This is a genomic window from Sunxiuqinia elliptica, assembly GCF_900113005.1.
In the GTDB taxonomy this organism is placed as follows: domain Bacteria; phylum Bacteroidota; class Bacteroidia; order Bacteroidales; family Prolixibacteraceae; genus Sunxiuqinia; species Sunxiuqinia elliptica.
Map to the genome: position 1 here is coordinate 748286 of NZ_FONW01000002.1, position 115343 is coordinate 863628.

Below are 115343 nucleotides of genomic sequence, written 5' to 3' on the forward strand. Positions count from 1 at the left end.
TTGATCTTCACTATAGTGAGTTAGTTCAATGATTGCAAGTTTTACTTTTTCAACTAGAATGCTTTTTTTGTCATCCATTAAGCATAGACCTGATTTCTTTAATGCTGCTCCCAATTGTTTTAATCTTTCTGGGGCAACATTGCCAATAATATTTACCTCTCCAATTTTGACATAAGTATACTTTAGTCCAAGTTTTTCAAGTTCCGCTTTTACCACCATTTGGCAGCGAATACAAACCATATTTTTAATATAAAGTTTCAAAAGTTTTATGTTTATTATTGAATGAAGTTTTTTAAAGTTGTCGATAATATGATGTTCTTTTTCAGTGTGTTCTGGTTATCTGTTGGTGCTTCTTTTATCCCTTACTAACTTAAACGTATGGTTTAAGCATTGGTTCTGTTTTTTCGAACGATGATTACTCAATGGTCTAGTAGTTATCTCTGTTGTGCTAGAAGTTTAATAGAACGCTTCTTTGATGTTGGCTTCAGTTGATCGAAGTATGGATATTAATCGATTACTTGAGCAGCAATTTCTTTTCAACTCTTCTGTTTTTTGACATGTATTGTGCATACTCTAATTATGAGGTAAGTATCCGTTTGACGCAGATGAGTTGCAAGTTCATCGCTGATTTCGAGAATAATGAAAGCCTGTAGATCATAGGTTTACAGGCTTTTTTGTTTTAATAAGATCTAATTATTATCGTACCAGTACCTAATCTTTTCCCTTTTTGCTTTTTATCAGGTGCTGGGTATCTTTTGTTGTGTTGCTGAAACCATTGGCGTTAATTGATCAGTGATCCTGCCAAAAAAGAGAAAGATCGTTCTTTGTGATGAAAAGTTGTATAATATTTATTTATTTATTTATCTGCTATATGTCAATAATTTCTAAATTTGAAATTACTTCTAAAAATAGGAGTAATGGCAGATATTGTTTATAGTGTAATAACAGCATTTACAAGTGGAGGAAGTCTTGTCTTTGGGCTTTGTTTCCTTTTTCTATATATCCCCAAGAGTACTTTTCTTGGAGGTTATCGGATAGCTCGAAAAACGGCAGCAGCAGCCTACTTGGGACTATCGTCACTGTACTTTATCGAAATATTTTTTGATAATCATGATATTGGACATCCTTTATCCCAGTCGATTAAATTAACTGTAGGTTCACTCCAAGCGTTGTTTTTTACTTATACTTTTATTTCTCTCATCAATACTCGTTTTGTAACAGGGAAAAAAATTCTGAGGGAACTTCTCCCGCTTCTTTTCTTTGTTGTTATCATGGTATTGGGTTATGCTTTGGAATCTAATTTTTTGATATTTAGAATAAACTACTACTTATTTGTGGTGTACTATGTGTCTCAGCTGATTCGATATTTAATTTTATTTCTTGAAGAATATCGAGCATGTTTTGGCAGGGCTGACAATTATTACTCTGGTGAAGAAAACTTGCGCTTTCGCTGGATTTACTATTCTTTTTTTGGCATGTTTGCTATTGGAGTAATGTTGCTCTTATTGTTGTTTTTCCCTGAACGTAAATTTGTTTACTATCTTTTTATTTTAAGTTTTATGCCGTTTTATTCTTATTTCGGTGTAGGTTTTATCAACTATGCATACCGTTACAAAATTATTGAACCACTGGCCTCCGCAGGTAGCCAATGTGAAATTTTGATAGCGAACAACAGCGACAAAAGTAAACAGTCTGAAATTATTGGAGAGGCATTGAACCGTTGGGTAATTCAGGAACGGTTCTTGCAGCAAGGCCTTACCATTGAAGACTTGTCCTCTGAATTAAATACCAACCGTACGTATTTGTCGGCTTATATCAACCAGGTAAAGAAGCAATCGTTTCGTTCGTGGATAAATCACCTGAAGATAGGTAAAGCCCAAAAATTATTATTGGATCATCCAGAAATGTTGGTGGTTGAAGTAGCATGTTTAGCTGGCTATTCCGATAGCAGTAATTTTAACAAGCAGTTTGTGAAAATTACTGGTAGCTCTGCTCAAAATTGGAGGAATCGTCAGCTTGCTCAAAATCCAATCAAGGCAAAATAGAGGAGTAGGGGCGTATTCGATATGTGCAATGCTTTGTTTCGGGATTATCTATGCGCATTTTTATCGGCAATATTTTTTTCCAATACTACAGGTCTAGATTAATTATGACTTTGTTAGCCAAGATAATCTGTATGAATATAATTTATTGTTCACTACTTTCCCTGTAGTATAAAAGCTGCTGCTAATTAGTTAATTGCTGTATTGACTGTTTTGTATTGCTGTTTTTACCTGACGTTTTTGCTATTTCTACCCTAATTATTAGTCATTCCTACCATTATCCAGGAGTAGTGATTCCTATCTTTAGTATGTAAAATAAAGTTGGTGATTGTTTAAAAAAACACTTGTTTTTATTATGTCATCGTCCTCTTCCTCTTCTTATGGAGATTTTTATTTACCTGATTTTTTTTATCAGGCGGAAAAACAAGCAGAAATAGAGACGTTGTTTTTCCGCTGTTCTAAAAAAGTTGTTTTCTAATAAATCCAGGAACAAAAAAAATAATGGGAATCAAATTTAAAGTAATAGGAAAAAGGTAATTGGAAAGCCTTAGTTGTACAGTTCATAGTCTTTCTTCTCTGGATTTATATACAAGAGTAGCTGTATGAACCAATGCTGCTCATTTTCCCATGAATCTTCTATATATAAATAAAAACTTCAACAAATGAATGAGCTAACTTTTGACCAGATAACATTCAAGGCCTCTCACAACTCCTATGATAGAAAAGAGTCCTTTAGTGAGCAGCTAACATTTAATCCCAAGGAGCCACATAACAGTGGGTGCATGGGACTAGAATTGGATATATGGAGACATTCGTCTAATTATAAGCCTTTCGAATCAATTGGGGCAAACTACTTTACAGTTGCTCATACACTCCTCTTTGGTAGTACACCTCTGTCTTCCTTCCTGTCGGAAATACTTGACTGGCATCACCGTAACTCTCAGCATAGTATCATTTTAATCACCTTAGATATTAAAAGTGCTCATGGAGGTTACGATAAATTTCACGAGGAAATCGACACATATTTAAAATGTCACTTTGATGAGGATCTAATTTTCAAACCCCATCAGCTCATGAAAGACTCGTCGCTATCGCTATGCGAAAATGTAATCAAGACTGGTTGGCCCGCGCTTTCTGCCTCAGAGATTAAGGGAAAGTTTATCTTCTGCTTAAGTGGGAATAAGAGTTGGAAGTCAGAGTATGCCAAAACTAGTTTGAACCACCGTTATTGCTTTAGCGATCAAGATATGTCTGATTCCGATAAGGCGGTTCACCCGCCAAGCAATGGGAACATTGTGTTTTTCAATTTCCACATCCATAATAGCAATAAAGATACATGGATGAGTTCCATCCCTCCTTTTGCCCAGAAAAAATTAATTACCAGAACCTACATATCGAACTCCGAAACCAATTGGAGCAATTGCATTAAGGCAAATGTTAGTGCCATTGCTACCGATAAGGTAAGCAACAACAGCTGGTGTAAAGTCAGCAATTCGCACGGGTACCGAGAGAAATTGAAGTGATGCCAACCAGTAGGTATTTCCAATTCAGAAATTTTAAACAAAAAATAATCATGAAACAGATTCTACTCTTCTTCGCATTGCTTATGGCTGTAGTAACAACTAATGCGCAAGGCCCCACATCTTACACCCTTACAGCTGACGACATAACAGTGAATGAAGGCGGTGTAATTCTAAGTTGCAACATTAACGATTTTAATACCGAGACCTATGCATTTGGGAATATTATTATTCCACAAACCATCAACAAAGAGGGCGTTGATATAGCCATTACCAGCATTAACGATTGCGTTTTTATGCTACTTCGCCTAGCAAGTGTAGTAGTTCCAGAAGGAGTAAAAAATATTGGTTACCAAGCTTTTTATAGCTGCCATTTAACCAGCATTACGCTTCCCAATGGACTACAAAGCATTGGAGGCTATGCATTCGCCTTTAACAACTTAACCAGCATTACGTTCCCCAATGGGTTACTAAACATTCGCAGCTACGCGTTTTCCAGTAACCAGTTAACAAGTGTAACTCTTCCGGAAACATTAATTATCATTGAAGAATGTGCATTCGCCAACAATAACAACCTTACATTAATTAATCTGCCCAAACACGAGTCAACCCCAGGTTTCGAAGGATGGATTGACTATAATAAGCAAAAGGTGATAAAGACCGAAGAGGGCAACTATACCGTATCAAATTTCTATGTTCCCTACTACGCCATTATACCCTATACTCTTACTGCTGACGACGTAACAATTGACAACGAAGGGTGTATTATAAGTTGCAATATACTGAAAGGCACAAAGCTAACTATCCCCCAAACCCTAAACAAAGAAGGGCCAGAGATCACCATTACCGGAATAGGAAGTAGTGTATTTGCCAGCAGGGGACTTCAGGATATTACGCTTCCAAACAGCATAACCAGCATTGGCGAAGAAGCATTTGCAACTAACAGCTTAACCAACCTTGTCCTACCCCAGACTCTAAAAAGCATTGGAAATGCTGCATTTTCCTATAACCGATTACAAGGTGTAGACTTTCCTGAAACAGTAACAAGCATTGGAGAGAGCTCCTTTAGTAGCAATAACATAATGAGCGTAACGCTCTCCGAAAAACTGGTGAACATAGGCTTTAAAGCATTTGCCTATAATGGCAACCTAGCATCCATCACCCTACCCAAGCACGACGCAACTCCCGGTTTTACAGGATGGAAGGATGGTAGCGGAGCAATGGTACCTCTAACCGATGGAAACTACACCGTAAGCGTTTTTGCTACTTCCTACACTGCTTTTATATCGGAGCCACTTGCCCCTGCCGCACCAACACTAGCTGGCAAAACGCACAACAGTATTATCCTTACTGTAGTTGAAGGCTGTGAGTACAGCATCGACAATGGCACAACATGGCAGGATGCAGTTCTATTCGAGGGGTTGAACGAAAATACCGCGTACACTTTTGTTCAACGCTATGCTAAAACTGAAATATCCTTAACCTCTCCGGCAAGTGCCCCATTAACGGTAACTACAGATAAACCTTCTCAATCGGCACCTTCGGCACCAACCTTAGCAAGTAAAACGCATAACAGCATTACTCTAAACAGCGTGCAAGGCTGCGAGTACAGCATCAACAACGGCACAACATGGCAGGATGCTGTTTTATTTGACGGATTAGTTGGTAATACATCGTATATTCTTATTCAACGTTATGCCGAAACTGAAACATTCAGTGCTTCACCCCAAAGTGCTCCATTAACGGTAATTACAGATAAAGCCTCTCCTTCGGCACCTGTAGTCCCGGTATTGGCAAGCAAAACGCAAAATAGTATTACTCTTAAGGCAGTTGAAGGTTGCGAATACAGTATTGACAACGGCTTGAGCTGGCAGCGAGAAGTATTGTTCGAAGGTTTGGAAATGAACACAACTTATATTTTTGTCCAACGCTATTTCGAAACCAATACGGGTTTTGCTTCTCCATCAAGTGCTCCTTTTATGGTAACGACAAATAAAACACCACAAACAGCACCTGACGCACCAATATTGGTAAGTAGAACATACAACAGTATTATCCTTGCTGTAGTTGAAGGCTGCGAGTACAGTATCGACAACGGTGCAACTTGGCAGGATGCGACACTATTTGAAGGCTTGCAGGCGAATTTTAGTTATACTTTCGTTCAGCGTTATGCTGAAACAGAAATGTATAGTGCTTCAGCTATAAGTGCCTCAGTAACGGCGACTACCAAGAAAATCTCTCAATCGGCACCTGCTGCACCAACCCTTGCTGGCAAAACTGAAAGCAGTATCACTTTAAATGCAAAGGCAGGTTGTGAATACAGTATTGATGGTGGGGGAAGTTGGCAGAATACCGTTCTTTTTGATGGATTGGAGAGTGGAACTTCTTATACTTTACTGCAACGTTATGCAAGAACCAGTATACACTATGTTTCACCGGCAAGTGTCCCATTGATTGTTGTAACTGAAAAAGCTCAACAATTGGCTCCGGCAGCACCAACACTGGCGTCCAAAACTGAAAACAGTATTACCCTCAATGCAGCAGCTGGCTGTGAGTACAGTATTGATGGGGGAGTAAGCTGGCAGAGTGACGTTTTGTTTGACGGACTTGAGATTAGTACTGCTTATGTGCTTGTGCAGCGTTATTTTGAAATAGATACGCACTATGCTTCAGAGCTAAGTGAAGCATTAACAGTTGTCACAGATAAAGCACAAAAAGCGGCTCCTGTGGCTCCAACACTAGCAAGCAAAACAGATAGTAGCATCGTTTTGACTGTGCAGGAAGGGTGCGAGTACAGCATCGACAACGGAGAAACATGGCAGGACACTGTTCTATTTGATGGCTTGGATGGTAATACTTTGTATAGGCTTATCCAACGTTATGCTGAAACGGACATGTCCCATGCTTCGCTAGCGAGTGAATCATTAACGGTAACAACCGATATTTCAACAGCAATTGATGAGTTAGAGAACGGAGGGATAAAGTTATACCCTAACCCCTCGAATAATGTGGTAACTGTAAGCAATGCTCCTGTGGGGGCTTGTTTAATTGTATATGATATTTCAGGAGGGATGGTATTACAAACGATGATAACCGATCGCCAACAACTGATTGATGTAAGTCGGTTGAAAAGCGGTGTTTATCTCGTGAAAATTGGTGCTGTGCCTCAAAGGTTGATCGTTCAGAAATAGCGACTTCTTTATTACTCAATTTGGAAGATGGTATTGCTTGGAGGAGTACCATCTTTTTTATAAAAGAATAGGAGATAAGTTGTCGTTGAGTTTAAGTAGACAATTCTGTTTTTGGGAATTATGCAGAAAAATGAATGCTTCCTCACTATTTAAAATTCTTGTGAGTAAAGAGCCTGAGAGGAGGCTTTTATTGATTAATCCAGAATAGCTTATTGGGTGTTGAAGCGTATGAAAAATGAAAAGCTAAAATTCATTTTCCATACGCTCTTAAATTATAGAAATACCAGCACCAGGATTTGCGCTAAAAGTACGCGCAAAAACATGACTAGCGGATAAACAGTTGCATATGCTGTTGATTGTGCCTGGATAGGAGACAACGAGTTGGCGTACTCCAATGCGGGAGGGTCAGTCATTGCTCCTGATAGTAAGCCACAAATCGTTAGATAGTTGAATTTTAAGAGTCGGGCTATTACGGCAATGATAATGAGCGGAATAATGGTGATTGCTACACCATAAGCCATCCACAAATAGCCTCCATTAACGATTGTACTAACAAAGTGTTTTCCGGCGGAAAGTCCAACGCAGGCCAGGAATAAGATAATTCCCAACTCGCGAATAAACAGGTTTGCTCCCGGAGTCATGTAAAAGTCAAGCTTTCCGATACGTCCTTTGTGTCCTAAGAATAAAGCAACCAGAAGAGGTCCTCCAGCCAATCCTAATTTAGCAGGAGCAGGAAGTCCCGGAATTGCAAATGGAATACTTCCAATTAAAACACCAGCAAGAATCCCGATAAACACCGGAATAATATTGGGGTGTGATAGATCTTTCATGGAGTTACCAAGTAGGTTGACTACATCGTTTAAAGATTTTCGTTCACCAACAATGCGCAGAGTATCACCAAATTCAATACTGTCTTTTTCGTGAGGCATGATTTCGTTTCCGGCCCGAAAGATGCGCGTAATATTAACCGGATATTGACGTGAAATACCAATTTCCTTAATGGTTTTTCCGGCCATTTTTTTATTGGTGAAAACAACATGGCGCATTCCCATTCTGCCTGAAATGTTGAGTTCTCCGGTTTTATGGAGTTTTCCAACCTTTAGCTCTAGTGCATTAAACTTTTTTCGACTTGAAACCCCATAGATTACATCGCCATCCTGAATTTGATCCTCTTCTTCAGGAACAAAAAAGTCTTTTTCTCGAAAAACCCGGGAAATGACAAACTCCCCGGCTAAAGTTTCTTTTAAGAAAGCAAAAGATTTCCCGAAAAGAGCTTGGTTGGTTACCGTTAAATTTACTGCAATTAACTTCCCCGAAACTCCGGATACTTTTCCAGAATAGCTTTTAGCTTCTTCTTTAATTTTCACTCCAAAGAAATAGCGAATGATGAGCATTGTTAAGATGATCCCGATAATCCCAAAAGGATAAGCTACGGCGTATCCCATGCCTGTTAGCTCAGTTAATTCCGGATTGCCCATTTGTTCTGTAATAACTTGTTGGGCTGCTCCCAAACCAGGAGTGTTGGTTACAGCTCCACACATAATTCCGGTGATAACCGCAGAGGGAACATCGAAAATAAGCTTAATGGCAACGGCAATGAAAAAGCCCAGAACGACAATTCCTCCGGCGAGGGCATTGAGTTGTAAACCATCACTTTTAAGTGATGAAATAAACCGGGGACCAACCTCAAGTCCAATTGAATAGACAAATAGAATTAAGCCAAACTCCTTGACAAAGTGCAACACGTTGGCATCGGTTGTTGCTCCTAAATGGCCTATCAACAGGCCTGCAAACAGCACACCGGAAATGCCTAGTTTGATGTTGAAAATTTTGATTTTCCCAAGCAGAATACCGATAATCCCGGTTAAACTGAGGAAAACAAGCGTTGAGGCAGTTCCCGATTGCGTAAATAGTTTTAAAAATTCCATTGATTTTGGTTTAATGAAAGAAAAATGGAAGCAAGAAATTTGTCCTGCTTCCAATGAGCAATCTATCTAAAACTCGAAAAGAGTAATTAAATTAATTATTGTTTGGTAGCTGTGACCATATTTAGAATGACTGTTTTCAGTGGCATTCCAATCATAGTGTATGTCGATCCATTTAATGGTTTATGGAGAGTGATATCCAACAGTTCTTGGAGGACAATCGAGGCAGATGAAGAAAAATGAATTCATTTGAGATAAGATGTTGTAAGTTAGGGGTGAAGACGACAAGAAAAACACAGTCTTTAATACCCCTGTCTTTTTTTGGGGATTGACAAAACTGTCACGACCTGTTACTTGTTGCGTTTTCCAATCCTTTTGATCTATAGACTTCCCCTCCTGTTGCAGCTTCTTAAGCAAGCTCTGGCCAAGAAAATATTTCTTGCAAACCGGGTTCATTAACCGATTTGTTCTAATACGAAGTAACCCCAGATTTAATGTAAGCATACAGCAATCCTTTAATTTAATAATACGACCTTAATTTTTTTAGGCGATTAATGAATAGCGAAGGAGACGAAATAGATCAATGTCGTGAATTCGTTCCTGACCATTGCCTTAAACCGCGAAAGCAATTGCCGTTCATATAAATAAGACAGGTCTCCTGGCTTGTCCATTTTGCAGCGCCTTCCCATTTAAAAACTAAACAGTGGCATGTAGCTGAAAAATAAGTTACGGACTTTACAGTTGCGCGACAGCTCACGATTTGAACGTGATTCCCTATTAACTCCCTTTCACAGGAGATCTTATTCGTAATATTGAAATGAACGCGGCCGCAAAAGTAAGCCCAGAATAAGGAAAAACAAAGGGAAAACACTTTTTCTTTTTTCGTGATGTGCTTTGTCTTTGTTTATTGTGTTGCTATATAGTGTGTTGTGTGGTGTGTAATTCTGACTTATGCTCGTTTTTTTTTGAGGCGTGGTCGTTCGGTGGTAAAAAATGATGTTGCAAAAAAAAGAGGCAACAACCCGTTAAGGGTTTTCTGCCTCTTTTTTTGTATAGGGAAAATGTTTTTATGTCAATTAAAAGATGTTGCCAAATTTAACACCAAAGTTTAACGTACGTGGTAACGAAGGACCGTAAATATAACCAGCATCACGGTATACGCCTCGGTCATAATCTTTTTGTATTTGATTGAAGATATTCTTGACTCCGGCATAAAACTGCATTTCTGTTTCGTTCCCAAAATGAAAGTCGTAGTAGAACAAAAGGTCTGCAACCACAAAACCATCTGCTTTTTTCAGCATTTCTCCTTCAATAATATCTCCACGGGAAATTGCATCCAACACCAATTGTTGTTCTTGTCCTTCAAAATCAGCCGGATTGAGTCCGAAGTGAGGCACATACATGGATCCGGTATAGTTTAACGACAAAGATGTGTTGAAGTGATGCGATGGTTTCCAAATGAAAGTAGCATATCCATATTGATTTGGGGTGCGCATAAAGTCTTTTGAAACACTGGTTTCTTCATCTCCCCAGGCTTGAGGCGATTCATAGCGACTGGCTTGAACAGTCAGACCAAGTTGTGCTTCCAGGTGGTCAGATAAGAAAGACTTCCATTCCAGGTTAACGCCGGCAACATAAGCATCATCTTCAGCATTTATTCGCATGTAAGCGAAATTACCATTATCATCTGTCGGGTAATATTCGTTGGCAAATGGATCTTTTAAGCGGGTGTAAAATCCTTCGATCAATACGTCATTCAAGGTGTTTTTTAAGCTAAAAACAGGGTTCAGCGAAGCCGTAAAAGCATTGGAAGTTTCTTGTTTCAGATCCTCCGAATTAAAGGTTTCAACCCGGGTCGCATTAACCAGCTCGATGTGCAGGTCTTCATTGAAAACTTGGGGAGCACGGTAACCTTGGGCGTAACCAATACGAAAACGTACTTCAGGAGAGAATTTGTACATAAGCCCTACTCGTGGCACTAAAACCCCTTTACTTAAATCGTCCTCATCGCTTTCTTTATCAGTTATCCAGTACCGGTCATAACGAAGGCCGAGAGATAGGTTTACCTTTTCTGATTTCCAATCGTGTTGAATAAATGAACCTAAGGTGTTGACTGATTGCTTAGTTAAAGTCGTGTTCGCTTCTCCGTTGGCTCCAAGTTTTATGTCATGCAGGTAATCGTTGGTGTTATCAATTCCGAAAATGGTGGTTGAGGGAGCAACTAAAAAGTGATCGGCATGAAAACCATAGTGAGCACCAACCGAAGAAGTAAGGTTTTTGGTGTCGCCATAGGCATTTGCATCCTGCTGAGCACCATAATACGAACCTCTTTGTACGTGCTGGGCAGAAGCGTAAACGGTCAACTTGTCATAGCTTCCGTTGGTAAAAAGATCATACGATAAGTTTCCTCCGGTAATCAAATGGTCCAGTTGCTCAGTGATATCTGTTTCGTGGGGAAGGAGGTCGAGCTTATTTCCGCCACGGCGAAATTCGCTGATGCGGTAGCCATCCAATGAAATCTTGCTTTTCGCTCCGGGCTTGTGAAAAACATTAAATCCAAAGGTGGTGTTTTCCAGTTCAACCATTTCTGTAAAGCCGTCACCATTGGCATCATAAGCGTCTCGGTTACGTAGCATGGAGTATATGTAGCCTCCCGTTTTTCGGTCATCGGTAATGATTGACGCATTCAGGTTAAGTTGCCCATCAGTAGCCAGTTGATCACGGTCTTTAGCTCCAACGCCAATAGTTCCAAATCGGCCATCAAAACTGAAAGAGTTTCGATTGGGTTCTTTGGTAATGATATTAACCGTTCCGGCAATGGCATTTCCCCCAAACAGGGCGGATCCACCTCCACGAACAACTTCCATGCGTTCGACCATATTGGCCGGAATTAGTTCCAGTCCATACACCCCGGCCAGACCGCTAAAAACGGGGCGGCTATTCATCAGAATTTGGGTGTAGGGGCCTTCCATACCATTCATTCGAAGCTGTGTGAACCCACAATTTTGGCAATTGGTTTCGGTGCGCAGTCCAGGGGTGAAAACCAACCCTTCAGCAATATTCACCGATTGGGTATTTTGCATCAGTTCTGGTGAAATGGATGTGACAATAACCGGGGCTTCTGCTCTGTTGGTTTGATTACGATCGGCAGTAACCACTACACTTTCAATGTTTAAAACATCTTTTTCAATGTCGAATTTTATTTCCAGTGTTTTATTGGCCTCTGTTTGTACTTTTTTTGAATGACTTTTATAACCAATACCAGTAACCCGGACAGTTAATTCACCTACGGGGAGGTTGATAAGCTGGTAGTGACCAGTTCCATCGGTTGCTGTTCCGATTGTTGTCCCGTCAATGGTGACATTAATAAAGGGAACATGCTCTCCTTCGCATTGAACGTGTCCTATAATGTTGGCGTCTGTATTTTTTTTCTGTGCTTGAATTAAAGTTACTGAAGCAAAAAGAATAATTGCAAGGAATGCTATTTTTTTCATCTTATTTTATTGTTTTCTATATGTTTATAATATTCTTCGGGGCAGTTCTCGCCTCGGAGAATGTCATGTAGAACTATTTCCTCCGGCTTGGATGGAAAAGTAGGGATGTCAAATCAGGAGATTTGGCTATCCTAAATCCTATTTAAAACAATGAATAAGGGGGAGCTCTTCCTTTTGTGCAGTGCCTAAAAGCTGAACGATAATTGTGTTTTGAGGTGAAAAAGCCTTGGGCGATTTCAGATCGGAATATGCTCAATGTTAACAACAACGCAGCAAAAAAGAGGAGCTGAAGATGCGAAATGAGGGTCAACTCATTTGAGCTGTGGTTATGCTTTTTAAAAGGTGCTGAATCTTGCCCTTTATTATACGGGTGGGCATGAACCACGATTTTTCCGTTGGTTAGCTTATGTGCATGGAGAAAAACGACATTATTAACAACAAGCAGCCCCATGGCAACGATGACCAGGCTTGCAACCAGTTGTTTTATTTTGTGGGTTAATGTCGTTTTCATAATTAGATGAAACAGATTTTTCCTAAAAGTGTTGTCAAATTATAAAATTTTATACTTTATGTTGTACAAATATATAAAGTTAGATTAGTCTAACAATTTTATTTGAATAATATTTTATCTTTGTAACAAAGACTTCACAAATGACTTTGAAAACGAAAGAAAATTACTTAAAAGCGATGTATATGCTAGCCGAAGAGGAAGGTGTGATTTCTTTGTCTGGACTTGGAAAAAGATTGGGGGTGAGTAAGCCAACAGTTAATAGTATGGTGAAGCAGTTTCAGCATGAAGGTTGGGTTGAGTACCAAAAGTATAAGCCCATTGAATTGACGTCACAAGGGAAAAAGGAGGCTGCTTTGGTTATCAGACGGCATCGTTTAGTGGAGATGTTTTTGGTGGAGAAGATGGAGTTTGGTTGGGAAGAAGTGCATGACATTGCCGAAGAAATGGAGCATGTTGAAGCAGAGATTCTCTTTGACCGAATGAATGACATGTTGGGCAATCCGGCTTTTGATCCGCATGGATCACCAATACCGGATAAAAACGGGAATGTACTGTCGAGACCATATTTAAGCTTATCCGAAATGAGACGAGGTGATCGGGTCGTTGTAAAGGCTTTGCGAGATGATAATAAGGAATTTTTGGATTACTTAAATGGTCGGCACATTCGCTTGGAAGTGGAAATGCTCGTGGAACAGATTGAGACCTTTGATAAAAGCATGACGATTTCGATTGAAAAAGAACCGAGCTTAAATTTGAGCAAGGAAGTTTGCGATAGGCTCTTGGTTGAACGTTTGTAAAACAACCTTTGGTAGATAGAGCAAATGCGACATTTACCAAAGATGCTTAATCGTTTGTAGCTCACTTTTTTGACAATCAGGTTTTTCCGAGTTTTACTTTTGGGGCCACTTTATGCGATAACCGATATTCCACTCAATTACATCAGCAACCGAGAAATTGTGGGCCCTTATTAAAATGCCCATGTACATATCGTTTTTAAAGTGGTATTTTAATCCAAATTTCTGATACAGAGACTTGATGTTCGGGTCTTTTTTGCGGACGGCTAAAACCCCAAGATACGAGGCAACTGATAATCGGTCAATTGTAAATTCATAGGTGCCAAATACGCCAAGCATCATTCGGTCTAAAGGTCTGTTAGCCAGTTCAACGATTGGTTGCTGACTGAGATTTTCGGGGTTGGTTACTTGTACATTAGCTTTTTCATCATAAGTAAGATCAATTCCTACGCCAAACTTATTTTTCCAGGTGGTTTGTTTCAGCAAGGCGGCTGAGATGTTAAGGAATGAATGGATGGTGTCAGTCACGGCTGCTACGCCCTCTTGAGTTGCAGCTGTATTTGTATTTTCATAAAGTTCATTACTTTTACCACCTCCAATTTGCAGGGCTAATTCATAGTGCTGTTGATAAGTTGGCTGAGGAGATATGACTAGTAATGGACGATCTTTAAAATTGTAACTAAACTCGATGGATGGAGCCATTAGGTTGAGTCCTTTGTTGGGCTGTTTTATGCTACCATTTGAGAAATGGGTAAATCCTAAAGCTCCTCGTACATCCCATCTTGGGCTCAAGGCATACTCGTAAAACAGGTTGGCATCAATATAGACTGTTCGGTAGGATCCGATAGCAACATTCCAAGGGTTTGTTTCTTTGTTGTAAGGCTCCCAGTTGTAGGTTAAGCCAAAGCCCAGTTCGTATCCCCAGACACTCTTTTTTCCTCGTTTTAAGGGGAAACCCATAAAACCAAACAAGGCTGTTGGTGTTCCCAACTCATCAACGTTAAAGAAATTCGCATTGTAAAAACCGACTCCGTAATACGGGAAATTAAAAATGTGGTGCCATTCTCTGTTCCCAGCTGTTTGCACGCTGTACGAAAGACTTAAAGCCTGAAAATAGTCGATTGCCTTTTGGGTATTATTGGTGCCTTTTACAAAGTCATTGCTTTGTAGGACATCTCCTCCATGATAGCGTAATCCAATTGAATTATAGCGTTTGGGCTTTTGGCTTTTTATGGAGTCGTTCATCTGCTTCTCCTGTGCGAATAATTGCAAGGAAAATGCAAACATGCAAATTGCTATGATTGTTTTCATCAGTATAATTGTTATGACATTTAAACTAGGGGCCGTCAAAGATAGAATATATGTTTTATGGGGAGATATGATCCGATTGGGGCTTGACGATAAAGTTCATGTTTTATTAAAATTACAAAGTTGCTTTATTGGTTTTGGCTATGCAGCTAAAGCTTAACGTCGATTTATTTCGTAAGTTTGTATCTTGAAACAAACCCAATGGATTTTGTGCTAGCCAAGAGTTTCAATGAAATATATACGGCTTTTTATCGAAAATCGTATTTGTACGTGAAGTCGTATGTGCAGGAGGAGATGGTTGCAGAGGATATTGTCTCAGATTCTTTGATTAAGTTGTGGGAGCAGCTAAAGCAGAAGCCTATTGATCCTGTTGCCCCATATCTATTTTCCATGCTGAAGAACCGGGCACTGGATCATTTAAAACATCAAACCATTAAGCATGATGTGCATGGCTTGATGACAGAAGGGTTGGAGCGAGAGCTGCAAATTCGGATTTCTTCTCTCGAGTCCAGTGATCCGAAAGAAGTATTTTCGAATGAAATCCAGCAAATTGTTGAAAAGACACTTAACTCCCTTCCTGAAAGGACAAGGGAGATTTTCATTTTAAGTCGTTTTGGCAATAAATCACACAAAGAAATTGCTGAACGATACAACATCTCTGTAAAAGGGGTTGAGTATCATATTGGGCAGTCAGTTAGTGTGTTACGAGTTGCGCTTAAAGATTATTTACCGCTTGTTGGGATCTTGTCTTTCCTGAAATTGTAAAAAAAATGAAAATTTTAACTAGGGATCTTTCTCTTTCAATCGTACTCTAAATTGAAGGACAGAATAAGCTGTGTCTTATTTTACAGAATTAAGCACTTTGAAAGATGGAAAAACTTCTTTTAAAATATATTGACGGAGAGTGTACTGAGGAGGAGAAAGTGAAGGTCGCAGCATGGCTCGATGCAGATTCGAAGCATATGAAAGAGTACCTGGCGTTGCGAAAGTTGAATGATATTTCAATTTGGCAAACAGATTCTTCAATTCCGGTTTACGAAAAGAAAAAAGGACGTGGCATTAAGTTGAATAAAGCAACAATGTTCGAACTGCTTAAAATTGCAGCCATTTTCGTTATCGCCTTCATAGCTGTTCGGTTTTTTGCCCCCGGTAATGGATTGAAAGACGAGCTGGTGATGCAAACCTTGCATGTTCCTGCCGGGCAGCGTGCGGAATTGACTTTGCAGGATGGGACAAAAGTATGGTTAAATGCAAAAACGACCTTGACATTTCCAACACAGTTTTCAGATGAGGTGCGTGAAGTAAAACTAGATGGTGAAGGTTTCTTTGAGGTAGCTCGCAATGAGCGTAAACCATTCATTGTGAATGCACAGAAATATGATGTGAAAGTATTGGGGACAAAATTTAACCTAATTGCTTATTCGCAAGATGGCGGTTTTGAAACAGCACTGCTTGAAGGAGCTGTTGAAGTGCTGGAGCACAGCAAAACAAAAGGGATTGTTCTTGAGCCTAATGAACAAGCATTACTCGAAGATGGGCAGCTTATCGTTTCTTCCATCGTTAATAGAGATCGTTTTTTGTGGCGTGAAGGAATTATCAGCTTTGACAACGCAACTTTTCCCGAACTGGTGCATAAACTTGAGCTCTATTTTGATCGGGGTATTGAGATTAGAAATCCGAAGATGTTGAATTACAAATACTCCGGGAAATTTAGAATGAAAGATGGCGTGGAGCACATCATTCGGGTACTGCAGCTAAACCATGCCTTCAATTATCAGATTGATGAAGAGCAGAACAAAATAGTAATTGATTAATAACTAAAAACCACAAGCTTATGAAAAAAAACGGAAGGTGCGCTAACACCTTCCGCTAACTGGTCGATACCTGATCACTCGCTAAAACAATTCAAGTATTAACAACCAAAAAACAAATTTATGAAAATTTATTTGTCAGGGAATTTCTTTGACTTAATGAAACAGCCATTACGGAAAATGAAAACCACATTTTTGATAGTAATCATGTTTGCTTCCTCGCTGTTTGCAACGAATGCCAAATCACAGGTGGCTAAAGTGAATATTTCATTAAGAAATGTAAGCGTCTTAAAGGTGCTTCAAACAATCGAGAGTCAAACTGATTATTTGTTTGTCTACAATAGAGATGAAGTTGACTTAAACCGTGCGGTCAATGTTGATGCATCGAATCGTACCGTCGATGATGTCCTTTCAGCTGTCTTTACGAATACAGATGTTGCCTATAAAAAATTGGGTACGAGTATTATTCTGATGAAAAATCCAGAACAACAACTACAGGGAGAGCTTAGGGTAACTGGATTGATAACGGATTCATCAGGAGAACCGTTACCCGGCGTAACTGTTGTAGTGAAAGGCACCACTATTGGAATAACGACTGATATTGATGGTAACTACAGCCTAAAAGTACCATCAGCTTCTTCAACTTTGGTTTTTTCTTTCGTGGGAATGATAAGCCAGGAAGTTGTGGTGGGTACTCAACGAACAATTAATCTCACGATGAAAGCTGATGCTATTGGCTTGGAAGAAGTCGTGGCTATTGGTTATGGAACTCAAAAAAAAGCAACGCTGACAGGTGCTGCGTCTTCTGTTAAAACTGCAGATCTGGACGAAATTTCTACACCTGCTTTGTCAAATACCTTAGCTGGACGAGCTTCAGGAATCACAGTTATCAATAACTCTGGGTTTGCAGGAGCCACGTCTTCCATTAAAATTCGGGGTAGTCTTACTGACCCTTTATTTGTTATTGACAATGTTGTAAAAGACAAGTCTGCTTTTGATGCTTTAGATCCTAATGAGGTTGAAGAAATTTCATTTTTGAAAGATGCTGCAGCTGCTTCGATATATGGGATGAAGGCTGCCGATGGAGTCGTTTTAGTAAAAACAAAAGGAGGAAAGCTAGGTAAGAGAGCAGAGTTTACTTATAAGGGGAGCTATTCTTTCCAGGAAACGACATACAATACCAATGACTACACGGCCTTAGATGAGGTTATTTATCGCAACGATTTTGAAAAAACATATGGTCGTGATCCTTATTACACCGATGAAGAAGTAGCTTATATCAGAGATAATAACATCAACTATAACTTGTATGATGTCATTTGGAAGAACCCAACGCAACAACAACATTCAATTAGTGCTAGTGGAGGAAGTGATAAAACAAGCTACTATTTTATGGGGAGCTTTCATAAGTCAGATGGCTCGTACCAAAATACCAATTATCAACGGTTTAATTTCCGATCCAATGTAACAAGCCAGTTAACTGAAAGACTGAAACTGAATGTCAATGTTAGTGGAAATCAACGTGAGATTAATCGTTTCTTTTGGCCCTATGACTATGATAATGGTGAAGGGTTTACGGTTGGCGATTTCTACCGGGCTACGTTCAATGTATCACGCATTTTTCCTTGGTATGTTGCTCCTGACGGAACACCATTAAAAAAACGCACTGAAGATGCGATACCTACAGTGGGATCCAATTGGGGCTTTCATCCTGGTGAAAATATTTTCAGTACAGGGAATCGGAATCTAATTTACCGAACCGCAAATGTTGTTGCCCGCTTGGACTGGGATTTGAGTTCAATTACCCAAGGACTTTCAACCAGTTTTATGGGGAATTATACTGCTGATGATAAAATTCAGAAAGATCTTCGTTTGCATCAAACCTACTATAAGCCAGCATTAGATCCTGATATCAGGACAAAGATTGATGAATCGGTACCTGTAGATCAGTGGCAAGAAAAGGTGCACAACCTAAGTCAGAGTTATGAAAATATTTATCAACGTTCAGGTTTGAGTCACAATTATCAGTTGAACTGGTTTTTAGACTACCAACGTACATTTGGGAAGCATGAAGTAACTGCAATGACCGTGTATGAACAACGGGGGTATTATGGTTATGATATGAATGGAACCGCTTACAAATTATTGTCGCGGGATGTTGATCAAATTTTTGCAACTTCTTCTGACTCAGAAGACCGTACATTTACCGGATGGGAAGGAAACAATGCTTTTGTTTCCTGGATTGGACGGTTCGGCTATAATTATGCAGAAAAGTACATTGCCGAGTTTTCTTTTAGGTACGATGGCAATTATCGTTTCCCGAAGAGCACTCGTTGGGGATTATTCCCATCTGTTTCTGCTGCATGGCGTTTGACTGAAGAGAATTTTCTGAAAGATATTTCTTGGTTGTCAAATTTAAAGCTGAGGGGGTCTTTTGGTACATCTGGGAATGATATTTTTGGAAATAATGCAATTCCAGCATTCATGTATCAAAATAATTATATTCCGGCAAATGGTTTTGTGTTTGGAAACTCAGTGAGTAATGGAATTCGCCCTGGTGCTATTCCAAATCCAGATGTCACTTGGGCTAAAACAAAAAGTTGGAATGCAGGAGTCGATTTCGGTTTTTGGGGCGGTCAACTAACTGGTGAGATTGATTATTTCTATCGGTTTAACTACGACATACTTGGATCGCGTATAAGAACTATTCCTACCACTTGGGGAGGCACTGCTCCTGCTGAGAATTATATCGAAACAGATATTCGGGGAATCGATTTTTCTTTGCAATATCACAACAATATCGGTGAGTTTAAATATGATATTGGCTTTAACATGGGATATGCTAAAGATAAGGTGTTGACAATTGATGAGACTGAAGGATTGCAAGATTGGCGAAGCCAAATTGGAAAACCGAAACATCGGGTTTTTGGATATATTTCAAAAGGAATGATTCGTGATCAAGCTACCTTAGATGCTCTTCCCGAAGGATTTACTCAATTTGGCCGTGAGCCCATGTTGGGAACCTTACTTTTTGAAGATATTCGCGGAGCAAATTATTCAGAAGGGCCTGATGGAAAGATCGATAGTAATGATGCTACTTTCTTGTCAGATAACGGTATTCCGCGAATTAATTACGGCTTTACATTCAATGGAGAATGGAAAGGAATTACAGTTAATGCCTTATTTCAGGGAGTTGGAGCTTATGATCGGATGATCAGAACCCGAAATGGGGATGGAGTATTCCAGGTTGGAGACCGACCTTACTTTGGTTTGTGGAAAGACCATTGGAGTGAAGATAATCAGGATGCAAAATACCCACGCCCAATGGGATGGATGAAACCTGAAGCTGGTGGTGGCGGTTCAACTTTCTGGATGAAAAATGGGGCTTATTTGCGTTTGAAAAACCTCAATGTCGCTTATGATCTTCCAAAACAGTGGCTTCAGCCGATAGGAGTGAAACGTCTGCAGTTTTTTGTTAACGGAACAAACCTGCTTACCTTTTCCGAAGTGAAAGAGATTATGGATCCGGAGCAGGAGACACTTGACTCCTATCCTGTTATGAAAACGTATTCTGCGGGACTTACTTTAACCTTTTAATCTGAACGAACGATGAACACAAGAAAAATAAAAATAGTTAAAACACCGAAAGTTGTTTTTGCGTTGTGCATGCTCATTCTTTTAGGAAGCGCAGGTTGTAATAACATCTTGGATGATGTTGAAAATTTAGGTCAATATCCTCCTGATAAAGTGTGGGGGAGTGAAGTGTTGGCGAATGCTTATTTGACAGATTTATATGCTTCTACTTTACCATCGTGGCCGGTGAACTCGGGAGTTTATGTTGATGAGTGTGGTCCAGGAGTAATTACAACTGATTTTATAACCTCGCAAAATGGAACATTCAAGTATTGGCCTTATTCAACAATACGTCGAATTAATATTCTTTTTCAGGAAATTGAAAATGGAACTCTGGAGGATGACGTCAGAAATACGATAAAAGGGCAGGCTTATTTTTTAAGAGCCTGGCATTATTTCAAAATGGTTTCTTATTATGGGGGAGTCCCAATTATTAAAGAACCGCAAGATCTGGATGTAGATCTTATGGTAGGGCGAAACACAACAGCAGAGTGCTTTGACTTTATTATCGAAGATTTGGATGCTGCCTATCAGCTTCTTCCTTCTCGCTTTAAAAATGAAAACTTTGGACGTATTGATAAAGCAGCTGTTTTAGCGTTTAAAGGACGAGTTTTATTGCATAAAGCAAGTCCTCAGTTTAATCCATCTAATCCGTATGATAACAGTTATTGGCAGGAAGCCTATGCGGCCAATAAAACGGCAAAAGATGAATTGAATAATTGGGGATATAGACTCGCAGATACTTATGATGCCATTTTTAAAGAAGAGCAAAATGATGAGGTGATTATGGCTACTGTTTATGTCAATCCAGGAAAAACAAATGGTCGTCAGGAACATGGTGTGAGGCCCCTTTCTGAATCGAAGAACTCAACAGGATTGGATCAGCCTATTTGGAGTTTTGTTGAAGCTTATCCGATGGTTGATGGCAAAAAGCCAGGAGAATCTGCAAACTATTCATATGATGTTCAAACCTACTGGCAAAACAGAGATCCTCGTTTTTATGCTACCATTGCTTATAATGGGGCATTATTTGAATTAGGAGCGCAAGCGGAACGTCGTCAGTATACAACTTTTGATTTAGTTCCTTCAACGCTGGCTAATGTTGATGATATTTTTGGAGAGAAGCAAACCTTTGGACGAACGGGCTTTTATTGCAGAAAAGGACTAGAGGAAGAGTTGCCGGCAACAGAAGTGGAGACAAACAGCACCGATTGGGTTGAGATCCGTTATGCAGAAGTGTTGTTGAACTTTGCCGAAGCGGCTAACGAAACGAACAAGTCTGATGAAGCCATTGCTGTATTAAAACTCATTCGCAAACGTGCCGGAATTGAAGAAGGTGCAGATGGCATGTATGGCTTGTCTGCAGACATGGCGCGAGAGGAATTGCGTGATGCTATTTTAGCAGAGCGTAGGATTGAGTTTGCTTTTGAAGGGAAACGCTTCGATGACCTAAGACGAACTCGTCGTTGGCATTTGCTTGATGGAACACGGAAATATGGATTGGAAGCATTTGTCAAAGATGAATATGTTGACGCTGAAGGTAACTTGACAAAAACAGACTTGATGCCTGAAGACTTTACTTATACTGTTCGTGAAGTGATTAATAACATTCCGGAAATGGTGGTTCCTGAAAGCTATTATTTTTATCCACTTCGATTGAGCGATTTGGAGAAAAACCCCAACTTGGAGCAAAATGCTGCTTGGGGAGGAACATTCAATCCCGAATTATAAAAAAAACGAATTTGAAATATTGGAAAATGGATTGCCCATTGGGCAATCCGTTTTTTTCAGTAAATGGCTTTTTTTGATTTTTTGTAATTCGATGTGGTGTTTTCGTACTTTGTTCTAAAATAGGGAGTAGGGGGTATCAGAAACCAAAAATTGAAAATCTAACAAATCATTGTGTAGAATATCGACTATCTTAAGGACTTGAACTAATTTTTAACCTAAATAAACATGGAAAAGAACAGAAGAGCCTTTCTAAAAAATACCCTTGCTGCTACGGCAGGAATGGTTATGGTTGGAAATGTAAGAGCCGGACATCAGCCAGCCCCATCAAATCACCAATCTGTTTTTGGATTGAAGTCAAAACCGCTTGATGTAGTCCGCTTGGGGATGATTGGCCTGGGAGGCAGAAATCGCGGTCACCTTGGGCATTACCTGAAAATAGATGGAGTTGAAATAAAAGCAGTCTGCGATATTGACTCGGATTGCACCGATAAATCGGTTAAAATGTGCGTGGATGCAGGCAAACCAGCTCCGGATACATACACCCGCGGAGAGTACGATTACCGCAGACTACTGGAACGCGACGATATTGATGCAGTGGTAATTGGAACTCCATGGCGATGGCATACGCCCATGTGTGTTGATGCCATGATATCCGGCAAACATGCCTTTACTGAAGTCCCGGCTGCTGTTACCCTTGAAGAGTGTTGGCAACTGGTTGATACTGCTGAGAAAACGCAGAAGAACTGCATGATGATGGAAAACGTTTGCTATGGACGTGAGGAACTCATGGTGCTGAATATGGCCCGTTTAGGGGTGTTTGGAAAATTGACCCACGGAGAATGTGCTTACATCCATGATCTGAGGGGGCAGATGAAATCCATTGATAAAAATATTGGTTCATGGCGAACTACCCATCACGAAAAAAGAAACGGAAACCTTTATCCTACACACGGGCTCGGTCCTATTGCCCAATATATGAACGTTAATCGTGGAGATCGATTCGATTACTTGTCATCCATGAGTTCGCCAGCACTTGGGCGTGCTGAATACGCTCGGGAGAATTTTCCTCCTGATCATATCCGAAATCAGCGGAAATACATTTGTGGCGATATGAATACCACGCTAATCAAAACTAAACTTGGACGAAGCATTATGGTACAACACGACACAACAACGCCACGCCCTTATGATCGGATCAATCTGCTGCAGGGAACAAAAGGCGTATTTCGAGGATTTCCCAACCGTGTTGCAGTGGTTGAAGGGGGAACTACCCATAACTGGCAGGATATCGATGCGTGTTTTGAAAAGTATGATCATCCCCTTTGGAAGAAAATGGGAGAACTGGCAATCCAAAGCGGCGGTCATGGCGGAATGGATTTCTTGATGAACTGGCGCATGATCTATTGCTTGCGGAATGGAGAAGCACTTGACCAGGATGTATACGACGCAGCTGCATGGTCGGCGATCGGCCCTTTAAGTGAAGAGTCGGTGGGCAATCGAAGCGATTCAGTAGATGTTCCTGACTTTACTCGCGGAAGGTGGATGTTTAATGAGCCGCTGCCTGTGATTAAATAGCTCATTTGCACAGAATAAAAAACGATAGTTGAAGTTCTGTGCCTGAAGTATAACTCTAAAAAGGATTGCTTTTGAGGTAATCCTTTTTAAGCATTTATTTTTAGACTTAGCAACTTGCAGCAATGTGACTGATCAAGACCAGAAGAGCATTGCAACAAGATGTATTATTTAGCGACCTACTACAATTACTTTTACTAGCAACCTCATGCAGAAATATACGAACCTAAAAATATTCTCTTTATTAATTCTGAGCTTTTTCATTTTGCTTTCATGTGAAAACAATTCCTTGGAGTTGAAAACGGACACATTAACGATAGCCATGGACAGGAATGGAAGAATTGTCGCCTTGAGCGATGAGAACAACCAAAACTACCTGGTTCCGGATTTAGGCTCTGCCCTTTGTCAAATCAGAATTAACGGGCAGGATATTTTGCCTACACAGCTCACTCGAAAGGGAAAATACCTGCTGGTAACCTTTGACGAGCAAAACACAACATTGAAAATAGCTTTCACCCAGAAACATAATTACATCACCTTTGAACTTGAAGAGATTGAATCATCCGAAGAAATTGAAAAAGTGATCTGGGGGCCCTATCATGTAAGCTTGTCCGATAAAATCGGGAAGTCGATAGGGGTGGCTTACAATAACGAATTTGCCATCGGACTTATGGGCTTGAATCTGAAGAGCTGCGGTGGTTTTGAATTGATTCCACGTGAACGTTTTGGAAATACAGCTCAAAGAACAGAACAGGGAGCTGTGCTGCAGGGATTTACCAAAAATCGATCGGTGGAACGATTGGAAAACAGCTGTTTGCAGGAATTAACGCAAACAGTTCCTGTAAATGACTCTGATGCTACCCTCATTGGGTCTAAATTTGCGATTTATGGAGTTCCCGCCGAGCAGCTAAAAGAACTGATTCCGGAAATTGAGCAGGAAGAAGATTTACCATATTTAACCCACCAGGGGGAGTGGTTAAAGAATTCGTTGTACGCCACATCGTCTAAGTTTATTATGAGGTTTAACGCACAAAATATTGATGATTGTATGGAAGTGGCTGAAAACGCTGGAATTACATGCATTTATCACCCCGGGATTTTTGAATCATGGGGAACTTATCCCGTTCGTGAAAAAGATTTTCCAAATGGGTATCAGTCGGTTCTGGAGTGTGCTCAAAAGGCAAAAGCCCGAAACATCACATTGGGGGCGCATACCTTGTCCAATTTTATAACGACAAACGATCCGTTGGTCTCTCCTGTACCTCATTCCGGACTTCAATTGGCCGGGGTAACTTACCTTGAAGAAGCCATTTCCGAAGATGCTACCGAAATAATGCTTGCCGATATCCAGATGGCGCCAGCTTATGAGAAAGATAAGCTGGATATTTCTCCCGAAGAATTGAGAGCCAATGAAAATAAAAATCGAGAAGCTTTTGCTGTCAAAATTGATGATGAGATCATTGAATACTCTGCGGTAACTAAAAATGGTCGTTTGGTTTTAACCGGTTGCAAACGCGGTGCTTTTGGTACGCAAAAAAGCAATCATAATGCAGGAGCCAAAACTGGCAGATTGGTTTCGCATTACTACAAAGTGTTTTTTGCTGATATCAACTTACAGGATCAGGTGGCTAAAAACCTGGCAAACTTTTTTAATAAGACCAAGTTAGAGCGCCTCAGTTTTGATGGTATTGAGGGAGCCATGGCAACCGGGCATGGAAGATATTCATGCGACCGTTTCATAAAGTTTTTTTTCGATAATCTCGAAAACAAAAACATAATTGCCAACTCGTCGGATGTGATGCACTACAGCTGGCATTATTTTGCAAATGAGAGCTGGGGTGAACCTTGGTGGGCAAAGAATTTCAGGGAGTCGCAGCTCGATCATCGCCTAAAGGTGCAAAAAGAATTAGCCGAAGACCTGATGCCTCGAAAAATGGGGCAATTTAGAATTGATTCAAAAACCACCTTAAAAGATATTCAGTGGGTGATGGGGCTGTGTGCGGGGTACGATGCCGGTGTCGATTTTTACATTAGCCCTAAAAGCATTCATGAAAACCCGGAAGGAAATGAGATTTTAAGCGAGATTAAGAGATGGGAAAAAGTACGTTGGGACCAAACGTTGACGGACGAACAGAAGGAAAAGCTTAGAGATCCCTTTAGCTTTTATCAACTTAACGATTCGGGAGCTCAAGCCCAATTGGTTTTTGTTGAATCCTGGGCTCCTGAAACTGGTAAAATTCAAGGAGACAACGATCGAAATACCTTGCCGGAATCCATTTTGAAAAGAGAATCAGGAACGGTTATCTCTTTGGATTATGAGCATGTAAATATGCAAAAAGAGCCGGGGCAGCCAACGTTTGCCGAATGGGAATTTTTCTGTGCCGGAGAAAAACAAAAATTACAGTTTGTAATAAGGCTTCCCAAGGAAAGTAACGAAAAAGTAAGCGGATTGTATTTGAAAAAAGGAGTAGTGCAATGTGAGATCCCTTTCGTCCTGACCCCTGGAGAGTATGTCGTGGCGCAGGCTGATGGAAAAGTCAAGCATTATTCAGCAGAAGGAAAACTTCTGGCGACAAAGCCAATTACCGAACTCCTTGTCGAGAAAGGAAAGAATACAATTCTGTTTGATTATAAGGGTAAAGGCCGTGAGGCTGGGCCTCAGGTGATTGTAAATTTCAAAATAAAAAAATGACATTTCCAGATAAGAGAGCGAATCGGTTGTATCCGTTCTTGTTAAAAGGATGATGGAGATTAAGAAAATGGATATAAATGAAATTTTTAAAGAATCAATGCAGTCTTTTAGGTTTTCGTGCCGGAATTAAGGTAAGCTTTACAGCCCTACTTATTTTGTCATTTAGTTTTACTGGTTGTATCCAGAAATCGAAAAGCAAACAGGCAAATAACGAATGGCATATTTTTATTTTGATGGGACAGTCGAATATGGCAGGTTATGGGGAGCTTTTGCCCGAAGATACCATTCCTGTAGATGGCATTTTTCATATTCCAACAGTTTGTGAGGGAGAATATGTTTGGAAAAACTCTGCCCATCCTTTGCACAACAGGCTAAAATCTGATCGATTTGGCTTGGGGCTACCTTTTGCTAAAGCGTATTTGGAAAAACATCTCGGGGTGAATGTTGCTTTAATCCCGGTCGCATGGGGAGGTGCCGGAATTGATCGGTTGAAGAAAGGGACTGATATCTATAATGATGCATTTGCCAAAGCTAAATTCGCGCAAAAGAAAGGGAAAATTAAAGGTATTTTATGGCACCAAGGTGAATCAGATACAGTTACGGAAGAGCTGGCTGAAGGCTATGAAGGAAAGCTACACCAGCTAATCGCTGATCTACGTACAGATCTGAATACTCCAGCTCTTCCCTTTATTGTTGGGAATTTAGCCGAATTTTATGGTACAAATGAGGAACACAATGCTCCCGCACGAGTGAATCGGATTAACCAGGTGAAATCTGTATTACGTAGTTTGCCGGGAAAAGTGGAAAACACCGGTTTTGTAGAAAGTACCGGCTGTACATCTATTGACCATCACAACGTTCATTTTGATCGTAATTCGTACATCCTTCTAGGAAATAGGTATGAGGAAAAATATGAGGAAATTGTTCACAAATAATACCTTTGGAAATCTCAATCAAAAAACAGCTAAAATGACAATCCAAGAACTAGGGTATTTGTGTTTTCTTACCTTGCTGGTTCCGCTATTTTCAAAAGCTCAGGAACCTGTTCCAATTCCAACTCAAGCACAGCTAGAATGGCAAGATTCCGAATTGGCTGCCTTGATTTGCTGGGATATGCATGTGTTTGATGGCGAGTTTTATGTGCAAAAAGAAGTGCGTATTACTCCGGTGAAGGACTACAATGCATTTAATCCTCAGCAATATAATATGGACCAATGGATTAAGTCGTTGAAAGACGCCGGGTTTAAAATGGCCATTTTTACGGTGAGCCACGAAACCGGGTTCTTTTTTTACCAAAGTGATGCAACTCCCTATTGTATGAAAGCATTGAAATGGCAGGACGGGAAAGGCGATATTCTGCGTGATTTTAAGGAAGCCTGTGAACGGCACGGTATGCTTCCTGGCGTGTATATCGGAACGCGATGGAATGCATTCTACGGAATCCACGATTTTAAAGTGCAGGGTGAAGGGCGTTTTGCTGAAAACCGTCAGCAACACTACAACCAGATGATTGAGAAAATTGTAGTAGAAGTTTTTACCCGTTATGGTGACTGGGCCATGGTCTGGTTCGATGGTGGTGCTCATGGCCCTGAACAGGGAGGTCCTGATGTACTTTCTGTTTTCGAGAAATATCAGCCTAACGGCCTGTTTTACCACAACCTGCAACGTGCCGATATGCGCTGGGGCGGGAGTGAAACAGGGACTGTTCCATACCCTTGTTGGGGAACTTTTCCATATCTATCAACTGGGGCTGGAGAATCAGCCAGGAAAGAGATTGGAGCTAATAATTTTCAGTTGCTAAAAACCGGTGATCCGGACGGGAAATATTATATGCCAGCCATGAGCGATGCCCCTTTCCGAGGAAATGGTGGACATGACTGGTTTTGGGAGCCGAATCGAGAACAGATCATTTATCCCCTCGATAAGTTGATTAATATGTACTACAATTCGGTGGGGCACAACACCACCCTTATTCTTGGTGTAACGCCAAATGCCGACGGAATAATGCCTGCACCAGACGTAAAACGCTTGAAAGAATTTGGCGATGAAATTAGATGCCGTTTTTCCAATCCAATAGCGACGATTTCAGGTAGTGGTGAGAAATTAGACTTGACGTTTTCTAAAAAGCAAAAGGTGAACCAGGTCGTGTTGATGGAAGACATTTCAAAAGGCGAGTGGGTAAGAAGATTTGTTTTGGAAGGGAAAACATCCAAAGGGTGGCAGCAGCTATTCGAAGGTTCATGCATCGGACACAAATTTATTCATCGGTTCGATGCTATGGAGATTTTCGCAATGAGGTTAAAAATTCTGGAATCAAAAGGGGCTGCACAGATCAAAGACTTTTCAGTGTATTTTATAGATAAGGATGAACAAAACTAACAAGAGGTATGCAATTGAAAAATCGTTTTATAAAAGTAGCAATCACCATGTTGTCGTTTGCTCTTCTTTCTTTTATAAGTGAAAGTGGAGAGAGAACGAAAATCAAAGTGGCCTGTGTGGGAGACAGTATTACGGTTGGAGCTCGTTTGGAGAACCCTGAAAAAGATTCATATCCTTCGCAACTTCAGCTGCTTTTAGGTGAAAGCTATCAGGTCGAGAATTTCGGAGTTGGAGGAAGTACCCTGATTCGTAAAGGATACCCCACAGTATGGAGCCAGCTGGCTAAAATAAAACAGTCCAAACCGGATATTGTCATAATCAGTTTGGGGACAAACGATACCTGTGGAATGGGAACTTGTGGCGATCGAAAATGCTGGGAATATAAGGATGATTTTCCCGGAGATTACCGAGACCTGATCGATTCGATAAGTCACTTTTCTTCAAAACCAAAAATATGGATCTGTGCTCCTTCGCCCATGGTCCTTGAAACGCCGGGGCTTAGTGAGGAGCGGATGAATGGTTTGACAGAACGAAAACCCCGATTGCAGGAGCTAATCGATGTAATAAAGAAACTGGCAGAAGAAAAAGAACTTGGTTTTATCGACTTGAATACTCCGTTGAAGGATAAACCGAGCTTATTCACCGAGAAAGATGGCGTTCATCCCAATCAGGCAGGCTACAAAGCGATTGCCGAATTGGTGAACAGGGAGCTTATGAAAGTATTGAAGTAGAAGTTATATAATTCCAGAAAATAAGTTAATGAATAGTGCGTATCTAGTCTTTCTACTGCTTGTAGTTTCAGCTCTGACAACCGCAAAGATTGTTCTTTTATCAGTAGAACAAACAAGGGGAATGGCAATGAGTTGAAAATTGTCCGGCGTGTTTGAAAAAATAAATAATCATAAACGAATGAAATTTACTACTTATTTACTACTAGTTCTTGTATTGATCACGACGATGGGGTGCAATACAAATTCTGAGTTTACAATCGACAATAATTTTTTGTCGCGCACACTCAGTGTCGAAGGGGGATCACTTCACACCTTAAAATTGAAAAATAAAGTATCCGGAAAAGAGTTGATTCCACAAAACAAAACCGAATTTCAAATCCGGATTTCAGCGGGAACGGATAAGGAAGGGACCGATGTAATCCTTACTTCTGCTGATTTCATGATGAAAGAAGTTTTAACACAAACACCCGAAAAACTGGTATTCTTGTTAAAAAATGAAGAGCACGACATGGAAGTTGAGGTGGTTTATGAAATTCAGCCCGATGCTTTTTATATGAATAAGTCTCTCAATATCCGATCGGGTAAGGAAACAACACTTGAGAGAATTGATGTTGAAACAATAAAGCTTGATGATATCTACCAGCCCTACCAAATGAAACAGATTACGGCCTGGGGACCATCCAAGTGGCGTCCGGGATTAGGGCAACCATTGTACACAAAAGAATCAGCAACTTTTTGGGGAACCGAGTTTCCTGCTTCCTATAACTATGTGGAAAACAAGACTGCTTTTTGCGGTTACCTGTGGGGAAAAGAGCTTCAGCCTGGACAGACCTACTCTTCATATCGGTCGGTGTTTGGTGTTGGTGATGATGCTAATTTGATACAAGACACTTTTTTTGAATACATTGATAACATTCGAGTTCGCCCGCTTCGTTTGCAGGTGCAGTACAACAGCTGGTTCGATTTTGGCCCCCGGGTGGATAAAGAACAATTTGAGCAGAGTGTAAATAAAGTCAGTGAGGAATTGAATACCAAACGGGGTGTTCCTCCATTTAAAGCTTTTGTAATTGACGATGGCTGGCAGAATGTTAAAACAGACTGGAGCGACAAAGTCTGGAAAGTGAATGCAAAATTTGATACCGATTTCGCTACAAGTATTGAAAATGTTGAGCAAGCTGGTTCTTCTTTAGGCTTATGGTTAAGCCCTGGTTGTAACTTTGGTGCGCGTCCTGCTGTTCCCTTGATGCGTGAAAAAGGCATGGAAGCATTGGAGCAGTACATGTCGCTGGCAGGACCAAAATATATGCAGTTGTTGGAAGACCGGATGGTGGAACTAACAAGGCAAGGAGTAACGTATTTCAAACTCGACGGATTGTTTGGTCATCTTAATCGTCGTGAGTTTGATTTCAATGGGGACGATTATGGTGTGCCAACGATGTCGCAACTCGACACCAAAGGGTTTAGTCCGGCAGATGAACGCTTAAACGACCCAAAATACGATGAGCTAAAAACCTATTACTTGGTTGCCGGTACTGAGCGACTGATGCAGATTTTTCAAAAACAGCATGAAGTGAATCCGAATGTTTATATTGTAATTTCAAACGGAGCTTACTTAAGTCCGTGGTGGCTGCAATACATCGATGCCGTATGGATGATTAATGCCGGTGATGCAGCAGGAGGAAGTAATCGGACACAAGAATTGGTTTATCGTGATGGTGTTTATTACGATACCTGGGTGAAAGAAAAAACACAATTTCCGATAAATTCTGTTTTTAACCACGAACCCAAGAAAACCAAAACAGGAGAGAGCAAAGAACAATTTAGCGAGTACCTATGGATGAATCTTTCTCGTGGAACAGGCTTTGTTGAGCTGTACATCAAAACAGAAAAGCTGTCAGAAGCCGATTGGGATGTTTTGGCAGATGGATTAAAATGGGCACATAAAGTTTTTCCATATTTCAAAAATGCCAGAATGCATGGTGGAAATCCTAAAAAGATGGAAGTATACGGTTATACGGGGTGGAATGAAAACGGTGGATATGCCTCATTTCATAATCCTTCTGAAACTGAAGTACAAACCTATACGTTTACTTTGGATAGAGCTTTTGGGGTGAATAAGAGTTTGGATAAACTTACCGTTTCTTCACCTCTATCCAATGTGGCGGAATTTGTAGGAAAATCGTTTTTAAAAGACGAAATCGTTGAGATTACTCTGAAACCAAGAGAAGTAAAGGTGCTTGAATTTGAAAAATAGAATCAGGATAGCTTTTCTGATCGTGTTGTGAAACTTAGACTACTACTTAATTAAAAAATCATGCGACATTCAATTTTAAAAAAACTAATGTATAGCGCATTGGGCATTGTTTTATTTTGCTCAACAGGTGCCGCACAACAAGTATTGAAACTATCTGACCTGGATATTTCACTAGCGCAGCAAACCTATGGAGCACCGGTGAAAAATAAGTCAGTAAGTGGAGAGCAACTCTCAGTTGCCGGAGAGGCATTTCGTGAGGGAATTGGTGTTCATTCTCACTCGGTTATCAAAGTAAAGATGAACAATGGCCGCCGCTTTACGGCTAAAGTTGGTGTGAATGATTCGGAAATAAATTACGAGGCAGCAACGATTCAGACCATTCCGTTAGCAGATGGAAAACGGGTTTATTACCAGGTAACCGATGAGCAAAAGCAATTTGCAGGAATTGAAGGGCAGGATGGAAAACCTGATGCGGGAACTGTGGTGTTTAAGCTCCTTCATAACGGGAAAGAGATTTTCAACAGTGGCATCATGCGTCAGGGAGATGCTCCCCAAACGATTGACGAGAAAGTGCGCGGAGGAGTTTTGGAACTGGTGGTTGAAGATGGCGGAGATGGCGAAAGTGGAGACCATGCTGTGTGGCTTAATCCGCAATTTGAATACTTCGAAATTGCTCCGACAATTGCCGCTCCTGATTTTGCGATTAAGGTAAAGCAGGATGAAACGATCAAAAAAAAGTTGGATGCTTTAATCTCAGCGTTGCCGGAAATTGAACAGCCCCTGACTCAACCGGACTATGATTGGCTGATTGACAATTCAAAAGCCAAAGCCGAGGTTTACCGGAGCAATGAAAACAAAGACCTGGTGCTAAGCAATGGGCTGGTGGCCCGGGTATTTCGGGTTTCACCCAACTTGGCAACCATTGACTACATCAACCAAATGACCGGCGAAAGTTTGTTGCGTGCTGTTTCCAACGAGGGAACGCTGACCATCGATGGGAAAACCTATACCATTGGCGGTTTGAGCCAGCAACCAGAATACGCTTATACCCTAATGCGCTGGGTTGATCAATTAGCAGCACTACCCAACGCCTTTCAGGTGCAAAAGTTTGAAGTGAAAGAATTGGATGACCGGATGGCATGGAAGCAAATTCGCTGGGCAGCTAACACGGAGATGCCAAGCGGGAAACAGTTGGTATTTACCCTGACGAAAAATGCTATTGTTGTAAAAGTTCATTTTGTGCTTTACGATGGAATTCCAACCATCAGCAAGTGGGTGGAAGTGATCAACGAGGGCGATCTGTTGGTGCAGGTCAACCAGTTTAAGCTGGAGCAGTTGGCGATGGTTGAAGGGGAGAGCCTTGTGGGAACTCCTGCAGAATGGATTAAACCCAATATTCATATTGAAACCGATTACGCATTTGGAGGCATGCAGCAACGCAACTCAGATGTGACCACTTACTGGGAACCCGATTCTCGTTATACTTCACAGGCCAACTATCCCTTGCAAACCCCTTGCTTGTTGGAGGTAAAACCGCCATTGGGGCCGGAAACTGCTATTCGTCCCGGAGAGTCGCTGCGTACCTTTCGGGTATGGGAAACACCGATGGATAGTTACGATAAAGAAAGAAGAGGGTTGTTCGTCCGCAAGATGTATCGGACAATCTCGCCTTGGACTACTGAAAACCCAATTTTCCTGCACCTGACCAATTCCAAGGAAGAGGTGGTGAAGCAAGCCATTGATCAATGTGCTGAGGTTGGTTACGAAATGGTGATTCTGAGTTTTGGAAGTGGTGTAAACATGGAAGATGAATCGGACGAAAACTACGCATATTTCAAAAAGCTGGTGGACTATGCCAACTCCAAAGGCATTGAGCTGGGAGGCTATAGCCTGCTTTCGAGCCGCTGGATTAGCGATGAGGTTGATGTTATTAACCCGAAAACCGGAAAACGTGGTGGAATGATTTTTGGCTCTTCGCCTTGCCTGAGCAGCGAATGGGGTTACAACTACTTCCGGAAAATCAGGAAGTTTTATGAGAAAACCGGCATGAGTGTCTTTGAAAATGATGGTTCTTACCCCGGAAATGTATGTGCTTCAACAAGCCATGCGCATCACAATGGATTGGGCGACTCGCAATGGAAACAGTATGCCCAAATTCAGGGCTTGTATAAATGGATGCGTGGTGAAGGGATTTACATGAATATTCCTGATTTCTATGTCAACTCAGGCTCCAATAAAACCGGGATTGGTTACCGGGAAGTAAACTGGTCGTTGCCACGTGAACGGCAGTTGGTACTTGGGCGCCAGAATATTTACGATGGTTTGTGGGATCGGATTCCAAGCATGTGTTGGACGTTTACTCCGCTGACTCAGTATCACGGAGGGGGTGCAGCTGCTACCATTGAGCCTTTGAAACATCACCTGGATGCTTACGAAAATCAGATGATGCAGAATTATGGCTCCGGCGTACAATCCTGTTATCGCGGGCCACGGCTTTACGATGCTCCTGAAACCAAAGAGCTTGTTGTTCGGGTAATTGACTGGTATAAAAAGTACCGTAACATTCTAAACAGCGATCTGGTGCATCTGCGTCGCCCATCTGGAAAAGACTGGGATGGATTTCTGCATGTTAATCCTGAATTGAAAGAAAAAGGGCTGGCGATGTTTTTCAACCCAACCAATGAAGATCTAGTACGGGAAATCACACTGCCGCTTTATTATACCGGATTAACCCAAACGGCAACGATTCGCGAGCAGGAAGGAAAAGCAAAGAACTATAAGCTGAGTCGGGAATATGAAGTGAAACTCAGCATCCACATTCCAGCGAATTCCTACAATTGGGTAGTGATTGAGTAGGTCTCATGCTTATTAGGAAAGAAAGAAAACGGAATAAATGTGGAGGCTCCTTATCATTTCAGAGTTGTGGCGAAATGATAAGGGAAAATGCGATACGGTAATTCAGAACAGTTATAAAAAAAAACAAAACCAATGAATAAACTATTTTTATTGCTCATGCTGGCTTATTGTACAGTGGCATGTACGATTAGCTCAACCAAGTCACTCCTTGAAAACGATCACTTTAAGATTTCCATTGATGATAAGGGCCAGCTAACAGAACTTCTGGATAAAAAGTCGGGTGAAAATCTCTTGATGCCGGGTTACAGTAGATCTATGCTCTCGATAGAATGCGAAGGAAATAACTACCCGATTAGTCGCTGGGAGTGTTCAGGAGAAACGATGAAATTTGAATTTGCTGAAGCGGGAGCTGAAATTGATGTAAAAATTGAAAATAAAAGTGATTATCTCACCTTTGAGATTACGAATATAACTTGCGAGAAATTGATTGATAAAGTCACATGGGGGCCTTATCATGTTTTGCCTTCAGAGAAAATTGGTCAATCCATCGGAATCGCTTATGATGATACGATTGCTGTTGGATTTATGGGCTTGAACCTAAAAAGCCGGGGCGGATTTGAAATATTACAACGGGAACGGTTTGGAAATGCCGCCCAAAAGATTGAAGGCGGTGCCAGTTTAACCGGCTTTGTACGTGATCGTTCAACCTATCGTGTTGTCGATAATTGGGAGCAAAAGTTAGGACAGGCGGTGCCGGTTAACGATGGCGATGCTGAAATTACAGGCGCTAAATTTGCCATGTATTGTGTGCCTGCCGAAAGTCTAACAGCGGTTATTGAGAAAATTGTACTGGAAGAAAAGCTACCTCATATAAAAAATGGGGATACATGGAATAAAATTTCCAACTACTCAACATCTTCAAAGTTCATCATGCCTTTCAATGTGAAAAATATCGATGACTGTATTGATATTGCCCAAAAAGCCGGGATTACCTGTGTGTATCACGGTGGAATTTTTGAAACTTGGGGAACCTTCAATGTAAGGGAAAGTGATTTCCCAAATGGCTACCAGTCGGTTCGCGAATGTTCTGATAAAGCAGAAAAGCAAGGCATCAATCTTGGAGCTCATACATTAACCAATTTCATTACTACAAATGATCCATTGGTAACTCCAATACCTGATACTGGCTTGGTTCAAGCAGGAATAACCCAGTTAGAAAATGATATTTCGGAAACTGACAAAGAATTGAGGTTGGCTGAAGAGGCCATGCGCCCGGCCTACTACGAGCCTAACTTAGACAAAGTAAACCCACGATGGAGAGAGCACACAGCTGTGCGTATTGGCGATGAAATTATTGAGTATGCTTATTCAACCGCCGATGGCAAGTTAATTCTCAAAGATTGCAAGCGTGGAGCATTCGGAACAAAAGCTGTTGCGCATAAAAAGGGAGAGCAGGTGGCCCGGCTGATGTCGCACGGGTATAAAGTATTTTTCCCAAATATCAATTTGCAAGACCAAATGGCTAAGAACCTGGCCCGGTTTTTCAACGAAGCGAAATTGAAACGAATTAGTTTTGATGGGATTGAAGGTGGCTTGGCTTGTGGGCATGGACGTTATGGAAGCGATCGTTTTGTTAAGGTCTTCTATGATAATTTAGAGAACCCAAATATTGTTGCTAATTCATCGGATGTAACACATTTTGGCTGGCATTATTTCTCGAACGAAAGCTGGGGAGAACCTTGGACTTCGCAAAATTTTAGGGAAGCACATTTAGACCACCGGATTAAGGTTCAGAAAGGCTTAAAAGAAGATTTATTACCCCGAAAAATGGGACAGTTTAGTATTAACGAGAGAACGACCAAAAAAGATATTGAATGGGTAATGGGACTTGGAGCAGGTTTTGATGCCGGTGTTGATTTTTATATCAGTCCTAACTTTGAGGAGATTAATCAAGAGGCCGAGGGTATCTTGTCTGAAATCAAGAAATGGGAAAATGCCAGAATGAACGGCCTTTTTACCGAAGAACAAAAAAGAAAACTTCGTGATCCTTATACTTTCTATAGTTTAAGCATTGAAGATGGCCATACTCGTTTGGTATTTATTGAATCGTGGGCTCCGGAAGGAGGACGCGCACAAGGCGAGAATGAATCAAATACTTTACCTACTACAATTTTGGCAAGTACGCCGGAAAACCCTGTTTCGATAGATTATAAACATACAAATATGACCACGGAACCTGGAAAGCCAACTTCCTCCAGCTGGGAATACTTTTGTGCCGGAGCTGCCCAAAAATTGCAGTACGTTGTTCGTCTTCCTAAAACATCAAAGGAGGCTGTAAAAGGAATCTACTTAAAAGTAGGTACGCAGAAAGCGCTTTTCCCATGCACTTTAGAACCTGGTGACTACATTCTTAACGAGGGAAGCAAAACACTAAAACATTATTCTGAAAATCATCAGGTAAAAGATGAAATCGTGCTGCCCGAGAGTTGCTTCACGGTAAGTGAAGGTCGAAATGTAATCGAATTTGATTACAAGGGGAAAGGACGAACTGAAGGTCCGGAGATGATTGTAAATTTCCGTACAAAAAAATAGAGCTTGGTAATTTGGGTATCGGTTTTCTGCATTAACCGATTGGAATAAGCATATGGCGATCTAAAAGAAGTACTAATTCTGAAAAAGCTTTCTGACTCCGGAGTCAGAAAGCTTTTTTTCTGGATAAATGTTGGATTTTATATAAGATATTTTTGTCTTATTTGTGTCTTTGTCAGAAAAAATATCCCTATTTTTCAGGCTATTGCTATCAAAATAAAACCTCGTAAGTCATGGAATCAAATCGAAAATTGAGTAAGGAACAGCGTGTTGAGTTGTTGAGCCTATTGCAAACACGATTCGAGGAGAATCGGAACCGGCATTCTGGAATTGGATGGGATAAGGTGCTAGCGAAACTGGAAAAATCTCCAGAAAAACTATGGTCGCTTGGAGAGATGGAACGGACAGGAGGAGAACCGGATGTTATTGGATATTCCGAAGCAACTGATGAATATCTATTTGTCGATTGCTCAGCTGAAAGTCCTAAAGGTCGTCGAAGCCTTTGTTATGATCGGGAAGGACTGGAGTCGCGAAAGAAATTTAAGCCGGAGAATACTGCTGAAGATTTGGCAGACTCTATGGGGATTACACTCTTAACTGAAGAAGAATATTGGGTTTTGCAGAAAATCGGGGAGTTTGATTGTAAAACATCGAGCTGGCTAAAAACGCCGGCAGCTGTTCGTGAATTGGGAGGAGCTTTGTTTGCCGATTTTCGTTATGGCCGAGTTTTTGTCTATCATAACAGTGCTCCTTCTTATTATGCTGCTCGAGGATTTCGGGGAATTTTGAGAATCTAAACTTTGATTCTGTAGTTTTATGTTTTTACTTAATTGTGCCCAAGTAGGCCCCCAGTTTTCGGTCTGAGTTGGTGGTGTGAATGGTAAACCATTCCAGTAAAAATTCGAATAACTGATCTTTATCGATGTACTTCGTGTCGAATGTATTGATTATCCCAGCTAACTTTTGCAAAAGATTGTGATGTTCTTTTTTGTGTACTGCATATTCTGGATAGCCATTGATTAGCATGATATTTTCCTCGCTAATAAAATGGAAATCGGCATACTTATATAGTTCAAGAAATAGTCCACTAAGAATTCCTTTATCCTCTTCTTTTTGGTAAGCCTCAAAAAGTTTTTGAATTGTTTTTAGAAATATCTGATGCTCGCTGTCAATTTCAGGAATTCCTATTTCATATTTCTTTTTCCAGGAAAATTGCTTGTCCATAGTCGATTCTTTTTAATAGTAAAAGAGATAATTCACTAGCTGAAACTAAAATGAAAGATAGTCAAATTTGTAATATAAATAGGCTTCTTTGAGGTTATTATGATCATATGTTGACCTTTTTTTTGGGGTTTATTTAAGGTTTTGGGGAATTGTTTGGTAGGATCTTTTTAGTAAAGAGTTTGTTGTGAAGAAATCTAGAATAAGAATAAACAAGCTAAGATGTTATGTAATAGCTCTTGCATACGGTTTTTTTTTTATTTTCGAATACACTAAAAGACTTGTGATACTTAACTACTTATCGGTATGAATGACAAAGCGAGGATGACAGAAGAGAAGTTGCAAATGAAAATACAGCAACTTAGCGAAGAGCAAGAGTCGTTAAAAGAAGTGTTGAATGAAGTTCTGTTTAAGTTAGAAGAGCGAAAAAAAGAAATTGAATGTCATAATGCTATATCCCGCTTGATGCAAACCCCTTCTTTAAGCATTGAGGAAGTCATTCAAGAGATTGTAAAAGTGGTTCCCCAAAGTTGGCAGTTTCCTGATTTTACACATGCTTCAATCAAACTCAATGGACAGGTTTTCAATTCTTCAGGAAACTCTAAGAAAACTTATGTATTAACGCAGCCAATTGTCTTGGAAGGCAGGCAACTGGGCGAGATCAAGGTCAGTCATAATGCTGTTGTCGTAAAGAATCGAACTCCCTTTTTGGTGGAGGAAGAAGTGTTGTTAAAAGCGATCGCTGAACGAATAAGTAGTTTTATAAAATATGAGCGAGAGCGAGAGCTGCAAGAGCAAAATAAACAGAAGTATCAGATATTAGTTGAGAACATTAATGATGCCATATTTGAGACAGATGAAAATGGAGTCTTGACCTATGTAAGTCCTCAAATTGAACAGGTGACTGGTTATACGCCTAGTGAACTTGTTGGACAGTTGTTTTACAGTAAACAGGAACATCTGAGAGGGATTTTGGAAGAGCGTTTTCGGGTGTTGCAGAAAAAAGGTGGAATAAAGAATGATTACGAGTTTTTAACTAAAACAGGAACAACCTGTTGGGTGCGAATTTCTTCAAAAGCAAAGTATATTGATGGACAGTTTTGTGGAGCTTTAGGAACTGTTAGTGATATCTCGGAAAAGAAAAAGTTGGAGTTGGAGCTGACAAAGAGTGAGTGGCTGTACCGATCAATGATGGATGCTTCACCTGATATTGTGACTATTGCAGACATACATGGGCAGATCATTCTGACCTCTCCGAAAACTTTAGAAGTTTTCGGACACGATTCTGTTGACTATTTCACAGGGCGAAATGTTTGGGACTTCATCAAAAGTGAGTCAAAAGAGAAGTGTGAGGCTACATTCAAATGCCTGTTAGTTGGAGATCGTATAAATGTTGTAGAATTCAAAGCGATAAAATCTGATGGTACGACTTTTTATATTGAAGTAAGTGCTAACTTGATTCGTAATGAGGAAGGAAAACCTCATCGTATTATTATAATTACACGAGATATAACAGCCCGAAAGCAAGCTGAAAACCAAATGTTGAAATTGTCGCTAGCAGTGGAGCAGAGTCCGGCAAGTATTGTCATTACCAACATTGATGGTGATATCGAGTATGTTAATCCTAAAACCTGTCAAACAACGGGTTATGCCGCTGATGAACTAATTGGTAAAAATCCAAGAATCTTAAAATCAGGAGAAACTTCGGAAGATGAATATGAATATTTGTGGCGTTCTATATCGCACGGAGAAACCTGGCAGGGAATTTTTCATAATAAACGCAAGAACGGTGATTTTTACTGGGAATCAGCTCAAATAACCCCAATAAAGAATGACGCAGGAGAACTACTTGGATATTTCGGAGTTAAGGAGGATGTTACCGACTACAAAAATATTCAGGAGGCCCTTTTGCGAAGTGAAGAACGATTTAAACAGGTCGCTGAGCACAGTCAAACGGTGGTTTGGGAAGTTGATGAGAATGGACTATACACCTATGTTGGTGGAGCTGTGAAACGGGTTTGGGGATATCTTCCAGAGGAAATTGTCGGAAAAAAACACTTTTATGATTTACATCCTGAAAAAGGCAGAAAAGAGTTTAAACGAGCTGCTTTCAAATTTTTTAAAGATAAGAAGATTATTACAAATCTGGAAAATCAGGTTGTACCCAAAGATGGAGATCCCCGGTGGATGTTAACCAATGGAATACCTATTTTAGATAAAGAAGGGCAATTCCTGGGATATCGAGGGTCTGACTTAAATATTAACGAAAAGAAACAAGCTGACAAGGCTTTGAAGGCCAGTGAAACGATGTTGAATAATGCGCAGGAACTGGCACAGATGGGGAGCTGGGAATTCAATATTATAAATAATGAAGTCAATTGGTCTAAGAACTTTTATAAGTTAATGGAAGTTACCGAAAATGACCGAACGGTCTCTTTTGATTATTTTTCGGATCGGATTCATCCCGAGGATAAAGATTTACTTGACGAGGAATTGGAGACTTTAATCGAACAGAAAAAGGCAACTTCGCAGCAACATCGGTTGTTAATGCCGGATGGGAAAGTGAAATGGGTAGAAAACCGTATTGTGCCTGATTTTGATAGTCGGGGAAACCTGATTGCCTTGAAGGGAATAAACTTGGATATCACTGCAAAAAAGATGGTTGAGCAAGAGTTGGTGAAGCGTGAAGAGAAATTATATGAAGCGCAGAAGTTAGCTCAGATTTGTAGTTGGGAGCATTCTTTTAAAGATCATTCGACAATATGGTCGGATAATACTTATGATCTATATCAGATTGATCGGAAACTTGTCCAGCCGTCGTATGAGTATATACTTGAAAATAGAATTCACCCCGATGATGTTCATTTTTTTGTAGAGTCTGTCGAACAAATTCATCAGGATCCACAGGAATTAAGTTATGATTCTCGTATTGTCTTGCCTGGAGGTGAAATTCGATGGATGACAAATGAAATTGTTCCTGTTTTGGAAAATGGAGAGCTGGTTGGCTTAAGCGGAATCAATCAGGATATTACGGATAAGAAAGAGACAGAACTGGCGATTACCAATCAGAATAACCGGATGAATGCTGCATTAAGGGCAATTCCCGATTTAATCTTTATCATGAGAGATGACGGGACCTATCTGGAATACTACGCCAACAAAGAGGAAGAACTCCTCCTTAGTCCGGGTAATATCGTTGGATCAAACATCGCAGATGCTTTTCCAGCGGAGGCTGCCCGCTTTCACTTGGATAAGTTTCGGGAATGTTTACGACGAAAGGAGTTAATTAACTACAATTATTCAATCCCGATTAATGGTAGCGAATTATTTTTTGAAGCAAGAATTTCTCCGGTAGATAACCATAGCGTTCTTGTGCTTGCTCGCAACATAACAAGTGAACGCGAGCAGGAGGTTCTGCTTAAACGACTCTCGCTGGCCGTAAAGCAAAGTCCTGTGATTACCGTAATCACTGACTTGAAAGCCAATGTCGAGTATGTCAATCCTGTTTTTGAGAGAATTACAGGTTACTCTTTAGCCGAAATAATAGGCAAGAATGTACGTATTTTACAATCTGGAGAGACTCCTCGTGCTGTGTATAACGAGATGTGGAAGACAATCAAGGCTGGTACAAGTTGGCATGGCGAATGGAAGAACAGGAAGAAGAATGGAGAGAAATATTGGGAAGATGTAATCATTACACCAATCACTGACGACGATGGTCAGGTGATGAATTATTTGGCGGTTAAACAAGACGTGACAGATCGTAAAAAAGCAGATCTGGAAATATTCAACCTCAATCAAAATCTGGAAGAAAAGATAAAACAACGAACAAAAGAATTAGAAAAATCAAATCGTGTTTTAAAAGAAGAAATCGAGAAGCGTAAGAAGACAGAGCATGAATTAACGCTAAGTCAGCAGAACTACCGCAATGTGGTAGAGAATGTGAAAGAGATTATTTTTAAAACAGATTTAGAAGGTAACTGGTTGTTCTTAAATCAGGCATGGGAAGAAATTACTGGGTTTACGGTCGATGAATCTATTGGGGAACGTTTTATGAACTATGTCTATCCTGATGATCGCCAGCGAAACTGGGAATTATTTGAGCCACTAATCCAACAGGAAAAGGCTCATTGTAAGCACGAAGTCCGCTATTTAACCAAAGATGGCTCATACATTTGGGTTGAAGTGTTTGCTCGTTTAGGACTCGATGAGGATAACCAAATTATAGGGACTTATGGAACATTGCAGGATATTACAGTAAGAAAGCGAGCTGAAAACTTTGAACGGGAAGTACTGGATTTGTCCGCCAATTTTACAGGAATATCATTTAATGAGATAGATGGAGCTTTGAATGTTGCTCTTGAGCGAATAGGACAGTTTCTAACAGCTGATCGAGCTTATATTTTCGAGATTGATAATACACAGGCTTTAATGAGCAACACCTACGAATGGTGCAATCATGGGGTTCTCCCAGAGATTAGCAACCTGAAAGATATTCCGGTGGATATCTTTCCAATGTGGATGAAGCAGTTGAAAAGTGGGAATGCTATTATCATACCGTCAGTGGCAAATTTACCAGAAAGCTGGCATGCTGAGAAAGCAATTTTAGAGCCGCAGGGAATTCAGTCTTTGGTTGTGCTCCCAATGTATGAAGAAGAACGGTTAATCGGATTTGTTGGACTTGATTTGGTAAAACATCAGCGAGAGTTTCTAGAGATAGAAATCAAAATTTTAAATATCTGGGGAACAATGCTCTCGAATTTAGTGTATCGAAAGCAAACCGAGTTTTTGTTGGAACAAACAAGGCAAAATCATGAGACCTTTTATAATACCGTTGATGATTTTCTATACATTCTGAATGATGAGTGGAAAATTATCGACATGAATCTTTCTATGTGCAACCGACTCGGTTATTTGAAAGAAGAGCTCCAAAACCGACCAATAAAAAGCTTGCTTTTGGAGGAGCAAGAACAGCAAGTCGAGAATATCTTTGATAGCTTGTTGGAAGGGCAAACGGATTATTGCACGATTCCGATGGTTACCAAAGGAGGAAATAAAATTCCGGTTGAAACGAAGTTAAAAAGAGGGTTTTGGGATGGACAATCAGTGGTATTTGGAGCAAGTAAAGATATTTCAAAGCTAAGATTGTCTGAAGAGAAGTTCTCTACAGCTTTTCACAGTAATTCAGGCTTAATGGCAATTTCAGATATCGAGAATGGGCGTTATTTGGATGTAAACAATGCTTTTTTGGAAGCCGTTGAGTTTTCTCGAGAGGAGTTAATTGGTAAGAAAGGAACCGAATTGGGTTTATTCCCTGATCCTGGATTCGAGGCTCGAATATTGGATAAGGTTGAAAAGGAAAAGTCAATTCGAAAATATGAGGTGAATTGGAGAACTAAAAGTGGTGTAATCAGGATTGGCTTGTTGTCGGCAGATACGATTTTTATTGGAGATCGAAAATGTATGCTTTCTGTTACTATTGATATTACCGAACGCAAACGAGCAGAAGAAGAAGCCAGTAAAGCACGCATTGAAGCAGAGGAAGCAAACCGGGCAAAAAGTGAGTTTTTATCACGAATGAGTCATGAGCTGAGAACCCCAATGAATTCAATTTTAGGTTTTGGGCAGTTGCTTGAAATGGGCGAATTAAAAGAGCCTCAAAAGAGAGGAGTGAAGCATATAATGCAGAGTGGAAAGCATCTTTTGAATTTGATTAACGAAGTGCTGGATATTAGTCGGATTGAGGCAGGGCGCCTTGAGTTGTCAATTGAACCTGTATCATTAGAAAATGCGATCTATGAGATAATCGATTTGGTACAACCTCAGGTTGAGAGGAATAGTTTAAATCTGAGGTTTGTTGTTTCTGAAAGCAGTCGAATGTGTGTGATGGTTGATCGTCAAAGGTTTAAGCAGATTATGTTGAACTTAGTCAATAATGCCATAAAGTATAACAAATCAGAAGGTTCAGCAACCATTGAAACTCAAAGAATAGGCAAAGGACCTAAAAAGATGATACGGATTTTTGTTCGTGACACCGGTCTTGGGATTTCCGAAGAAGATATTGAAAAACTGTTTACTCCTTTTGAGCGAATTGGAGCAGAGAAAACACGTACCGAAGGAACAGGTCTAGGCTTAGCCGTTGTTAAAAAGCTGACAGAAGCCATGGCTGGACGTGTCGGGTTAACCAGTAAAAAAGGAGAGGGGAGTACTTTCTGGGTTGAGTTTCCATTGGGCAATAACAAAGGGAAATGTATAAAGGAACAACGTGAAGAAGCAACAACTATTGCCGAAAATTCAACTATTCGAGGTAAAGCTCTTTATGTCGAAGATGATTCATCAAATGTGGAGTTGGTTAGAGAATTACTCGAAAATCAGAGACCCAATATTGAATTGGTGTCCTGTGGAAATGGTGCTGAAGCTCTTAATATAGCTTTAATGCATAAGCCAGATATTATCTTTATGGTTAATCATTTGTCGGGCTTGTCGGGAGGTGAGCTGCTCAGGCAGTTTGGAGCAAATGAGAAGTTAGCAGGTGTTCCAGTGGTGGTAATCAGTGCTGATGCCATGCCAAAACAGATTATAAAAATGTTGCAGCTTGGCGCAAAAGATTATCTAACAAAACCCTTGGATATTTCAGCATTTCTTCGTGTTTTGGATCGTTTTCTTGAAGCTGAAGAAGAAGGCAAAGGAAGCTAAGTAATTTGAAAAACAAAGGAAAGAAACTCATGACTGAAGAAGTGCTCAAAAAAGCGAAAATATTAATCGTTGAGGATCAGCAGCCTAATATTGATGTATTAGAAGATTTGCTGAGAATGAAAGGATATCAGGATTTTAAAGCTACAGCAGATCCACGCGAAGTGTTTCGCTTATTTGCAACCTATGAACCTGACTTGATTCTTTTAGATTTAAGTATGCCTTATTTGTCGGGCTTCGAAGTGATGGAGCAATTACGAAGGATTATTCCGGATGATACCTATTTCCCAATATTGATATTAACTGCTGACGCAACAAAGGAAACGAAAGAGAGAGCATTGTCCGAAGGAGCCAGTGATTTTCTAACGAAACCGTTCGATTTAACCGAAGTTGCTCTTCGTATTCAAAACTTGTTGTATACAAGTTTTTTGCATAAGCAATTGGTTGATCAGAACAAACTTCTGGAAAAGAAAGTACAGGAAAGAACGAAAGAACTGGAAGAACGGAATCGGGAGTTAATTAAAGCCAAGGAACGCGTAGAGGCGAGTGACCAGCTGAAAACTAATTTTATCAATAATATTTCTCATGAACTTCGGACGCCGCTGAATGGAATTCTGGGCTATGGGCAGATCCTGGTTGATTCTGACTTGACCTTGGAGGAGAAAACCTTTTATGCTCCAATGTTAAAGGAAAGCAGCTATCGGTTAATGAATACGATGACAAATATTATGGATATCTCCATGTTAACCTCCGGAAATCAGAAAGTCCGGAAACGAGAAGTCGATCTCAATCGATTGGTTCAAGATATCGTCGAAGATTTTCAGGCTAACTGTAGTGCCAAAAATGTGGAATTGAACACGACGTTTTTAACGGATGAATTGGGAATTCACACTGATCCGGAATTACTACGGAAAATTATTCGTCATGTGGTTGACAATGCCGTCAAGTTTACCTCGCAAGGAACGATTGATATCATTGTTGGTAAAGATGGAGAAAATCTGGTAATTGAAGTGAAAGATACAGGTGTTGGAATTGAGGAAAAATGGCAAAAACGAATTTTTGAGAATTTTATGCAGGAGTCAACTACAATTACCCGGATATTTGAAGGAACGGGGCTTGGACTCTCTATTTCAAAAGGGTTTGCCGAATTGTTAGGCGGGAAAATAACGCTTAAGTCCGAAAAAGATAAAGGTTCAATTTTCACCGTTTTCATTCCTTTTTAAGTCTAACGTCATCCTACTTTTTGCATCTGTTTTTGTAAGTTTTGGCATTTTGTTTGGAGGGAATTGCCAAACTGTTTTTTGTAATTGTTGCTGGATATTTTTTAGCTATTTTTTAACAATAATTAATTGATTCTATTCTTTTTTCTCCTTTTGCTGGCTATTTTATAGGATAGAAAATAGGTTGCTTTGTCGCATGTGAACCCGTACAGATAAATCTATCGCATGAGGTGAACTAAACGACCGTTTTTTGATTTTAGTTATAAATAGCAAGATTATAAAATGACTCTTACAACAGAAAATATCTTATTGGTTGGTTCCATTCTTTTATTCCTTTCGCTAATTGCTGGAAAAACTTCCTACCGTTTTGGAGTGCCTGTACTGCTTCTTTTTATTTCAATTGGTATGCTGGCTGGCTCGGACGGGATTGGAGGAATTTATTTCGATAATCCGAAAACAGCTCAATTCATAGGAATTGTAGCGCTTAACTTCATTTTGTTTTCCGGGGGACTTGATACCGATTGGCGATCCGTCAAACCAGTCTTAGGTCAGGGAATTACGCTCTCCACCTTGGGGGTGATGCTTACTGCTGGTTTTTTGGGGGTATTTGTTTGGGCTGTTACCGATTTCTCGATTTATGAAGGTCTGCTACTTGGCTCCATCGTTTCATCAACCGATTCGGCAGCTGTGTTTTCCATACTCCGGTCTAAAAACTTAGCCTTAAAAGGAAACCTACGACCAACTTTGGAATTGGAAAGTGGTAGTAACGATCCCATGGCCTATATTTTAACCATAGTTTTTACAGGCATTGTGGTTAATCAGCAGGCTAATTTGCTCTCCATTTTCCCGATGCTTTTGCAGCAACTTTTGATAGGTGGTATTTTGGGTTTGGTAATCGGTAAGTTGGGAAGTATTGTGATTAACCGGATAGAGCTGGTTTACGAGGGCTTGTACATCGTTTTAGTTATTGCAATCATGTTTTTTAGTTTTTCGGCGACCAATTTTATTGGAGGGAACGGCTTTCTGGCTGTATACATCTCAGCTGTATTTCTTGGAAATCAGGAATTAATACATAAAAAGTCAATTCTAAAATCGTTTGACAGCTTTGCTTGGCTGATGCAGATTATTCTGTTCCTTACGCTCGGATTACTGGTTTTTCCAAAACAAATAATCCCTTTTGCAGGAATTGGTTTGGTAATCTCCATGGTCTTAATTTTTGTAGCTCGGCCACTTAGTGTTTTTATTAGTTTGATTCCATTCAAGATCCAAAAGCGAAGTCGTTGGTTTATCTCCTGGGTTGGGCTTAGAGGAGCCGTTCCAATTGTGTTGGCTACCTATCCACTGATTTATGGAGCCGAAAAAGCGCATGCTATTTTCAATATCGTTTTCTTTATTTCCATTACTTCGGTTTTAATTCAGGGAACAACTCTTTCGGTTGTTGCCAAATGGTTGGGGCTAACTTTGCCCGAAAACTTAAAGCCGAGAACGCAAACCGATTTGGAACTAAACGATAGCATCAAATCCAAGTTGAAAGAGGTGGTAATCCCAGCAACAAGCTCGGTTGTTGGAAAGCAAATTGTCCAAATCGGGCTTCCCAAAACGTCCTTAATAGCAATTATCAAAAGGGAGGATAGCTACATTACACCGCATGGAGCAACCGTGTTGAATGCCAATGACAAGTTATACCTATTGGCCGAAGACAACGATTCGGAAAAAGAGGTACTAACTAGTCTTGATATTCCTCTTCATAAGTCTGAAAATTAGTTGCTATAGCTAGAATAGAGAAAGAAATTAATTGTATTTTCACTTGGCAAAAACAGTGTTTTACAACATTAAACGGATGCATTTTTCGGTATAATTTTTAACTTTCTTTGTTGAGATGAATAAGAGAAATGGCTTTGTGCCATTTTTTAAACTAAAAAAGCCAAACCGATTTGGCTATCCAACGAGTAAGAAAACCGAACTTGAAAAGTGGTCAGGAATATGTTTGGGCTTTAAAGTTTGGCGACGAAAAGGCTTTGAAGCTGATAATGGAAAGATGGTATTCCAAATTGTACAATTTTGCCATCGGGTACCTGAAAAATGAAGGAGGAGTGGAAGAAGTAATTCAAGATGTCTTTCTTCAGCTTTGGGATAACCGCGAAAAGCTGGCTGATACAACTTCATTAAATGCTTACCTGTTTACCTTAACACGAAACCGCTGCATTGATGCTATTCGAAGAGAACGACTTTTAATTCAATTTCATACGGATAAAAAGGCCGAGTACAATTACCTGACGAATAGCTACTATGCCTTATCTGACTCAATTCTTGATCATATCTTTGAACGGGAGTTTCAAGAGGAGATCGATAAAACCATTCGAGCTTTACCCACACAGTGTCAAAAGGTCTTTTATTTGAGTCGGGAAAAAGGATTGAAAAACCGGGAAATTGGAGAGAAGCTAAATATTTCACCAAAAACAGTGGAAACACATATAACCAAAGCATTAAAAACGATTAAAAATACACTGGAACGAAAGTTTCCTGATTCTTTTAATTTGATTTTGATCTTGGTGAGAAAAGTTAGGCTGAATACCCGGAAAATCTTGTCAGGCATTTGATTCTCATACTTCTTTAAATACGAAATTCTCGACAAAGAAATGTTGGAAAAATAGACTTTGGAAAAAAAAATCAAAAATTGACTCAGGGTATTTTTGTGAATTTACGTTTTACCAATAGATACCTGAGAAAAATGACCGACGATTTATTATTCAAATACATTACCGAACAAGCAACTGAGGATGAACTTCGGGAAGTTCATGAGTGGATCGCTCAGGCTGAAAGCAATCAGCAACAGCTTGCCCGGATTCGCAATAGTTGGGTGTTGGCAGGTTTAGATCAAGAGATCGATCTGAAAAAGAAAGAACGCGGGATTAATCGTGTTCTTCAGCAAGTCCGGTGGTTGAATAAGCAAAAACGAGCCAGAGCTCTTCGTCGCCAATGGTTGCAGTATGCCGCAGTTGCGATACTTCTGGTTGGGCTTTCAGCCTTCTTGGGTTACTTCCTTTCTACTTCTACATTCGATGCAAACATGGGATATACCGAGGTGCTTGCTCCTCGGGGCGAACGCTCTCAAATCATTTTACCTGATGGTTCTTTGGTTAAACTGAACGCGGAATCGAAGCTCCGATTCAAAACTGCTTTTCAGTCAAAAAGGCGATCGGTGGAGCTGGAAGGAGAAGCTTTTTTTCAGGTTTCACACGATGCTTCAAAACCGTTTGTTGTAAAAACAGCTCAGCTTGAGGTTCAAGTGTTGGGAACAAGCTTTGACATTAGCTGCTATCCGGATGATAAGCACATTACCACTTATCTGGAAACCGGAAAAGTTAAAGTTAATATGCCCAATGGAGAAGAGTTGATTCTAAAGCCAGATCAGGCGATTAGCTACAATAAAGAATCAGGCGAAATTCAGAAAATGAATTTGAAGTCAGACTATCTACTGGACTGGACTAAAGGCTTGCTGACAGTCAGAAATGAAACCATTGAAGCTTTGTCTCGAAAATTGGAACGGCGATATAACATCCAGATCCTTTTTGGAGATAATGAAGTGAAGCACCACCATTATACGGGATCGATAAACGATGAAGATTTGGATATTGTGCTTGAAGCATTGGAATTTACCTCATCATTAAACTATAAACGAAAAGGCAATGTGGTAACCTTATACTCAAAGTAAAACCGGAAAACATTCGCAGTGTTTCCCGGTCTAAATAAGATTTAATAAACGTGCCAAAAGATTCGCAGTCGTAATGGCACTATTTACTAACTAAATGGATTACAAATTTATGAAAAAAAAACACAATGAGGGCAATCGTGAGCTTGCGCGATGGCTTAGAAAGGGATTTTTAATTATGCGAATATTCCTCGTTTTTATGTTGCTGGGAGTGTTACAAAGTAATGCTTCAGTGTATTCTCAGACGAAACGCTTCAGTTTAAATGAAGCTAATATTTCCATTCGGGAAATTCTGACTCAGATTGAACAAGAAAGCGATTATCGTTTTTTTTATGAGGAAAAGGATTTGCGATTGGATGATCGGGCAAATGTTGATTTTAGCAACAGTACGATCGATGAAGTGTTGAATAAGTTGTTTCGCCAAAAAAACATTGAGTACAAAATTATGGCGAATAACTTTATTGTTTTAAAGTCACCTGGAACTATAGGCAATCAGGAGATAGCTTCACAACAACTTGCTATTTCAGGAAGAGTTGTTGATGCCAATGGGGAGCCTCTTCCCGGCGTCACTGTTGTTCTAAAAGGAACAACACAGGGAACAATAACTGAAGCCAGTGGTAACTTCTATCTTCAGGCTGTTCCGAACGACGCTATTTTGGTTTTTTCTTTTGTGGGGATGAAAACGCTTGAAATTCAAGTCGCAGGGAAATCAAAGATTGATGTCCAAATGGAAGAAGATGCCATTGGGCTGGATGAAGTGGTTGCGATTGGTTATGGGATCCAAAAAAAATCAGATATCACCGGATCTTTGGTATCCATTTCAGAGGAGGAGTTGAAAAGTATTCCTGTTGTCGACCCCGCCTTGGCTATCCAAGGACGTGCTGCGGGTGTTCAGGTGATGAATAATTCGCATCAACCGGGAGGAAATGTTTCCATAAAAATTCGGGGAACAAACTCGATCAACGCAAACAACGAGCCTTTGTATGTGGTGGATGGTTTTCCATTATCCGGCGGGTTAAAATACATCAATCCCAACGATATTATATCAATGGAGATTTTGAAAGATGCGTCAGCAACCGCTATCTATGGTTCTCGGGGAGCTAATGGTGTCGTGTTAATTAGTACTAAAAAGGGGGAAGCGGGTAAGATGCAGGTTTCCTTTAACAGCTCTTCGAAGATTTCATACTTGTCGAAGAAAATTGAAATGCTGGATGCCCATGAGTTTCGAATGATGATGAATGAAGCTTATGAAAACCAAAACATGTTGGACGGAGGAAACAGAGCTTTGCCTTACACGGCAGATGAGGTTGCTAATCCCCAAAATAATATTGATTGGCAGGAAGAGGCAACTCGGGCAGCATTTAGCCATAACCACAATTTAGATGTAAGTGGAGGAACAGAGAACCTGCTCTATTCCGCTTCTATCGGCTATCGGGATGAAGAAGGAATTGTAAAAACATCGGATTGGCAACAAATTAGCACAAGGTTGAGTTTGGAATCTCAGCTAAGTAGCTGGGTTAAGTTCGGCATAAACCTGAATTATAATGCAATTGACAATGGGTTGGTAGAAACAGACCATGGTGGTAACTCTGTCCCTCGCGCAATGTTGGAAACCTTCCCGGACATTCCTGTTTATGACGAAAATAGTGATTGGACAATTGGAACGAATGAAGGTTACGCGAGTCCTACAGCATTAATTTATGGAATTCATAATACCAAAGAAACTGATAAATTTCTTGGAAATCTGTTTTTCACGCTTGATTTGGGTAAGGGCTTTACCTTTAAAACAACCTATGGCCGTGAAATAGAAACAGCGAAGCAAAGTAAGTTTACCGATAAAAAGTTGATCAGCCAGGCCCATACGAGTAGTTCGGCCTATGTTTCAAGCTACAAAATTGAAAGTTGGCAAAATGAAAACTACTTGACCTATCAAAAAACAATTGACGATCATAGTTTCGATGCTTTAATCGGGGTTACTTGGTCGAAATATACCTATGAATATTTTGATGTTACAGTTCGAGACTTTCCAACCGATGCCTTTTTAACTAATCAGTTGCAGGCAGGAGAGGATCTCGCGGCAACAAGTTCGGGTAAAGAAGAATCAAAGCTGAATTCTTATTTTGGACGCTTAAATTACAGCTTTAAAAATAAGTATCTGGTAACTGGAACTCTTCGGTCCGATGGTTCTTCCAAGTTTGGCGAGAATAATAAATATGCGATGTTTCCGTCGCTGGCCTTAGGTTGGAGACTTTCTGAAGAGGATTTCATCCAAGAGTCTGACATTTTTTCAAATCTTAAATTACGTTTAGGATATGGGATTACGGGTAACCAGGAGATCGGAAGCTATCGTTCTCTTGAACGCTTGGGAACCATCAATGGCGTGTTGGGAAATCGCCGAGCTACTGGAATTGCTAATGTTCAGATCGCAAATGCAGACTTGAAGTGGGAGAGAACCGAGCAGTACAACGTTGGGTTGGATTTTGGGTTCTTTAAGAATCGCCTCGATTTTGTCGTTGATTTTTATAAGAAAAATACCAATGACTTGCTCCTGCAAGCACCTATTCCTGCCACAACAGGTTTTTCAACCATGCTAAAAAACATTGGAAGTGTAATGAATAAAGGGGTTGAATTTACCATGAACTCGGTCAATATTGATAAGAAATTTAAATGGTACACCAATCTGAATGTCTCTTTCAATAAGAATGAAGTTATTGAGTTGGCCAACAACGGACAGGATATTTTCCCGATTTGGTTTGTTAATCCGGTAACCATCATTCGCGAAGGAGAATCATTGGGCTCATTCTGGGGATTAACCCGGGAAGGGATCTATCAGAACGAAGAAGAAATTCAAGCGCATTTGAAAAATCCGGGAACAACAGTTCCTGGTGATATCAAGTATAAAGATTTAAATAACGACCAAGTTATTGATTCCAAGGATCGAAGTATTTTAGGTGATAATAATCCTGATTTTATTTATGGCTTAACCAATGACTTTGTCTATGGACCTTGGAGTTTGACGGTTCAGGTAAGTGGTGTGCAAGGAATGCAGGTGGCTAATTTGAATCCAATTGTATTGGAAGATCGGCAAACTTTAACCAACAGCTATAAGTCGCTTTTAGACAGGTGGCATGGTGAAGGAACCGGGAATAATGAGGTGGCCATGGTACGCATAAGCAGCCAGCTTAATATATCCGATCGGCATATTGAAGATGGCTCATACCTCCGATTTAAGAACATCGCCTTAGGCTACAATCTTCCTAAAAGTATTACGCAGAAGCTTCGAATTTCCGATGCAAAACTAACTGTTAGTTTAATCGATTGGTTTACAATTACAAACTATGAAGGATATGATCCTGAGGTGAGTACAATGGGAGGTCATGCAAGTCAAGGGATTGAGTTTAGTAGTTATCCAAATTCCAAGTCATTTCTTGTTGGCTTAAACATTAATTTTTAAATCGAGCAATCATGAAAAAGTACAAGATATCCCTACTGTTTTTAAGCCTGTTGTTTTTTAGCTCATGCAGTGAATGGTTGGAAGAAGAGCCTTTAACGTTTTTAAGTTCATCAAATTTTTATCAAAACGATGAAGAAGCAACAGCGGCGGTGTATGCCCTTTATCAACCATTAAGTGATTTGTACGCTCAGCCTGCGTATGCAGAGTTGATATGGGCCTTGTGGGAACTTCCCGGAGATCAAACGTATTCAAATTCTGGGGTTGGAGTTGTCGCTCAGGATCAACTTGACCGCTATGAGTTTGATACTGAAATAAAGAACTTTGAGCATTGGTGGAAGTTTTCTTATGTGATTATTAACCGGAGTAACACGGTTATTGAAAACATTCAGGAGAATGAAAATATTTCTGAAGGCGTGAAGAAAACAGCGCTTGGCGAAGCTCATTTTATGAGAGGACTCGCTTATTTCGAGTTAGCAGTAGGTTGGGGAGGTGTTCCCAAAATTTTGGAAGGAGCCGAAGAGCTCTATCCTTCTCGAAGCTCTGCCGTCGATATTTATAATCAGGCGCTTGCCGACCTGACGATTGCTGAGGAGAATCTTCCCGTGTCATGGGAGGAGACAGAATATGGACGGGCCACGAAATATGCCGCAAAGGCTTATCTGGCAAAAATCTATTTAACCATGGCTGGCTACCCATTACAAGATGCGTCAAAGTTGTCTTTAGCAGCAAGTAAAGCCAAAGAGGTTATCGATAATGGCCCCTATGAGTTGGCCGCCAATGTTCTTGACAACTGGAATCCGGAGCAGATGGCTCAGGAACAGATATTTGTTGTGAACAGAAAGAGAGGCTTGAATTGGCCCGCATTTGCTTCATATTGGGCTCCTCGTATGCATGTTGAGTTGGCTCCAGAACCGGGGGCTACTTATTTCGGTGCATTCTATCCTAATTTGGAGTTTTATAACTGGTATCCTGATGAAGATCCGCGGAAGGGCTTGTTCTTTATGGATGAGGTAACTTCATACAGTGATCCGTCGCTAACGGTGGAACTTCCTTTTCCACATGTGGCAAAATATTACACGCCAATCTATTCTGATGGCTCAGATCAGGATATCGTCAGGCTTCGATTTGCTGAAGTTTTATTGATTTTTGCGGAGGCTGAGAATGAACAGAACGGACCAACCCCTGAAGCATTTCAGGCACTAAACAGAGTTCGGGAAAGAGCTTTTGGTGATGACTCGGGTGATTTAGCCGGGCTCTCAAAGGATGAATTCCGGGAGGCTGTAAGAAAGGAACGTTCATTAGAACTATGTTTCGAAGGTACGAGCTGGCCAGATATGCTCCGAACGCGAAAATCGAGAAATGGGTCAATATTCGATTATAAGAATATTGGAAATATAAGCCCTTCTGAAACTAATTTGCTGTTTCCAATTCCGGCAACAGAGATGCTTGCAAACAGTAACTTGGAACAGAATCCTGGATACTAAATCAAAGCGGCATAAGTTTTTAGATACGAGTGAGGTCGCAAGAATAGCTTTTGAGGATACCGGCGGCCTCATTCCCTTTTTTGTGTAACAACGGGCTGAGGAGAGGATCATTTTCACATGGAGAAAACAGTGTTTTACAACATTAAACGGATGCATTTTTCAGTATAAATTTTAACTTTCTTTGTTGAGATGAATAAGAGAAATGGCTTCGTGCCATTTTTAAAACTAAAAAAGCCAAACCGATTTGGCAAATCTGTAAAATGAGAAAGATTTCAATACAAGATATAGCTGAAGAATTAAAATTGTCCAAGGCAACTGTTTCACTCGTGTTGAATGGGCGGGGAGATGAAAAAAGGATTCGTAAGGAAACTCAGGAGAAGATAAAGAACTATGCAAAGTTGCACAATTACCGTCCAAATCAGTTTGCCCGGGGACTTAGCCGGGGGAAAAGTGAAATGGTTGGTTTGATTATTCCGAATATCTCGGACAACTTTTACGCCCGTATTGCAAGCCGGATAGAGCAAAAGGCCAGGTTATCGGGGTACACGGTTGTTTACAGTAGCTCAGGAGAAAATCCGGATCGGGAAAAAGAGCTTATTCAAACGATGTTGGATCGGCAAATCGATGGATTGATCATCGCTTCAACTCAGAAAAATCAAGAAGAGATTAAACGATTGAAGAAGATGAATTTTCCTTTTGTATTGATTGATAGGCATTATCCTGAGATTGAGACCAATTTTGTTATTGTGGACAATGCTGGCGGAGTTGTTAGCGCTGTCGATCAGCTCGTCAAACAGGGAAGAACGCGAATTGGCTATGTTTCTTTACAATCAGATTTGGAAGCTATCCATCAGCGAACAGAGGGATATTTACAAGCAATGAAAAAACATGGACTTCCTGTGGAGTCATCATTTGTTCAGGAAGTTAGTCCGGAGTCCTATGAAGTGGAAATGAACCAGGCAATTGCTCATTTGGTTGAGGCAGAGCCGAAAGTTGATGGGATTGTGTTTGCAACACACTATTTAACTGCAGCAGGACTGCGTAGTCTAAAAAAGAGAGGCTTGTCGGTACCTGCTGATGTTGCAGTTGTGAGCTACGATCAGATGAATGCGTTCGACTTAATTGAACCACCTATGACCTGTGTCATTCAGCCTGTTGATGAAATTGGAGATCGAGCTGTTAATATCTTGTTGGATACGATGAGAAAAAATGAAACAACGAAACAGCTTGTTCTTAAAACTGATTTTGTCGTTCGGAAATCCTGTGGCGGATAGTATTTTTTTGACTAATTGCTAAATCGGTTTAGCAATGGAGGTGAAGAAAGAAAAACGTCAAGATCTGAGGTTGGAGAACGTGGGAGAATGAGGTAAGACGTATTGTATGGTTCTGATATTTTGATTCAAAACGTATAAAAAATGAAAACAATCTTTTTAAAGACATTTATGGTGTTGCTGGTTGCTGTTAATGCCAGTCCATTAATTGCCCAAAATAAGACTGTGGTATTTAACTATCATAAACCTTATCAAACCAAGTATGTAGATGGTGTTCTGCTGGCTAAAGCCAGCGTTGAATCAGCATCAGTCAAAGGATATGACCAGTTGATTTTTGATCGTGGTTATCGTACTGGTTTCACACAGCAGCATGATACAACCTGGCTTTGGTTGCCGGTAATTGGGCAGCCGGAAAAAATCCAGTTCACATCTGCATCGCAGAAAATGAGTCATCAACAACTATTTACTCCCTTAGTTTCCGATGATTGGGGGTATTTCAAAAATGGACGGATTCATGTTATTTGTTCTTCCCACCAGGATATTGCCTGGATGAATACGCCAGACTCGTGCCGGCATGAGCGCGTTCATGATATTGTGCTTCCTGCTCTTGACTTGATTGATGAACATCCCGAGTTTAAATTTGAGATGGAGCAGAGCCTTAATTTGATGGAAGCGATTGAAGATGCGCCCAATGAACGGCAACGAATTATCAAGTCTTATCAATCGGGTAATTTTGAGTGGGGTGCAACCTTTACGCAACCTTACGAGGGACTGGAGTCCGACGAGCAGTTGGTCAGACAAACTTACCTCGGGCGCAAGTGGATCAAGGACAATTTGCCGGGGATGGATGCTAAAGTAGCTTACAACATTGATGTTCCTGGCCGATCGCTTCAGGTACCACAAATACTAAGCAAAGCAGGCATTGATTATTTATTCGTTTCCAGAATGAAAGAGGGTTTTTACAACTGGCACAGTCCGGATGGATCAAAAATTTTGACCTACAGCCCGGGAAATTATGGATGGTCTTTGCTTATTTATAAATATTTGGAAGAAGATGCGATTACTGCACTTCAGAAGTTAAATCAGGTATTAAAGAACTGGAACGACTATTATCAGGAGCATCATTTGCCACCTCATTATGCTCTGGTTATTAGTACTGATGCCGGTGGTCCCAAGTATTATGAGGAGGTCATTCGAGAATGGAACGAGATTGCCAGCAAGTCAAAAGCGGGTATTCCACAAATACAACATTCAACGGCCGATGAGTTTCTGAATGAGATCAACACACCCGAAGCTCGTTTTGATTCGATCTCTGGAGAACGCCCAAACCTTTGGGTGTATATTCATGGTGCAGCACATTACGAGGCTATTAAAGCAAAGAAACAAGCTGCGGTAAATGTGCCAGCTGCAGAAACGTTTAGCACAATTAATAGTTTATTAGAGAATAGCTTTGAGGAATATCCTCAGAAAGAATTGTTTGAAGCCTGGTATAAATCAATTTATCCGGATCACGGATGGGGAGGTAAAAACGGAGCAATTACCGACAGCATTTTTCAGGCTTCGTTGGAGCAAGGCAATGAAATAGGTCAAAAGATTCTTCGGATGGCATTGGAAAATATATCGGACAAAGTGAGCTTGCCCAATAAGTATAACGTAATTGTTTACAATGATTTGTCGTGGCCCCGGAATGGGACTGCCAAAGTGGATATTTCCGGATTAAAAGGAGATAATTGGGTTTTGGTAGCTCCTGATGGAGAAAGAGTACCTGCTCAAATTGTAGAAAATCAGGAACTGGTATTTCAGGTTAAAAATGTTCCATCGATTGGCTATAAAACTTATCAGTTAAAAAAGGAGAGTCAAAAAGCTGGAAATTTTGAAGTTGCATCCAACTATTGTGAAAATAATTTCTACAAAATCACTTTTGGAAATGGCGGAATAACAAGCTTGTATGACAAGCAATTGGAGAAGGAAATGATCAATTCAACTCGTTTTGCTGCGGGTGACTTGCTTTACATGGGCTACGACGGACATGGTGCTGGCGAATTTGTCCAGGTGACTGAACCAAACCTGACAGATTTTGAAGAGCTTCATCAGAAAAATGCGCAGTGGGAGCAGGTTGTAAATGGTGATATTTTCTCCGTTTTTCAAGCTTCCTACCAAATGGCAGATTTCAAAGTTATTCAAAAGATAACCGTCTATCATCAGAAAAAACAGATTGATTTTGAGTACGACATTCCCGATTGGAATGGAAGACATAATCGGCAGATTCGGGCTGCTTTCCCGCTGAATATGAAAGAAGATGCGCAAGTTTCTTATGATGTTCCTATGGGGATGATTCATGTTGGGAAGGATGAAATGACTCAGCGTCCGAAAGGATGGGCTTGGGGAGGAACTTATTGGCAGAAGCCGGCAGAAATACGTCCGAGGGAGATTCAAAACTTTATGACCGCAAGCGATTCGCAAGCTGGGGTTACCATATCAACCAATGTTGTGACTGCCGATTGGGTTGATCCGACGCGGGAAAAAGCGGACTATACCATCTTGAATTTCGTGCTGCTATCAACGCATAAAAGTTGCCATGGGCTGGGGAACTGGTATCATCAAACAGGAGCGCATGAGTTTAAGTTTTCACTCAGCTCGCATGAACCAGGTTGGAAAAACGGCTATCATTTTGGGGTTGAAGAAAATCACCCTTTTCATGTTGTGCAGCGGGAGGGCAAGCAGCAAGGAGCACTCCCAATTGAAAAAGGCTTTGTGACAACTTCTGATGCCTTGACGAAAATTACAGCACTAAAAAAAGCTGAAAATGACGATAACGTTGTGCTTCGAATCCTTGAAGTGGAGCGGCAAAATAAGGAGGTTTCAGTGACTACCAATTGGAATGCTGAAGCCGTTTATCAGACCAACTTAATTGAAGAAGCACCAAACTTGGTACCTCACACAGCCAATGAATTTAAAGTTAAGTTGGAAGGAAGTGCGATTGAAACTTACAAGCTGGAACTAAAATAAAACTAAACGGAAAAAAGATGACACGGAAACTGATTATTACGACGCTCACCGCATCATTTGGAGGGTTGCTTTTTGGATTTGAAACGGCAGTTATAAATGGAGCTCTTCCATTTATAACCCAGTTTTTTAGCCTGACAGATGCCATGAAAGGAGCAACAGTAAGTGCTGCTCTTGTTGGGTGTATTGTGGGAGCTTTGGCTGTTGGAAGACCAGCAGACCGCTTTGGACGGCGAACGCTTCTTCGTGTATTGGCTTTATTGTTTTTAATCTCCGCTATTGGTACAGGCTTTGCCGCAAACATTCAGGCGTTTATTATTTTTCGTTTCATCGGAGGAATTGCAGTTGGTGGTGCTTCCGTTATTTCTCCCATGTATATTTCCGAGATTTCCCCAGCCGAATACCGGGGGCGGTTAACTGTTTCTTTTCAGTTGGCGGTGGTTGTAGGAATTTTATTTGCATTCTTCACGGACTATTTGCTGATCAATACCGGCGAAAACAACTGGCGTTACATGATGCTGTCTATGGGATTGCCAGCGATCGTTTTTTACGTGCTCCTCTTTTTCATCGATCGAAGTCCTCGTTGGCTAATAAAAGAAGGGAAACGAGAAGAAGCAATTGAAGTCTTTAAGCATTTAAACCCAGAAGCAGACAGCGAAAAATTGGTCGAGGAGATTCAAAAGACAATTGATAAAAAAGCTGTTCAAAAGTTTTCGGTGCTCTTCAAAAAGGACTACTCAAAACTGTTGATTATTGGGATTGCCGTTGGCATGTTTAACCAGTTTACGGGGATCAACATCATCATGTATTATGCAACCGATATCTTTCGGTCGGCAGGCTTCTCGACAGATTCGGCAATCGGGCAGACGGTGCTTATTGGTTTGGTAAATCTCATCTTTACAATTTTGGCGATGCGGCTTATTGATAAGATTGGAAGGCGAAAGCTTTTACTCACCGGAACATTGGGCATGGCTTTCTTTTTAGGCTTGTTTGCCTACGCTTACCTCTCTGATGCTTTTAGTTCCTGGATGTTACTTGTCTCGTTAATCTGTTTTATTGCCTTTTTTGCTTCATCGCAGGGGGCTGTCATTTGGGTGATTCTCTCTGAGATTTTCCCAAACAACATTCGGGCACGAGGAGCTTCTGCCGGATCATTTTCTCATTGGTTCTTTAACGGACTAACCACCTTCCTGTTTCCGGTTGTTATTGGCTTGTTCTCCGGATCGAAAGGTGTTGGTTATGTATTTATCTTTTACTCAATTATGACCTTTCTAAGCTTTTTCGTTTTCAAAAAATACTTGATGGAAATGAAAGGAAAGACGCTGGAAAGTATGAAATAAGAATAATGCTATGTTTAGAAATTCGTTTTTAATAAAAGTTAAGCTTTTGGTCGTGGCATTTTCCCTGTTTGGAATGAGTGGGAAAGCCCAAGAACACCAGGTTGTAAAAGTTACGAATGAGACCTTCAAGGTTTTGAAAGACGTTTCAAATTCTGCTCTTGCTGGCGGGGAAGTGCTTCTTTCGTTGACAACTCATCAGGATCTGGGGTGGATTGATGAAATTGAAAAATGTGTGGTCATGCGCGATACGCAGTGGATCACACCTTTCCTTCAACGTTTAAGTGAAGAAGCAGCCTTTGAGATGGACGTGGAGCAGGCTTCCATAATGCGTGAGTACATTACACGTCATCCGGATAAGAAAGAAGAAATAGTTCAGCGACTTAAAGAGGGGCGGATGCTCGTTGGGGCAACGCACAATCAGCCTTATGAGGAAATGTATTTTTCCGAATCACTTGCCCGACAGTTCTACCTGGGTAAGTTGTGGTTGAAAAATGAGTTTGAAGGCTACAATGCAACATCCTACTATAACTCGGACGTTCCAGGAAGGAGCTTGCAAATGCCACAATTGCTCGCTAAAGCAGGGGTGGAAAACATGTTTATCAGTCGGCATGGAAGAGGTGTGTTCGACTGGAAGAGCCCGGACGGATCAAGTGTCACGTCATACTCTCCCGGACATTACATCGATTTTTACAATGTCCTGGGAAAGGAAAACGACGAGGCGATTAAGGAGTTGGGTAAGCAAGCTTTGTACTGGACAACAGAGTACGACTACATTCCGGGAGAAAAGGCCGTTATGCCGGCCGTTCTAAACTTCGAATTTATTTGGGATCCGAAACCTGTTCATAACCTGGATCCATTTATGAAGTTGTGGAACAACCTGGCAACCATTGAGAATGAAGAAGGGGAACGTCTGGAGGTGAGCATTCCGAAGATTAAATTTTCGACACTCGATAAGTTTTTCGACCAGATGCGCCAGGGAACAAAAGAAATCCCTTCGATTATGGGAGAACGGCCCAACGTTTGGGTTTATATTCATGGGCCTTCTCATCATTGGGCGCTGGATCATAGTCGAAAAGCAGACGTGCTCCTTCCGGCTGCTGAAAAATTTGCAATGGCCGATGTTTTAGTATCGAAATCCTACGCCAACTATCCCGTTGATTTATTCGCTCAAGCTTGGGAATCTAAAATATATCCGGATCATGGCTGGGGCGGAAAAGGCGGGCAAAGCACCGATGATATTTTTCTGGCGCGCTTTGCCGATGCTCATGCCAAAGCTCAGTATCTGTTGGATAACTCCTTAAATTCATTGGCATCAAAAGTTGCAACCGATCAAGAAAAAGGAGTCCCAATTGTGGTTTTTAACAGCCTTAGCTGGGAGCGAACCAGCCCGGTTCAAATAAGCATGCAATTCGATGCAGAAACTGCTCGGTCCGTTCGGTTGTTCTCGAAAAGTGGAGCGGAAATTCCGGTGCAACTCAGCCAGGTTGTTCAATTTAAAGATGGCTATTTAAAGTCGGCAAAGCTTTGTTTTGTAGCTTCTAACGTGCCTTCTATCGGGTATGAAACCTATTATGCTCAATTTTCTGATGAGCCCCTAAAACAACCTGCATTGACGTTTAATCCCGCTTTTGAAAATGACTTTTTTGAAGCTCAGTTGGCAGATGGCGGTTTGTCCAGCTTATTGGATAAACAGCTCAATAAGGAGTTAGTTGACGATCAGTTTTTTAAAGCTGGAGAGGTGTTTACAACCAAGTCGGAAGGAAATGGTGCTGGTGAATTTTTTGAAGTACAGCAAGTCTCCATGGATGGTTTTGATAAAACCGGAAATTATCCGACAGCCTGGGAGCTTGTTGCTGATGGACCGGTATATACTTCATTTCGATACCGACAACCCATCCGAAATGCGGTGGCAGAGCTGCAGATAACCTTTTACAATAATGTGAAAAAGGTTGATTTTGATGTTGAACTGAAGAATTGGGATGGAACCATGTTCCGGGAATACCGGATGGCTCTTCCGCTAAAACTGGATGATGGTAAAGTGGCCTACGAAGTGCCTTTTGGTGTTGTTGAAGTGGGCAAAGATGAGATGACTGGCATTGCAGGAAATGGCTATGAAACACCGTGTAAAGAGCTGCATCCCCGTGGTATTGAAAACTGGATTAATGCATCAGGGACAGGGTTTGGCGTTACACTTTCTTCCAGCGTAGTAGGAATGGATTACGTTGACCCTACAGGAAAAAACTTGCCTGGAACGATTCTTCAACCAATTCTACTGGCTTCGCGCAGAAGTTGTCATGGCGAGGGAAATGATTACCATCAAACAGGAGATCATCGTTATTCATTCTCAATTACATCTCATCAACCCGGGTGGGAAAATGGATTTCGCTTTGGAAAAGAAAGCAACGAAGCACTGTTTGCCGTTGTAGCTCCCGAAAAATATCGACATGCCCCACTTCCCGAAAGAGGATCTTTTTTGAGTATTGATCAGGATAACATCGTAGTTACAGCCATGAAAAAGGCTGAGAATGAGGATGGCATGGTTGTTCGGTGTTATAATCTTGATGGTCAGCAAACAACAGCTAAACTAAAACTTTGGGAAGCTTTTGATACCGTTTATGAAACCAATCTGATTGAGGAGAATAAGGCAAAACTGAAGGGTAATCGCTCAGGTACGGTAAAACTGGACTTGGGTAAGTACGAAATAAAGACGATCAAGCTCAAGTAGGCTTATTTTCTGAAATTACTAAACGAAGGAATGATGATAGATCGATTGGAACTAATTAGTTACTTAGAAATTTTTGAGAAAGAGTTGCACGATGATATTCTGGCTTATTGGATGGCCTATGGCGTTGAAAAAAAAGGCCATGGTTTTTACGGGGCTGTTGATTTGGATAATAAGCCGGTTTTGTCAGCCAATAAAACGAGTGTATTGAATTCACGAATTTTGTGGACTTTCTCTGCGGCAGCGAAACAGTATCCAGAGAAAGCTTATGAGTCGCTGGCTCATCGTGCGTACCGAGTGATTCGTGAGGATTTTGCAGATAACGAGTTTGGTGGCTTTTTCATGGAGCTTTCGTCGTCAAATCAGGTCGAAAGCGATGTAAAGCATACCTATGCGCAGGCTTTTGTAATCTATTCACTCTGCAAGTACTACGAGTTTGCACCAAGTGAGGAATTGCTTAGCGAAATTCAAACGTTCTTCCTTTTGCTTGATGCGAAAACTAAAGATCCGGTAAATCCCGGTTACCTAGAGTCATTTACGAGGGGCTGGGAGCCAATAACCGAAAATCGGATGGCAGACAATAACGAGCCAAAGTCATTGAATACACACTTACATCTTTTAGAAGCTTATGCGGCGGTGTATAAGGTTTGGAAAAGTGAGCTGGTGAAGAGACGCTTAACTGAACTACTGGAGCTTTTTATTCATCGGATTATTCGACCTGATGGGCATTTGGGCGTGTTTTTTACAACGGAATTTGAAGAGACCGAAAGCTCGAAGGAAATATGCTCTTTCGGTCAAGAGATTGAAGGTTCCTGGATGATCTGGGAAGCTGCTGAGATTTTGGGGGATAAGGAAATACTCGCTTGCATCAAGCCTTTAATCCTAAAAATGGCCGATGCTGTTTTGCGAGTTGGTGTCGATAAAGATGGCGGCGTATTTCTGGAGTCAACTCGCTGGGGAAGTCATATCCGAACCAATAAGCACTGGTGGTTGCAGGCAGAAGCCTTGGTTGGTTTCATGAATTCATATCAATTAACAGGTGATTCAAGCTATTGGGAAACAGTGAAACTGACCTGGAGTTTTATCGATCAGTTTGTAATTGATCATGACCGCGGAGAGTGGTTTACGAAAGTGAGTCGACTTGGAGAAGCTTACGTGGTTGAGCCGAAAGATGATCCTTCTCCTTTCTATCGAAACGATTGGAAAATCGATCCCTGGAAGTGTCCGTATCATAATGGCAGGGCGATGCTTGAGTTAGTAAGTCGAATTTCGGAACTGCTGGAAAATTCAGCGGATGCAAATAGTTTGTTGAAAACAAAAAATGAACAGAATGGATAGACGTAAATTTTTAATGAATACAGGAAAAGGAGCAGCTCTGCTATCATGTGGTGGACTTTGGGTTTCATGCGATAAAACAACAAAAATCAGCTACGAAGATCAGCTGAAAAAACGGTCTTTTGAAGCTTTTAACCGTTTTGCTGAGGTTTGGAATTTCAATGACTTTTGGAAACGGGGAAATACCTTTGATGCATGTTTGACTTTTGTTGATGCTGCTCAGCAGCGCTGGCCTAGGGAGCCAAAAGTGAAAGAGATGCAGCATGTGGTAAAAAGCATGTTGGAAGAAAATCTGGATTTCTTTGCTCGCTTCGATCCGGGAACACTTTGGGCTGATGATTTTGGATGGTGGGGACTTATGGCTCTTAATGCCCGAAAGCATCTGTTAAAGCTGAATGAAACCGATTTGGCAAACAAATACCTGAAGCTGTCAACGGACCTTTGCTGGGAATATAAAAAGCAAACAGCCTATGATAATACCTCGGATGCAAAACCGGTCCCACATGGTTGCCGCAATGGCGATGCAGCTGGTGAAAGCCGTGGGGTAAAAAATACGGTGACCAATGTGTTGCTGTTTCTGCTGTCTACGCGAATTTACCGGTTATCGCTTGAAGAAAAACTGGAAGATAACGAGAAGTATCTGGATATGGCTTATCGGCAGTGGAAATGGTTTGAAGCATGGTTTGAATTGGATGAGTATGAGTACTTGAAATCAATCACTGCTGAAAGTGCTTTGGTGCAGGAAAGACCGATGGCCTTTTTTGAGGGCTCAGATTATCAGGAAAAGATTCATCCGCCATGGGCTGAAGGTTGGGTTTGGACAGGCGACCAAGGCATGCTTGTGATGGCTCTGGCCGACATGATTGCCATGAAAGATGAACTTGCAGCATGGTTGCAGAAGAACAAAATAGATGAAGGTTTTGATGTTCGGGCTTTTGAAAAGAAAGCAGAAACCATCATTCACCGAATTTGTAAAGGAATTGAAACGACTTTGATCGGAGCACAGGATGGAATTATTCGTGAAGCTCCTTGTCTTTCCAGCTTTGGACCAAATCATGGCAATGATTATGTTGCCGGGCGTGGCATTATGATGCGATATGTCAGCCGACAAGAGATTGGCCATTTGGGGAAAATTGATTTTACCAAAAACATCAAGGCTACGGTTGACGCCATATGGCAAACCCGCGATCAGGCAAACAATCAATTTCAACCTGAATTTACAAGCCGCGAGAATGATAAGCTTTACATCGAGCAGTTCCGAAAAAACTGGGGACTGGCGGACGAAGTGTATCAATGGGATTTAGCAAAAATGAAGGAGCAGAATAAGAGGGGCGTTTGTCAGGCGGTTGGTTTGGACATGCTAAGTGCGGCAATTCGGTCATTGGAAAGTTAAACACATTTTAAAAAGAGACGAAAATGGCAATTTGGAAAGACGATAGTGAATTATTTAGCATTGCGAAAAAGGAATTATTTGTCGCTTTGGTAGGCGATATTTTAGATAAGCTCAACTTCAAACATCAATTTCTTTCACCAGGAATTAAACCGTTACGAGACGACTTCGTGGTGATTGGAAGAGCAATGCCTGTGCTTGAAGCCGATGTTTTTGAGGAGATTGTTTCGGAAACTAAAAATCCAATGATGCAAAAGCCTTTTGGATTGATGTTCGAAGCATTGGATAGCTTGCAAGCAAATGAAGTTTATATCTGCACCGGTGCTTCGCCAAGGTATGCACTTTGGGGCGGACTGATGAGTACTCGTGCAATTAAACTTGGAGCAGCAGGAGCTGTTTTGCATGGTTATTCGAGAGATACCAACGAAATTCTTGATCTGAACTTTCCAACCTTCTCTTACGGCGGTTATGCACAAGATCAAGGTCCTCGGGGAAAGGTTGTTGACTACCGCGTACCAATCGAGTTGGAAGGAATAAAGGTTACGCCGGGCGATATTATTTATGGCGATCGGGATGGGGTACTCGTTGTCCCTCAGGAAGTTGCTGAGGAGGCTTTTTCGGGCGCGATTGAAAAAGCTCGTGGAGAGCAAGTGGTTAAGAAAGCACTACAGGAAGGCATGAGTACTGTTGAGGCGTTCCGCAAGTATGGCATTATGTAATAACCAGCTAAGAGCATGAAGTATGGAAAAAATTGATTTATCAGGCAAAAGAGTATTGGTTACTGGAGGCAGCCAAGGAATTGGAGCCGAGATATGCCGGGAACTGGCATCGTGTGGTGCCGATGTTTTGGTGAACTATTTCCGGAATAAGGAAAAAGCAGAAAAAGTTGTTGATGAAATAAAAGTAGCCTACTCGGTAAAGGCTTATCCTGTAAAAGCGGATGTGTCGGTTGCCTCTGAGGTTCAGGAAATGTTTAAGGTTCTGGATCAGCAGTTGGGAGGGATTGATATTTTGGTGAATAATGCAGGAAGTGAAAGTGTAATTCATGTCCTGGATATGCAAGAAGCAGAATGGGAGCGTGTCATGAATATCAATCTTAAAGGGCCATTTCTCTGTGCACAGGAAGCCGGGAAACGGATGGAAAAGAGTGGAGGAGGTGTCATTATTAATATTTCATCGATCCATGACAGTGTACCTCGTAAAGGCTTGACTCATTATTGCTCAGCAAAGGCTGGATTGAAGATGCTCTCCAAATGTCTTTCACTGGAGTTGGCTGAAAGCAACGTCCGAGTTGTTTCCATCGCTCCGGGTGCTATTGAGACTGAAATGAATCGGGAAGAGATTGCACGTTTTGGCGTCGACAAATTTGAAAAATGGATTCCCCAAGGCCGTATTGGAACTGTAGGTGATGTTGCCAAGTCTGTTGCTTTTCTTGCGAGCGATTATGCAAGTTATATCAATGGGGCTGATTTGTATGTTGACGGTGCTTATATGAATCATACGATTCAATATGATCCTCGTCCTCCAAGAACTACATCAAAGTGATGAACTTATACATTGGAAGTTATACGCAAGACGGTTCCCCTGCTCCAAATCCTGTTGGGCAGGGAATCGGCTGTTTCGGTTTTGATGCGGAAACTGGTGAGCTGAGTATCAACAACTACATCCCATTGCGGAATCCGAGTTATCTGACGCTTTCTGAGGATGGAAAATATTTATATGCAGTCGAGGAGCTTTTGCCCGCGTTGACGCCACATGTGTTTGCCTACAAGCTTGATAAGCAGGGAGAATTGTTTCCAATTAACTCGCAGCAGTTGGATGGAGGATATGCGTGCCACTTGGCGGTTGTAAAAGGTAGTCTAGTCGTTGCGAATTACATGTCCGGTGATTGCTTGGTATTTCCAATACAGAACGATGGCTCACTGGCGCCTTGTCAACAACAAATTCAACATCATGGGGCAAGTTTGAATCAGCAACGGCAAGAAGGTCCTCACATCCATATGGCTTATCCATTTGATGAGGATGGGCTCTTGCTAGTCGATCTGGGAATAGATCGGGTGAAAGCTTATCGGTTTAATTCGTCCGACAGTTTGTGGGAAGATAATCTGGAGTTGGATATAGTCCTTCCCGGAGGAACGGGGCCTAGGCATTTGGTGAGCGATCAGCAGGCAAATTACTTTTACTTGTTGAGTGAGCTGTCGGGAGAAATTTTTGTTTTCCGGAAAAGCAAAAGCAGCTTCGATTTGGTCCAGCAGGCCTCTGTTATCCCGGCTGATTACTCTGGGGAGTTTGGTGGGGCTGCCATTCGAATTCACCCCAATGGACGGTTTTTATATGCTTCCAATCGGGGGGCAGATGTTATTGCCGTATTTGAAATTATTGAAGGGGATAAAAATCGACTTTCCTTGGTTGCTTTCCAAGCGTGCGGAGGTCAAACCCCTCGCGATTTTAATATTGATCCTTCGGGAAATTGGCTGTTGGTGGCCAACCAGGATTCCAACAAACTGGTTGTTTTTAAAATTGATTTGGAAAAAGGGGGATTGACAAGAACTTCAGAAATTGAATGTGGAACACCAACGGCTATTTGCTGGTCACCCCATTGAAATATTGGAGTAAGCATGTTGGGAGGAGCACTTCGAGGCAACTCTGAAACAAGGATGATTGAACTGGGAAATAACTAAAAAAATTAAACAGATGAAACTAGGTTTTGGCTTGTATAAGCATATGCTCAATGAAACGCATTACAAATTTGCCAGACAATGCGGGGCGACACATATTGTTGTTCACATGGTTGATTATTTTGGGCATGAAAAAAACTCGAAAGAAAATACGAATCAGCCTGTTGGCGAAAAAGAAGGCTGGGGCAAGGCCGGTAATGCTTCTCAAATATGGTCTGTTGAGGAGTTATCCAAAATAAAACAAGAAATCAATAAGCATGACATGGAGCTCGAAGCCATTGAAAATTTTGATCCGGCACATTGGTACGACGTTTTATTGGATGGTCCTAAAAAACAAGAACAACTTGAAGGACTGAAACAACTTATTCGCAATGTTGGGGCAGCTGGTATTCCGGTGTTTGGATATAATTTTTCATTGGCTGGAGTTAGTTCTCGTGTGATGGGTGAGTTTGCCAGAGGGAACGCTGTTTCTGTTGCGATGGAACAAGAAGATGATACGCCAATTCCCAATGGAATGGTTTGGAACATGGTCTATGATCAGGATGCTCCTCCGGGAGTCATGCCGCCAGCAACTCCGGAACAACTATGGAGCCGGGTTCAGTTCTTTTTAGATGAATTACTTCCAGTAGCTGAAGAAGCAGGAGTTCGTCTTGCTGCCCATCCAGATGATCCGCCGCTGCCATTTTTAAGAAAAACACCCAGGCTCGTGCATCAACCAGAGCTTTACCAAAAGCTAATTGACCTTAACCCAAGTCCGGCCAATACGCTGGAATTCTGCTTGGGATCAGTTGCAGAAATGACAGGCGGAGATGTGTATGAGGCTACGGATAAGTACAGTAAGCAAGGGAGAATTTCTTATATCCATTTTCGTAATGTTGTCGGAAAAGTTCCGAACTACAAAGAAGTGTTTATTGATGAAGGTGATATCGACATGTTGAAAATTCTTCAGATATTGAAAGCGAACAATTTTAATGGGGTGTTGATTCCTGACCATACGCCACAAATGAGTTGTGATGCTCCTTGGCATTCAGGTATGGCCTATGCGATGGGCTTCATGAGTGCTGCTTTAAAAATGATATAGCCTGAGGGAAACTCAGTCAGCTTAGATTTTGGATGTGCATTATGCTCTCTTCTTTTGGTTTTTCTAAAATGGGGGAGAATAATGCACATTCTTTTTTTGTGTTTGTATTGAGCATTCGATTGACTATTATCTAGCATAATAGAGGACCAGAATGAGCAAAATCTGCTGCTCTCCTTTTTTCTATCAGCCTTCTTCCCCGCAATAGCTGCTAAACATTCTTTCATAATTTTTGTTTGTAATCGTGTTTAATGTATTTTCTTAAAGAAGCTTAGAGTGGACTAGTTCAAATCATTATTAAATGAGATTTGAATGTAAACTTTTCTTATTTATGTTTAATCGGAGGGTTTTGTAAGCCTGTGTTCAGGTGTAATTTTGTTCCGGAGTAAACAAAAAACTAAGTATTTTTAAGAAGCGTGGGAAACATGGATTCTAGTTCTATCTATGCAAGGTTAGGAATAATCCCGTATGCTTTGGGAGTGCGCTGTTGCTACCTGTTTGGGAGGAGATATTAAGCTCGTAGTAAAGTAGAAAGGGAGTTGTATGTCTTTATCTTATAATGCGTTATATTTTATTTTTATATTCTATACAACATCTATACAACAGCAAGAACGATGAGAGAATATGAATTTATTTTGGTATAATTGAACTATAAAAAAGGATATTAAAGATATTATAAATACGAGGACTGTTGGCTATGACTAAGGATAACCTGAATTTAAACGCGAAAAAGACGATTGTTATTGTTGAAGACAATGACATGCTGAGTAAGGTGCTGGAGTATCGAATAAAGAAAGACGGTTTTCAAGTCGAGGTGTTCGATAATGGTGAGGCAGCAATCGAATATTTAAGTTCTAATCCATTTGATCTGTTGATAACGGATCTGTATATGCCATTTATAAATGGAAGTGAACTGATCCAACATGTGCGTGATAAAATTTCTGCAGATGTACCAATAATGGCCATTTCATCCACTCATGAAGAAGATATTATTGCCAATATTTTTAATATTGGAGCGAATGATTTTATCGTAAAACCATTTCGAGCTGGGGAATTAAGCGTACGGATTAAACGTTTGGTAAAATAGCCGCGATTCAGGAGCAGAAGGGACAGAAAAAGGAGTGTGGACTAGCTAGAATTTAAAAAAATGAAAATGCTCAGCGGTGTTATTTTTGGAGGACGAATTAGGCTGATTTATTTGTTATTTCTATTTTTTGGACTAACTCAGCAGATTCAGGCCATCCCAAAATTTATGGACTCGGACTGTTCGACGAAGGAATGTATTTCCGAAGAGAGTGAATTGGGGGATGGGAGATCGATGGCTGCCATGAATGCAATGTCAGTCATCGATGGAACAGGAGAAGGCTTTCAGCATCATGGCGTGGTGAAAGCTGATGAGAGTAGTGTGACTTGTAATAGTATGGAGGGAGTTCTTCCTTCTGAAAGTAAAGCTTACGGTCACGTAGAGAACTTACCAATAGATTATTCAAGCCTTGATTACATGGGGATTGGCTTCGATGCTAATTTAGCAGGAGAAAAGCTATTTCAACTGAGTGAGCGTTTTGCCGTGTTTTTTCGGGAGCTGCCAGGCGAATTTCTTTCTTTTGTTGAGAAGATTTCTCTGGGGTATCGCTTACTTTTTTATCTGATACTTTTTGCCCTTTTCTTTTTAGCAAATATTGCTTTTGTTATTGTCGTAACAGTTATTTCAAACAGGATCTTCAATAAGAAGGAGCATTATTATGAGAGCAAGCGAAAAGAAATCATTGACATTGTTTCTCCCTATTTCTATGATGAACTGGACAAAGATGAGGAAGAGGAGATTCTGGAACAACTTAGCCAATACTCTTCGTTAAAGGATCGGCAGATCATTTTAAATGTACTTCTAGAAGGGAAGCGCAACTTTGTTGGCGAGAGTTCAAGTAAAATCAAAGATTTGTATCGTGTTTTGGAGCTGCATAAACTATCGTTACGAAAGGTTCGGTTTGGAAATTGGTATAAACGCTCCATGGGGTTGAGGGAGCTGGCTTTTCTGGGAACGGTTGATTTTAAAGATAAAATAAAGAAATACATCAATGATCGCCACCAACATGTGAGGGCAGAAGCTATTTTGTCATATATGTTGCTGGATGATAAAAATCCATTTGGGTTTTTATTAGAATTGAAATATGCATTTGTTCGTTGGGACTCATTCAGTATCTATTACACCATGTATTTTAATGGAATTGAGCCACCTCCAATGGTGGACATGCTAGATCATCCTGACCGGGAAGTCCGGCTATTCTTACTTCGAATGATCTCCATTTACAATCGGTTGGATGCTGTGAAAAAAGTTGCGAAATGTTTGTTGGACGATGATCCTGAGATTCGTCAGGAGGCCATTATCACACTTCGGTCTTTAGAGTACTTCCGGGTGAAGGAAATGATGAAGAAACGGTATGATGAAGAGTGTTATCCTGTACGTTTGGAGATTCTTCGGTCTATGAAACACTTTATCGAAGATCAGGATATTTCCTTTCTTGAAGAGCGAGTCCGTAAAGGGTCTTTTGCCGAAGTTTTTGAAGCAGTAACCTTGCTTTATCGATTCTCCGATTATGGAGAACAAAGGCTGTGGGTGCTCAATAAAGAGCTGGAAGGTAAAATTGAGGAGTTTATCAAACATGTCGCTGAACCTAGAAACAAATCCATAGCATGACAAAATTAATTCTGGTTATTCTTGAGTATATCTTTCTGACATATGCCATAATGATTGTGGTACACTATTTTATTATGGCAATTATCGCACTTTTCGAACTTCGAAAAGTCGTTAGAGAGAATGATCTGGCACAGTATAAATCCCTGATGGTTTATGATCGGGTGCCTTGGGTGTCTATTGTAGCACCGGCTTTTAACGAAGAGAAAACGATTGTTGAGAACATCAATGGCTTGTTACACCTTCGTTATCCGAATTACGAAATTATTGTAGTCAACGATGGAAGTAAAGATGAAACGCTTCAAACAGCAATTGATGCGTTCGAGCTCGTTAAAGTTGATTTTGCCAAAGAGCCTATTCTGGAGCACAAAGAAATCAGAGGTATTTACCGGTCTAATTTAGAAGCCTATTCAAACTTGATTATTATTGATAAAGAGAATGGGGGAAAATCAGATGCCTTGAATGCGGGAATAAGCATTGCAAAAGGACAATATTTTATGACCATTGATGTGGATACCATCATTGATCCTTACGTTATTCAATACCTGATAAAGCCATTTTTTGAACATTCTGATTCGAAGGTTATTGCAACCGGAGGAACGATTCGGGTGGCTAACTCCTGCGAATTCAGGAAAGGGCATTTGTTGAATGTAAATATTCCCAAGAATTTTCTGGCGCGTTTTCAGGTTTTGGAGTACAACCGAGCCTTTTTGTTGTCGCGACTAGCCTGGAAAAAGCTGAATGGAATGGTTTTGATATCGGGAGCATTGGGTATGTTCGACCGTGACCTTGTATTGCAGTGTGGTGGTTATAGCACGAAAACCGTGGGCGAAGACATGGAACTAATTCTTCGAATGCGACGCTATATGTATGACCGTAAGGAAAAGCATCAAGTTATTTTGGTTCCCCATCCAATGAGTTGGACCGAAGTGCCTGAGAATTGGCGGGTTTTTGGGCGTCAGCGTTCTCGGTGGACTCGCGGACTAATCGACTGTATGATTACCCACAGGAAAATGTGGTTTAACCCTCGCTACAAAATTGTAGGGATGTTCAGCATGCCAACGATGATTGTTTATGAGTGGTTTGCTCCGGTTATTCAAACCTTGGGAATTTTTTATTTCATCTACTTGGTTGCGATTAATCATGTGAGTTGGCCTTTCTTTTTAGTGTTGCTGTTTTTTGTCTATTTCTTTGGGATAGCATTCTCTACCTGGGCCTTATTGTGTGATCATTTTGCTTACCATAAATACAAGAAAACAAATCACATTTTTAGGTTATTGGTTATTGCTTGGATTGAAGCATTCACTTTTAACCTGATCAATAGTTTTTTCGCGCTGAAAGGAAACTTTGAGTACTTCGTGAAGCGAAACCGCAGTGGTTGGGGACACATGTCACGGACAGGTTTTGTGACCATAAAGAAACCTTAATTCTTCATTGGTAAAAAGTGAAAATGTTTTCTTCGTGATACGGAGGGATAATGTCAAAATTACATAAAACGAAAGAATGAAACTAAAAGGACGAAGACAGAATATATTTAAAAAGGCAATGAGCCTGTTTGGAGGATACGTCGTTGTCTTACTCGTTATCCTTTTTTTGCTACGGTTGTTTGAGTTTTTTAGTAGCAATGTATCTCAGCTGCTTGCTGCTGACGTGTCATGGAAGTATTATATGACAGCATTTTATTTTGATTTGATGTATTTGCTGTTTTTACTGCCTGTGCTATTCGTGTTTTTTTTTATGGCCTATTGGCAGTCAGAGCGTTTAGCTAAAATCGTGACCGTTACATTATTTAGTCTGATTGTAGTGGGACATGCGATGTTAATTCATTATTTCACTACTGCTTTAAATCCGTTAGGAGCCGATCTTTTTCAATACTCCATGACGGAAATAAGTCAAACTGTTGGCGCAGCTTTAACAGGGTCGGTTATTGTGACTTTATTGCTGGCTGTTGTGTTGGTTGTTTTGCTATTTATTTTTGTGCCTCAAAAATTAAAGTTACCGATCAAGTTAACTTATGGTGTGCTTGGGGCTGGACTGATCGTGTTTTTGTTTGTTGGAATTGCTCCAGCAAGCCCGAAACCGGACTTTGGCTCAGAGTACATAAATGAATCTTCTGCCAATAAATCGGCTTATTTTTATCAAGAGGCTTTCTATTATATTTCGGGCTGGGAGCAAACCGATAAGCTGCCGTTGTTTGCCGATTTCTTTTTAGGTTACGATGGCGTTTCAAGCAACAAAGTCAGGAATGAGTTTGTCTATGCTGATGAGCAAAATTTTCCTTTTTTACATGTAAACAGCAACGAAGATGCGTTGTCTGCTTTTATGAAGAAAGGGGAGGATCCCCCGGATATTGTTATGATTGTTGTTGAAGGACTGGGACGTGCTTTCAGTAATGAAGATGCTTACTTGGGAAGTTATACGCCTTTCCTTGATTCCTTGTCACACCATAGTTTGTACTGGGAAAACTGCTTGAGTACAAGTGGCCGGACTTTTTCGGTATTGCCATCGTTGTTGGCTTCTTTACCTTTTGGCGAGCATGGCTTTGCAGAACTGGGAGATGCTATGCCGGCGCACCAAAGCTTAATAAAACTGCTGAAATACAATGGTTACCATTCCCGGTTTATGTATGCTGGCGATTCCAATTTCGATAACATGAGGCTGTTTATGGAGCGTCAAGCTTGTGATGAAATCATTGACAAATCAGACTTTGGGAATGGATACGATTTGCTTCCCGGAAATGCCTCTGGTTTTTCGTGGGGCTATGGCGATTTCGAGTTGTACCGTCGTTTCTTTCAAGCTTTGGATCAACAAAAAGATACGACTCCAAGTGTTAATGTGTTGTTGACAGTGGCTACGCATAGTCCATTCTTGGTGAATAATCAGGCTAAATACAGGGAGCAATTTGAAGCCTTGTTGCCGGAATTAGAGCTCAATGGGCAGATGGAAAGCTTATGCCGAAACTACCAGCAACAGCTAGAGACAGTACTGTATATGGATGACGCGATGCGAAGCTTTTTCAATGATTATCGCAAGCGCGAATCTTTTGAAAATACGATTTTCATTATCACAGGTGACCACCGGATGCCAGATATTCCAATGTCAACCAGAATTGATCGTTATCATGTGCCATTAATCGTGTATTCTCCGATGATTGAACGCCCAACTAAATTCTCTTCGGTGGTCGCGCACTTTGATGTAACTCCAAGCCTAACAGAGTATCTGAAAAATGATTTCGATTTTGCAATGCCAGAGCTCAATTGTTGGTTAGGAGCAGGTTTAGATACAACAGTGACATTTGCTAGTCGTAGCACCTACCCGCTCATGCAAACAAAAACGACGATTAGCAATATGGTGTCGGAGAATTACTTCCTTGACTCAGAGCGCTTGTACTTGATAGGGCCAAATATGACACTGATTGAAGATAATAACCCGGAGATGTTTGACCGGTTAAACTTGAATTTGATGAAATTCAAAAATAAGAATAACCAATTTATACAAGAACAAAGACTATATCCTGATTCATTATTGACGATGTTTTCGATCAATGGTGAAACGATGAATTAGGAAGCAGAAAATAGATAATGACATGAAAAGAATATGCTCAATCACGATAGCTTTAGTGGCGCTGATGGTTCACTTCGTAACTTTTCAGGCCAATGCTCAAGATTATACTTCAGATGAATTGTTTCAGATGGCTCGCACGGCTGCTTTTGAAGAGGATGATTATCCCAAAGCCATAAAGCTTTCAAAACAAGCCTTGGAAATAAGTCCGGATTATAGTGATATTCGGATTTTCTTGGGACGAATTTACACATGGACTGACCATCAAGAGGAAGCACGGGAGGCTTTTCGCTATGTGCTGGAACGTTACCCGGGGCACGAAGATGCGTCGATGGCAATAACCGATCTGGAGTATTGGAACGATAATAATCAGGCTGCTTTGGAGTATTGTAATAAGGGGCTTGAGGAGCATCCAGATTCGGAAGGTCTGTTATTGAAAAAGGCTCGAATACTAAATAATATGAAGCGATTTGATCAGGCCTATCAAGTGGCGGAGAACCTGTTGGAACAACATCCCGAGAATGATGAAGCGCGTTCTTTACAACGAACGATTCGTTACGATTCAGCAAAGAATAAGCTTAGTGTTTCTCACGATTTTAGCTGGTTTGATAGCAAATACCCTGCTCATTTGCATGACAGTCCCTGGCACATTGTGGGGGTGGATTACAGCCGATACACAAAGATCGGATCTGTAATTGGACGGGTGAATTGGGGAAGGCGCTTTGATAATACGGCTTTTCAGTACGAAATTGACTCTTATCCGTACTTAGCTAAGAATATCATGGCTTATATGAATGTCGGATTTTCTGATCACTCTGCCGTTTTTCCCCGTTTTAGAGCTGGAATGTCTTTATATTTTTCACTGCCCAAAGCTTTTGAAGCCGAAGCTGGAGCCCGTTTTCTGCGTTTTAGTAGCAATACTTGGATTTATGTTGCGAGTGTTTCAAAATACTACAAAAGCTATTGGTTCAATTTGAAGACTTACCTTGTTCCAGGAAATGAGAAGATTTCACATTCTTACACCATGACAACGCGTTACTATACGGGGGGTGCTGATGATTATTGGAAATTTAGTTTTGGCTATGGTTTGTCTCCGGATGACGCTGTGTCGGTTCAAAATTACATTAGTGATTATCGCTTAAAGTCTGCCCATATTGGCTTAGGTTTTCGGAAAAGCATCAAGCGCTTTAATGTTATTGGACTTTCTGCATCTTATATCAATCAGGAGTTTAGGAAAGATCAGAAGGGAAATCAGATTAATACATCAGTTACATACATTCGCAAATTCTAAAGCTATGGCCTTATCATTTTTCAAAGGGATGAGACGAAGAGTCATTTTTTTAATCGTAGTGGCAGCGGTTGTGCTTTTCCCGGTGGCTATTTTGCTGGGAATGAAAATGGTTTGGAAGATGAACTCGGAGCGTACAGTAAATGTTGCCTATGTCGATAAAACAGATGCTTCAGAAGAACGTTTGGCACACAATGCCTTTTTTTGGGTGTTAAATAATCAACGGATAAAAAAGCCCAATGGTGAGTTTTATCAAAAAGGAACGGATTATTGGGGATTGTTTGCTGAGGCCAATAATAAGTATCGGTTTGCTGATTTCGATGCTCTTTCGGTAGCACAGCAGGATTCATTGGCTGAGCGGTTGGATATGCTCATGTTGGCTGATACGTATGGAATTTATGACTTAAATGCCGGCCCGGAAATGCAACGGTTGATTTATGGTGGTCTGAGTGAAGGTGATATGGCTTTATTTCGGCAAATGAAAAGACAAGGAAAAACAATTGTTGCTGAGTTTAATATTTTGCAAGCACCAACTCCTCGGAATATTCGCTACCAATTTCAACAAGAAGCGGGCATTGAATGGTCGGGCTGGACTGGAAAGTATTTTGAATCGTTGGATCCTGAAAAAGGGCAGCTTCCCGGATGGGTGTTTGAAGCTTATCAACGAAATAATCAGAAGCAGTGGGACTATAAAGATGCTGGGATTGTTCTGGTCCACGAAAATGGGCAGTTGTTGGTTTTGGAGGATAACGAGGAGCTTCTGGAGCCGATTCCTCAAATCAAGACGTTTGGTTATGGGATGGAACAATTGGGACTTCCGCGTGAACAGGAATTCCCTTATTGGTTTGATATTATGACGTTCGATAATTCGATCAATCATGCTGTTTCTGCTTACCAACTGGAGCTAACCGAGAAGGGACGAATAAAATTGAATAGTTTGGGAATTCCTGATCGATTTCCTGCAGTAATTATGAATGGCACTGAGGATTATGCGTTTTACTACTTTTGCGGCGATTTTAGTAGTAAGCCAGTGTCAATGTCGACTAAAAAGTTTAAGGGAATTGAGTGTTTTAGTTCGCTGCTCAAAGGACGCCAGGGACAATTTGGAGAAGATCAGTTCTTCTACCGTTTCTATTTACCGCTCATGAGCCAGCTATTGAAAGAATCGGTTCAATAGGGGGGAATTCATTTTTTTTTGGTCAACGGAGAATTCGTTGGTCCAAACGCAAGCACTAGAGCGTTTGTTGATATGGTGGTTGTAAAACAATCACAGGAATGATTATTTGAACATATTGATTATGAGACAATTTTCTTTTTTACTGCTGTTTTTAATTTCGATGGTAAGTATAGGGCAAAATGAACCCAATCCAACTGATTTCTCCGACTGTAATTTTACTGCGGTTGCACATCGCGGATACTCTGAGTTTTACCCGGAGAATACGCTTATTTCAATCGAAGAAGCCTTTAAAAGAGGAATTAAATATTGTGAGGTTGATGTCGCAATATCCAGTGATAATGTTTATGTGCTGCATCACGATCCTTATACAATTAAGCGAACAACCAGTGGTAACGGAGAGGTGTCGGACAATACCTATGAGGAGTTGGCAGCTTTGGATGCCGGAAAGTGGAAAGCTCAGTATTTTACAGGCGAGAAAGTTCCTACCTTGATTGAAGCGTTGAAGCTGGCTCAACAATACGATGCATGTTTGTATTTAGATATCAAAGAGTTTGATGCTGAGGCATTGGAGCATACCTTGAAAGAGTCCGGGGTTGATCCGGAACGGATGATGCCAGCAATAACAACTTTTGAAAGAGCTGTGGAGTTTAATAAGCATTGTCCTGATTCTCCTTGGCTTTGGTTTGGTCCCGACCCAACAGATCCGAACGATCAGAGTTGGTACGAAGAACGAGTGGCCTTGGGCTGTAGAGTATTTGAATTTATTGATGATGATCTTTTAGCTGACCCAGAATGGACTCAAACGTTTATTGAGAAGGCTCACGCAAGTGGCGCGAAAGTTTGGGGTTACACGATAAACAATGAAGTATTGGTTAAACGATTGGTTGACATGGGGGTTGATGGAGTGGAAACAGACAGGCCTTATGTTGCTCAGCTTTATGTATGTGGGCATGATCCAGTTTCAACTTATCCGAAGCAAGAGACAACCGGAAATTGGGATTTTAAAAAATCAAACTTTGAAAATACTGGAATTGGCTCTCGTTTGAAGACCTTTGTGGGAGAAGGAGGACAGCTCCAGCCCATTGAATATGGAACAACCAATGACTTTGGTATTTCTCTGATAGCCGGGCGAGATACTGTTGTTGCCAAAATACCTGCTTACAATTCGGATAACGGATTATTTGCTTATGATAATTTTATGATGGAAGATTCTGGCGCAGTTGACTTTAGCTACTCCATTATTATGGATATTCTTGTTGATGCAAAGGATAGCGGTAAGTTTATAAGTTTAATTCAAACAAGCCCGGAAAATCTGAACGATGCTGACTTTTTTATTGCCCCGGATGCGGGACTGGGAACATATGGTGAGTACCATGGCGAGTTTACTTTTGATGAATGGCATCGGATCATTTTCATCCACGATGGATATTTATTACGGAAATACCTTGATGGGCAACATATTGGAGATGTACTCATTGAGGGATCGCGTTGGGCTTTATTCAACAACATGGCTTATCATGGCAATCACGGCTTGCTGTTTTTTGCTGATAATGATGAAGAGACGGCTGAAGTTTATGTGAATGCGCTTCAATTACGAAATTACGTGATGTCACCTGATGAAATTGTAGCTTTAGGAGGAGCTAAAGCAACGGGGATTCCGGTAAATAACAAAAAGGTTTTTTCGACCGGTATTGAGGAGCTTGATAGTGAACTGGTGGACTGGGAACGACAAATCATCTTCATTAAAGAGCAAGCGGGACAGTCAGCCGCTAATTTGGCTTATGAGCTGCAGTTGAGTTACGGAGCAACCACAAGTATTCCAGAGAGTGGAGTCATTGATTTGCGAGCTGGAGAACACACCTTTCAGGTTACAGCGGCCGACGGAAGTTCTACGAATTGGACAATCAAACGGGCATTCCCTGTAGGAGTAGATGATTTGAATGATACACACGTTGTTCAGGTTTATCCTAACCCTTTCAATCATTTGCTTCATGTAAAAATGACTAGTGAAGGGAGAATAAAGCTTGCCAATCTTACCGGACAGGTTTTGTTACAGCGTGATTTAACCAGGGGGGAGAACACGCTCATGATGGACCAACTGCCAGCTGCAACTTACATTTATTCTGTTCAAACAGAAACCGGAACACGAAATGGTGTTTTGATCAAATCGAACTAGCTTGTTTACTTTCGTTCAGTCTGGTTGCAGAAGTTTTGATGTTGGGATATTCAGCATGAAGGCTGAGCTTTTACGGGTGCAACTCCTTTAGATATAAGGTTATTTAATCCGATTTAGTTATGAGAACAAATCTCTTATGCTTTGCTTTTGTGCTTTGTGCTTTTATTGCTCAAGCTCAGTCAACAAATTCGAATTCCTTTCAAGAGAATCGAAATGCTGAGGTAGCAGATAGTATTCCTGTTTTTAAGTCGGGGAGTTATGCTGTTTCACAGTATCAACTGAAAGGAGAAGAGGTTCAGGTGTTGGATATTCAGCGGGATAAGGGGTACTATTCTATTTTACAAATTAACTCGCCTGAGAAAACACCATTTGAATCAACCATTACCTTGATGAATGAATCGGATGCAATGGGAGTGGAGTTTCTGGATTTGTACAATCAGAATTACTCCAGCGAAACCCAGTTTGGCATTCGTTTGCAAAAAAGAGGAAAGGGAAAATTTAAGCCGTTTGTTTTGGATTTTTCTGATGGAAAAACAAAGACCAAGGTTTTTCAGGCGACCAGCGATCAGCAAAGTACTTTTTATGGAAAACTGAATGTTGCTGGTAATTTCCTTTCGGTTCAAGGGAAGGGGAGTGGTTACTCTTTTTCTGCCTTGGAATTGAAGAGTGATGAGCCTACGCCAAAACTGTGGCAAATTTCGCATAAGCAGGATATTCCACATGCCCTGACTTTTTCCTACCACGATGGAAACGGATGGATGTTTCCACTTATGATATCCGAGAAAGGAAATACATTGGTTGGCTCAATCGAAGATAAAAACAATGGTCGTTTTCAAGTTGATGGGGCTTCCTATTTTAAAGGAGATATGGTGCTGGATCAATCGAAATTGGCTCTTCGTGGAAATACAAATCAGATTGATTTTGGATCAGAACAAAGGCAGCGAGGGAGAATCATTAGTTCTGAAAGCTATCTGGGGCTTGAGAATACGGTTGGCAACGCGTCGTTAAAATTGCTCGATTCAGGAGGCTTCCTATTTTCAGGGATGAAGGGGGTTACTTTGGAGTCTGAAGCGGCTTTAAGCGCACTTCATTTTAGTGGAAAGGGAAAGAAGAAAGGACTACTGGCTTTTGACACGACTCATGGAAATCTGTTTTTTGAGATTCCAAGCGAAGGCCGAAAGCAGGAGCAAGCTGTATCCCTTTTGATTTCGGGTAAAAACGGAGAGGTATATATTGGAGCAAACCCCTCACACAAAAAGTTACAGGCAACAGGTCGGTTACATGCCAGCGATGTTCTTGTGAACTCGGCCTCGCTACTGGAAGGACGTTCTTCAAAAGAACTCAAAGAACTCAGAAAGCATGCGGAAGGGAAGGATTCGGAAGTGAGTTTACTCTTGGTCAACCAATTGTTGTTGGATAAGGTGGAGGAACTTTATCAGAAATTGGACGAGCTTGAGGATCGGATCAAAGAGCTGGAAAAGTAAGTATCACTCCAACTTCTAATGGAAGGCAGTAAATGATAGCGTTATTTTCTGTTCGACTTTCCAAAATCAGACGTTCGACTTCACGAATTGTGTCGATTTACAGGAGGTCTTCGTTCTATTTTTGTTGTGACTTTCGGTTAAACCAAATCAGAAGGTTGCTAGTATTCATGTTCACTAAAAATAGAAACGGAGCGTATTATGGAACTAATTAAAAACCTGGAATGGCGTTATGCCACCAAAAAATTCGACCCCACTCGAAAAGTTAGCCACGAAGCGATGAATCAATTAAAAAGGGCGATTCAGTTAGCTGTTTCCTCTTATGGATTGCAGTTTTACAAGGTTCTGATAATTGAAGATCCGGAAGTGCGGGAGCAGCTAAAGCCAGCATCTTGGAATCAGAGTCAGATAACCGATGCCTCTCACTTATTTGTGTTCTGCAATTATGCAGATATAAATGATCAGGATGTTGATGATTTCATACGTTTGACTTCGGAAACGCGAGCCATTGAGCTCAGGCAGATTCGCGGTTACGGCGATTTTATAAAGGGCAAACTGAATGAAAAATCAGACACCCAAAAGCAAAATTGGCTGGAGCGTCAACCATACATTGCTTTAGCTAATTTATTGATGGCTTGTGCCGAACTGAAAATTGATGCTTGCCCAATGGAAGGTTTCGAGCCGGAGAAGTACAACCAAATTCTGGGGCTTGATCAGCAAGGCTTAAATGCTTGCGTGATCGCAACAGTTGGCTATCGCGATTCATCGGATCGGTCGCAAGATTTGCCAAAGGTTCGGAAGCCAATGAATGAGCTTTTCGAAGAAATTAAACAGGCTGTCCCGAATGCTGTTTTAAGTAATTAGGTTTGTTCTGAGGTAAGAGCGACGGATGGAGCGGTTCCAGCTGTCAAATTTGAATTTTTAAATTATCAGGAAATTAAAATTTATACGGATGAAACGGATCATTATTACAGGAGCCAGCAGAGGAATTGGCCTGGCAGTGGTCAAACTGTTGCTGCAGGAAGGCGATTGTGAGGTGATTGGTACTTCGGTATCAGGAAACCATTCCATTGAAGCACCCAATTTCACTTGTTATTCGCTGGATCTTGAAGTTGATGCTGCTGTTGATGAATTTGCTGAAAAAATAAAGCTTTTGGAATTTGATTACTTGATCAACAATGCGGGTGTTCTTCTTGAGCAAGGGAATAATTCGGCCATTGATTTTCAACAACTAGAGCAAACTTTTTCGGTTAATCTGTTTGGAATAATTCGGCTGACTGAGCACTTGCTTTCAGAAATTCAAGAAGGAGGGCACATCATCCAGGTAACTTCTAATTGGGGATCATTTAGCGATGCTGATTTTGATGCTTGTCAGCCTCATTACAAAATGTCAAAGGCCGCATTGAATATGTACACCAAACTACTTGCTAAGCGACTTGAACCAAAGGGAATAATCGTTTCATCTTTTGATCCGGGCTGGGTGAAAACAGACATGGGAGGACCGGAGGCAAACAGAACGGCGGAAACCGTTGCCAAAGAGCTCATTGATTTGATGATCGGAAAAGTAGAAACTGGAAACTTTTGGTACAAGGGAAGGACTAGGCCTTGGTAAACTGCCTTGTGCTGATTCATCAATCGTAATAATGAAATGAATAAATTATGAGAGAGAGCGATGGACGGAGCGGTTTCAGCTGTCAAATCTGAGTTTTTAAATTATCAGGAAATTAAAATTTATACAGATGAACGAAACGCATTTGATGCCGTCGCAAGAGGCAGGACGAAAGTTTGTGACAAGAGAAATTGAGGGAGCTGTTGTGATGCTAAACTTGCTTCGCTTTAGGTCGGTGGCTGATTATTCTGCCACTCCAGAACTCAATCCTGAGAAGTCAATCAGCGGGAAAGAGGCTTACTTGAAGTACATTGAGCACACCTTGCCATTTTTAGAAAAGTCGGGAGGCGAAGTCTTGTTTATGGGAGTAGGTGGAGACTTCTTAATTGGGCCGCAGGATGAACGGTGGGACTATGTCATGCTGATTAAGCAGAACAGTGTGGATAGCTTTCTCCGTTTCGAATCAAACCCGGAGTACATGAAGGGGATTGGACACCGGACAGCAGCTTTGGAAGATTCACGTTTACTCCCCATCGTTGAAGAAAACGGCAAGTGATTGTATATTCGGTTGGTTTTCAATTGAGAACCATAAACTTTTTTGGGAAACTCATGTTTAAAATGGATATATCTGAATTAATTGATATATCGAATGCAAATTTTGGTATTGTTAAATTTTGCAGCAGCTCTACAGGGTTTCTTTTTAACTTATCTCATTGCGCAGAATAAACCAAGAGATAACCGCTCGTGGGTTTTAGGACTATTAACTTTTGTGCTTTCGCTGAGTTTGTTGGGGGGCGTTTACGGCTTGTCGGGGTATTACAAGGTTTTTCCGCATTTTACGAATGTCGCCGATCCGCTGTTCCTGCTTTATGGTCCTTTGCTTTTTGTATATATCTACGTGCTAACCCATAATCATCTACCTAAATACTATTTTCTGCATGCCCTTCCTTTTGTCATTTATGTTCTTGCTTTTATCCCATTGTATTTAAAAAGTGGTGAAGAGAAAATTCAGTTTGTAGAGGCGATATTTTTGAATGATCACGTTCCGTTAAAAGCCTTACTAATGCAGGTGGGACGGGTAATTCACATTTTAATATATATTGTTGTAAGTTTGTTTTTTGTACGCATGTATCAGCAGAAAATAAAAGACAATTTCTCCGATATTGAGAAAATTTCGTTGGAACAGGCGAAACGTTTACTTTACCTTTTTTTACTGATGTTGTTGGGAGCTTTAGTCGCATTTGTTTTAGGGTATTTCTTGTCGTATAGTTTCTCAATATCAAACAATATTATCGGACTGTTTGTAGGCGTGCTGATTTATGCCTTAGCCTATTCAACTTGGAACAAACAGCATGTGCATTTGGGAAAAGCTAACGAAAAGCCGTCAGCTCCTGATTTATCGGAGGTGAAAATGACACTGGCAGAGGAATTCGATAAGCAAAAAGGACGACGGGTTTTTGTGCTTAGCGAAGAGCAGTTTCATGATTTTTCAAAGCGATTGGAACAAGCTGTTGAGCAAGAAAAACTCTTTACAGAAAATGAAATTTCGTTGGCAGAACTAAGCAAAAAAATAGCAATTCAACCGTACCAATTATCAGAGTTAATCAGTCGCTTATACGGTGAGTCATTTTTCGACTTCATTAATCGCCATCGGATTGAAGAAATCAAAAGTCGGTTGAAAGATCCGGAATCTGAAACTTTTTCCTTGTTAGGAATTGCAATGGATTGTGGGTTTAATTCAAAGTCGTCATTCAATACGGCATTTAAAAAGTTTACAGGACAAACCCCCAGCGAATACCGTAGAAAAGAACGCTTAAGATCAACGATGTAACGAAAAGCCTGTGGAAACAATACCTGAAAAGACGATTGCTGTGCTGCCCTTTGTAAACCGAAGCGGTGATGCTGAAATTGAATATTTTAGCGATGGCATAACGGAAGAAATTATTAATGCTTTAGCCGGAATTCGTAAGCTAAGAGTAACTTCCAGAACCTCATCTTTTTATTTCAAGAATAAGCAAGTTCCGGTCAGACAGATTGCTCGGGAGCTTGATGTGGAGACGATTCTGGAGGGAAGTGTGCGGTTGGGAGGAGACACCATTCGAATAACAGCTCAGTTAGTTCATGCGGAAGAAGACTTTCATTTTTGGTCAGAAAGTTGGGATCGTAAATTAGTCAATATCTTTGAAATTCAGGATGAAATAAGCTTGTTGATTGCCGACAAGCTACGGGAGCAATATGGTCATCTTGAAATTCACGATCATTTGGTGAAAAGGAGAACGGAGAATCTCGATGCCTATGAATATTCATTGAAAGCACGCTTTCATTTCAACAAGTGGAACCCGGTGGATGTACAAAAAGCGATTGAGTTGTACGAGAAAGCAATCGCTTTGGATCCTAAGCATACCGATTCGTATGTTGGGCTGGCTGATGCTTATAGCTTTTTTGCTGTTACCGAGCTAATACCGCATCAGGAAGCTTGGCAAAAAGTAAGAGACTCCCTTGATAAAGCTTATGCCTTGAATCCGGAGCATGCCGGAGTGCATTATTTGCTGGCGAATCTGGCTTTTTTTTATGATGCTGATTTTCAGCAAGCTTTTCAGTGTGCTCTTCAGTCGATTGAGTTGAAACCCAACTATGCTGAAGCGCAACAGTTTGTTTCTCTGTTGTACATGATTTCAGGACAAATGGAGAAAGCCAAACAGCATCTGGAAATTGCTTTTCGGATTGACCCACTTTCGCAGGAAACACTGTTTTACCGGGCTTACTTTCACTATCGAAATGAGCAGTACGAGAATGCCTTGTCTCTTTTTGATGAATGCCTGAGCCAGAATCCTCATAATGTTCCCGCTTATATTATGCGAAGCTATTGTTTGCTGAAGATGAATCGTTCCGATGATACCATCGAGTTTCTGCATAAAATGCCTGAAGAAATCGTGGTTCAGAATGAGCGTTTGGGGATTACCTGTTTAACTTATCTCCTAAAAGGGGAAGGAGCAAAAGCCCAAATGTATTTTGGGCAGCTGAAGCAAGAAGCTCAAAAGCCAACTTCTTTTCAAGCACATTCCTATTTGTACTTGGCTTATGCGATAATCAAAAATAACGATGAAGCCTTTGCTTGGTTGGAGGAAGCTCTGCAGTTGAAGTCATCGGTTTTGTTGTTGAGCTATACCGATCCGTTGTCCAATAATTTGAAAGATGACTCGCGTTATGCGCATTATCACAGCCTGTTGTATGGCTCGAAAGAAGAGGCACTCACTGTTCAAAAGGAAAAACAACCTTTGCTGGATCTTGCTACTGCAGATCGTTACCAGGAGCTCTTGCTGCGTTTTATGAAGGAGGAACAGCCTTTTCTAATTCCCAACTTATCACTTCAATCTTTGGCCGACCAGCTTGAAATTCACCCAAATAAATTGTCCTGGTTATTGAATGAGCAATTGGGGCAGAATTTTAATGAGTTTATCAATCATTTTCGAATTGAATACTTTAAAACGCTGGTTCTCGATCCGGAGAATAACCATATTTCCTTGCTTGGTTTGGCTTATGAAAGTGGCTTCAACTCGAAAACGGTTTTCAATACCTATTTTAAAAAGCAAGAAGGAATAACTCCCAAAGAATTTCTAAAGCAGAATGGCTGATTGTTAGCTATGATCTGGCGGGGAATTATGATTTTTAATCCTAGGGTGGTTATTTTGAAGGACTACTCCGTGATTTCTTTCTTTTAATTTATCAATTGATATTTTTTGAAAAGCAAATAGAGGTTTGTTATATTCGCATTATTACTATCAATAGGTAGATGATGAATGGATGTATATAACCTTTATAAAAAGATAAGTTAACTATGAAAACAATTCATGTTTTAGCCTTGCTACTTACTACAATGTTATTTACAAGTTGTTCTAATTCCAGTTTAGATGTTGTTCCTCCTTATCTTTATACCTTTCATCTTAAGTTTGTCGATGCAGAGAATAACAATGTATTGGAAGACTTAGATGCAAATTTTTTAGCGGCTAGTTTTAGTGTAGCTCCATCATCAAAAGAAGAGGTAGAAGCCTTTGGGGTTAAAAGTGTAAAAATAGGTGATGAACTCTATTTAGAAGTAGGTGTTGCTTCCAATCCAAATAAACAATTGGAAAGCATCGATTTCAACCTAATTAGCGAGGAGATATTTAACGACGATGAAAACCACCAGGTTAAGACTGTTTGGAAATGGGAAAATAGAATTGATAATACTCCATTTGAGATAATTTTAGGTGATCGAAACTTAAACTCAAAAGTTGTTACTTCATCTTTTAAGTACTTTATAGTTGAGCTATAGTTGTTTATTAGCTTAATTTCTTAGGTGGCTTAAGCCATCCTGTTCTATGTAATTATTTGGCTTAAGTTAAATACGATTTTAGGATAATGAAAGGTTAATTAAAAAGCGTCATCTTTTTTCGATTAACATGATTCTATCAATGATATGTACCGGGAGGTTTTCCTCTCGGTATTTTTTTGATTAATATTTTGAATGTCAAAAGAGATTGACGCTCAGGATGAGCATTTGAGGAGAGATTTCAAGTTAATAAAAGTTGCCACTATTTATTGCGACAAAAACTAACTGCCAGGGATTTTGCTCTCATGGGGATGGAATTATAATTCCGAACTTCTCTACGTTTATCTCGAACGTTTACCCGATGCCTTGTTGTTAGGTTTGCATCATGATTTCATTGTAAGTCAATTCGTAAAACAAAAATTAGAACAATGGAAAGAATGATGAAAGCAATTGTTGCTACAGGATATGGAGGCCCGGATGTGCTAAAATTAAAGCAAGTGCCGGTGCCGGAGCCAAAAAACAACGAAGTTTTGGTTGAAGTGCATGCCGCTTCGGCGACTACTGCCGATGGGATGATGCGAACTGGCAAACCTTATGTAGGACGATTATTCACCGGAATATTAAAACCGAAACATGCGATTCCGGGAACTGGTTTTGCAGGAGTGGTCAAAGCTGTTGGAAGCCAGGTGAAAGATTTTCGCAAGGGAGATCGTGTATTTGGAGAAACTACGCTTGGTTTTTGTACGAATGCAGAATATGTTGTCGTTCGCAAAAATGATGTGATGCTACCCATGCCCGACAATCTTAGCTTTGTTGAAGCTGCCTCGTTTTGCGATGGGCACCTGACCTCGTTAAACTTCTTGACTGGCATCGGTCACATACAAGCGGGCCAAAAGATACTAATAAATGGAGCTTCCGGAAGTTTGGGGACTGCGGCCATTCAGTTGGCAAAGCATTTGGGGGCAGAAGTGACTGGAGTTTGTAGCACTCGAAATGTAGGCTTGGTAAAATCGTTGGGGGCTGATCATGCCATTGATTATACCAAAAAAGATTTTACCAAACTTGGCAATAGCTACGATGTTGTGTACGATACGATTGGGAAAAGCTCTTTTTCAAAATGCAGATACATTCTTACTGATTCCGGGGTTTACCTTTCACCTGTTCTTCGGTTTTCGTTGCTGGTGCAAATGGCACGAACAGCTTTGTTTGGGCAAAAGAAGGCCAAGTTTGGAGCTACCGGACTCCTTTCTGAAAAAGAATTGCGAAAGCTGCTTAATGAGTTAGTTGATCTCTTTAAGGAAGGACATTTGAAGACTCTTATCGATCGGCAATATCCGCTTGAAAAAGTTGCTGAGGCACACACCTATATTGCTTCCGGTCATAAAAAAGGGAATGTTGTTATTGTGGTCAAATCCTAAAACAAACTCAAAATTTTTAATGAGCCAATGATTTTGGCAATCCTCAATGCTATGAAAACAATTGAAATAATGGATCCATTGAAAAATAATGCCCGTCTGGCAGGTGTTTTTTACTTGGTAGTCATTCTTACGGGACTGTTTAGCGAGTTAGCTGTCCGATCTGAAATTATTGTTCCCGGAGATGCTGCGGCAACAGCAGCTCATATTGCAGACAAGGAATTTCTCTTCAGAATGGGCTTTGTTAGTGATTTGGTGATGGTCATGAGCGACGTGGTATTGGCTTTGCTGTTCTATTTGATCTTAAGACCTTTAAACAATGCGCTTTCGTTACTTGCTGCTTTTTTTAGATTGGCTCAGGCAAGTGTTTTGGGCATCAACCTACTCAATTATTATTGGCCCCTCCTAATCCTGAAGGATCAGTTTATGGGCCCTTTTAGTGAAGTGCAATTGAATGCCTTGGTGCTATTTTTCCTGAATGCCCATTCGTATGGTTACCTGATTAGTGGTGTCTTTTTCGGACTGAGTTGTTTGATCCTTGGATCCTTACTTTTTAAATCAACATACTTCCCCCGGTGGTTGGGAAGCTTAGTGGTAGTTGCTGGAGCGAGCTATTTGATCGATTGCTTGACGAATTTCCTTTGGCCTGAATATGCTTCCATCAGCGAGTTATTGGTGTTCTCTGTCGCTGTTGTTTCAGAACTTAGCTTATGCCTATTTCTGTTGATCAAGGGGACTTCGAAACGCAAATTTCATATTTCTGGTACTATTAAATAATTATTTTAATTTTATGAAAATGAACAATCTAAATAAAATAAAACGAAATAGCCCGATGAATTGGGTGAGGAGTATCGTGCTTGGACTTTTGTGTCTGGCAGCACATGAGGCCTATTCTCAAACACTCGAAGCTAAAGTTGATAGTATCCTTCAGGATAAATTTCAGGCCTATGCGACAGGTGCAGTATTTCTTGTTTCGCAGGATGGTTTGCCGGCATATCGAAAAGCCTTAGGGAAAGCAAATATTGAGCTGGATGTGGATATGAATCCCGAAAGTGTATTTAAAATTGGTTCAATGACTAAGCAATTTACGGCTGTTGCTGTTTTGATGCTTGCAGAAAATGAAGAGTTGAGTTTAGCAGATGACATCACCCAATTTATTCCGGATTATCCAACTCATGGGGAATCAATCACCATTCATCAGCTATTAACACATACTTCGGGTATTAAGAATTTTACAGAAATGAAGTCAATCATGACGATTGCTCAGAAAGATTTGAGCCCCAAAGAGCTTATTGATTTTTTTAAGGATGAGCCCATGGATTTTAAACCCGGAGAGGAGTTTAAGTACAGTAATTCAAGCTATGTTATTTTAGGTTACATCATCGAGTTGGTTTCAGGAATGAGTTATGAGGACTTTATTGAAAAGAACATTTTCCAAAAGTTAGGCATGAATGATTCGCGTTATGCGACTGATCGCGAAATTGTGCAAAACCGAGCTTATGGTTATCAACAAACGAATGAAGGCTATGTGAATAAAAGACACATTAGCTTTAATATTACCTATTCGGCAGGCTCACTAATGTCAACAGTCGATGACCTGTTGAAATGGCAAGAAGCTCTGAATAGTAACAAACTGTTGAGTCCGGAAACAACTCAATTGGCTTTTACAAATTATGAGCTAAACAATGGAGAGAAAATCGATTATGGTTATGGCTGGCATTTAAAAAGTTTGAATAATATGTCGGTAAGAGAACATGGAGGAAGCATCTTTGGCTTTAAGTCGATGGCTGTTTATATTCCTGAAAGAGACATTTATGTTGTTGGATTGACCAATTGCGACTGTGTTTCGCCAACCCAGATCGTGCGGGATATCGCTGTGTTGGCAGCAGAAAGTTTATAACGAAAAGGCAATAAGATAGATGAAGCTAAAGACGAGCACATCAGTTCAATCCCGAACAGATGTGTCCGTCTTTAGTTATAACGGATATTGTTAAAATGAAAAGCTATAAAAACATGTCAAGTTGATGTTACCGATAGCCTTTCCCTTGTTTTACGGTCTCAATAATTGTTTCGAATTCTTTCATTTTTTTAGGGTACTGATCGCTTAAATTGGTGGTTTCAGCAGCATCTTGTTTTAAGTTGAAAAGCATCGGTTGAGATGTTCCTTTTTGTTGAGGAATGAATTTCCAATCGCCTTTTCGGATCGCATTGGTGCCGGAATTATTTTGAGTGAGCACTTCGTTGTGGTGCGTTTTGCTGCGTTTTCCCAGAATAACATCCAGTGCAGTCCGGCTATCCGGGGCTTCTCCTTTTTCAAGCTTGTAGTGGGTCAACTTTGCAAACGAGGCGAAAAGGTCAATGTAACTAAGAATAGCGTCCGATGTTCCGGGTTTGATGGTTCCTTTCCATCGTGAGATCAATGGCATTCGTGTTCCACCTTCAAACAAAGTATATTTTCCACCACGCAACCCGCCGGCCGGATCATGGCCATTCAAATTGGCTAAACCGCCATCCCGGTAGCCTTCTTCTACACGGGGACCATTATCGCTGGAGAAAATAACCAGCGTATTTTCGTCAAGCCCGTTTTCTTTAAGGGCTTGCATGATTTGACCAACTGACCAGTCCATCTCCTGCAACACATCGCCGTAAACCCCGCATTCGCTGGAGCCTTTAAATAGAGTATTGGGTACGCGTGGTTCGTGAATGGTGTGTGGGGCAAAGTAGAGGAAGAACGCTTGTTCTTTATTCTCTTGAATAAACTCAACGGCTTTGCTGGTTATGTCTTCCGACATGTGTTCATCTACCCAAAGGGCATTCTTTCCACCGGTCATGTAACCTATCCGGCTGATGCCATTCACAATGGTTTGATCGTGCCCGTGCAGGTACATGAGCTTGAGTAGCTCCGGATGCTCTTTCCCGGTAGGCCAGTTGCCAACAGGTCCTTTAAAACTTACCTAAATCGGATCATTGGCCTCAAGACCAACCACCTGATCATTCTCCAGGTAAACGCAAGGCACCCGGTCGTTGGTTGCCGGAATGATGAACGAATAATCAAAACCAATGGTTTGCAGCCCCGGTTTAATTTGCTGATTAAAATCCGGATTCCCTTCACCTAAGCCCAGATGCCATTTGCCCACACAAGCCGTTGTGTAACCTTGCTTTTGCATAAGAGCTGGCAGGGTAAGTTCATCCGGTTTGATTAACATGGGAGCATCGCCAGGCAAAATTTCTGCATTTTTACGCCAGGCATATTGTCCGGTAATGAGTGAAAAACGACTAGGCGTGCAGGTTGAAGCCGGTGCATAAGCACTGGTAAAGCGGATACCTTCACTTGCCAATTGGTCAATGTTGGGTGTTTTTACTTTGGTAGCACCATAGCAGCCCAAGTCGCCGTAGCCAACATCATCAGTCAGAATGACAATAACATTGGGTTGTTCTTTTCCTTTTTCTGCTGAAATTCCTTGCTGTGGCATTATGCCAAGTGCAGCAAGCCCCCCAAAGAGAAGACTCTTTGGGAGGTTTCCTTTTGATGGTATGGGGTTGGTCATCATACGAACAGTTCTTTTTTGACTAACTGTAAACTGGTTATTGCTCCGATATGCATGGGGTCGGACTGCAGGATGAGATCAAAAGCCTGTTGTGCTTTTTCAATGTTGCCCAGTCCCAAATTACCCAGTCCCATCAGGTAATGGCAGTGCAATTCGTGCCTTTTTTGAAGGTCATCTTCAAAGATGAGCAAGTCGGGAAGCGAAACGGCAAAGTAGTCCATTTTGAAAGGGATGAACAGTTGCTTTTCGCCGTACTTCAGCAGCTTGTTGAAACGTCCGTTGGCTTCGTCCATCCGGCCCAGTTTGCGGAGTGCCAGCCCTTGATAAAAGATTTTGTCTGGTTGCTGGTCGTTGTAGTACATGGCTGCTGATGGCTTGGCCAAGCCAATAGCTGCCTGCTCCCACGCTGCCTGGGCTTTTGCTGTTTCTCCCATGCCGGCATAGGCGCAACCAAGCCAATAGTTGATGTCATTTTCCTGTGCTCCGGCCAGTTTGCCTTCCCCCAGATTATGAGGATACGCAAAGCATGCTTCAAGAAGTGGGATAGCCTCTGAGAATGCCCCTTGCTTAATGGCTTTCTTGGCCAGTTCAATATGGCTGAACAAATATTGCCCGGTTACTTTTCCTTCGCCTCCTTCCCAAGGGTGAAACTTGCGTTTCATGATTAAGTCCAGGGCTTTTTCTTCTTGCTCAAGCAAGTTGTATAAGGTCGCACGCTCCAGGTATAGGTCATCCCGGAAGTCGACCAAGTCCGGATATTTTTCCAGCAAGCTTAAGCGTTCGCTTGCAGAGACCCCCAGTTTCTTATAAAGTTGATCCAGCTCCATGAGTATACGAGAATCAGAAGTATCTAGCTCGAACGCTTTCTCCAAAGCTTCTTTGGTCGCTTGCGGATTCTGTTGCTTGTTGTAGTAAGCCAGAGCCAGGTTCCGGTGGACGGTTGGAAATGAGTCATCCAAAGCACTGGACTGCTCCCAGCATTCGATTGCTTCGGCATGCTGCCGTGCTCCATACCAGAAATTACCGATGTAGTACCAGGCTTTAGCGTCTTCCGGGCAAATGTTTACGGCTTCTTGCAAAGCCAACAGTTCTTCCAGTTTATTCGGGAAGCAATAGTCGGGTTGCATCTGCGAAGCTTTTTCAAAAGCTGCTTTTGCTTCTTCTGCCTGGCCTGATTTGAGCAGATAATAACCTTTAAAATACCAGGCCATGGGGTAGGCTGCTTCGTGCTTATCGATGTAAAGCGAAATAAAATCAGTTGCTTCGGAATAAAAACCGGCCAGGCCATAGTTCAGCGAAAACTCAATGTAGTTGTGTACATTATCGCGAATCAAGGCTTGCATTTCTTCTAAAATCGTAGGATCGTCCAGAAGCAGGTATTTTTCGTATAAAATGCCAAAGCTAAACCGATCCATTTCGATCGATTCTTCAGCGAGTTTTAGTGCTGCCTCTTTTTTATTGAGTTTCCGGAGTAAGGCTACTTTCAGGTGACGGGCTTTTTGATTCAGCCAGTTTCGCCAAAGAGAGCGGTCGCATAGTTCCAGCGCCTTCTCATAATCTCCGCGTACTGCATCGATTTGAGCAGCCTGAAAGAAGCCGCTGTCCTGCCAGGCGCCATTCCATGTAGCTTTGAAAAAAGCTTCGTAGGCTTCATCCTCTTTTCCTTGCATCCGCAGGCAAACCCCCAGATTGTATAAGGGTTCTCCATCGTAAGGATTCGGATTGCGCTCGGTCAGGGTTTCAATGGCTTGGCGGAAATAAGGTTCAGCCTGAGCAAATTGTCCCCGGCGCAGGAGCCACAAGCCCATGGCATTGTTGTTGCGAACATCACTTGGTTCTCTTTTCAGTGCTTCCAGGTAATAATCTGTTGGGCAATAGGTGGCATGACGGTACTGTTCCAGATGCAAGCCACGAAGGTAAAGTTGTTCAATCGAATGAATATCTTCCGGATCTTTGGCTGCTTGGGCCGGATCTGGAACTGGTTTTAATTCTTCTTTTTCGGTTTTCCAATCAACCAAAATGACACCCTTGGAATCGGTTACAGAAAGGTAAGCATCTTCAGGATAAATGGTAGCCTCAATGCTTGTGTCGAAACTGGTTTCTGGTGAAAGGTCAACGGTTTGTTCGAAGATCATCTTCCCAGAACTTTTAAGGCAGATTTTCGCTCCTGGATAGTTGGCGGTTGTGTACACGCGGATGCGGGTTGTTCCGTTTTCCGACTCCAGGTTGAGCATGGCCTCTTTGGTGGCATTTTTAACCATACCCAAGTCGCGATAAGGCATAAAATATTGCTTGAAACTTTTTTCTTCGTAAGGTTGCAACCAGGTGAAATCTGGTTGATTGTCAGTATAAACCCCGCACATCAACTCAATATAAGGTCCGTCCTCATCGGTGAGGTTACGATCCCAGGCTTGCCCAAAGTCTCCGTTGCCCCAGGTCCATTGCTTTTTTCCGGGCGATTGATGGTGATCGGCCACATGAAGCAGGCCTCCTTTGCTGTCGTTTTCGTAACCTCCCACGAAGTTGTATTTCGAGGTGATGGCCATGTAGCTGGTAGGCACCGGAATATTTTTATAACGCGAAATATCCACTCCGGCAGAGTAGTCAACTTTGTAGTAAGTGCCGGTCGCAATCGGGAAGCTGGAAACATCACGCTTGCCATGGTCAAACACGGCGTTTACATCAGGCGGGAAGACGGATTGATAGTTGTCATTCACCTTTACGGCCGGATTGGCCCACCACAAGAAGGTCTGTGGGTGAGGAGTGGGGTTGGAAAGCTTCACTTTGATTTCGATGTATGCCTTGTCCGGGTATAGCGTGAATCCGGCCATGCCTTTGGTTCGGAACATGCGTTCCAACTCATGACACCAAACGGTAACACTGCCATCCTCATTCTCTTCGATGTACGAATCCGTGGGATCGTAGGTGGTTGGGCGGTGATGCTGGGGCCAGTTAAACTCAATTCCGCCAGAAATCCATGGGCCGGTTAATCCAACCAAAGCAGGTTTAATCACTTGGTTGTAGTAAACAAAGTGACGTTGTTTGGTTTTGTCGTAAGCCATTTGGATGCGACCTCCCAGTTCAGGAAGAATCATGATTTTGATGTATTGGTTTTCCAAATAAATGGCATGCCAGGCTTTATCCTCTTTCTTATCCAGTATTTTTTCAATGACAGGATAAGGATAGACAACGCCGCTACTTCCTTGGTAAACTCTTTTTTCCAGGAACATTGGATTCTTCTCCGGCTTCCCAATTCCGTAGGTTGGGATGATTACCTGTTCGCGCCAGGCTTTTGCTGTATTGTTCATGTTTTTCATTGTTTTAAAGGTTGCCAATAGGACATACCTCGTCCTGTATCGTTTTAAGATTGAGGCGGATCTAGCCCGTTGGTTCCCGAAGAACCAATTGCGAAATTATACCAGGGCTGTCCGCCGCTACTTTTACAAAAAGCGACTCGTTGTTTGTATTTTGTGTTTACTTATTGTTTATCGTAATGCTTGTTTGTGTCGAAGTGGGCTCAATGCGATAAAGATTCTTAGCTAGTTGAGTCACGCTTGCGTTATCAGCAATCAACTTCCCTTTTTCGTGCCAAATAAGAAATGGAGCACTCTCTTTTAGTTTGATGGTAATTTTTTTGGCTGAGCGCTTTACAATCTCACAACTGGCAGGTGACAAATATTTGTCAGGACGACCAATGATGGCCCATCCGTTCTGAACCGGAATCAAGTGGATGATTTTAGTTTTCCACATGGGTAATTTGGTGGAGAACGTTTCTGTCATTTTCCAGGCTTTCCCTTCGTGGTAGTCAAAAGCAACAAGTCCTTCCTTGGGGGATTCCCATAATCCTCTGTAGGGTTGGATCATGGTTCCTCCGTATCGGTAATCTTCCGGAGATAGCTTGATTTCCAAGTCTTGTTCATTGTGAAAATTGGCCAGCCAGAATGTAGCAACCTGACCTTCTAAGGGGGCAACTACACGAAGTCCGGTTTCTGTTGGATCGTTAAAAAATCCTTCGGGAGTTAATGTTCCGGGAGCCAGTGGTCGAAGCAACTCCCCATCGCTCCAAGTAGCAGGTTTGATGCTCTCAAAGTTCACTTTGTCCATGTCTTCCGATACGTAAATCGGGCTGCCACATACAGCACGCAATTCTGCGCCTGACTGGCCGGTATGGTAGGAACTTATAAAAGCGTCGTGATCCAACCAGTGGGTCATGCCCAGGTAAATTGAATTCCGTAGGTTCTGAACGGCAATGTAACGGTTGTTTTCATCATCCCGATGGTAGTCAATTCCCGATCGGATCGTCGCACTCTTTTCGTGTTTAAATACGTGGAGATGATGTTGGGCAATGCAGTTGAGTAGTCCTTCAAAATGTTTTTGCCACGCTTTCTCCAATGCACGATGATTGTAGCTTGCTGCCTGAACCGGATTGGGTTGCGATTGGTATTCTTTTAATAAATCAGTTTGAAAATCCACTTTTATGAAATCAATTCCGGCCTCCTCCATTTCTTTCGCTCTGGTCTCGTAGAAAATGTCAGCACTTTCCTGATTGGTTTTGGGTACCATAAAACTGTCGTGTAACTTAAACAAGTGGTTGTTTAATTCGGTGATTTGATGGTTGGGTGAAATCCCTTTAAAGTAACCAGCCATGTGCCACCATTGTCCAATCCATCGAACGCCATCTTCACTTTTCAAATCTTTCAGTGATTGAAAGCTATCTGAAAATTTAGCTTTGTCGGGTTGAAAGCTCAGTAGGTGGTTGTTTTCATGATGTTCGTATCCATCGTCAATCAACATCCATCGTATCGGAACTTCGGCTGTTTCCATGTCTTTGATCATCCCCGATAGAATTTCAGTGTTCATGTTACGGCGGATGTGCTCCCAGGTGCAGTAGCCGGTATACTTGAACGGCTCAGGAAATTTCTTGTGTTGACGTAAAGCTGTTTTAGATTTTAAGGAGCGGGATTGCAGTGCTTTTTTCCAAACATTCAGGCTGGCCTCATGCGGCGTTTCCCCAAAAGCATAGGCAATTTTAGGAAGTATTCCTGAGAAGTTAGCCGAACCAAACGTTCCGGCATCAACCCACATTCCATCTTCACGAATAGTGAATGTGGAAAAGGCACTTTCGCCTGCCATGGCCAAGATCGATAGGTAGCGGTTATCATTTAGCTGTAAGCAAATAAATGATCCCATATCGATGCCTTCAAATGGTTGGTTGGCTTTTAGTTTGATACGTTGTGACTTTAAATGGTCTAAGTTTTCAAAGTCAATGCCAAGTACACGGTTGCCAATGGCATGTTTATCGACATGTGGGCAATAATAAACGCCCCGTTGAAAATCGGGCAGGATAAGTAAATCCGATTCAATGATTCCTTGCTGATCGGGCTTTACATTCATAAGCTTTTTTTCAATGAGCCCTGCTTTTTCGGCTTTTGACAAGTCGATGCTTTGTGCGTGCAAGGTATAGCTTGATAAGCAGACCAGTAGGGTGAGTGCAAGGTATTTAATCTCAGTATTTAATGAATTCAATTTTCTCATTTTATTGATTCAATTTTATCGATATCAGCATTGAACTTTATTCTGCGATTAATCCAATTTCGCTGATCATCAGGTTTCCACCTTTTTGAACTTTGGTTTTGAGCACGACTTCTCCGTCATTGGTATCTTCACGCATGACAAATAATTTTACCCACTTGCCATCTTGTCCAATGTTGTCGATCATCATTTCGCGCCCTTCAATCCAGATTGTTCCGGCTCGGTTTTGCTTGTTCGGATCGGTAAAACGAACAAACAGGTTGCCAATAATGCCGTTTGGAGTTTTTAGTTTGACCGTCATTTCCCGACCAGTCCAGGCAGATTCTTTTCCATCATTCCAGGTGTCGTGCGCTGCAACATCATAATTGCAGCCTGCTTTTTGAACCAGGATTTTATCGAAGCTTTTTTTCCATTCCTTTGAACCTGTTGCTGTCCGGTTGGCCCCACTTTTTACATATAAAATGGCATCTTCAAATCCTTCCGGAGCTTGTGATACCGCCGGTTGTACAAAATAGAAGAGCTTTTCGATTTCATCTTCACTTAGTTGATACGATGGATTGAAGTTACTTTGATTCATGTATCTCAGCAGGCTGTGCTTTAGCTGACGGGCAACCGGTTTGCTGTCATCCGAGATATCATAACCGCACACCATCAGTTTACCCGTTCCAACTTGGCATTCGAAGATGGATCCCAACTTGTCATTGATGTGGAAGTCGCTTATCGGTTGTGCCACCGGAAGCAGGTTCGGGTGATCATTCAGCACGAAGGACCGGCCTTTGCTGATGGTTTGCCATTGGTAATGACTAAAATTATCAGTCGGGAACCCGGCAAGTGCCGGATGCGCTTGGTTAACGTACAAGCCCAAGGTTGAATTTGCCTGTCCCGGGAAAAATACGCTTGACCAGAAAAGAGGCGTGAAATAAATCGGACGCGATGTTGTGCTGGTGCCCAGTTCGCTGGCATACAAGAGTACTTTGCCGCCATTTTTCAAAAATTCTAGTACCTCAGGCGTAATTTTGTCAACAGTCAACACTTCTTCCTGTTCGGGAGTTACCGGCGGGTAAATCCACAGATCCCAGCTATTGAAAAACTCGGTGCCGTTTAAGGTGATGCTGAAGGTATATTTCCCGGCTTGCTGAATCTGATCAAGGGAGAATGTTGCTTCTCCAATGGTTTTCAGCGTGCCACGTTCAACGGTAAAATCATCTATTGTTCCTTGCTGAATTAATTGGCCCAAAGCAGATGTTAGTTGCCAGGTAGCTGTTGTTTGAAGGGAGGTAGGCCCATAGTTGGCTACCTGTAGTGTAGCCGAAAAGTTTTCCTGATTCTCCCAAACAAACTTTTCGAATCGGGCTAAAGGAACAACGGTGTTGGAATAGCGCCGGAAGCTCTCGGGAGTGGTATTGCCTTTGGCGTCCCAAAAACAATCGAGCCAGCCAACCAGCGCTTCGCCTTGCCCTTGATAATCTTGCATGCTTAAAAGTTGAAATCCGGCGCAGGATTCGGTGCGAAAGAGGTTTTCAACATGTGCTTTGTAAAGCAGGTCTTGGATGGCTCCACTAGCCTCATGAAACTGCTGGTTCATGCCCAACAGGTGATTCTTTTGGGCTGACTCACGACACTCTTCAAGGTTACGGGCTTTTAAAACGCCGGTGTATTTGTCAATTTCGCTCCAAAGCGGGTAAACCGGAAACTGGCCAACTTCATGCGCAATGATTGGGATATTGGCCTGCGAGTAATGCTTCTCCAAATCGAAGTCGGTGGTATAGCCGCTTACACCATAGGTGCGCCCTACTCCCGGAATGTTGTGCGTCGCCATGTACTGGTCAACTGGCATTATTTTTCGTGCCGTTGAAACAGAATACAGGCGACGGTTATCTTCATTTTTGGCTTTCTCAACCCATTCTTGCATGGCGTCGAAATCGGAGTTCCCCAACTCGTTGCCAATGCAAAACATGGTAAAAGAAGGGTGGTTGCCATAAGCGTCAAGCATGCGTTGCATTTCGGCCTGTACGTAAGCATCAGCCGATGGATTTTTGCCCAACCCTTCAGGTAAGCCTTTGGTGTACATATCCGGGCGATCTTCGGGGGCAGAGGTCATCCACCAGTCAATCCACAGGATTTCGGCTTGCAGGTATAGTCCTAGCTTGTCGGCCGCAATAAAAGCAGCTTCGGGAGGACACCAGGAGTGAAAGCGGACATGATTGAGTCCGTAAGATTTATAAATTTTGAAAATACGTTCCCATTCGGCAGGATCACAAGAGGGGTAGCCCGTTAGCGGGAAATGCACACAATCCAAGTTTCCGCGCATGAAAACCGGCTGGTCGTTGATCAGAACTTTCGATTTTGAATGGCCCACTTTTCGGAAGCCAAAACGCGTTTGCTGTGTATCGCTGGCCTTTCCAGCTGCTGCAGTAACTGAAAGTTCATACAGGTTAGGCGTGAACTCATCCCACTTCTTAATCGGTTGATCAATTTTGAAGTTGAAGGAAGCTTCACTGCTACCGTTGGCAACTGCGGCTTTCTCTTTGGTGTTGAGAACCTCTTCTCCTGAGCTTAAATCAATCAGTTGGAAATGATAGTTTACTTTGGTTGCTTTCCCTTCATTCTTCGTGTCAAAAGTAACGGTCAGTTCATTCTTATCGACATCGGGCCATGTTTTTAGCCGGTCGATATGGACAGTTTCCGCAGCACGAAGTTCAATTCTACCAACAATGCCGTTCCAGATTGACTGGGTGTATTCGCTGTAAGTATGCCCTTTATCGCCAATGTTGTGAATCATGTCGTTATTAACTCGCACGGTAAGCGTGTGTTTTCCGGGGCTAAGTTTTCCCAGTTGGTGCCGATGTGGAACTCCGAGGCCATCCTGCGTGTCGCACTGTTTGCCGTCAATCCACACTTTGGATTCCCAGAGCACGCGCTCCAAAAACAGTTCGATGTTTTTGTTGCGCAGGTTTTTGGGAATGACAATTTCCCGTTGATACCAGGCTGGTCCAATGTACTTGTACGCCCGGGTTAAAATCCCGTAGTCGGAGCCTGAGGTCTTTTCTCCCATTTGAGCTTCGTCGGTTGTTCCTGGAAGTTGGATGGTGCCATTGAAAGAGCTTCCGGCCCATTTTTCTTGCTCGCCCAAGTTATTCGGATCCAGTTTGATCAACCACGTTCCGGCAAGGGAACGTGGATTCTCCTGAGCTTGAGTGAGTGCCCCAAGGAAGAGGGTAGTAAGTAGTATGAGTAGTAGTTTGTAGTTCATATTCAATTGATTTATCGTAGTAGGTTTTTGACTTGTTCAATGCTGCTGCTTTGTTTGGGGGTGAATTGTTTGCTTAGCATGTACTGTTCCAGGCTTGTCCGAAGCTGTTGGGCTGCAGGACGTTCTTGCAGGTTAGTGGTTAAGTCGGCACTGCTAACCAGAAGCTTGCCTTTTCCAACGGTGATTTCAAACAATAGAGCCAGTGGGCGATTCGTCACCCAATCATCAATGATTCGAACAATTGGTTCAATATCCGCATTTAGTTGGCTGATGTTGATGGCATCGGCATGCGAAACGGCATCCCACCATTGCCAGTTGCTGTGATATTCCGTTGGAAATTGGCTTAATGCCGGATGGCTTGGGTTGCATAGAATTCCCAAGGTATGCGGTTTTTGCCCTACGGTCCATGCGGTGTTCCAAAAGATGGATGAAAAGCCAAGTCCAACTTCGCCTCCATAACCTTCTTTCACGGTTCCTTTACCCAAGTTGAGTAAAACTTTTCCGCCTTTATTGAGTTGGTTAATAGCTTGGCGGTTGAGTTGACGGGTAACCAGAATTTCAGCTGGAGTCGCCGTTTTTTTAGCGGGATACACCCAAAGATCCCAGTGATTGATGGTATTTTCAATGCTAACTTCCAGACGGAGTTGTTTGGGCGAATCACTTGTTTTAAAAACGTAGTTCAGCTGTCCCAGGTTGAAACAGTTGCCAATAGGAATATCTTGTTGTTTGAAAATTCCTTGGGCAACGGTGGTCCCATCGGTTGTTTTTAAGGTCCAGCCTGATTTAGCTTGGTTTAGAGCCTCTGAACTGAAATTGGCAACTTCAACAGAAGCTTGCAAGGTATCGCCAACCGTGAAAACATGTTTTTTCAAGCGGGCCAAGGGAACAATGGAATTGCAGAACTGGCTGTATTCTTCTGGGGTGATATAGCCTTTTTCATCCCAAAAGGCATCTAAAACTCCAACCAAGGCCGTTCCTTGTCCCGGAAAATCGTGCAGGTCAAGTAACTGGAATCCGGCAAATCCTGGGGTTCTCAGTGCTGCCTCAATGTCGGCCTTGTAGCACAGAGCTTGCAGTTTTCCGGAAGCCAGCAAAAAGCTATCGGCCAAATAAATCATGCCTTGTTCTTCCAGCTTTTCCTGGAAAATTTCAAAGTTTTTAGCTTTCAGAACACCATCGTATTTTTCAATTTCTTTGAAATTGGGGTAGACACACCATTGTCCAATTTCATGGCTGACAACCGGCTTGCCGTCAGTAGTCAGGTCATCGCGCCAGTCGTAGTCGCTGCGAGGTGGTTGACTATTGATAATACTCTGCAGCCCTTCACCCCAACCCTGAATACGTGGAGCGGGGATATTGTGGTAGTTGTTGGCCTCGATAACAGGCCAGGCAGCTGCTCCGGTGTAAAGACGTCGGGAATCTTTTTCAGTCCAATAGTTGACAAAATCGGATAAAAACTCGCGTTGATTTTTCCCAGCGGGTTCGTTTCCGTAGGCCATCAGGCAAAACGAAGGATGGTTCCCATAGGCCTCAACCATTCGCTTGCTTTCATCCCATAGGTAGGCATCAATAGGTTTTCCGTCTCCGATGGTCGTTGTGGTATTTGCCCATGAAGAGCATTCTACCTGCAGGTAAACACCTAGTTCATCAGCTGCTGTGAATGCAGCTTCGGGTGGGCACCATGAATGAAATCGAATGTGGTTCAATCCGTGAGCTTTTACGATGCGCATAATTCGTTTCCATTCAGTGGTATCGCACGGCGGATAGCCTGTTTTTGGGAAAATGGCACATTCTAAAGTTCCTCGCAAAAAGGTCGGACGTCCGTTAATGGCAAATCGGCTTCCTTCAACCTTGAATTCGCGAAGACCGGTGATTATGCTTTTGCCGGACTGAGTGCCTTCTGTTTGTAACTGAAGGTCTAGTTCGTACAGGTTTGGATTGAATTCGTCCCACAAGGCAGCTGATTCTCCCAATTGGCAAGAAAGCTCTACCTGATTTTCACCGGGCAATAGTTCCAATTCCTGGGTTACCGTTGCAATGTCTTCGTTCGATGTGAAGTTATGAGGCTGTACATTCAAGCTAAAATTTCCTTTTTGCGTAACTGATCCCGTGTTGACCACTGTGGCTTTGACGGTGAATGATTTTGTGTCAAGGTCTGGAAATGCTTGCAGGCTGTTGATATGGATTGGCGCTTCAGCTTTTAGTAATAAGTCGCCAATCATGCCATTCCAGTTGGATTGGGTATGATCTGAAATGGAGTGAGAGTTTAACCCGGGATCAACCGCTTTTGTCCGGTTGTCAATGCAAACGGTCAGGCGATGTTTGCCGGGAGTTAGCATGCTGGTTAAATCGTATTGATGAGCAGTTCCAAGCGAGTTTTGCATGCCTGCTTCTTGCCCGTTAACCCAAACACGGCTTTCCCAGTGGCAACGTTCCAGGTATAGTTCGATTGCCTGTCCTTGCCAATCTTCAGGAATACTTACTTCCTTTTGATACCAGGCAGCTCCTTTGTAGTATTTTATGGGCTGAAGCCAGCAAGGGATCTTGATATTTCCAGGTTCCCGATATTTTGAATATTTGGGGCTTTTGAAATACGAGCTATCCACAATTTGTCCGGTCCACGGGGTGTTTACAGTTACTTCATTACCAATATTGTTGGTGGTTAATGAGCCTGGTAAGTTCAGACTGTTATCAAAGTTCTGGTTGTACCATTCTGCTTGAATTCCTTCATCATTTGGGTCCAGTGCATATTGCCAGCTTCCTGCCAAATCAATTTGCATTGGATCGTTTTTTGGTTGACAAGCGGAAGCCAAAAGTATGAATAATAGGAGGATGATATTCGTTTGTTTCATTTTTGATGATTGCTAATGGGTTAACGTTCTGTCTCTAATTTTTCAATTTCTTCCAAACTTTTTCCTTTGGTTTCAGGCAGTTTCTTCAGAATAAATAGGAAGCCTGTGATGCAGATAAAGGCATAAAGCCAGAATGTGCCGCTGGCATTTAGCCATTTATTCAAGATTGGAAAGGTGTAGGTCAGCACAAAGCTGGCAATCCAAAGCGACATGGTGGCGATAGCCATTGCAGCTCCCCGAATGCTGTTGGGGAAGATTTCGGAAAGCACCACCCAGGTAACCGGAGCAAGGGTCATGGCATAAGTGGCAATAGCCAGCAAAACAAGACTTAAAATAGCCAAGCCTTTCAATTCAAAAAAGAAGCAAATACCCATGGTCAGATAGATGACGGCTAATCCTAAAGATCCGGTCAATAATAGTTTTCGGCGTCCCCAGCTGTCAACAACCCGCATGGCGAGCAGAGTAAAAATGAGGTTGACTGTTCCGGTAATAACGATATTGAATAGCATGTCATTCAACGAATAACCGGCGGAAGTAAAGACCTCTTCAGCGTAGTTGAAAATGACATTGATCCCGCACCATTGTTGGAATGCCGCAAGCACAATTCCAATGATAAGTATCGGGCGTATTTTTTTTGAACGGAGTTTGCTCCAGTTAATTCGCGAGGAATGTTCGGTGAAAGATTCGTTGATGTTTGCCTCTTCCTGTTGGGCATAATCGGCGCCTCCAATACGCGATAAAATCTTTCTAGCTTCGGTATTATCACCTTTCTTAAGCAGAAAACGTGGACTCTCTGGAATAAAAAAGGCCAGAATAAAAAACAGTAGAGCCGGAGCCAGTTCTGCCCAAAACATCCAACGCCAGCCCCATTGTCCATTCCATGAATTCAGAATTGCCTGATCAGAAGCTCCCGGATCAACTTTGTCAGCAATAAGCAAATTGACTATTTGTGCTAGCAAGATTCCAATGACGATGGTAAGTTGGTTAACTGAAACCAACCGTCCTCGCGTGGCTGCCGGAGCTATTTCGGCAATATAAACCGGGGAAATAGCTGAAGCCAGTCCAATGCCAAGTCCGCCTATCAATCGGAAAATGATAAATGGCGTAAATTGAGAGACATAGCCTGTTCCTAAAGCAGAAATGGTAAACAGAGCAGCTGCGCAAATCAGCGATGGTTTGCGTCCGAAGCGATCGGAAATAAATCCGGAGGACAGTGCTCCAAATAAGCAGCCGATTAGGGCGCTGCTCATGGCCCATCCCTGAAGATTTGGTGAGTTGACAATGTCGAAAAAACGTTCGTAAAAAGGTTTGGCACCGCCAATGACCACCCAGTCGTACCCAAAGAGCAAGCCTCCAAGTGCAGAGATGAGTGTGATGCCAAAAATGAACTTCCTGTTCATGTAGTTTGGTTTATGAGGTTATACTTGAAGACAAATCTAGCATCAAATATGTAAATGGGAAATGAACTATTTTGTGATTTTATGGATTATTTTGCTTTTTCATTGATCTGGTTATTTTCTTTTTGTGGTTGTTTTTTAATGTTTTATGGTCGGGATGGTTTTGCGCTTTATTGATAATGTGTTGTTATTTTGATAGTTTTGTGAACTTTGGTAATTGAGCTATTCGGTATCCAATAGCCTGCAGTAGAATTTATGTCTTTGAAAAGTTTAATTTAGGATTGGATGAAAAAAGAAGAGGGTTTTCCTGGGCAATTGAGCTTTGTCATTCCGGAAAAAGTTATTTATCTGATTCAACAAAATCAGTTGGTGAATGAGCTTTACTTCACGGATATTGGCTATTATCCGCATGCGCGGCACCATTTCCGTTCGCGTAAGCAGGGAAGTTCTCAGTATATTCTGATCTATTGTTTGGATGGTGAAGGCTTGATTCGCATAAGGGATGAGGACCATTTAATTGGAGCAGATCAATTCTTTATTATTCCGGCCAATGTGCCGCATGCTTATCATTCGTCAGCTGAAAAACCATGGTCGATTTATTGGATTCACTTTACTGGTGAAAAAGCCCGTTGGTTTCAACATCTAACGGGAGAATGCCGAACAATTGAACGGGGAAAAGATTCCCGAATCCACGATCGGATCAATCTTTTTGGTGAGATTTTTCGAAACTTGGAACGGGGCTATAGCCAGGAAATTCTGGAGTACGTGAATCTATGCTTGCGCTATTTGTTGGGCTCTTTTTCTCACATCCAACAGTTTCGTGAAGTAAGAACCTCGGATGAGGACGATGTTGTTGCCCAAAGTATTAATTACATGCTCGAAAATGTGGAGCGCAAATTGAAACTCGAAGAAATTGCGTTGGTAGTTAAGTTGTCGGCCTCCCATTTCTCCCGCTTGTTTCAAGGCAGGACGGGCTATTCTCCCATTGAGTACTTTATTCAGTTGAAGGTGCAGCGAGCCTGCCGGTTGCTGGACAATCGGTCGTTTAGTATTGCAGAGGTGGCTTATCAATTGGGCTACGAAGATCAGTTCTATTTTTCGCGGCAGTTTCGCAAAGTCATGAACCTGACTCCGCGATCCTACCGGAAGCGTTGATACGGGGCGGAATGGAATCGAGCTTATTAGACATTAGATTTTCAGATGTTCGGATTCTCGGATAACCTCGAACCTCAAATCATTTCAAACGATCTGGAACTTGGAACTTTTTCATAAGTATTTTATTTTCAGTTTATTTAAATGGTGTCGACCCATTAGGATAAGAATAGGTAGGATGTTTTATTTGGGTAAAGTTAAAATAAGATCTACCGTCACTCGGAGTGGGATTGTAATCCGATTGTCATAAAACAATAAATCGGGTTGGAGTATTGCCATCTAAGATTCCATATGCATAAACCTTAATGATATCCGAAGCAGGTTTATGGATGCCAAGATAAAATCGGTGCCTCTCAGACAGATGCGTAGTAATCTTCTCTTTATAAATGTATCGCCCTTATCGTTAGAAAAGTATAGCATTGGGGATATATCTTTATCATCACGCGAAACGATAATTAAATCCCAATTATCAGTTGAATCAATATCTGTATATCTCCCGTTTAACTTTTTAATCCAACTAGTCGAGGAATTGGTTGTAACGTAAATGCCAGAAGTTGTTGCTGAAAGGCATGTGTGCAACTTCGCTTAGCTCGAACTCACGTTAAATTAGCATTATCTATACTCAAATCTCCACTAATAGTAGAGTAAACAAATCCAGCTTTTTAAATATTTCAGCAATGGTGAAGGAGGAGGTGGGTATTTCTTTCTGGTAGACTCCACCGACTTCCCAATTTGCTTAGATGAAGGAACGCCCGGTATGGGCTCTCGCCATTAGAATGCACCGTGTAGGGGAACAAACCTCTGTGCCTGAGCAGTAAAGCGTAAATATCATTACTTCTTCGGCCATTTTATCAATCGGGGGGCTTCTGGCCGTGACAGCTTACTACATTAACCCCCAAGTCATCGGCCATAATGTAGATGACATTTGTATGGTCCTGTGCTGATAACAGATTTTGAACAATAAGTAGTAAAAGGGAGAGGATAGAAGTTAATTTTTTCATTGATTTACTTTATACGATTTGTAGTTTTATTTTGCCTTGTAGTCTAAAAATCAATACCTACACTATCAGTTTGATAGGCAGGTATTAATTTTTCTTATTGAAATGAATTTTATTGTTTTACTACTTTTAATCGATATACGGTTCCTGCTTCATCTTCAAGATGCAAGAGGTATAACCCGCTTTCTTGTTGCGATAAGTCGATCGATAATTGCTCCGAATAGCCGCTTACAGTTCCATTTTTAACCACTTGCCCGTCGATGGAGTAAACCTGATATTCGAGTGATTTAAATGAATTACCCGATAAAACAGAAAGGTTTATTTTTCCACTTGTCGGAATCGGATATGCCTTAATATCGTTGGAATATTTTTGCACCTCAACTCCAGTCGTGCTGGGTAGGCATCCCGTAAAAACCAGTTCAGCCACGGAAGTGTGTGGGTTCCCATCAGCGGCACTATTTGCAACTAGTTTAACGTATCTTCCTGTCAGTCCTTCGATTTTGATTGTTTGTGGTGCATTTGAATTCGGGAAGGTTCCTTTTGAAATAGCTGATCCCCAGTTGTTTTTATCACTGGTAACATAAAGTTCATAGTCCTTTATCCGACCATTTTGAAGATCTTGACGTGGATAATATTCTATTTTTTTCAAATTGTATTGATCTCCAAGATCCAATTGAATTTCGTGAGGGTGTACAGGATTGCTGCTAACCCACTCAGTATGCCAAATAGTTGATATGTCGCCGTCAATAGCGTTGGTAGCAACCAGGGACCTTGACGCTTTAGTTTCCTCACTGTCGACATACATCAAACTAATTTTCTCAGTTGGTACTATTCCCGGATTAGTGCAATCGTAAATTGAAGGAGCTTCTTTCACGGTAAGCATCGACTCAACGGTTTTTGTGAAGGTTTTACCATTTTGGGTTACATTCATAGTTACATCATAAACTCCCTTGTCAAAAACGGCTTTAGGATTGTGCGAATTGGCATCGTTAATGTAAAGTGGAGCAGGATTGAATTCCCATAACCAGGTAGCTCCTGAATGGTTAAGTATGGAGTAGTCGTTAAAATAAACAGTATCGTTCATGTTTCTTATAATCGGTGTTTGACACACCGGGCTTATAACGGGGTCAAATTCCGGTTCCTGTAAGGGGCTTTCCCATACTCCACCATTTCCTCCAACTCGCATTTTGGCATCGCGGAAAAATGGTATTCCAAGGTTAACTGTAAAGGCCAATGGAAATCCTTTCGAAAAATCAATCCAAACAACATCAGATTCTTTCCTGTAATAAACTTCTGCAGGGGTGGTTTTTCCTGCACTGCTGGTAACAAACAGGTAAACCAGATCTTCACCACTTTTAGTTGGTTGAATAGCGAGGGTTTTTGTGGCTTTTCCTCTTATGTTACCCGACCAGTCGATCCAAGTATCACCCCCATCAGTTGATTTGAAAACTTTGCCACCTTCTGCGACTCTTCCGCCGTTTTGCTGGCAGGCGTATATTACATTCTCATCGTAAGGAGAAATAACAAAAAATAATTTACCTTTCCAGTAGTTATTTCCATACATTCCAGAGGTCAAGGCCGGTTTATGCTCCCAGGTCACACCTCCATCTGTACTTTGATATAAGCCTTGGTTAACAATATCTACATAAAGTACATCCGGGTTTTTGTGGCTGATTTGGAGGTATCTTACTTTTTCACCAAAGTCATGTAACAGATCGAAGTTGATGCCTCCATCCGGGCTTCGCCAAAGACCGGTTCCTTCTCCCAGATAGATAACGTCATAGTAATTTGGATGAATAATTACATTGCTTCTTTTCTGACCATATTCATCCATGTTTGGGTGTTTGGTGAATAAGAACCGGCCTTCCTCTATTTCGTCTGCTGTTTTAGGTAATATAAAACCGTTTCCAAGATCTTTAAACACCACATGGCGACTTTTCCCTTTTAATACCCAACCTGTGGCTGATTCAGCTCCTCCCATGCGGAGGGCTTTATCCCCATACCCTTCACTCATTGCCGTATTGCCATTATGATAACGGCCTCCTACTATAATGTCTTCATTCCATCCCTGGTCGAATCCCCAGAATTGGGAGCCAATTATACCCTGAAGTCGGGCAGAGTGGCTTGAAGGTGACGTAAATACGTCGTTGGAGAAATTCATACCTCCATCGGTTGCTATCCAAGTTTCATCGTTGGGCAGAATTTTCATGTCCTGAATGTCGGGATGAATACGAAAGGTTCCACTGTAGCCCCCGGTTTTCTCGAAAGTAACTCCTCCGTTGGTCGACTTAAACAAGGTGGTTGTACCGGCAAATATTACATCCTCATCGTTAGGCGATACTTCCAGTACAAGGTCGAAATATCCTTGTCCATTATCCATGCCAAATGCTGTAGTTTTACCTGTTGCAAGTAATGTCCACGTGTATTTAGATCCATCATGAAGGCCTTTATATAAATATGGAATTCTGTCAGTAGAAAGCATTACTGCGTACAATGCATTGGGATTATCAGGAGTTACAGCAAGCATGGCTCCGGCCTTAATATCTACTTTTGGGAAAGAATTCATCTGTTTAAAGGAATTTCCTCCATCGCTTGAATAAATGAGAGCATAGGACGATCCGTCTATTGTTATGGCATAGATAACATTGCTGTCATCTGGTTTAATTTCGATGTCGTATACAATTGCACTGCTCTTTTTAGACCAAGATAATCCCTTATCGGTACTTACATAAACCCCTTCGTCAGCTGCAGCTACAATTTTTGAGGGATTGTTATAATCAATTTTTAATCGGTTAGCACTAAATAAATTTTGGCTGGACAGAGCCGGCATCCACGATTGGCCACCATCATTGGTTATGTGAATTTGTTTAGCTGCAGAAACGTAAACCGTATCTGTATTTTCGGGATGAATGGCGATAGCCTTAATACCATTGCCAAAAACATAGTCTTTCCCCACTAATTCCCAGGTAAGCCCTTTGTCGGTAGTTTTGTTTACATACCCGGTTTCGGTGCCACAGTACAAAATATCTGGATTTGCAGGGGTTACGTCAAATGAATATACATTTGCCTGCCATGGTACCGGTACTCGTTGTGAAGAATTAGCACTTTTCCACCATGTTTCTTTTGGCCCCAGAAAGGTCCAGTCGGCGTTCGATTTCGGGGCAGATTTCAAATGAGTTGGTTTTTGAGTTTGCAACAAGTAAAGGTTTTCCCGGAGTTTTCCAATATCGGGGAGTGTAATTGTACCATCGTTTTCAACATAGGGCTCAACAACCTGCCGCCAGATTTTATAAAAACGAATAATCGGGCTTTTTTCTTTTCCGTTTAGCCGCTTATAGTCGTTGTAGGCCCTGTTAAGTTCATAGTAATTAATGGGGTACCGGTACAACATTTTTGCCCATTCAGGGTAGCTGTCGTCGTAGGCAGGTTTATAACTTTTGGTAATTCCTGGCAACTCATCATAAGGGGTATATGCAGTTTGTGCGAATGTACTGATATTTACGAGTAGGATGCTTTCTATTATCAGAATCAGTTTCAAATACCTGATTTTAGCTTGTTTAAACATGGTTTTAATTATTATTGTATGAATATTTACGAGCAACAGCATTATTAATATTACTGTTAGACACATTCCTTCCCAATATAATAGAACTTCAACAATTGTAGTGACAGATACCAGTTTCGGTATAGTCTGATATTATCGGTGAAGGCATAAATACAGATGCAATCCTTGACTGCATCGTTAACTCATCTCATCAAATCGATTTGAAAGGTGAGTCCATGAGAAAAGGGGGTTTTAAAGAGTGAGAATTAAAACTCTTGTATAATTGTAATATCATTCAAAAATGTACGGTTTCAAATCGAAAGGTGGCGTTCTAACCGAAATAACCATCGTCCAGGCAGATGCTGTACTTCCATCGATTATTAATAAATTAGACAGTATAGACAGGTCCGTGATATTGAATAACAAGAATGATCCTGGCCTATAAGAAAGCCAGTAATCATTCTTGCCTTAAGCTAACTCATAACCGATTTTTTCGAAATAGCATGGGAAGGATGGTATGGTTAGTATTCTTCTTTGTAATCAGGTGATTCCGGATTAATAATCTGTAGCTCTACGTTATAAATTTCCATCTCACTCATTGTCCAGAATTTATGGCCTTTATTTGTCTTATTCACAGAATACCTGAGATATCTAAAAGGCTGGTTCGATTTATATGTCGGAGATCGAAACCAGTCTGTTTGTGTTGTTGGTAAGCCGTCTTTTTCTTTGGTCAGATTAATAATCAAAAACCAGTTCTGCCCATCCATACTTCCCATAAGGTCAACATCAACTGGCTTCCCTAAATCCTGATTTGTTCGCGGAAACCAATTTATTTTAAAGGCTTTGACCTCTTCCTGGAGATCAAAATTTAACCATGCAACATCAGGAACATCTCCACTCCATCTAGCGTGATAGATTGTTTCATCATTATCATCAAAAAGATTTGTGGGAGGATTTTTCCCTCCATCCATAATTGAATTACCGGTTATTTGTGTTTCAGTGAAATCTATTTTTTCTTGAGATAAGAAAGTCTCTTGAACTGGGGCATGACCAGATATTCCTGTATATTCCTGTGAATCTCCTGGTGTCCGGGTAAAACTGTAGGGGGTTAGTGTAAATTGGTAATCACCATATTTATATCTTGTACCATCTACAAGTAGAGAGTCACCACTTGAAAGGTTGATTACGTCTCTCTTCTTACGGTGGTCAAAATAGCTTACTTCTATATAGTGAATATTCTCGTGATCAGTTGGCATATCCCACCGTAAAACAATTTGCCCAGGTAAGGAATCTGAATGTACGTTACTTATATCTGAAGGAATAACATTTACAGTTTCATTTTTCTCACAGGCAATAAAGAGAAAAGGTACGATTAAAATATATAGTAATTTCTTCATCTGTTTTTCATTTTAGTTGTGTTAAATACAAGCAAAGCCTTAATATCCTGGGTTTTGAACCAAGTTTGTGTTTACATTAATATCCTTGATTGGTATAGGAAGCAAGTAATTTGCGGGCTTAAATACACGATTAAAAGGTATTTCTGTAACATTCACATAGTTCTCAACGTCATCGGCTTCAGTATTAAATCCATTATGTTTTTTATTGAAGGTTTCTTCGGCTAACATCCAGCGTCTCATATCCCAAAAGTTATGATTTTCTAAATACAATTCAATTTGACGTTCCTGTCTTACAATCTCACGAAGTTTATCCTGACTTAGTTCTGCTATAGTGCTCCAGGCTTCTTCAACAGTTGGAATCCCTGCACGTACTCGAACCTTGTTTAGATATTTTTTTGCATTAGCTAAATCGTTTACTTCAACACATGCTTCAGCCATAGTAAGATAAAGCTCAGCAAGCCTAATAACTGGCCATGGATATTCAATAGGACCTTCACTGCTTAGTTTTGTTCTGTGTGATGGATCGCAACCTTTTTTGTTTAGAAAACCAGAGGGGTTGTAGTTATTTGTTCTGTTTCCTCTTCCGCAATTCCCATTTTTCAACATAGAGGTCACTAGCCGGGAGTAGTTTTCTCCTTCGATGATTGATTCCTGAAAGTCTGGATCATCTTTATAGGCACCATTGGATGTAGCAGACATTAATTCATAATATCCTCCATGAAAAGATACCCAAGCATAAAATCGGGGTTCTCTATTTAGATTATAAACTGCCGTTTTCTTTCCTGGTTGAGCTATTTTTTCATCTTTTTGTTCTACAGTAATTACACTAAAGCGATTGGCATAATCATATTCAGGGTCTTCGTTTATCGGTAGTCCATTTTCGGTGTAAAAACGATCTAACATAGCTAAAGTGGGACCTACTCCATTCCAAGAAGCCTTTGATACAAATGGGCGAGACTTATTTTGTAAACCATATGTTCCTTCTTTACGAGTATCTGCCCAAAGGATTTCGGAATTAGCAGGTTCAATAATATTATACCTCAAGGTACGTATTACAGGATCATCAGGGTAACCGTTCTCTCCATAATTGTTATTTGTGTATAAAGCATAGTTTTCTGATTCTGCTGTCGTGATTGCATCGAGAGTTGCATCTTTTACCAACTGCCACTTTTGTGGATCAAAGCTATTGGGAAAAAGAGGAGTCCCATCATCATTTTTGATATCATTATATTTTGAGTTCCCGTTAAATAAAGGAGATGCAGCGTACAAAAGCATTCTAGTCTTTAGAGCCTTTGCTGCAATACTTGTAGCTAATCCATATTCCTCTCCAAATCGTTTGGCTGGTAAGTTGGTAGCAGCTTCATCAAATTTATCGACAACAAATTGTACGCACTCATCCAAGCTGCTTCTGGTTGAAAAGTCTTCTGGAGGTGTATTGACATCAGGTTCTTCTTTTATCAAAATACTGGGGCCGTAGCACTTGATTAATAGAAAATGATAGTATGCGATTAGGAAGTCTGCCTGAGCTGTATAATCTTTTATTAATCTTTCGGAAAGTCCTGGCACGTTTTGTACATTATTTTTCATTATATAGCACTGTCTCAGGCCTCCAAATAAGGTGTTCCAGTATGAAATAACAGGTGTTGTAGCTGTGTAATTCCCTTTTGGAAATTTAGCAAATGTTTCGTGTTCAAAGGCCGTAATTACTTCATCACCTGTCATCAAATCAAGGGATGCTGACCCAGATCTAGGGTTGGGTAAGTATGAGTAGCAAGAGTATAGAAATTTCTGTGCCGCTTTTTGATCCTTAAAGGCATCTTTCTCAGTAGGCCTTTCATCGGGAACAATGTCTAGATAGTCGCAGGATGATATTCCCAATAAAATAAAAGCGAGTATTATTGAATATATTGATGTTTTCATCTGTTTTGTATTTGGGTTTAGTTATAAATTAATTTGGAGTCCAACATTAAAGGAACGCTGTGTTGGGTAGCGTAAACCAGAACCTCCACCTTGTTCCGGATCCCAGTGTTTAAATGACGAAAATGTTAGTAGATTCATTCCGCTAACATAGAAACGTGCTCTTTTGTAAGTATAGCCAATTTCTGCATTTTTTAACTTTAAAAATGAGGCATCGCGTAGCCAAAAGTCAGATGCGGCAGAATTGTTGCCGTGTCCAATTTTTGTGAGACGAGGATAAGCGGCATAAATATTTTGATTGTCAGGACTCCAATGATCATCTGCAATAAACTGAAGCACATTATGGCTGTTTTGTGTTCCAAATGGATGAAATCCGGACATCATCAATGAAGTATTTGTCACGCC

General features: G+C 41.2%; 69 protein-coding genes and 1 riboswitch (2 of these 70 running past the window's edge). Of the genes, 52 read left to right on the forward strand and 17 right to left on the reverse strand.

Annotated elements, in window-relative coordinates; genetic code table 11:
• A protein-coding gene (locus BM156_RS07970) for a helix-turn-helix domain-containing protein (protein WP_093919296.1) crosses the window boundary here: on the reverse strand, positions 1-261 show its 5' end (the start). Its footprint begins 300 nt before the window's first position; only the first 261 of its 561 coding nucleotides appear in the window; its start codon is at positions 259-261; its stop codon lies beyond the left edge, outside the window.
• 656 nt (positions 262-917) lie between these two features.
• Between BM156_RS07970 and BM156_RS07975 the strand changes: the two genes are divergently transcribed.
• The 3 genes from BM156_RS07975 (at position 918) to BM156_RS07985 (ending at position 6753) form a co-directional block, all read left to right on the forward strand.
• Positions 918-2045 carry a helix-turn-helix domain-containing protein gene (locus BM156_RS07975; protein WP_093919297.1) on the forward strand — a complete coding sequence of 376 codons (1128 nt, stop codon included), beginning with the start codon at positions 918-920 and terminating at the stop codon, positions 2043-2045.
• Between the two features lie 659 nt (positions 2046-2704).
• A complete protein-coding gene (locus BM156_RS07980; RefSeq protein WP_093919298.1) occupies positions 2705-3565 on the forward strand; it encodes a Ca2+-dependent phosphoinositide-specific phospholipase C in 861 nt (286 codons plus the stop codon).
• 50 nt (positions 3566-3615) lie between these two features.
• Complete coding sequence (locus tag BM156_RS07985; RefSeq protein WP_170846893.1) at positions 3616-6753, forward strand: leucine-rich repeat protein; 3138 nt, start codon at positions 3616-3618, stop codon at positions 6751-6753.
• Positions 6754-7025: 272 nt separating this feature from the next.
• Here BM156_RS07985 and BM156_RS07990 read toward each other — a convergent pair whose 3' ends face one another.
• The 3 genes from BM156_RS07990 to BM156_RS08000 form a co-directional block, all read right to left on the reverse strand.
• Positions 7026-8681, reverse strand: coding sequence for a putative transporter (locus BM156_RS07990; protein WP_093919300.1), 1656 nt, complete (start codon positions 8679-8681; stop codon positions 7026-7028).
• 628 nt (positions 8682-9309) lie between these two features.
• A riboswitch (cobalamin riboswitch) is annotated at positions 9310-9496 on the reverse strand.
• Positions 9497-9754: 258 nt separating this feature from the next.
• A complete protein-coding gene (locus BM156_RS07995) occupies positions 9755-12172 on the reverse strand; it encodes a TonB-dependent receptor (RefSeq protein ID WP_093919301.1) in 2418 nt (805 codons plus the stop codon).
• A 142-nt stretch (positions 12173-12314) separates the two neighbouring features.
• The gene (locus BM156_RS08000) at positions 12315-12683 is read right to left on the reverse strand and encodes a hypothetical protein (protein ID WP_093919302.1); all 369 of its coding nucleotides are present in this window, start codon (positions 12681-12683) and stop codon (positions 12315-12317) included.
• A gap of 140 nt (positions 12684-12823) precedes the next feature.
• Between BM156_RS08000 and BM156_RS08005 the strand changes: the two genes are divergently transcribed.
• Positions 12824-13480 carry a metal-dependent transcriptional regulator gene (locus BM156_RS08005; protein ID WP_093919303.1) on the forward strand — a complete coding sequence of 219 codons (657 nt, stop codon included), beginning with the start codon at positions 12824-12826 and terminating at the stop codon, positions 13478-13480.
• A 93-nt stretch (positions 13481-13573) separates the two neighbouring features.
• On the opposite strand, the gene BM156_RS08010 is transcribed toward BM156_RS08005, so the two are convergent.
• Positions 13574-14788, reverse strand: coding sequence for an acyloxyacyl hydrolase (locus BM156_RS08010; protein WP_093919304.1), 1215 nt, complete (start codon positions 14786-14788; stop codon positions 13574-13576).
• 198 nt (positions 14789-14986) lie between these two features.
• Here BM156_RS08010 and BM156_RS08015 point away from each other — a divergent pair, with 198 nt between their 5' ends.
• From BM156_RS08015 to BM156_RS08075, 13 genes are all read left to right on the forward strand, one after another.
• The gene (locus tag BM156_RS08015) at positions 14987-15550 is read left to right on the forward strand and encodes an RNA polymerase sigma-70 factor (RefSeq protein WP_093919305.1); all 564 of its coding nucleotides are present in this window, start codon (positions 14987-14989) and stop codon (positions 15548-15550) included.
• 104 nt (positions 15551-15654) lie between these two features.
• Positions 15655-16599, forward strand: a complete 945-nt coding sequence (locus tag BM156_RS08020; RefSeq protein ID WP_093919306.1) for a FecR domain-containing protein — start codon at positions 15655-15657, stop codon at positions 16597-16599.
• A 177-nt stretch (positions 16600-16776) separates the two neighbouring features.
• On the forward strand, positions 16777-20193 hold the full coding sequence (locus tag BM156_RS08025) for a TonB-dependent receptor (RefSeq protein WP_170846894.1): 3417 nt from the start codon (positions 16777-16779) through the stop codon (positions 20191-20193).
• A 12-nt stretch (positions 20194-20205) separates the two neighbouring features.
• The gene (locus BM156_RS08030) at positions 20206-21960 is read left to right on the forward strand and encodes a RagB/SusD family nutrient uptake outer membrane protein (RefSeq protein ID WP_093919308.1); all 1755 of its coding nucleotides are present in this window, start codon (positions 20206-20208) and stop codon (positions 21958-21960) included.
• 225 nt (positions 21961-22185) lie between these two features.
• Entirely contained in the window at positions 22186-23535 is a 1350-nt protein-coding gene (locus tag BM156_RS08035) for a Gfo/Idh/MocA family protein (protein WP_093919309.1), read from the forward strand.
• A gap of 205 nt (positions 23536-23740) precedes the next feature.
• The gene (locus tag BM156_RS08040) at positions 23741-26224 is read left to right on the forward strand and encodes a hypothetical protein (RefSeq protein WP_139218234.1); all 2484 of its coding nucleotides are present in this window, start codon (positions 23741-23743) and stop codon (positions 26222-26224) included.
• Positions 26225-26301: 77 nt separating this feature from the next.
• Positions 26302-27159: a sialate O-acetylesterase gene (locus tag BM156_RS08045; protein ID WP_093919311.1), complete on the forward strand. Its 858-nt coding sequence runs from the start codon at positions 26302-26304 to the stop codon at positions 27157-27159.
• A 34-nt stretch (positions 27160-27193) separates the two neighbouring features.
• Complete coding sequence (locus BM156_RS08050; RefSeq protein WP_093919437.1) at positions 27194-28603, forward strand: alpha-L-fucosidase; 1410 nt, start codon at positions 27194-27196, stop codon at positions 28601-28603.
• Between the two features lie 8 nt (positions 28604-28611).
• Entirely contained in the window at positions 28612-29334 is a 723-nt protein-coding gene (locus BM156_RS08055; protein WP_093919312.1) for a DUF459 domain-containing protein, read from the forward strand.
• 178 nt (positions 29335-29512) lie between these two features.
• Positions 29513-31588, forward strand: coding sequence for an alpha-galactosidase (locus BM156_RS08060; RefSeq protein ID WP_139218235.1), 2076 nt, complete (start codon positions 29513-29515; stop codon positions 31586-31588).
• Positions 31589-31648: 60 nt separating this feature from the next.
• Complete coding sequence (locus BM156_RS08065; RefSeq protein WP_093919314.1) at positions 31649-34444, forward strand: NPCBM/NEW2 domain-containing protein; 2796 nt, start codon at positions 31649-31651, stop codon at positions 34442-34444.
• A 132-nt stretch (positions 34445-34576) separates the two neighbouring features.
• On the forward strand, positions 34577-37036 hold the full coding sequence (locus BM156_RS08070; protein WP_093919315.1) for a hypothetical protein: 2460 nt from the start codon (positions 34577-34579) through the stop codon (positions 37034-37036).
• Between the two features lie 230 nt (positions 37037-37266).
• The gene (locus tag BM156_RS08075) at positions 37267-37830 is read left to right on the forward strand and encodes a DUF4256 domain-containing protein (RefSeq protein WP_093919316.1); all 564 of its coding nucleotides are present in this window, start codon (positions 37267-37269) and stop codon (positions 37828-37830) included.
• Between the two features lie 25 nt (positions 37831-37855).
• On the opposite strand, the gene BM156_RS08080 is transcribed toward BM156_RS08075, so the two are convergent.
• Positions 37856-38257 carry a bacteriohemerythrin gene (locus BM156_RS08080; RefSeq protein ID WP_093919317.1) on the reverse strand — a complete coding sequence of 134 codons (402 nt, stop codon included), beginning with the start codon at positions 38255-38257 and terminating at the stop codon, positions 37856-37858.
• Positions 38258-38560: 303 nt separating this feature from the next.
• Here BM156_RS08080 and BM156_RS08085 point away from each other — a divergent pair, with 303 nt between their 5' ends.
• From BM156_RS08085 to BM156_RS08250, 34 genes are all read left to right on the forward strand, one after another.
• A complete protein-coding gene (locus tag BM156_RS08085) occupies positions 38561-44950 on the forward strand; it encodes a PAS domain S-box protein (protein WP_093919318.1) in 6390 nt (2129 codons plus the stop codon).
• Positions 44951-44979: 29 nt separating this feature from the next.
• Positions 44980-46170 carry an ATP-binding response regulator gene (locus BM156_RS08090; protein ID WP_093919319.1) on the forward strand — a complete coding sequence of 397 codons (1191 nt, stop codon included), beginning with the start codon at positions 44980-44982 and terminating at the stop codon, positions 46168-46170.
• Between the two features lie 279 nt (positions 46171-46449).
• Entirely contained in the window at positions 46450-47931 is a 1482-nt protein-coding gene (locus BM156_RS08095; RefSeq protein ID WP_093919320.1) for a potassium/proton antiporter, read from the forward strand.
• A 170-nt stretch (positions 47932-48101) separates the two neighbouring features.
• Positions 48102-48767: an RNA polymerase sigma-70 factor gene (locus tag BM156_RS08100; protein ID WP_139218236.1), complete on the forward strand. Its 666-nt coding sequence runs from the start codon at positions 48102-48104 to the stop codon at positions 48765-48767.
• Between the two features lie 131 nt (positions 48768-48898).
• Positions 48899-49882, forward strand: a complete 984-nt coding sequence (locus BM156_RS08105; protein ID WP_093919322.1) for a FecR family protein — start codon at positions 48899-48901, stop codon at positions 49880-49882.
• Between the two features lie 109 nt (positions 49883-49991).
• Positions 49992-53333 carry a TonB-dependent receptor gene (locus BM156_RS08110; protein WP_170846895.1) on the forward strand — a complete coding sequence of 1114 codons (3342 nt, stop codon included), beginning with the start codon at positions 49992-49994 and terminating at the stop codon, positions 53331-53333.
• 11 nt (positions 53334-53344) lie between these two features.
• On the forward strand, positions 53345-54817 hold the full coding sequence (locus BM156_RS08115; protein ID WP_093919324.1) for a RagB/SusD family nutrient uptake outer membrane protein: 1473 nt from the start codon (positions 53345-53347) through the stop codon (positions 54815-54817).
• Between the two features lie 260 nt (positions 54818-55077).
• Positions 55078-56091: a LacI family DNA-binding transcriptional regulator gene (locus BM156_RS08120; protein WP_093919325.1), complete on the forward strand. Its 1014-nt coding sequence runs from the start codon at positions 55078-55080 to the stop codon at positions 56089-56091.
• A gap of 141 nt (positions 56092-56232) precedes the next feature.
• The gene (locus BM156_RS08125; protein WP_093919326.1) at positions 56233-59097 is read left to right on the forward strand and encodes a glycoside hydrolase family 38 N-terminal domain-containing protein; all 2865 of its coding nucleotides are present in this window, start codon (positions 56233-56235) and stop codon (positions 59095-59097) included.
• 17 nt (positions 59098-59114) lie between these two features.
• Entirely contained in the window at positions 59115-60434 is a 1320-nt protein-coding gene (locus tag BM156_RS08130; RefSeq protein WP_093919327.1) for a sugar porter family MFS transporter, read from the forward strand.
• Between the two features lie 10 nt (positions 60435-60444).
• On the forward strand, positions 60445-63159 hold the full coding sequence (locus BM156_RS08135) for a glycoside hydrolase family 38 N-terminal domain-containing protein (protein WP_093919328.1): 2715 nt from the start codon (positions 60445-60447) through the stop codon (positions 63157-63159).
• A gap of 30 nt (positions 63160-63189) precedes the next feature.
• Positions 63190-64494 (forward strand): AGE family epimerase/isomerase, encoded by a 1305-nt coding sequence (locus BM156_RS08140; RefSeq protein ID WP_093919329.1) that lies wholly within the window; start codon positions 63190-63192, stop codon positions 64492-64494.
• Positions 64487-65884, forward strand: coding sequence for a glycoside hydrolase family 76 protein (locus tag BM156_RS08145; protein WP_093919330.1), 1398 nt, complete (start codon positions 64487-64489; stop codon positions 65882-65884). Before BM156_RS08140 ends, BM156_RS08145 begins: the two co-directional genes overlap by 8 nt.
• Before the next feature lie 23 nt (positions 65885-65907).
• On the forward strand, positions 65908-66600 hold the full coding sequence (locus BM156_RS08150; protein WP_093919331.1) for an RraA family protein: 693 nt from the start codon (positions 65908-65910) through the stop codon (positions 66598-66600).
• A gap of 22 nt (positions 66601-66622) precedes the next feature.
• Positions 66623-67426, forward strand: coding sequence for an SDR family NAD(P)-dependent oxidoreductase (locus BM156_RS08155; protein WP_093919332.1), 804 nt, complete (start codon positions 66623-66625; stop codon positions 67424-67426).
• On the forward strand, positions 67426-68484 hold the full coding sequence (locus BM156_RS08160; protein WP_093919333.1) for a lactonase family protein: 1059 nt from the start codon (positions 67426-67428) through the stop codon (positions 68482-68484). The genes BM156_RS08155 and BM156_RS08160 overlap by 1 nt, the downstream gene beginning before the upstream one ends.
• A gap of 91 nt (positions 68485-68575) precedes the next feature.
• The gene (locus BM156_RS08165; RefSeq protein WP_093919334.1) at positions 68576-69640 is read left to right on the forward strand and encodes a mannonate dehydratase; all 1065 of its coding nucleotides are present in this window, start codon (positions 68576-68578) and stop codon (positions 69638-69640) included.
• Positions 69641-70334: 694 nt separating this feature from the next.
• Entirely contained in the window at positions 70335-70724 is a 390-nt protein-coding gene (locus BM156_RS08170) for a response regulator (RefSeq protein ID WP_093919335.1), read from the forward strand.
• A 60-nt stretch (positions 70725-70784) separates the two neighbouring features.
• A complete protein-coding gene (locus BM156_RS08175; protein WP_093919336.1) occupies positions 70785-72332 on the forward strand; it encodes a HEAT repeat domain-containing protein in 1548 nt (515 codons plus the stop codon).
• Entirely contained in the window at positions 72329-73756 is a 1428-nt protein-coding gene (locus BM156_RS08180; RefSeq protein ID WP_093919337.1) for a glycosyltransferase family 2 protein, read from the forward strand. Before BM156_RS08175 ends, BM156_RS08180 begins: the two co-directional genes overlap by 4 nt.
• Positions 73757-73832: 76 nt before the next feature.
• Positions 73833-75893, forward strand: coding sequence for an LTA synthase family protein (locus BM156_RS08185; protein ID WP_093919338.1), 2061 nt, complete (start codon positions 73833-73835; stop codon positions 75891-75893).
• Between the two features lie 22 nt (positions 75894-75915).
• A complete protein-coding gene (locus tag BM156_RS08190; RefSeq protein WP_212733447.1) occupies positions 75916-77181 on the forward strand; it encodes a YaiO family outer membrane beta-barrel protein in 1266 nt (421 codons plus the stop codon).
• 28 nt (positions 77182-77209) lie between these two features.
• Positions 77210-78355 carry a hypothetical protein gene (locus tag BM156_RS08195; protein ID WP_170846896.1) on the forward strand — a complete coding sequence of 382 codons (1146 nt, stop codon included), beginning with the start codon at positions 77210-77212 and terminating at the stop codon, positions 78353-78355.
• Between the two features lie 121 nt (positions 78356-78476).
• On the forward strand, positions 78477-80531 hold the full coding sequence (locus tag BM156_RS08200) for a glycerophosphodiester phosphodiesterase family protein (RefSeq protein WP_093919340.1): 2055 nt from the start codon (positions 78477-78479) through the stop codon (positions 80529-80531).
• A 119-nt stretch (positions 80532-80650) separates the two neighbouring features.
• Positions 80651-82015 carry a hypothetical protein gene (locus tag BM156_RS08205; RefSeq protein WP_093919341.1) on the forward strand — a complete coding sequence of 455 codons (1365 nt, stop codon included), beginning with the start codon at positions 80651-80653 and terminating at the stop codon, positions 82013-82015.
• Positions 82016-82213: 198 nt separating this feature from the next.
• Entirely contained in the window at positions 82214-82876 is a 663-nt protein-coding gene (locus BM156_RS08210; RefSeq protein WP_093919342.1) for an NAD(P)H-dependent oxidoreductase, read from the forward strand.
• Positions 82877-82964: 88 nt separating this feature from the next.
• A complete protein-coding gene (locus BM156_RS08215) occupies positions 82965-83624 on the forward strand; it encodes an SDR family NAD(P)-dependent oxidoreductase (RefSeq protein ID WP_093919343.1) in 660 nt (219 codons plus the stop codon).
• Positions 83625-83751: 127 nt separating this feature from the next.
• Entirely contained in the window at positions 83752-84177 is a 426-nt protein-coding gene (locus BM156_RS08220; RefSeq protein WP_093919344.1) for a DUF1330 domain-containing protein, read from the forward strand.
• A 93-nt stretch (positions 84178-84270) separates the two neighbouring features.
• Positions 84271-85452 carry a helix-turn-helix domain-containing protein gene (locus BM156_RS08225; RefSeq protein WP_093919345.1) on the forward strand — a complete coding sequence of 394 codons (1182 nt, stop codon included), beginning with the start codon at positions 84271-84273 and terminating at the stop codon, positions 85450-85452.
• Between the two features lie 10 nt (positions 85453-85462).
• Positions 85463-87256 (forward strand): tetratricopeptide repeat protein, encoded by a 1794-nt coding sequence (locus tag BM156_RS08230; protein WP_212733448.1) that lies wholly within the window; start codon positions 85463-85465, stop codon positions 87254-87256.
• A 203-nt stretch (positions 87257-87459) separates the two neighbouring features.
• Positions 87460-87936 (forward strand): hypothetical protein, encoded by a 477-nt coding sequence (locus BM156_RS08235; protein WP_093919346.1) that lies wholly within the window; start codon positions 87460-87462, stop codon positions 87934-87936.
• A gap of 425 nt (positions 87937-88361) precedes the next feature.
• On the forward strand, positions 88362-89351 hold the full coding sequence (locus BM156_RS08240) for an NAD(P)-dependent alcohol dehydrogenase (protein WP_212733449.1): 990 nt from the start codon (positions 88362-88364) through the stop codon (positions 89349-89351).
• A 51-nt stretch (positions 89352-89402) separates the two neighbouring features.
• Positions 89403-90125 carry a DUF4386 domain-containing protein gene (locus BM156_RS08245; protein WP_093919441.1) on the forward strand — a complete coding sequence of 241 codons (723 nt, stop codon included), beginning with the start codon at positions 89403-89405 and terminating at the stop codon, positions 90123-90125.
• Positions 90126-90144: 19 nt separating this feature from the next.
• Positions 90145-91248, forward strand: coding sequence for a serine hydrolase domain-containing protein (locus tag BM156_RS08250; RefSeq protein ID WP_212733450.1), 1104 nt, complete (start codon positions 90145-90147; stop codon positions 91246-91248).
• 127 nt (positions 91249-91375) lie between these two features.
• Here the strand turns inward: BM156_RS08250 and BM156_RS20750 are convergent, their stop codons facing one another.
• The 7 genes from BM156_RS20750 to BM156_RS08280 form a co-directional block, all read right to left on the reverse strand.
• Positions 91376-92236: a sulfatase-like hydrolase/transferase gene (locus BM156_RS20750; protein WP_212733451.1), complete on the reverse strand. Its 861-nt coding sequence runs from the start codon at positions 92234-92236 to the stop codon at positions 91376-91378.
• Positions 92237-92302: 66 nt separating this feature from the next.
• Positions 92303-92899 carry a sulfatase-like hydrolase/transferase gene (locus BM156_RS20755; protein ID WP_212733452.1) on the reverse strand — a complete coding sequence of 199 codons (597 nt, stop codon included), beginning with the start codon at positions 92897-92899 and terminating at the stop codon, positions 92303-92305.
• On the reverse strand, positions 92896-96204 hold the full coding sequence (locus BM156_RS08260; RefSeq protein WP_212733453.1) for a DUF5107 domain-containing protein: 3309 nt from the start codon (positions 96202-96204) through the stop codon (positions 92896-92898). Before BM156_RS08260 ends, BM156_RS20755 begins: the two co-directional genes overlap by 4 nt.
• A gap of 166 nt (positions 96205-96370) precedes the next feature.
• A complete protein-coding gene (locus BM156_RS08265; protein WP_093919349.1) occupies positions 96371-98431 on the reverse strand; it encodes a Sip1-related alpha-galactosidase in 2061 nt (686 codons plus the stop codon).
• A 37-nt stretch (positions 98432-98468) separates the two neighbouring features.
• Positions 98469-101681 carry a glycoside hydrolase family 2 TIM barrel-domain containing protein gene (locus tag BM156_RS08270; protein WP_212733454.1) on the reverse strand — a complete coding sequence of 1071 codons (3213 nt, stop codon included), beginning with the start codon at positions 101679-101681 and terminating at the stop codon, positions 98469-98471.
• Between the two features lie 11 nt (positions 101682-101692).
• Complete coding sequence (locus BM156_RS08275) at positions 101693-104461, reverse strand: sugar-binding domain-containing protein (protein WP_212733455.1); 2769 nt, start codon at positions 104459-104461, stop codon at positions 101693-101695.
• 92 nt (positions 104462-104553) lie between these two features.
• A complete protein-coding gene (locus BM156_RS08280; RefSeq protein ID WP_093919352.1) occupies positions 104554-105933 on the reverse strand; it encodes a sugar porter family MFS transporter in 1380 nt (459 codons plus the stop codon).
• Between the two features lie 282 nt (positions 105934-106215).
• On the opposite strand from BM156_RS08280, the gene BM156_RS08285 reads away from it, so the two are divergent.
• A complete protein-coding gene (locus BM156_RS08285) occupies positions 106216-107085 on the forward strand; it encodes an AraC family transcriptional regulator (protein ID WP_093919353.1) in 870 nt (289 codons plus the stop codon).
• A 1107-nt stretch (positions 107086-108192) separates the two neighbouring features.
• On the opposite strand, the gene BM156_RS08290 is transcribed toward BM156_RS08285, so the two are convergent.
• From BM156_RS08290 to BM156_RS08310, 4 genes are all read right to left on the reverse strand, one after another.
• Positions 108193-111645 carry a discoidin domain-containing protein gene (locus BM156_RS08290; RefSeq protein WP_170846897.1) on the reverse strand — a complete coding sequence of 1151 codons (3453 nt, stop codon included), beginning with the start codon at positions 111643-111645 and terminating at the stop codon, positions 108193-108195.
• A 500-nt stretch (positions 111646-112145) separates the two neighbouring features.
• A complete protein-coding gene (locus tag BM156_RS08300) occupies positions 112146-113021 on the reverse strand; it encodes a discoidin domain-containing protein (RefSeq protein WP_093919355.1) in 876 nt (291 codons plus the stop codon).
• Positions 113022-113060: 39 nt separating this feature from the next.
• Positions 113061-114941 (reverse strand): RagB/SusD family nutrient uptake outer membrane protein, encoded by a 1881-nt coding sequence (locus tag BM156_RS08305; protein WP_093919356.1) that lies wholly within the window; start codon positions 114939-114941, stop codon positions 113061-113063.
• 21 nt (positions 114942-114962) lie between these two features.
• Positions 114963-115343, reverse strand: the 3' end of a protein-coding gene (locus BM156_RS08310; protein WP_093919357.1) for a TonB-dependent receptor. It continues 3024 nt past the right edge of the window; 381 of the gene's 3405 nt are visible here — the last part of the coding sequence; its start codon lies off the right edge, out of view; its stop codon occupies positions 114963-114965.

Coding starts and splice junctions, on each gene's coding strand:
- BM156_RS08060 (WP_139218235.1), top strand. CDS start 29,513: ATGAAATTTACTACTTATTTACTACTAGTTCTTGTATTGATCACGACG.
- BM156_RS08105 (WP_093919322.1), top strand. CDS start 48,899: ATGACCGACGATTTATTATTCAAATACATTACCGAACAAGCAACTGAG.
- BM156_RS08245 (WP_093919441.1), top strand. CDS start 89,403: ATGAAAACAATTGAAATAATGGATCCATTGAAAAATAATGCCCGTCTG.
- BM156_RS08115 (WP_093919324.1), top strand. CDS start 53,345: ATGAAAAAGTACAAGATATCCCTACTGTTTTTAAGCCTGTTGTTTTTT.
- BM156_RS20755 (WP_212733452.1), bottom strand. CDS start 92,899: ATGATGACCAACCCCATACCATCAAAAGGAAACCTCCCAAAGAGTCTT.
- BM156_RS07995 (WP_093919301.1), bottom strand. CDS start 12,172: ATGAAAAAAATAGCATTCCTTGCAATTATTCTTTTTGCTTCAGTAACT.
- BM156_RS08250 (WP_212733450.1), top strand. CDS start 90,145: ATGAACAATCTAAATAAAATAAAACGAAATAGCCCGATGAATTGGGTG.
- BM156_RS08025 (WP_170846894.1), top strand. CDS start 16,777: ATGAAAACCACATTTTTGATAGTAATCATGTTTGCTTCCTCGCTGTTT.
- BM156_RS08270 (WP_212733454.1), bottom strand. CDS start 101,681: ATGAACTACAAACTACTACTCATACTACTTACTACCCTCTTCCTTGGG.
- BM156_RS08000 (WP_093919302.1), bottom strand. CDS start 12,683: ATGAAAACGACATTAACCCACAAAATAAAACAACTGGTTGCAAGCCTG.
- BM156_RS08260 (WP_212733453.1), bottom strand. CDS start 96,204: ATGAACAATACAGCAAAAGCCTGGCGCGAACAGGTAATCATCCCAACC.
- BM156_RS08030 (WP_093919308.1), top strand. CDS start 20,206: ATGAACACAAGAAAAATAAAAATAGTTAAAACACCGAAAGTTGTTTTT.
- BM156_RS08280 (WP_093919352.1), bottom strand. CDS start 105,933: ATGAACAGGAAGTTCATTTTTGGCATCACACTCATCTCTGCACTTGGA.
- BM156_RS08050 (WP_093919437.1), top strand. CDS start 27,194: ATGACAATCCAAGAACTAGGGTATTTGTGTTTTCTTACCTTGCTGGTT.
- BM156_RS08170 (WP_093919335.1), top strand. CDS start 70,335: ATGACTAAGGATAACCTGAATTTAAACGCGAAAAAGACGATTGTTATT.
- BM156_RS08065 (WP_093919314.1), top strand. CDS start 31,649: ATGCGACATTCAATTTTAAAAAAACTAATGTATAGCGCATTGGGCATT.
- BM156_RS08020 (WP_093919306.1), top strand. CDS start 15,655: ATGGAAAAACTTCTTTTAAAATATATTGACGGAGAGTGTACTGAGGAG.
- BM156_RS08275 (WP_212733455.1), bottom strand. CDS start 104,461: ATGCAAATTGATTTGGCAGGAAGCTGGCAATATGCACTGGACCCAAAT.
- BM156_RS08155 (WP_093919332.1), top strand. CDS start 66,623: ATGGAAAAAATTGATTTATCAGGCAAAAGAGTATTGGTTACTGGAGGC.
- BM156_RS07990 (WP_093919300.1), bottom strand. CDS start 8,681: ATGGAATTTTTAAAACTATTTACGCAATCGGGAACTGCCTCAACGCTT.
- BM156_RS08090 (WP_093919319.1), top strand. CDS start 44,980: ATGACTGAAGAAGTGCTCAAAAAAGCGAAAATATTAATCGTTGAGGAT.
- BM156_RS08215 (WP_093919343.1), top strand. CDS start 82,965: ATGAAACGGATCATTATTACAGGAGCCAGCAGAGGAATTGGCCTGGCA.
- BM156_RS08190 (WP_212733447.1), top strand. CDS start 75,916: ATGAAAAGAATATGCTCAATCACGATAGCTTTAGTGGCGCTGATGGTT.
- BM156_RS08200 (WP_093919340.1), top strand. CDS start 78,477: ATGAGACAATTTTCTTTTTTACTGCTGTTTTTAATTTCGATGGTAAGT.
- BM156_RS08075 (WP_093919316.1), top strand. CDS start 37,267: ATGGAATCAAATCGAAAATTGAGTAAGGAACAGCGTGTTGAGTTGTTG.
- BM156_RS20750 (WP_212733451.1), bottom strand. CDS start 92,236: ATGTACCTGCACGGGCACGATCAAACCATTGTGAATGGCATCAGCCGG.
- BM156_RS08240 (WP_212733449.1), top strand. CDS start 88,362: ATGGAAAGAATGATGAAAGCAATTGTTGCTACAGGATATGGAGGCCCG.
- BM156_RS08290 (WP_170846897.1), bottom strand. CDS start 111,645: ATGTTTAAACAAGCTAAAATCAGGTATTTGAAACTGATTCTGATAATA.
- BM156_RS08195 (WP_170846896.1), top strand. CDS start 77,210: ATGAGACGAAGAGTCATTTTTTTAATCGTAGTGGCAGCGGTTGTGCTT.
- BM156_RS07985 (WP_170846893.1), top strand. CDS start 3,616: ATGAAACAGATTCTACTCTTCTTCGCATTGCTTATGGCTGTAGTAACA.
- BM156_RS08125 (WP_093919326.1), top strand. CDS start 56,233: ATGAAAACAATCTTTTTAAAGACATTTATGGTGTTGCTGGTTGCTGTT.
- BM156_RS08015 (WP_093919305.1), top strand. CDS start 14,987: ATGGATTTTGTGCTAGCCAAGAGTTTCAATGAAATATATACGGCTTTT.
- BM156_RS08185 (WP_093919338.1), top strand. CDS start 73,833: ATGAAACTAAAAGGACGAAGACAGAATATATTTAAAAAGGCAATGAGC.
- BM156_RS08045 (WP_093919311.1), top strand. CDS start 26,302: ATGAAATTTTTAAAGAATCAATGCAGTCTTTTAGGTTTTCGTGCCGGA.
- BM156_RS08160 (WP_093919333.1), top strand. CDS start 67,426: ATGAACTTATACATTGGAAGTTATACGCAAGACGGTTCCCCTGCTCCA.
- BM156_RS08305 (WP_093919356.1), bottom strand. CDS start 114,941: ATGAAAACATCAATATATTCAATAATACTCGCTTTTATTTTATTGGGA.
- BM156_RS08070 (WP_093919315.1), top strand. CDS start 34,577: ATGAATAAACTATTTTTATTGCTCATGCTGGCTTATTGTACAGTGGCA.
- BM156_RS08180 (WP_093919337.1), top strand. CDS start 72,329: ATGACAAAATTAATTCTGGTTATTCTTGAGTATATCTTTCTGACATAT.
- BM156_RS08130 (WP_093919327.1), top strand. CDS start 59,115: ATGACACGGAAACTGATTATTACGACGCTCACCGCATCATTTGGAGGG.
- BM156_RS07975 (WP_093919297.1), top strand. CDS start 918: ATGGCAGATATTGTTTATAGTGTAATAACAGCATTTACAAGTGGAGGA.
- BM156_RS08095 (WP_093919320.1), top strand. CDS start 46,450: ATGACTCTTACAACAGAAAATATCTTATTGGTTGGTTCCATTCTTTTA.
- BM156_RS08150 (WP_093919331.1), top strand. CDS start 65,908: ATGGCAATTTGGAAAGACGATAGTGAATTATTTAGCATTGCGAAAAAG.
- BM156_RS08005 (WP_093919303.1), top strand. CDS start 12,824: ATGACTTTGAAAACGAAAGAAAATTACTTAAAAGCGATGTATATGCTA.
- BM156_RS08010 (WP_093919304.1), bottom strand. CDS start 14,788: ATGAAAACAATCATAGCAATTTGCATGTTTGCATTTTCCTTGCAATTA.
- BM156_RS08165 (WP_093919334.1), top strand. CDS start 68,576: ATGAAACTAGGTTTTGGCTTGTATAAGCATATGCTCAATGAAACGCAT.
- BM156_RS08205 (WP_093919341.1), top strand. CDS start 80,651: ATGAGAACAAATCTCTTATGCTTTGCTTTTGTGCTTTGTGCTTTTATT.
- BM156_RS08225 (WP_093919345.1), top strand. CDS start 84,271: ATGCAAATTTTGGTATTGTTAAATTTTGCAGCAGCTCTACAGGGTTTC.
- BM156_RS08110 (WP_170846895.1), top strand. CDS start 49,992: ATGAAAAAAAAACACAATGAGGGCAATCGTGAGCTTGCGCGATGGCTT.
- BM156_RS08265 (WP_093919349.1), bottom strand. CDS start 98,431: ATGAGAAAATTGAATTCATTAAATACTGAGATTAAATACCTTGCACTC.
- BM156_RS08085 (WP_093919318.1), top strand. CDS start 38,561: ATGAATGACAAAGCGAGGATGACAGAAGAGAAGTTGCAAATGAAAATA.
- BM156_RS08220 (WP_093919344.1), top strand. CDS start 83,752: ATGAACGAAACGCATTTGATGCCGTCGCAAGAGGCAGGACGAAAGTTT.
- BM156_RS08120 (WP_093919325.1), top strand. CDS start 55,078: ATGAGAAAGATTTCAATACAAGATATAGCTGAAGAATTAAAATTGTCC.
- BM156_RS08285 (WP_093919353.1), top strand. CDS start 106,216: ATGAAAAAAGAAGAGGGTTTTCCTGGGCAATTGAGCTTTGTCATTCCG.
- BM156_RS08145 (WP_093919330.1), top strand. CDS start 64,487: ATGGATAGACGTAAATTTTTAATGAATACAGGAAAAGGAGCAGCTCTG.
- BM156_RS08055 (WP_093919312.1), top strand. CDS start 28,612: ATGCAATTGAAAAATCGTTTTATAAAAGTAGCAATCACCATGTTGTCG.
- BM156_RS08235 (WP_093919346.1), top strand. CDS start 87,460: ATGAAAACAATTCATGTTTTAGCCTTGCTACTTACTACAATGTTATTT.
- BM156_RS08080 (WP_093919317.1), bottom strand. CDS start 38,257: ATGGACAAGCAATTTTCCTGGAAAAAGAAATATGAAATAGGAATTCCT.
- BM156_RS08035 (WP_093919309.1), top strand. CDS start 22,186: ATGGAAAAGAACAGAAGAGCCTTTCTAAAAAATACCCTTGCTGCTACG.
- BM156_RS08040 (WP_139218234.1), top strand. CDS start 23,741: ATGCAGAAATATACGAACCTAAAAATATTCTCTTTATTAATTCTGAGC.
- BM156_RS08175 (WP_093919336.1), top strand. CDS start 70,785: ATGAAAATGCTCAGCGGTGTTATTTTTGGAGGACGAATTAGGCTGATT.
- BM156_RS08140 (WP_093919329.1), top strand. CDS start 63,190: ATGATGATAGATCGATTGGAACTAATTAGTTACTTAGAAATTTTTGAG.
- BM156_RS08135 (WP_093919328.1), top strand. CDS start 60,445: ATGTTTAGAAATTCGTTTTTAATAAAAGTTAAGCTTTTGGTCGTGGCA.
- BM156_RS08210 (WP_093919342.1), top strand. CDS start 82,214: ATGGAACTAATTAAAAACCTGGAATGGCGTTATGCCACCAAAAAATTC.
- BM156_RS08300 (WP_093919355.1), bottom strand. CDS start 113,021: ATGAAGAAATTACTATATATTTTAATCGTACCTTTTCTCTTTATTGCC.
- BM156_RS07980 (WP_093919298.1), top strand. CDS start 2,705: ATGAATGAGCTAACTTTTGACCAGATAACATTCAAGGCCTCTCACAAC.